The organism is Variovorax sp. GW821-FHT09B05 (assembly GCF_059418265.1).
On the sequence record NZ_JBWKPN010000017.1, the window covers coordinates 52,161 to 159,238 of the forward strand.

Below are 107,078 nucleotides of genomic sequence, written 5' to 3' on the forward strand. Positions count from 1 at the left end.
TGGCATTGCCCACCAGCGCACTGGCGGCCCAGCCGTTGCCGCGCGGGCTGGGCACCCCTTGAGCGTTCAGCGCGTAGACGATGCTGCGCAGGGTGACGCCCGCGGCGACTTGCTCGTAGATCCAGCGCACATGCTTGGCCTGCTCTTCGTCGACGACGATGCGATGCCCACCCTCGACGGGGATGCTGGTGTATCCGTAGGTCCGGCCTCCTGCGGCCATGCCGCGCTCGAACTGCCCCTGCAGGCCGCGGTGCGTCTTCTTTCGGAGGTCATCGAGATACAGCTCGTTCACCAGCCCGCGCGCGATGCGCATCACCTTGCGGCCGGCGGCCTGGGTGTCGTAGCCATCGGCGGTGCCGATAAGGCGGATACCGCGGTGCTCCAGCCGCTTGACGGTGCGCTCTTGCTCGGCCAGGTCGCGCGTGATGCGGTCGAGCCCTTCCACGATTAAGACGTCAATCCGGTCGGCCAACGCGTCGGCCAGCAGCGCCTTTCCGCCGGCACGGAGGGCCACAGGCGTCGCGCCGCTGATCCCCTCGTCAGCGTGCACCATGGCGATGGTCCAACCTTCCCGAGCAGCGCGCTCGCGACATGCGCGTAGCTGGTCCTCGATGCTGTTCTGGCTCTGGTTGTCAGTGCTGTATCGGGCGTACAGGCAGGTTCGCATGACGTTCTTGGATGGTCTGGTTGACGAGTTGTCGGGCGATGATTTCGACCAGCCGAGAACGAGCGGCGGCGCGGTCTGCTGGGTGGCGCATGGTATCCGCGCCCGGATTTCGGGCCGGCACAGCTCGTTCTTTCACCGGCCGCCCTCCTCGACCACGCGCACCGAGGAGGCGCAAAACCTCTCGACGCGTCGAATCAAGCCCATCCATCCGAGGTCTTGCCAGTGGCGATGCGTCCACGCCGGATCGTGGCCCGCCTGCATCGCGCGATCGAGTTCGTCCTCTTCGGCGATGCACAGCACTCGGACGCCGCCAGCGGAAGGAATGCCGGTGGCCTCGCTCCATTCGTCCACCTCGATCGCGACGCGGCCGCCGCACTCCGGGCAGGCGAATCGCTCGGGCATGCGGTAGTGCTTCCAGCTGGCGAGCGCGATGGGTGGAAGTCCACGCGCGCGGCGCAGCCGCTGAAAGTCGGACGCGACGTGGGCTTTCTCCACCGCAACGCGCTCATCGATGAAGGCGTCGATGCGGCGCATGGCGGCGCTGCAGCGGCGGTCAAGGCTGAATGCCGGGCGGGTCTTCATTGCGTGGCACCTCCGGGCAGGCTTAGCGCGACGGCGACGTTGCGCACCCAGATCGGCGTGCTGCCGAGCGCGAAGGTCTCGCCGCTCCACGCGAGCATGAGCGTGCGACCCATTTCCTCGGCGATCGCCGTTGCAGCTGCTGGCGGCACGGCGTTGCCGATTCGCTCGCGCCAGGCCTGATCGCTCAGGCCGTCGAGTTCGAGCTGTTCCTCGGGATCGACCAGCGACTGCAGCGCGGCCAGCTCCAGCGTCGTGAAAGGCCGGTGCCATGTACCGTCCAGAGCCGCGATGCGGCACACCATCTTCTCGGCCTGCGCAGGCATCGGCCTCGGATCGGCCACGCTCCATCTGCCGTTGTCGTGGCATGCCGACGCGCTCACTGCGCCGCTCAGGCCCTCCCACGCGATAACGCCGTAGTGGCCGCCCGTGAGGTAGGCATCGCCTGCGGCGCGGTGCATGTCCGGCCGCGGGTCCGCGACCGATAGCCATCCGCCTTGCACGCCCTTTCCCCCTGCGATGACAGCGCGCGAAGAGGCCTCCCACTCTTCGACGACGAGGTTGTTGCTGTGGCGTTCCCAGCCCGGTCGCGGGTCCGCCACGGCCTGCCCGGTGCCGTGCGCACTGGTCACTGCGTTGGATGCTCGGCCCCAGTCGACGATGCGGAACTCGTTCGAATGCTTCGCCGGCCCAGCATGGCGAGGATCGGCCACGCTGTAGGCACCTTGAAGCGGGCCCTGTTGTCCGGCGATCGCGCCGGTGCTGTCTTCCCACCGCCGAACGCCCAGCGCCTGGCCATCCTTCCATAGGTGCGACTGCACAAAGCGAACGTCATCAACCGCGACCGTCGCCGCCGGCAGCTGCCGCGCGATTGCGTAGTCGCGCAAGTAGCCGTCCTCCACGGCCAATTCGTTCAGGCTGCGCCAGTCGCCGCCGGCGCGCACGAATGCCAGCCGAACCCACGTCTTCCACTGGAGCGACGGAACCCGATGCATCGGGCCGGCGCGTAGATCGCCCGGCAGCAGCATGCGGCCCAGCACGTCGCCGACGGCGCGCAGCGACTTCTTCGCCGGTTCGTAGAGGAACGGCGCGACCTTGCCGACGTGGCGAGCCACGAGCAGGAATCGCTTCCGGCTCTGGGCCAGGCCGGCCAGCTCGCCGCAGTCGTGCGTGGTCTCGGCGACCGCATAGCCGTAGGCGCGCAGCAGATCGCCGATCTGATCGAGCAGATGGCGCCCACGCGTCGCGATCCGCGGCACGTTCTCAAAGAGCAGCAGCTCGACCGGGTCATCCTTGTAGGCTTCGAGCAGCAGCCAGATCCCGCGCAGGGTCAAGCGATTCAGCGCTTGGTACTTGTCGGTCTTGCTCTTGCCCTCGGCGAGCAGTCCGCTGAAGCCCTTGCAGGGTGCCGACAGGAAGACGATGTGCGGCCGCTCGTGATGGAAGGCCGCGTGTATGTCCGCCGGCGTGGCTTCGCGCCAGCCGGCCGGGGGCTGAGCGCCATGGAATGCGGTGTACTGGTCGCGGTCGAACATGTCCAGCACCGTGCCGGCCACGCCCGCGGCGCGCGTGAAGTCTCGGATTGCCGCAGCGTCGTTGTCGATGCCGCCGGTGCAGCGGAAGCGTGCGCGCTGCATCCCGAGCATCGGCCGCGCCGCGTTGAAGCCCTTGGCTCCGCCGCCGAGACCGCAAAACAGGTGGCCATGCAGGATTTCAATGGTGCTGTTCATTGCCGAGGCTCCTGCACGTTTGCTTCGGCACCTTCGGCCAACGTAACGACCAGACCGAGGGCGCGCGCGATGTGGTGCTCCAGCGTCGCTCCCGTGCTTCGCGACCAGCCGGGCAGCAGATGGATGCGGTCACAGGTCACGAGCTGCGCGATGTCGGCACGCATGCATGCGCTCCAGCCGGCGCTGGGATCGACGTTGATCTCGGCGGGGTTGATGACGTCGAGGCCCGCGGCGCGCAGCGCAGCGGCCTCGGTCCGGAACGCCGGGAAGTTGAGTTCGGCGTAGCCGGTCATCGGCCCAGCGACGTAGACGCGATGCACAGGCGTCAATGCACCGTCGAAGGTGATGTCTCGCTCGTGCCCGAGGTCGACGCCGATGAATGTGGGAGTGGGCTTGTTGGTCATAGTCTCAGGGGTTAGTGAAGGAAGGGCGGTCATTCGTCATCGCGCTCACCAGAGGCCGCGCGCTTGCGATCGAGGAAAGGCGCGCCAGTGGCTGGCGGCTTGAAAGGGGGCCGGGTGCTCGGGCGAGGCGCGCGGCCCGTCGAGACGTCGGAGGCGCTCGGGTGGGCGACTGCGAGACGCACGAGGCGCCCGCGGCGCGCGTCCTGCATCACGACGTCAAAGCCCTCAGTCCAACCGAAGCGCTGGGCCATGCGCGCGCACGCATCGCGCAGCTGTTGGTCGGTGGGCTCACTCGGCATGGCCATGGCGTCGGCGCTTAGTTCCAGGCCGGCATGTCGAGGTGCCGAGCATTCGGGCCGCAGCTCCCGAACGTCGAGCGCGCGACGTCGACGGCTTGCGGCCCGCCTGCCAGGCGCGTCGCCGGGCTGCCGCAAAGCAGCTGCTGCCGATCCGCGATCGAGTGCATGCACAGTTCGCACGCCCGAAATGGCGTGGCCAGCGGCGGCCTCATGGGGGTTCCGTGGCCGACGCACAGCGGCGACACGGCCATGATGGTGATGGTCGGCGCGTTCACGCGCGCGACCCCTTCGCAGCGCGAGCGATCAGCTCTTGCATGCGCGCATTGACTGCATCCATCAGACGCACGTCGCCGAAGCAGTCGCGCGCCTCGGCGAACATGCCGGCGAGCTGCAGGAGATCGGTGGTTCCGAGCAGGCGCAGCAGGAAGTCGACCTCGGACGGAGGCTTGAGCTTGAAGAAGCGGAGGCCGAACATCAGTCCAGGCCCTCTACTTTTTCGCTGCCGGCAACGCGCATCAGACACATCACCGCGACGCCGATGAACGCACCGACGAGCAGGCCGACGAAGAAGGAGAGCGCGCTCATGCCGCGCCTCCGGTGTGCTTGGCAAGGACTGCGCGCGCCAGTTCCTGTTCAATCGGCCAAAAGTCCAGGCTGCTGCGCTCGAGCAGGCGCGACAGCGCGTCTCGCAGTTCGCGATTCGATTGCTCAAGTTCCGTGATGCGGTCGAGCATCTTGCCGAACGCGCGGACTGGCACCTGGGTTACCTGCACCGGGTTGCTGGTACGCAGGGCAGCACTCGACGGGGCAGTCCAGCCGGGCGGCGGGTCCGGCCCCTCGCAAAGGCGACAGGTTGTCAAAGGCAGGTGCCCGCAGGGCGTCTTTTGCGCGGCGCTCATGACGTCTCCTGCGCGCGAGCAACGCAGCTTTGACAGACATCGCCCACGTCCTCCCAGTACTGCCGCGTGAGCAAGCAGCCGCAGCGCGCGCAGCGATAGCGAGGTGCGGCGCTCATCGCGTCGCCCATCCCAAGATGCTCGGGACTAGCAGCGCCAGCACGAGCAGAGCAACGGCCGCTTTGACGACGACATCAGCGCGCCGCAATGCTCTCGCCTTGCGATCGGCCTGTGCCTCGAATTCCTTCACGGCCTGAATGTCGTGATGGTTCAGACGGTGCGCGTTCATGCCGCCTTCCTCCGCGGAGCCTCGACGATGCGCAGGACGGCCGACGGGAACATGTCGGCCTGCGGCGCGGTCCGCGCGTCGGCGCGCCGCGGCTTGCGGCGGCCGGCGGCCTGGCTCGCGAGCAGGTTGCGCACGCGCTCGATGGTGGCAGCCACGTTGGTGGCGCAGGCCGGCAGGTAGGGCGCGGTGATGTGCACCTTATGCGCCATCGGCGGAACGTAAGGCTTGTGCTGCGCGATCGGGACGACGGCAGCGGTGCTGGTGCGTGGCATGGTGATGCGGCTCCGGTTGGTGGATGAACTGATGGGGGGATTCATTGGTCGCTGGCGCTCAGCTCGCGCATGTGCGGAGCGAAGGCCTTCATGCGCGCGAGCAGCGCGTCGAGGCTGTTGGCGGTGCTGGCCGCTGGCGCGGCGGGCGCGATCTGGACGCACCTGGGCATGCGGAACGTGGTGCGTTCGCCTTCGATGTCGTGAATCTGCTCGGCCGGTGCCGCCGTGGTGGTCTTTGGCGGCTCGGGTGCCTCGATTTCGAGGGTGTCGAAGGCCTTCGGCCAGGCTTCGCCGCCGCGCATGAGCAGCTTTTGCGGCTCGCCCGTGAGGCGGACCGTACAGTTATTGAAACGAGTCCAAGGGCGGCCCAGCGCTTCGCGCTGGCCCTTGTCCTGCGCGGCTTCGCCGGCGCAGGAAAGCCACGCCTGCCGGCGGCTCACGAGCCAGTGCCCGACTCGCGTTTCGACGCCGACGACGGCCTTGCGGTCGATGGTCTCGCCATAGCAGTTCTTGCTGCCCTCGTTCACGCGCACGGCGGTGCGCAGCATCCAGTCACGGCGCTTGCGACACATGCCGCCCTGCGCGCGCACGTAGCCCTCCCATGAGGCTTGGATCGCGCCCTGTTTGTGGCAGGCCCACCATGCTTTGATGGCCGCGCTGTCGCCGAAGTCCAGGCGCAGCTGCGCGTGGTCGATCTGGTCTTTGGTGATGCGCCGCATTTCGCGCCACACCGTCACGCTCGGCTGTCCGATCGCCTGAAACTGCCGGATGCCCCAGGTGCTGGCCCAGGCGTCCACGCGCTGCCAGCCCTTGAACTCGCGCGTGTCCATGACGTGCTCGAAGCCGTCGATGGTGTCGGTGTGCTGGCCGACACCGGCGTCGCCACCGTCCTCTGCGCCGATGTTCTTGGCCACGTACTTCGCGACGTAGCCCGCGGCGCCGCCGCGCGTCATCGCGATGAACTTGCACCGGTTGCGCACCGCGCCGGGCTCATCGCCGGCATCGCTCAGCCAGTAGCCGCTGATGATCTCTTTTGCGAGCTGCGCATACTCGGGCGTGTGGAACCACAGAAGCGCATGCCAGTGCGGGCATCCGTCGTGATGCGGCTCGGCAACGCGGAAGCCGTAGGCGGTCACGCCCTTGCGCGCCATCTTGGCGCGGGCCTTGGCCCACATGCCGCACAGCCACTGCTGCGCGTCGCGCGGCGACTCGCCCTCGTATTTGCCGTTGCGCGTTGGTTTGGACCATCGCGACTTTCCGCCGGACAGCACGGCGTGGAAGCGGCTCGGGCACGTCAGCGTGAGAAAGAGGCCGTGATGCCCGTTGGCGTCCGCGAACTCTTCGCAGCCGCGGATGCGCGTCATCAGCTCGCCGCGGCGGATGTCGCGGTTGCTGGGCGACAGGGCGGCCAGCTCAGCCAAGCTGTAGACCTGGCCGGCTTCGTTGCGCATCTTCACGCGGGCCAGCAGATCGGCGTTTCGCTTGTTCTGGTCGACGCGTCGACGGCACGCCTCATCGCTCGCGTAGCCGCCATTCTTGTGGTGAACGACGGCCAGTTTGATGGCCGCGTGCTCAACGGTGCGCGCGACCTTCCGGCGAAGGGCGCGACGCCACCACTGTTCGTTGAGCCCTCGGGCGATCAGGCCCTCGGGCGTTTTCGCGTTGGGCTTGTCGACGCCGAGGCGCTCGCAGTAGTCGAGCACCACGTCGAGCCGGTCCTGCAGGCTCATGGGCATCGAGTGCCCGTTGAGCATGTCGTCGATCGTGCTGGCGCAGCGGCGCGCTCGCGCGCAGACCTCGGAGTCGCCGACCGCCCACTGCAAGATGTCTTTGTGCTCGTGCTCGAAAGCCCGCATCGCGTCGACGCGCGCAAGGTTCCAGCTCAGCCAGTCGCCACCGATGGCGTTGACGATCGGCTTGAGCGGCATGATGAGGTCGAACGCCGGCGCCCATTGCCGCGGCAGTCCGCCGCGCAGCCGCGAATCCATCTGCCGCGCGACCTTCGCGACGTGCTGATCGTGCGGCAGGCTGGACCGCTGCCGCATCCAGAAGACCGGATCGGGCTTGGTGTGGCGGTTGACGACGACGCGCATGGTGTGGCCTACAAGGTCAGCGCGAAGACCGTGCGCAGCTCGCCCTGCAGCTCGCGGATGGCATCGCTGACGGCAGTGCGTTCAAGAGGCGGCAGCTCGCGCCATGCGCGCTTGACGGCCACGCGGATGCCGTCGACGTCGTAGCCAGCCCAGAAGAGCAGCATGGCGCGCGTTCGCTCGGAGATTCCCTCCCATTCGCGCTCTGCGGCGACGATGTTTCGGGCGCTGCATGTGCCGCGCGCGAACTCTTCGCGCAGCTCTGCGATCCGCGCGGCGTGGCGTGCATAGAACGGGTTGGGCTTGCCATCGGGGATGTAGACGATTGGCTCGGGTGGACCGCTGGGCGCTGGGTGCTCTGGTGGCTCTGCGGGCATGCCGTCAGGAAGCGCGGGCGGCGTGTGCGTCGCCTGCCAAGCCGGCATTCAGCGGTGTGCCGGTGTCCTTCGCGGGGTGCCGCCCTTGCGTCTCCGCCGTGATGAATCCGGCCTCGATCCCCTCGATGACCCACTCGCGCAGGCATGTCGTTTCGACCGCGCGGCGACCGCGCATGAACACCACCCGGTCGCGACTGAGCACCGTTCCTTCCGCGTCGACATGGACGATGCGCCAGCCCGCGCGCCGCAGTGCGTTGGCGACGGCGTTCTGCACGACGGGATTGCGGTAGCTGATGAAGCCATCGTGCGTCTTCAACACGACGGGGTGCACACCACTGCTGCTGTATTCCTTGGGGGCGCCGTAGCGGCCATAGCCCATGGCCAGAGCGGTGATGTCGATCTCTGCGCCCTCCGCCCTCGCGGCGCGCACGATGGGATCCAGATCGGCCAGCTTGTCGGCCACGCGGCGGATCTCGGCGAGTCGATATGCATGGCGCTCGTGCTCCTGCAGCAGCACGCGATCAAGCAGCGGCAGGCGCTCCGATTCCTCGCGGGTGATCTTCTTCTGCGTCGGCACCTTGATGCGGTCGGCGGCAGAACTGAGGCGGCGGGCGTTGGTAGACATGACAGCGACTCCAGGGCGAAAAAGGCGTGAGAAGGGCCGCACGCCTTGAAAAAGGCGCGTGGCGGTTGCGTGGTGGGGGCGGGCGCGCCGAAGGGCGCGGGACTAGGTCAGTCCGGCGGGGCCGCCGGCATGGCGCTGCCGGTGCCCCAGTCGCTGATGGGCGTGTGCAGGTTCGCGAGGTACGCAGCTTCGTCGTCGGCGACGTTGCCTTCGTCCGCCAGCTGCAGGGCCAGCTGGCCGCGTTTGATGTGGCGCGAGAGCGGCAGCGAAACGTCTGCCGCGGGGATGCTGGAGAGCACCAGCACGCGCTGGAATTCGAGCGTTGCGACACCCGTGAACCCGCATGCCCAGTTGCGGCAGCGGTAGGTGATCTCGCGCATGGTCTTGCTCATGGCGCGGCTGTCGACGGCGACACAGCGCGTGCCGCAGTGCGGGCACTCGATGGTGATGCGCATGTAGCGGTTGCTGGCGTCGGCCGCTTGATCGTGCTCGCATGCGCTCATTTCGACTTCCCTCCCGATGCGACCAAGCGCGGGCCGCGGCGGCGGCCGGTGATGTTCTCGACGCCCTTGCGCAAGCGCGCCTTGGCGAGCCAGACGACGGTGTCCGCGATGGTGTCCAGTCCCTTGGCACGACGCACCCGGTCGAGCATCGCGTGCTCGGCGTCGTTCAGGTCGATCTGGTGACACGTCATCTTTTTGTCTGCCATTCGGCGGTGTTGCGGCAGGCTCTGCGCCTCGATTTGGCGACTGGCTTTAGCCCGCGGCGCGGGGCAGACTCACGGAGCCGTCGGCCATCGGCTCGCGGCTCACTCCGAGCAGCTCTTCGGCCTGACGGAGCGCCAACTCGCGGACGAGCGTGGTCGGCTGCTCGCCCAGGTAGTTGGCCAGCGCGCGCAGTAGCTTTTCCTCGTAGTCGTCGAAACGCACGGTGAGACGCTTGTCGCGGAGGCGCTTGTTGTCGGGGTACATCGTTGAAATTCCTTCGGGCAAAGGAGGTGTGTGGCTGGTGATGCGGGTTAGGCGGTAGCGGCGCCGGTGCGGGCGCGCTCGGCTTCGTACTGGTCGAGGCCCTTGAGGTAGACGAGGCGCGCGAAGTTGCCGAGCGATCGGCCTTCCTGCGCGGCGTACTGCTGGGTGCGCTCTTTTTCGGCGGGTGCCAAACGCATGGCGATCGGCGCCTCGTTCACGAGGCGGCTTTCCGGAGGTAGCTGCGGGCGACCACGGCGGCGGGCGGTGTGAGCCATGCGTTTAATATCCCGAACGGTTTAATGTGTGTGTGCGGCGGATTCTGAGCACTAAAAGGCTCGGAGTCAAGGGGTTTATGTGTCATTTGATGCTCAGTGCGGCGACAGGCTGCGGCAGGAGCGCGACCGCCTCGGACAGTCTCAGCAGGGCTTAGCCGAGCTGATCGGGGTTCAGCGGGCGATGTTGAGTCGATACGAACGGGGCCTAGTGGAGCCAGGCGCAGGCGTGTTGATGAGGATGGCCGGGGCAGGCGTCGATATCAACTTTGTGCTCTTTGGTACTCGTGCGGGCGCTGCGCGGACCCTGACGCCTGAAGAGGCCGCGCTTTTGGACAACTACAGCGCTGCGGACGAGCGAGGCCGCGCCGCGGCACGCGGCGTTCTTGATGCGCTCGCGCAACCGAAAAAAGCCAACGGGTAATTTCGGCTTTCTTATCGCAACCTTGTTGCGTTGGATCATGGCCGCCATGAGAGAGGCCGGAACAGACTCGGCACTCTAGGAGGGATGGTGCGAAGATTTTTTTCTGTATTGGCTCTTGCCACCGTGGCGTGGAGCGCTTCGGCCAGCGCTTCTGCTCAAGGGCTTCGCCCTCAGATGCTCGTCAAGACTGCGCCGGGCCCTCAGTTCGCGTGCGTGACGGAGGAAGACTTTCGGCGAGCTGTCAACTACTCGGTGAGGCGGGAGAGAGAAAAGTTTGCAGCGCTTTTCCATGACTTCACATGTCGACAGTTGCCGGATGGGCAGCGGTACAGGCTTCTGTCAGTGAAGCTCACAACCGTGGAGTTCATCCACGCCACGAACAAGGATGCGACTGCTGGAATGTGGGCCGACATCTCGACATTCGAGCCAGCCGACACAGCACGCTAGCGTCTCATTCGTCGATGCCGGCGCTTTCCTGCCCCTCGACGCCCTCGGCCTGCTCGGTCTCCAGCGTGATCTGGCTCACGTAGCCGCTGCCGTCGAGCGTGTGGCGCATGCAGGTGATGATCCAAGGCGTCTTGTCGATCTGCGGCTTGTAGCCAGCGACGCGCACCGGCCGCTGCGGTGTGAGATCCGCTCGGCCATAGGCGAGCGTGATCTCGAAGGCGAAGATGCCGCGTTGGATGCGCAGCCATTCAGCACGCGCCGCGGCGATCGCGTCCTCGCGGCTCGCAAACGTCGTGCGCAATTCCTTGGCGCGCCCGCTGATGCCAGCCACGGCCGCGCTTCGGTTTCCCGTCTTGATGTTGGTGTACATGGCGCGCACGCCGCTGTACGAGTCGCGATCGGCGCGGCTCCATCGGTGTTGGTCGCCGTCGACGCGGACGATCGTGACCGGGGGCAGCTGCTTGCCGCTCGGCGTGCGCGCGGCTCGCGCCTGGCTGAAGAGCAGCTTTCCACTCTTCACGGTGCAGATGCAGTCGTAGGTCTGCGCGAGGCGGCGCAGGAATGACGCATCAGACTCGCTGAGCTGGTCGGCGTGCTTGACCTTGCGAGCTGCGACCGCCTTGTCGATCGATGCCTCGATGCCGTTGCGCTTGGCCACGCTGGTGACGATCGCGCCGACGGTGGTGTCATGCCACGACTGATCGCGTAGGCCGCGCAGCGTGTCCAGCAGGTTCGCCGCACGGGCGCGGATGGTGATGATGTCGGGCGTGCCGGTGTACTCGACGGCCTGCACGGTGTATCGCCCCTTGTCGACCAGCCCGACGGGGAAGCCCACCTCATCGGCGGAGAGCTGGCGGTAGGGCGCCGCGGCCGGCTCGGCGCGCCAGCCGATCGCGACCTCGACGGTGTCGCCGGTGTCTGGCAGCTGTACCGCGCCGTCATGGTCGCTGACGACGAGTTCGATCTCGTCGGCATCGTTGGCGCGGTCATCGGTGATGTGCAGGCTGACGAATCGCGGCCTGATGCGGTCGGACACGTTCGCGCCGTTGACCGTGATGCGCCAGATGGGGGTGAGGTGCGCCGCCGGGCGTCCGCCGCCGTTGCTGGTGGCCGTGACCGTCGGCAGGGTGCTGGCGATGGTGTCGACGTCTGACATGGTCTCAGCCGCCGCTCACGCCCAAGGACTGGCCCAGCGTGCCGGCGGCGTCCTGCAGGATGGCGCCCAGGTCGCCCATGGCGTCCGAGATCATCTGCTGCGCGGTTTCCTCGGCGTCTTGGTCGACGCGCTGCAGCGTGATCGTGAACTCGATGCGCCGCGCCTCGCCGTCGACGTAGAAAAGGGTCTTGGTCTCTTGCAGCTCGGTGATGACGAATGCGCCGTAGATGGTGCCGGTGCCCTCGACCAGCACCCAGGCTGCGCCCTGATCGGCCATGAGGCGCAGCACGGCCAGGCTGGCCGGGATGCCAGCGAACTCGGGCAGCACCACGCCATTCAGCGTGATGACGTCGTCGCCCGGCCCGAGGTACTGCGTTGCGTTGCGCGCCCCGACGAGTGGCTGCGACGCGTGCTTCCAGCTGCTGCGCCGCTGCAGCTCCTGATAGCTCAGCGTGTCGAGCGAGAAAACGAAAAGTCCGAGGCAGAGCATGGCGGCGATCAGTTGTCGTAGTCGATGAAGGCGCCCCGCACGCGGGCGCGCTTGTCGGCATCGCGCTTGTCCAGCTCGGCGCGGATGGCGCGAGCGATACCCTGCGCGTCGCTGCCCGGCGTGGCGTTGATGTGGATGGTGATGGTGTCGCCCTGCACCACGATGTTTGCGGCGGGGCGCCCGGCAGCGGAGGCCGATAGCGGTGGTCGACTGTCGAACCCGTCGAGCGCGAGCGGAAACGCACCGGCCATGCCAGGCATGCCGATGGTGGTAGCGCCAGCCAGGCCGACCGCCGCGGCGCGGAGGATGGGCAGGGAGCGATCGATGCCGATGGCCGCACCCTCGACGATGTTGCCGCCGGCCTCCATGAAGAGGCGCGAGGGGCTGCGGATGCCGAGCTTCTCTTTGAACCAGCCGAGTGTGGATTCCGCGGCGCCGCTGATCGCGTCACGCACCGCGCCGAGTGCGCCGGTGATGCCGTTCACCAGCCCCTGCATCACCTGCGCGCCGAACGTCGTGAACTTCGCCGGTAGCTCGATGCCGAACCACTGCATCACCGAGGCAAAGGCCCGATAGAACAGGCCGAGCGGGGACCAGTTGAGGATCGCTGCGCCGACGGTGGCCAGCGCCGCCGGCACGGACCCGCCGAGGTACTGCCAGAAGGTCGAGAACGCGATCTTTACGCGATCCCACAGCCCTACGAAAAAGCCGCTGATCGGCCCCCAGTATTTGTAGATCAAGAATGCTGCGGTGGCGATCGCAGTGATGGCGAAGCCGATCGGCGTCATGAGCATCGCCCGTCCCAGCCACAGGACACCCGTCGCAACAAATCCTAGACTGCGCCCGAGCAACGTGAGCAGCGGTGCCAGCGGCGCAGCCTTGATGCCGAACAGACCCAGTCCATAGCGGATGACGGCGAACGGGCCGAGCAGCGCCGCGGCGCCCAAGCTGACCGCCCCGAAGCCCGCGGCCAGCAGGCCCAGCCACAGCACGGCCTTGCCCATGTAGGAGGCGAGCATCGGGTTTTCGCGCGCGAAGTTGGTGATGCCCTGCATCGCACTGGTCACGGTTTCGATCAGGCTCAGATACGTTGGGAGGATCGCGCGGCCGGCCTCCTGCATGGCATCGTGAAAGCGCGCCATCGTCTCGACCTCGCGGCCGCTGACCGTGGTGCGTGCTCTGTTATCGAGCTGGTCGATGCCGAACGCGCCGGCGTTGAGCTTGGCGTTCTTGTGGATCTGCTCGCGCATCTGGAACATCATCCCGAACAGGCCCGAGGCCGTGCGGTTGCTGAAGATGCCGCCAATGGCGTCGAGGACTTCTTTCTCTCCCGTGATGCCCTTGGCCGCGAGGGTCGGCAGCAGAACCTTTTCCATCCATTCGAATTGGCTCTTTTGGAACAGCTCGGCGCCCTTGATCGCGCCGACGCCCAGCTGCGCGATCTGTCCTGCTTTGTCGTGCGTGACCTTCGACGGGTCGGCGATCAGCCCGAGCGAATCCATGAGTTTGGCCGCGCGCTTCGTCGTCTTGCCTTGGTAGACGTTCTGATAAGCCGACATCGTCGCCGTGCCCACGCGATTGCCACCCATCGCTTGAACGAGCGGTTCCAGCTGGTAGTACATCGCATCGTCGCGCAGCCCCCGCGCGGCCAAGCCGCCGGTCTTGATGAAGTCGAGCCACTGCGTGGAGTCGACGCGACCGCCGGTGGCCGTGATGACGCGTTGAACCATGTCCGCCTGCTTGATGAAGTCCGCTTCGCTGTTCAGGCCGTTGCGGGCCTCGATGACCTTCAGCATGTCCATAAACTTGGCTTCGTTCTCCTGCCCGTTCTCGGCGCCGAAGATGGCCGTGTTGGCGAACTTCATTTTTGCCAGCGTGGGCATCACCATCTCTGCGTGATGCACGTCGGCAAATGCCGTGGTGGCATCCAGCATCAGACCCATGTTGTCATTCATGCTGGTGCCGAACGTCTTCATACGCTTCGCATACTCGATCGCGCGCTCGGTGTCCTCGGGCTTGAGCCCGAGCGCCGCGAGGCGCGTGGTCGTGGTGTCGTACTGGCGCACCTGGTGCAGCGGCTCGGTGACGGCGCGGCGAATGCCGTAGGCGGTGCCGAGGCCCGCCGCGCCTGCCATGGCCAGGTTTCCCGCGACCGCGCGCGTCTTGCCGAAGGTCTCGCGCCTCTGCGCCTTCCTGGCCGTGACGGTGGCCAGCGCTTCGAGGCGGGCTTTCTGCTGGGCGATGGTCGCGTTGGTGGACGTGATCTCGCTGCGCAGTCGGGTCTGGTCGGCGGTGAGGTTGCGGATGCCGCTGGCGGTGGCGGCCGAACGCAGCTGCAGCAGCGAGGTGCGCTGCTTGTCATAGGCCGCGGTGGCCTTCGCAAGCTGCCCTTGCAGCGCGCGCGCCTGATCGCTGTTGGCGCCGTAGGTGCGGGTGACGCTGGCCAGGTTGGTCTGCAGCACCTTCAGGCCGGTGCTCTGCTTGGCCAGCTCGCCCTGGTATTTGCGGATGCCGTCGATCTGCGCGAGCTGCCCGTTGAGCAGCTTGAGCGCGTCGCGCGATTGCTTCAGGCCGGCGGCCGCGGCGCGGCTCTGCTTGTCGAGCGGCTTGAGCTCAGCCGCGGCCTTGGCGGCCCCGGCCAAGATCAGTTTGAGGGTTAGGGGGGACGCCATGGCGGTGATGCGATGTGGTTCAGTCGTCGTGCTTGCTGGGGGCGTAGCGCCGGCGCGCGCCCTCGCGCCGCTCCATCAGCTCGGACAGGCTCATGCTGTCCATGTCGACCGGCCGCCAGTGGAAGACGAACGACAGGTCATCCATCGCGTCCTCTACGTGGTCGACAAGACCGCGTCCCGGACGGACCTCTTCAGCAAAAAACTGATGACGACGCCCCCCGCTTCGGAGAGGTCGGCCGGGTCGAGCTGTGCGCACTCGTGCGGCGTGAGGCTCGGCGACGTGATGCGCGGCAGCAGCTTCAGGATCTCGTCGGCGTCGGCCTGATGCAGGCGCTGCAGCGACAGCCCGCGCAGCTCGCCGGCGTTCGGCTTGCGTAGCGTGATCTCGGCGATGGTGGTGGTGCCGCGCTGGATGGGCACGTCGAGCGTGATGGTGTTGGGCACGCTGGCCGCGGGTGCCAGGGCGGCGCTGGGCAGGCTGTGCGCGTGGGCGCCGATGTCCTGGCCGCTGCCGACGTTGACGGATTGGGTGTGGTCGCCTTCGGCGGCGGTGCTGGTGTGGGCGTGGACATTCATGGCAGAGCCTCAGTGAAAGGATTTGGGGGGCGATGGGCGGAGAGCTGCGGCGCGCCGCGTCAGAGCGAGACGCCGAGGCCGATGGCCAGACGGATGGCGGCGTAGACGTCGACGCCGCCGGTCTTGAACACCATGCCGGGCACGTCGATCTCGAGCAGCTCGGCGCCGTCGACGGTGACCTTGTAGTAGCTCAGCGCGACCTTGAAGTCGTGGTCGTTGTCGTCGCCGGCCTTGGCTTCGTTGGGGTTCCACTCGGTCATACGGCCGCGGGTGATGACCTCGACCGCGCTCACGACGCCGGTTGCGTCATCCTGATAGGCACCAGCCCAACGGAAGACGTTCCCGCCCACGGTCTGACTGCCGAGCATCGTGATGAGCTGGGTTTTCAGGCCGCCGGCCTTGATGCCCAGCTCCATTTTTTCATGGCCGAGATCGACCTCGACGGGGCCATGCATGCCACCGGCGCGGTATTCCTCCATCTTCTTCGTGATGGTCGGCAGCGTGACGCTCGGGATCTCCCCGACCCACGACTCGCCGTCGCCGAACAGGGCGAAATTCTTGAGTTTCTTGGGCATGCCCATGGTGTGCTCCTATGCGGTGTGCGGTGCGATCGATCAGGCGGCCTGCACGGCCGCGGCGAAGTTGGCGAGAAAGTCGTCGGTGATGGTCTGGTTGAAGCCCAGGTCTTCCAGCGGCGGCACCGGCGTGTACCGGTAGCTGATGCGCAGCCGGCCCTGGGCCAGCTCTTCCTTCGGGTTGAGATCCGGATTGAGGAAGGCTTCGAAGCCGATCAGGTAGCCGCCCGTGACCAGGTCGCGGCCCTTGGCGTTGATGTTGGCCAGCATGTCCTTGACCAGGCTCGGATGCATCGGCTTGTCCACGAACGTGAAGTGCGCCTCGGCCATCGTGTCGGCCAGCACCTGGGCCGTGCGGGTGTAGTTCTCGAAAAAGAACTTGCCGCCCTGGGCTTCGGTCGTGCGGTTGCCCCAGAAGCGATAGCCGCTGCGGTTGACGATGGTGGTGACTTCGAGCGAGTTGAGGTAGGTGGTGTCGCTGCTCACGCTCTGCAGGTCGAAGAAGACGTCGCTGGTGATGCCCTGCGGTCCGTTGACGACGATGTTGGACAGCGTCTTGTGCCAGCCGATCTGCTGGTCGATCTTGGCGCGCAGGCCGAGGGCATAGGCCGTGGCCGGCACCGCATCGGGCTCGTTCGTCTCGATGTTCCAGGCGAGGAAGTTGGGCCAGATGACCATCAGGTCGCGCTTGCCGAACTTGGCGCGGTAAGTCGTGGCTTCTTCCTTGGTGGTCGCGTAGGCCATGCCGTCGGCCTTGCGAGCGGCCACGTAGCCGAAGCCGCGCAGCTGCTCGGCGACGACGCCGATTTCGACCGCGACGGCCTCGGTGTCGAGCCCGGGCGTGCCGATGATGCGCGGCTTCACGCCCAGCTGGCCCTGCGCAGCCAGCAGCGCCTGCAGGCCCGTCTTCTGGCCGCCGGCGGTGGTCGTGCCGATGACGTTGGTGGTCGTGGCCGCGGCGTCGGCGCCGGGCTCGACTCGCACCACGATGGTCAGGGCCTGGGATTGCTGGCTGATCGCCTTGAGCGCCTGCGCCAGCGTGCCGGTGGCGCCGGCCTTGCCCACGCTGCCGCCCGGGTTGGTCAGCAGCACGGGCGTGTTGAGCGGGAACGCGTCCGCCTCGGCGGCCGGCGCGGTTGCGACGATGCCGATGATGGCCGTGGACACGACGCGGATCGTCGCGCCGCCTTCGTTGACCTCGAAGACGCGTACACCGTGGTGATATTCGGTAGACATGGGAAAGCTACTCCTGTTGGGAAGTGGTGGCGTTGATGAGGGCCGCGACGTCGGGGTTGGCGGCGATGAATGCGGCGAGCTTTTCCGCGGCCGAGGGCTCTGCGGTGATGGTGGAGGCGGGGCGCGTGACCAGCTCCCACGCGTGGCCGTTGTAGCGAGGCCATTTGTCTTCGGGCCAGTCGCCGAGCCAGTCGTAGAAGCCACCGTCGTTGCGGGTGACTTCGATCCAGCCCTCGGGCATGTCGGCCAGCACGGCGCCGGCGGGAACGTGGTAGACGCCCTCGCCTGGCTGGGCGATCGATTCGAGCGCGGGCACGACGGCGATGAGCAAGCCGGCGCCGTTGAGCTGGAAGGCGGGTACGCGGTCGGTTTCGGTGGCCATGCTCAGAGCGCCCGGATGATGGGAACGTAGGCGCGAGCGTTCGGTCGCGCGTGGTCGCCGCCCTCGGCGCCGGCGGATGCGTTGTGCTTGTGGCGGCCGGCGTCTCGGGTTCTCCCGGTGTGGCTGTGTTTGCCCGCTCGCGTCGTGCCCGAGCTGATCTTCCCGGTGCCATTCGTGAGCGTGTGGCCGAACGGGCCGAAGATGACGCCGCCGGCGTTGTAGATCGCGCCCTCGGTGTTGAGCATGTGCTCGTGCTCGCCGTTCTCGTCGATGTCGACGACATGCGAATGGTCACCAGTCTCCGCGATGTTGATGGGGTGGTCGTGGCGCTTGTTGGTGCTGCCGAGCCATACGCCCAGAGACATGGCGCCGTCGAGCCCGCGGCCGAGGTCGGCGTTTCCGTCGAAACCGCCGCGATCGTCGGGCACATTGAAGGTCGTGAATCCGTCGCCGGCGCCGTAGCGCGTCCCCAGCACAGCAAAGAGCGCCGGGAAGGCCTCGCGGCTCAGCGCCGCGCCATCGCGAATGACCCAGCCGTTTGGCAGGTTGGCCGTTGGCCAGTGCGCGGGCATGCCGATGGGCCCGGCGCGATCGGACTCGGCCTTGCTGTAGACGCCGAGGTTGGCGCGCGCGGTAGCGGCGTTCTCGATGTCGGACAGGTTCTTGCTGCGCAGCAGTGGGTCGGGTGCGTTGCCCGTCGGTTCGTTCTGCGCCGCGATCAGTTTGGTGCCGGCGGGGTAGCTGGTGGCCAGCGCCAGGCGCGTCGTGATGACGGGATCCTTGGTCCACTGGTCAGCGCGCAGCCGGACGCCGTCGATGTACACCGCCAGGCCGCGCGTGGTCGTGGCCGCGAGATCCACCACGGTCTGGCCGAGCGCGAGGGTCTGCGTTTCCTCGATCGTGTCGACGGTGACGTTGATCGCGTCGATGTCCTGCCAATTCGCATCGCCGTCGGTGTTGCTCTGCTTGGTGAGCACCTGGCCGGTAGTGCCGCCGGGAAACACGATCCCCGGCTTGACGTAGTTGATGACCCAGCTCTGGGTCGCGATGGTGACGTTGGGATCGATCTGCAGCGCGACCGTCTCGGCGTTGGCCGGCTGAAATGCGATGCGCAGCGTGATGTCGCTGGCGGTGCCCTCGGCCGGCAGCGGCTTGTAGCTGTCCGGCAGGTTGCAGACGGTGAACAGGTTGCCGTTGCTGTCGATGAGGCCCGCTTCGCGGATCGTCCAGCCGCCAACCGCGGCCGGAATGACGCCCTCAGCGATGTAGAGGATGTCGCTGTCGGGATCTTTGTAGATGCGGTTGATGGTGCCGCGCCAGCGCTCGCGGACCAGCGTCGTCATGCCGACGCTGGGCTGCACTGGGTTGCCGCCGCCATCGCCGATGACCATGGCCACCAGCGTGATCTGTGCGTTTTCCGCCATGGCCCGCGCGGTCTCGCGCAGGCCGATGGTGGTGTGGATGCTCTTGAACGCCATGCATCCACTTTGCCGGCGATTCCGCGCGTGCGCGAGCGACGGTGACGGTGAGGGCGGCGGGTACTGATGGCCGATTCTTCGGCCGGCCGCCGCAACGAACTTCGACGCGTGGCGATATGCCGGGGCTTACACGCTCTGCCCGCTAGCTACCGACCGACCTCCATCAGACCACTGCGATTCCTTGCCCTGCCATGCGAGCCTTGGACCTCCCGTAGACCGCCAGCAGCTCAGCGCTGGAGAGCGCGCGGTCGTAGAGGATGAACTCCGCGTAGTGGTAGTTGCCGGCCGCACCGGTCGCGTACCAGCCATTGCCGAGCGCCCATTTGCGGCCGCTCGCGATATGTGCGCCCACACCTGCGGCCTCGAGCGGAGCGGCGCCCCCGACCAGCGTTTTCATGGCGTGCGATGAGTCGGCTTTGAAGTCCACAGAAGTGGCGACGAAGTACCACGCATCACCGGCGACTGCCGCTGTCGTGTCGAGGGAACTGGCGAAGCCCGAGTAGGAGGCGAACACCTTGCGCGCCGCGCCGGCGCCGGAAAGGAACGTCAGGTTGTTCGCCGCGGGCGACGCGACCACGGTCCCGAACAAGGGCTTGATGCCCGTGGGCTGTGGCGAGGGCTCGCGAACGATCGTGCACAGCGTGTACTTCCCGAGCGCCGCTTCGTCGAGGTCGGACAGCAAGGCGTTGCCCGCGAGGCTCGAAAGCGAAAGGTAGCTTGACCCATAGGCCGCGACCGCTGCCTGGGGGGTCAGAACACGCTGCTTGTTCAATCCAACCAGTCCCGCGCCATCGCCCGTGTTGAAAACCCAATGATCGTAGGAGTCCAGTTCGTAGCTGACACCCAAAGCGTCGATGTCGGCGCTGTCGATGAGGGGCAGGGACGGGTCGAAGACCGAAATTGGAAGGCGCGTGAAGAGGCTCATTTCATTCCCCGAGGGTGAGCACCGGCATTTGGAAATGCGGGCATACGTTGTAGAGCGGATAGCTGGTGCTACCGATGTTGATGACTGAGGGGTCGCTGTCTCGGAGGTTGGTTGACGCGCCTTCGGTGATGGCCAGGCCAGCGCCCAGATAGTCCATGCCCGCCCGGAACCACGCCTCGCCGGTCGGTAGCGCCGACAGGGTGACCAGCAGATCATTGCCGTCGACGGTAATGCTGCTGATGGTCGGCGTGCCGGCCTCGTCGAGAACCTTGAACCCGAAGTTTGTCGTAGGCGCCATGGTCGCGGTGTCGAGCACCAGAGGGCCTACCGGCACGTCGAACCGTACCCGGATGACCTTTCCGCGCCGCGTGGCCGAGATCGGTTCGATCCACTTCGGACGTTTCCCATCGATGACCATGGTCTTGTAGGCTTTGCCGAAGTAGGCCCCCAGGCGCTTGTATCCGACGGCCGTCAGGTGAACCATGTCGGCTGCGTGCGGCAAGTGATAGGTCGGCGTCACCATCACGAATCGCGGATTCTTCCGGGCCAAATCGAGCTGCGCATTGGCCTGGGCCGGCCAGACCCGCGCGCCGTAGCTCATCTGATACGTCAGCAGATAGACCGGCGCGGCCTGGCCCGTGATGGCGCGGATGTCCGTGTCGATGTCCACCTGAAGCTGTTCCAGCGCTGCTCGATAGGCGGCATAGGGAGTGCGCGTGCCGCTCACAGCGTCGTTCTCGCCCTGTATCCACCCCACCGCATGCACAGCGTGATCGGCCGATAGGACGTGCGCGCCGCTGACATGCGCGAGCAGTGTGGGATACCACGCCGAGGCCTTGTTCAGCTGGTCGATCCGGTAGCTACCGTGACCCGCGGTCGATGCCAGGATGATGTGGTCGCCGGGGCTGAAGCCGTCGATTGCAGCGAGCATCGTGGCGTAGTTCGCCGCTCCGGAGCACACCGTTTCCCCGCGATTCGACGCACCGTCGGGCGCCGGTAGCGCGTCTTCCACCAGCGGTTTCAGCCCTGAGAAGTCGTTTCCAGCCGCGCGCGGGCCGCTCGTGAAGGTCTTGTTCTGGTAGGGCTGCGTGGTGCTGATGACCGGGATGGCGGTCGCACCCACGGACAGCGATTGCCCGTAGAACAGAAAGTGGTTGAGCGCCTTCGCAATCGGCTTCTGCGTCAAGCTGTTGAGCGGCGAGTAGGTGAGCGGCATCGCCGCGCTCGCGCCACCGTCGGACAGGCCCGGACCTTTCCACTTCTTCGCGGCGACGTCCCACCACAGCAGCGCGCGGTTGTAGGCATCGGAGACCAGCGGGATGATCGCGGTCGTTGATCCGTGGTAGTTCGCCTGGTTGAAGGAGCCAAAGATCCCCTTGACCGCGGGCGGTAGCGTCGACTTGGAGATCAGCCCAATGCCGAAAAGGCTTTTCGTCAGCGTGTCGTAGCCGAACAGCACACGGTTGTTGAGGTCCACAACGAAGGGGTGAAACCTGCCGGCGGCCTTGTTGCGCAGCATGCCGCCGTTCGCCAGAAAGCCGCGAGTCGCGATCGTTCGCTGGTCAGCCGCGACAACGGCGGCCTTCGACGCATAGGGCGCGCCCAAGGGCGTAGAGGACGCCGGGCCGTCCTTTCGATAGGCCTGTAGTGAGCCATCGGGCAGGGGCGCAACGTAGCCGCTTCCGATGGCGAGTGCGGCGTCGCCTTCGGCTTCGCCCTTGGTGCCGTAGAGCTTGGCAGTCGCGATCGCGGCATCGCGCGCCAGGCTCGCAGTGGCAGCATCTTGCGAGACCTGAATAGCGCGCTGGTCGACAAGCGCCGCGGCATCGTTGAAGTCCCCGATGCTGCGATCGACAGCGTCGGCCGCTTCGCTCTTCATTTCGGCCGCGAGCTTGCGCAGATTCGGCAGCGGCCCAGCCCCTGTTTCGATGTCGCCCGCGGGCGCGTTCAGGAACTCTTGGAGCGTGTCTACGGCCTGGCCGAAGGGAACGACTTTTCCGTCGAGTGGGGAGGTCATAGGTCGTTGGGGATGGTGAGCTTTGCCGGCATTGACGACACGATGGCGCGCAGCTGATCGACAGCGCCCGCAGCTTGGGCATATCCGTTGACGGCGCCTTCGATCAGGAGATCCAGCGCGCTGATTCCGTCGTCGTAGTTCGGGGTTCCGTCGCTGATCGTGACTTCTGCGCCACTCAGCGCGACCGATGCCCAGCGCGGGCCGCTGGTCGACCGGATGAAGATGTCGACGCCAGCGAGGTGCGAACGCGTGTTCTTGTAGCGATGCACGACCCGACGAACCTGCGCCAGCTGCGAGGCCGAAAAGCCGATCTGCTCGGCCTCGATGCGGATCCGGAAGGTGTACGGCGCGCCCAGCGGGCTCTGCTGGAACCACTCCTGCACGCGCGCGGGCAACCCCATTGCTGTAACGGCGCCTTGCACAGCGCCATACGTGGCCTTGATCCGCTTGAGCGGCAGCGTCTTTGCGATGACCTCGCGCTTGGTCTCGATCGACCACGCGTCATCCCACTCTTCGACACGCCAGGCATAGGCCAACCACGGCAAGAGCGACGGTGGGCAGGCCTGCGCGCTCCAGACGTCGCGCACCGGGACAGGCGTGGCGCTGACACGCGCATCAGCCAGCGCCGCGGCACGCTCCAATGCCGATGAGTTCGATGGGAGCAGGGTGGCGGCGTCCGTCATTCCTCGGTCTCCACGTCGACGGTGATCCCCGTGCAGTAGCCGGCCTGTCCAACGCTCATCATGATGTCGGCCACCGGCGTCGCGAGCGTGCCGCGCAGCACCCCGGGTTTCTTCAGCGCGCCGTAGATGCCGAGGATGCTGGGGTCAGCGCCGAGGCGATGCACGCTGCTCGCATACTCCTGCGCGGCATCCAGCGCCGCCTGGCGCACGATGGCCGCGTCGCTGCCGCTGTCGATGATGAGCGAGGCGTCGATCGTGTAATGGACGATGCTGGCCGACAGGACGGTGACGTTGTCGGTAAGCGGGCGCACGGTCTCTTTCGCGAGGGCCGCGCGCACCAGTTCCAGCAGCTCAGGACTCGCGGTGCCGTCGCCGATGCGGGATAGCACGTAGACCACGACGTAGCCCGGGGTCGGGCTGTAGACCGAGACGTCGAGCACCTGGCCGCTGGCCGATCGTGCGTGAAAGATGTAGCTGTCGTCGCTGCCCGCCGTGGTGTAGGCCTCCAAGCTGAGCAGGATGCGGAATCGAAAATCCGCATCGCTCTCCATGACCGCCGCGACCGGCGGCAGCGCCGTGTCATCCGCCGGCGTGATGGTGAGTCGACCGACGCCGTAGTTGGCGCCGATGTTGTCGAGGTCGTCGCGGACGGCGTGCGCGATCATCACGGCGCGCGTGGCATCGTTGACGCGCTGCCGTAGCAGCAGTTCGCGGTAGGTGCTGGTCTGGAGCAGCTTGTTCAGTGGCTCCGATTCCAGCGACAGCACCGTCTGGATGGCCGCGCGCTGTTCTTCCGGGAGCGCGTCGACCAGCTCCTGCTTGCGGGTGGCGAGCAGGGCCTCGAATTCCAGCGGCTCGATGATGTTGGGCGCAGGAATCTGCGAGAGGTCGATCATGCGCGGCCCTAGAGGGTGACGGTGGAATTGACCGCGGCGCCGCTCGCCAGGTCGCGCCGCGCGATGGCGATGACGCATCGGCCCTGCGCGTTGAAACTCGTGGTGATGCGCTGCACGCGGGTGCGCGGCTCCCATTTCATGATGGCTTGCGCCGTGGCCGCGATGAGCCGCAGCCGGTTGGCCTCGGTCGCCGGATGGTCGACCAGCTGCGGCAGATAGCTGCCATAGGTGCGGCGCATCAGCCGATCGCCGATGGACGTCGTGAGGATGTCGGCGATGGACTGCGAAATGTGGTCGCGCAGCGCGATGGATCGCCCGGTGGCGCGGGACATGCCGGTCATACGACGGGGACCCCGCTGATGTTCTCGCCTGCCTCGACGCCGCTGGTGCGGTGCGTCTTGAGGCTGATCTCGCCCGCCGTGACGTCTTCGTCGGCGTGCATGGTGCTTGTGGTCTCGATCTCGCGCGTCGAGTAAATCGGCAGGTTGAGCCGCGCCTCGCCCGTCGAGCCCGGCACGCCGCCGGTCCCGAAGCCGGCCATGCCACCCATGAAGGTCAGCAGGCCCAACACCGTCATGTTTCCGGTGGTGGTGGTCTGCGGCGCGTCCAGCGTGATCTGCTGCGAGTGCACCGTCGCGCTCTCGCTGGCGGTGACGTCCGCCGTCTTGCAGCGCACCGTGATGGAGTCGGGCACGGTGATATCGGCCGTGGCGCCCTCGGGCAGATCGACGCGCAGCGCGTGCGCGGCGTGGTCGTACTCGACGACGGCGCCATCGGGGTACTTCGTGACGGTCTTGTTGGGGTCGGAGCTGGGCGCCGGATGCGTCGCCGTGGGCAGGCCCGCCAGCACGATGCCGCCCTCGGTCCGCCCGCCGGGCGAGAACAACACCACGCACTCGCCGGCAGTCGGCGGGTTCCATGTGCCGGTGTCGCCGGCGCGCTGCTCGATGTAGGGCCGCCAGTCCGTGCGGACGCTGTCGGTCAGCTGGACTCGCACCAGCGGCGGCGTCGCTCCGTGGTCGACCTCGGCGATGGTGCCGACGCGCACGATGTTCGCAATCTGGCGCTGCAGGTCGGCGAGCAGTTGGTTGGGGTCGACAGGTCCGGGCATGCGGTCACTGTGCCGGACGCCTCGCGCGTGTGCGAGCAGCGCTTTGTGTGCGCGCGGCGGGGACTGTCGGTCCCGTGATGCCGGCCGCTGCCGGCGGGCGTCAGCTGCCGGCGTTGATGTGCTGCAGCAGGATGTCGGTGATCGCGTCGATGTCGGCCTCGGTGAACCCGAGCAGTTCCCGCTTGGGGTATTTCACCGTTGGGCTACCGGAACGGCGCCAATCGACCTTGTCGCGCAGCCCCTTCTGGTGGACCAATGCGATGAATGCGCTTGAGCCTCCGATCGAAAGCGTCGCGCGCTCGGCGGTGGCCGACTTTTTCAGACGCGAGGCCTGACGCATCTTCTCGAACATGGTCCGGCGGATCTTGCCCTTCTTGTTCCGCAGTCGCGGCTTCCGCGGCTCGTATGGGGACCCGTCGGGGTTGCGCTGTTCTGCGATGCGTCCCGCGTTGCTGCGACGCATGTACGTCGACACCTGCACCATCGCCGCACGCCGGCGCTGCACCGAGAGCCCTGCCATCAGCGGGGCGACCCAATGCGCGAGGCGCGAGAGATCGTCCGCCACGATCAGGCCCCGTCGATCGGCTCGACGCGCCACTCGGCCGCGAGGTCGAGCGCCGTTTCGACCTGGCCGGCAGTCGCGAGCAGCGGCTCGCCGATGTGCCGCGTGGTGAGGCGATTGACGCCGTCGACGGTCTCGCCCGTCACGGCGACGCCCTCGGTGAGGTCGATCTCGATGCCGATGTCGGAGGTCTTGTGGTCGATGATCTCCGACTCGAAGCGAAAGCCCTTCATGCGCCGCTCCGGGTTTTCGAACAGGTCGGGCTGGTGCTGCTTGAGCCACGCGACCAGCGGCACGATCAGCACGTCGGTGCTGTCCGCCCAGTCGGTGATGACGATATTGACCGTGTACCGGTATTCAAACGACAGCGCCGGCGTGCCGGTGTGCAGGACATTCCCGCGCTCGATGAACACCGTCAGCTTTTCCGGGTTCGTGGCCAGATCCGGGCACGCGCGCGCCAGGTGGTCGCGCAGCAGCTGCGGCTTCTTCATGGCTCAGTGCTGGGCGGCCTCTTCGCCGGCGCCGCGGCCGAGTAAGGCGCTGTCGGCGCGGATGACGTCGGCGAGAAGTTCGATTCGCTGGTCTCGGTCGACAAGGTCAGCGCGGAGCGACTCAGCCAGGAGTCGACCCGCTGCAAGATCTCCGTCGAGTCGGGCCGCATGGCTTGCAAGACGGTGGCGCTCAGCTTCGCCGGCCTCGGACATTGCACGGTATCCGGCGGCGCGGCTTTCGGCGGCGCGCTGCAGGCGCTCAGCATCAGCGATACGAGCAGCGCCGTCGGCAGCAGCAGGAGCCCGCGCAGCGTTGAATTTGTCGGTTGCTTGGGTGATGTCGTTCGCATGGCTTCTTTCCTCGGTGCGTGCTTCGTCGGTCTTGCCGGCGGCTTCGATCGCTCGGGCGGCGACGTCGCCATCCCATTTCTGCTGGACGCGCGCGGCGCCGTGGCCATCGCCGATCCAGTACGCGGGCAGGGCAGCGCCGGCGGCGACGAGCACCGCGGCGGCCAGGGCGAGAAGGGCCGCTCTCATGGCAGCGCGGGCGTGGAGAGCAGCGCGTCGAGCGCGCGGTTGCAACGCTCCGCGCGATCGGTGCGGCCGGCCATCGCCGCGCCGTTGATGGCGCGCGTGATGGTGTCGAGCTGCCAGAGGTCGGCGCGGGCGTTGAGGCCGTTGGCCTGCCAGTACCACGCGCCGGCGAGCGTAGCCACGTCGAGATCCGCGACGCGGTCGGGCTGCTGTTCCAGCGGGAGCCCGAGCTTTTCGCCGGCGCGCCGGTAGTTGCCGCGGCCGGTGAGCTGTGGCAGGCCTCGGCCGCGGTAGGTCCAGCCGTCGCCGCTCGCTTCGTTGCCGTTGCCGTTGCGGTTGGCATAGACCCGGTTGGCCAGGGCCTTCGGCAGTCGCACGAACGCGCGGGCCTGTTCGACCTGGCGCAGCGCCGAGAACATCTTCGCGATGCGCGTGGGATCGGTGTAGTAGAGGTTCTCTTCCAGGCGCGTGAAACCGCTGGTCTCGTGGCCGTACTGGCCGATGAAGGCCGCGACGCGCCGCGGCGTTTTGATCTCGAAGCGCGCGAAGGCGGCGAGCAGATGCGGAAGAATGGCGCGGGCGACCGTCGGGTTGATGCCGGCCGCGATCAGCTGGGGCAGAGCGAGGTTCATGGGTTGGGCGTCCTGTTGATGGATTCCTGTTTGATGAGTCGCGCCGCGATGCCGATGACCGCAAGCACCCGGATGCACCACTTCGCGGCGGTGGGGAGTTCGTCGAGCCAGCCCATCGCCGCGACCGCGTTGTAGATGTCGGGGAAGGCGCCGATGAACAGGCACACCAGCACGCTGGCCAGCTTCAGCGCCTGGCGCCATTCGGGGATGGGTTTGATGCTCATTTGGTCGATCCAGGTTTGCGGCCAGGGTTGATGCCGAGCGCGTATTCGGCGTTGCCCATGCGGAACTCCATCACCGTCATCTGCGACTGGATCTGGTTGAGGTCGGCCAACTTCTTGTTGACCTCGGCGAGCTGGCTGGCGATGTTGCGCAGCTCGTAGGCTTGCTCACTCGCGCCCATGGTGCGGGTTTCGAGCGTGCGGATGCGTTCCTCGTGGCGGCTCACGCCCGAGTCGACTTTGAGCGCCCAGCCGGCCACGAACGTACTGCCCGCGATGACCAAGCCGATGAGGTAGGTGATGGGCACTTTGAGATCCAGCAGCTTGGGCTTCGATGTGTTGTCGGTCATTGGTCAGTCCCAAAGCTGGACGGTCGCGACGACTGGCGCCGCGGTCGGCTGATCGGGCAGGGTGATGCGCTGCCCGAGCGCGAGGACAGGGCCGGCATCGGCGAGACCCGGATTGAGCTCATAGACGGCCTCGGTGACGCCTGCCGTGCTGCCGAGGTGCCGCAGGCAAAGCATGTCGACGGTGTCGCCCTGGCTGGCGATGACGATGCGCGGCATGGCTAGATCAGCTCCACGTTCACGCGGGTGGTGCCGAGGATGTCGCGCACCGCCCACGTCGCATCGCGGCGGTATTGCTCGGCCTGGGTTTCGCGCGTCTCTTCCTGATCGTCCTTGCGCGCGCGGCCCGTGGTGTCGTAGTCGCTGTAACGCTCGATCAAGTTGGCCTTGGCATGGCAGTAGACCGCGCGGCGGAAGCGCTGGACGTGGATCGATTCGCCGTCGATCTGCAGCGCCGGCACCGCGGCCAGCGAGGTCCGGCCTTCGTCCTGCCGGGCCTGCGCCCAGGCTGCGAGCAGGCCGACGGTGGTGGCCGTCGCCTCCTGTACTGCCGGCAGCAGGCGCTGCGGCGTGATCGCGCCGTCGAGCCGCATGGCGTCGCGCAGCGCCGCCAAGCTGATCGTCGGCCACCATGCGCCGGCCGAGACCGTGCCGAGTGGCGCCGGGTCGTTGGGCGGCGTGGTGCGCACGAGGGGCGGAGCTGCGGCGATGAGTGTCATGGTGGGCTCAACGTGGGGTGTAGGTGGGCGGTGGCCGTGGCGCTTCGTGGTGAAGGGACAAGCCATTCACGCTGCGCCACGGGCCGCCCGGCACGCGGGGGTGCTCGGTGGCGCTACTTGGCCGACTGGCGCCGGCGCGCCGTGGTCGTGGCCTTCTTCGCCGCGGGGGTGCCCTTGTGGGCGGCCGCCGGCGGCGAGGTAGCGGGTTGTTCAGTGGTGCCGGTGGCGCCAGCATCGGAGGGGGCGGCCGCGGCGCCGGCGTCGATGCGGGTATTGGCCGTCGTCGTCTTGCCGGCCTTCGCGAGCGCGCGCTCGATGCGCTCGATGTCCTTCTTGACGCCGGAATTGCTGTCCAGCTCCAGCGCGCGCTGCAGGCGCGCGGCGGCGACGCGCAGTGCCTCGGGCTCGATCTCGGCGAGGTCGGGATCTTCGGCCGTCTGGACCTTGCCGAGGGCCGCGTAGGCGATGGCCTTGTGCAGCTTGGCGCGCGCCTGGTCGGGCGCGTCGTGCTCGGCGGTGAGTGCTTCGGCCTCGATCAGCAGCGCTGCGGCTTGCGCGCGCGCCAGGCCGGGCGCGTCGCTGGCCGTGGCTGCGCCGAGCTGCCGGCCGCCGTCGTCGCCGATCTGCACGACCAGCGGCGACCATTGACCCTTCAGGTAGGCGTTGGCTAGTTCGTCGATGACGATGGCGGCCGGGCTGCGCTTGTAGTCGTCGGCCATGGGCATGCGGTGCCGGATGACGTAGCCCGCGATTTCCAGGCCGAGCGCGTAGGCGCCCGCGTCGAGGGCCCACACCATCAGCGTCGTCAGCACCTGATCCTGCGCGCCGTTGCCGCTGGCCAGCGAGGTGCCGATCCAGTCGAAGTATTCGGGCAGCAGTCGGGCCTTCATCTCCGCGCGGCGCTCGTGCGATTGAACCTGGGACAACCGGCCTTTGTCCTGCGAGAGCTTGACGCGCATGAGGCCGTACGCGTCGCCCTGCAGCTCGACGCCGTAGGGGCTGGCGGCCTGGGCCTGTTCCTGCAGGATGCGTGCGCGGTGGCGCTGAGCGGGGCTGAGTGGGCGCATGGTGGTGTAGTGGTCTGGTGGGAGAAGAGCGCGGGCCGGGTAGCCCGCGCGACGGTCTTTTGTCAGACGGATGTCCGCCTATTGGCCCGGCCTTAGGCGACCAGCTCGATGTTCTCCACGAGCGCGGCGAGGCCGTAGTCTTCGACGACGTACGCGTCGTTGCTGCTCTCGTAGTTCTCGATCTGGTCGCGCTCGGGGACGTCCTTGATGTTCCGACGGCGCGCATCGCGCTGCCAGTACAGCGACAGGTTCTTCAGCGTGGTGACCATGACCTTGCCGGCCGGGAAGAACGGAGCCGCGACGGCCTGCAGGCCGCCCACGCGCTTCTGGCTGATGACGATGTCGGCCGAGAGCATTTCGGACGGCGCCTGATCTTTGTTGACCAGCGGGAAATACTTGTCGTGCATGAGCCCGCGGCCGAGCACGGCCACGAGGTCGGGGGACTCCTGATGCCAGGGGTCCAGCAAGGTGATCGCGTCGAAGACCACGGCATCGAGGTTCGCGTAGTCGCTCGTGGCCTTGTCCGGGCCGACGATGACCTTGTTGGCCTGCTTGCCGCCCTGCGTGACCACGTTGGCCGCCGCGTGCTCGCGCATCTGCTGCAGCCATCCCTTGTTGACGTCCTGCAGCAGCGGGTTCGCGGCGAGGTCGGTGGTCGCAGCGATGCTGGTGCCGTTGAAGCCGACACAGATGCGGTCCAGGGCCTGACGCCGCAGGATTGCGTCACGCACCATGGTCTGGAATTCTGGGAAGCCGGCCCATGCATCGAGCTGCGCGTAGCGCAGGGCCGTGTCGAAGTTCGTTTGAACGCAGCGATATTGGTTGTCGTCGAGGTTCGCGACGTTGCGCGGCTTGCGCGTGCCGTTGCCGGTCGTGTCCGTGCGGCTGGCCACCGGGCCGGTGACTCCGACGCCGACCTTGGCGCCCATCTGTTCGGTGACGCCGATGACGTTGATGCGACTCAGGAACGAACTCGATTCCTGCATCTTCTGTTCCAGCGTCTGCTGCACGCGCGGCACGACGTTGAAACGCTGGGTGACGCTGGAGACGTCGTTGAGGCTCGCCAGCTGGGCGAAATAGGCGTCGATGGCGAGGCGGAGTTCTTTGCGCATGGTGTGTGCTGCCTGTGAGGTGTTGCGGAAGGGATTGCGTGGGGTGGGCGTTGACCGTCAGCAGTCGGTCTTTGCCAGGCCGTTGCCGCCGTTCGAAAGCGGGCGCTTGGTGCCGTTCGGCGTGTTGTCGAGCGCCGAATATTTGGTCTCCAGCTCTTCGACCTTGGACTTGAGTTCGCCAATGGTCTTGTCCTTGGCGGACAGCTTGGCGGTGGTGGCGCTGACGTGCGCCTCGAAGGCTTCGCCCAGCTGCTCGAAGCCTTCGGCCACGGCGGCGAAGCGCGCGTCATCGGTGGTCGACTTGACGCCGAACTTGGCCAGCGCGCCGGCGATCGCGCTGCGGAACTTGTCGACGACACCGGTGTCGGGCGCGTCTTCGATTTCGAGCGAGAAAGCCTCCGCCACGCTGAAGATGTCGTCGGGCTGTTCCTTGCGCGCGGCGAACGGGTTGGCGTTCGGGTTGCTGGCCGCGAACTGCAGCATTTCGGTGCCGAGGCTGGCGGGGTTGTCGGTGACGGCCAGGCCGATCAGATAGGCCTTGTCGGTGTCGGCGAACTTCGGCCGCACTTCGAGCGAGCTGTAGATCTTCTGGCGCTTCTTGTTGATCGCGATCAGTTCGTCGGTGGGCGAGATCTGCGCATATAGGGCGAGCTTCTTGGCGCCGCCGATCTCGACCTCTTCGGTCTTGACCGCCAGCACGTCGCCATAGGCGCCGAATTCGCTGCTCGGGCTGTAGCCGCGGATGTGCTCCATGTTCACGCGAGCGCCATAGACGGTCGGGTTGTAGGAGGCCGCGATCTGTTCCAGCATCGCGCGATCGATGACGCGCCCGTCGCTGGTCGCGCCTTCGAGGGCGACGCGGAAGAACTTGGAGACCGGCTTCTTTGCTGCGGGAGTGGACATTGGTTGGCTCGCTGCTGGTTGAGGGTGATCGCGAGGCTTTCGCGATGTGGCCAGCCAATGGTGTCCGCGCGCCCGTCCGCTCTCAAGCCGCCGCGCGTGTGGCAGTGGCGGGGACTGATGGACGTGGTTGAGAGGCTTCGCGCGCGCGGGCAACCTCGGCGGCATGCCCCTGAAATCAGCCGCGCCCGGGCGCGCCCGCCGGACCGTTTCTGCCGCTGCTAAGTCCGCGTCGCACAAGCGTGGGAGGGCGTCGAGCGCCGCCAAGGTAGCAGCGGCTGCTGCCGGTGCCGGCAGCGTTCCGAGCGAAGAGTCGAGCCAGATTGCCACGTTGACGCCGCAGGCGCAACCCCGCACCGCGGCGCGATTCCTCGCGTGGACCGGCTGGAAGGTGAAGCAGATCGCCGAGCACCTGGGCGTGCCCGCGTCGACGGTGTACGGCTGGAAGGAAGCCGACAAATGGGATGACGCGCAGCCGCTCGATCGCGTCAATGGCGCGCTTGAGGTGCGGCTGATCCAGCTGATCCTGAAGACCGAGAAGACCGGCGGCGACTACAAGGAGATCGATCTGCTGGGCCGGCAGCTGGAGCGCACGGCACGCGTCGAGAAGTACCAGCAGACCGGGCGCGAAGGGGACTTGAATCCGAACATCGCGGCGCGCAATGCAGCGCCGAAGCGCAAGCCCAAGCGCAACGAATTCAGCGAGGACCAGATCGCGCTGCTGGAAACCAAACTGCGCGAGTCGAACTTCCCTTTTCATCAGACCTGGTTCGATCAGCAGTACCAGCGCCTGCGCGCCATCCTGAAGGCGCGGCAGATCGGGGCGACCTACTACTTTTCGCGCGAGGCGCTGCTCTCGGCCGCGAAGGAGGGGCGCAACAAGCTGTTCTTGTCGGCGTCGAAGGCGCAGGCCCACCAGTTCCGCAGCTACATCGTCGACTTCGCGACGGAGGTCGACGTCGACCTGAAGGGCGAGAACATCAAGCTGTCGAACGGCGCCGAGCTGATCTTCCTGGGCACCAACGCCATGACGGCCCAGAGCTATCACGGCGACTTCTACTTCGACGAGTTTTTTTGGGTTCCGCGCTTCAGGCAGATCAACAAGCTGGCTAGCGCGATGGCCTCGCACAAGCATTGGCGCAAGACCTATTTCTCGACGCCCTCGGCGATGTCGCACGAGGCCTTCGGGTTCTGGACCGGCGACGACCGGAACAAGGGCCGCGCGAAAAAGGACCACGTCCGCATCGACACCAGCCACAAGGTGCTGCGCGGCGGCATGCTGGGCCTCGATCGCAAATGGCGCGACATCGTCACGGTGGAAGACGCCGTCGCGATGGGCTTCGATCTGTTCGATATCGCCGAGCTGCGCGAGGAGTACAGCCTCGACGAGTTCGCGAACCTGTTCATGTGCCAGTTCATCGACGACAGTTTGTCGCTGTTCACGCTGGCGCAGATGCAGGCTTGCATGGTCGACAGCTGGGAGACGTGGAGCGACGTCAAGCCGCTTTGGATTCGGCCCTACGCTCACTTCCCGGTGTGGGTCGGCTATGACCCATCAGACAAGGGCGATGCCGCTGCGCTGGTGGTGGTCGCGCCGCCGCGCGTGGCAGGCGGCAAGTTCCGCATTCTGCATCGCGAGCAGTTCAAGGGCTCGGACTTCGAGGCGCAGGCCGAGGCCATCCGTCGGATCACGCAGCAATACAACGTCGTGCATATCGGCATCGACAAGACCGGCCTGGGTGCTGGGGTGTTCCAGATCGTCGAGAAGTTCTTTCCCCAGGTGAAGGGCTACCAGTACAGCATCGAGGTGAAGCAGCGCCTGGTGCTGAAGGCGCAACAGGTCATCCACAAGGGGCGACTGGAGTTCGATGCTGGATGGACCGACATCGCCGCGGCCTTTATGGCCATCAAGCGCGTGCTCACAGCCAGCGGCCGAAACATGACCTACGACTCGGGCCGCTCCGAAGTCACGGGACACGCGGATCTTGCGTGGGCAACGATGCACGCGCTCGACAACGAATCACTCGCCGGCGACGTGGTCGGCGGCAGCTCACGCATGGAGATTTTTGGATGAGCAAGCGCAAGGGCGGCACCGGCCGCGATCTGAGCCTCAGAACGACCGCGACCGCGGCCGTCGAGGTGTTGCCGAAAGCCAGTGGCGGCGGTGTCGTCGAAGCCTTCAGCTTCGGCGACCCGGAGCCTGTCAGCCGTATCCAGCTGCTGGACTACGTCGAAAGCATGTTCAACGGTCGATGGTATGAGCCGCCGCTGCCGTGGGATGGATTGGCGAGCGCGTTCCGCGCGTCGCCGCACCATGGCTCCGCGATCTTCCTGAAGCGCAACCTGCTCAAGGCGATGTTCGTCCCCCATCCGCGGCTGTCGAGCGCGACGTTTGGGGCCATGGCGCTGGACTTCCTCGTCTTCGGCAATGCCTACGTCGAGCAGCCGCGCGCATTCACGGGGCGCCCGCTGGAGCTGCAGCACGCGCTGGCCAAGTACACGCGCCGCGGGCAGGAGCCGGGCCGGTATTTCTTCGTGCGCGGCTGGCTGCAGGAGCACGAGTTCCCGGCCGGCTCGCTGTTCCACCTCCGCGAGGACGACGTCAATCAAGAGATCTACGGTTTGCCCGAGTACATCAGCGCGCTGCAGTCGGCCTGGCTCAACGAGGCGGCCACGATGTTCCGGCGGAAGTACTACGCCAACGGGTCGCACGCCGGCTTCATCCTCTACCTGTCGGACGCCCAGGTCAGCACGGCCGACGCGGATGCGCTGCGCGAGGCGCTGAAGGGGGCCAAGGGGCCGGGCAACTTCCGCAACCTGTTCCTGCACGCCCCAGGCGGCAAGGCCGAGGGCCTGAAGCTGATTCCGGTCTCCGAGGTCGCGGCCAAGGACGACTTCGCGGCCATCAAGAACGTGAGCAAAGACGACGTGCTGGCCGCGCACCGCGTGCCGCCGGGCCTGCTGGGCATCGTGCCGACCAATGCCGGCGGGTTCGGCAACGCGCCCGATGCCCTGGCGGTGTTCGTCGACAACGAGATCGTGCCGCTGATGCAGCGCTTTCGCGAGCTGAATGCCTGGGCCGGTGAAGAGCTGGTGCAGTTCAACGTTCCGGCCAGGCCGACCAAACCGGCCTGACGCCTCATTTCCGCACCCCAAGGGCGCCCGTGGCGCCCTTTTTTTCGTCCCGATGGTCTCCGCGCCCTGTCTCGTGCCTCGCGGCGCCGCCACGGGCCCGCCAGGGCCATCGGCGGGCTACTGCGGGCCCCGGGGTGCTCGGGCGGCCGCCGGGCCGCCCCTGCCCGCTGGCGCGCGGTCTAGCCCCCACCGAGCCCACGTGCTTCGGATCGCGATTTTTACGACCCGGTCGGCGACGCGCCGGGCCGCGCCCTTGCTGGCACAGCGGCCGGTGCCCTGTTGTAGTTTTGTTACTGGTTTTTACGAACTCTTGGCGTAGTGACCACGCCAAGCCATGGCCGTCAACGGGCTACAGGAGGCAACGCCATCGCAGGCACTGGATCGATGGCAACCAGCGCGTAATAGACCTTCGCCTCCCCGGAGCGGTTGTTGTTCACCGTCGTTCGGTCAAGCTCAACGCGGGCGACTTTGCCGAAATATGAGCTGATGGAGTGAAGAGCATTGCCACTTACCTTGCCCTCTATCACTTGTCCGTCGTCGGTCAACATTTCGAACCGATTTCGAAGCAGGCTAGCGCCCACAATGCGACCCGTCAGATGCATCGTCACGGATTCGACCGCCTTGATGCCACGCAAAAGCGTAACTGTGTCGCCGGCTTGCTTGGCCGAGGTCAACCAGTAGTGCTTGATGCCTTCGCTGTCGGACCATTCGAACTTCAAGCTCGAATTTGTCGTGTTCAAGATAGTGGCGACGTGCAAGTAGTGATTGAGAACTCGCCCTCCGAGCTCACCCGTCACCTGCATTACGGCTTCTGTCGTGTGATCTGTGGCAAGCAGTCCGAAAAGCCGCTCAAACGTCGCGCTCGGCAGATGGGAAACATTCTGCGCACCAGCTTCCCGCTCAACGACCAGACTCATGCCAAACGACGAGGGGAAGGTAGAAGCGAGCCTTAGCTCCGTCGCAGCCATGATTTGCCCGCTCAGCGGCCCGCGCAGGGTTGGCCCCTCGGTGATCGCTTGCGCAATGCTGGAATACAGCTTTTGAAGTCGAATCAACAGGGTGCCTAGAGCGCCGGCGCTCGCCCCGTCCTTGTGGAAGTTCGTTCCGTCCAGAGCTATATCGACTCTTTCAGCAATCCGGTGAGACAAAAGCTCGGACCGCTCCGTCAGCAATCGTTGCTGAAGCTGAAGGAGGCTTTCGTATCCCAGTGAAAAGGCGAAGCTGTTGGGCTTTGCCTGAAGCAATGCACGTTGACTGACCAGCGCATCCTCCAGATCTCGGAGCCTGCGGCTAGTGGCCCGTAGCGTTTGCTCGGCCAAGTTGGGATCGATGCCCTCCCAGACGGCAGTCATGGCTGTACTTTCACGCTAACAATTCCCTTTGGCTGGTCAGCCCTATCAAAACAGAACTCGCCCATCCAATACTTCCTCTGAGCGCGAAGATCGTTGTAAGCCGGATGGTTTTCATCCCTCACTGTGGGGCAAAAATAGCAGTCGCACATGTGGGATGCCTGAGTGAGCTTTCCCGAAACTAGCGCTTTGAGCTGCTGCTTGGCTGCGTCTGGAAGTGAGTCGACCAGATCAGCATCTGCAAACAGCACCATGTCGATGTCGCCGGGGTCAGCCTTCGTTGTGGTGAAGCTGCCATCGAGGAATTTCACTCCATCGATGCCAATGGCCGCGAGCTCTGCGGCATGGCGCACATAGCCTTCGTGAATCTTTGGGCGCGTTGTTGACGCTGGAAATTCGTCCACAAAGCTGCCCTTGATCTCTTCGTCTGTCATCGCGTGGATGCCCGGCTCTAGATACCCATTCCCGTTGAAATTCGCCATTGCTCTGATGATGTATTTCCGAATGTTTCATCATTATCCGGAACTGCCGGATTGTCTAGCGTAGAGCTACCAACGCCGCGCTGTGGGCGTACACGGCCATACCAGCCTAGAAGAGATCGAGCTGCAGCGGTGGCCGTTCATCGTCTTCGCGAACGACGCCGAAGAAGGGCGGCAGACGGTCCGCTCGGCTGTGCTTGATCGCCTCCACGGACTGGAGTTCTCCATCCTCGAAGCGGGTGCGGAAGACCTCCTAGACGACCAGCGTTGAAACTGTATAAATATACAGTATTATTTGATCCATGGACCATGAGATCCCCTCCGACATGTGGATCCACTACTGCGCCCGGCGGCTCAAGATGCATTGGCGCACGGTCGATCCTGAACAGCTCGAAGAGCTTGCGGCCGACCTCGCTGGCGATCCGAACCTGCGAGCGCTTTCACCGATCGTCGCGGCAGCTCTATTTTTGGAGCCCGTGACTCATCCCGGACAGCGTCAGCTCGAAGGCGAATCAGGCAGTCGGCGAGGTGCTCATCACCAACTTCAGCAGTCGTCGATGATTGGCGAGGTCGAGTCGCCTTACGTTGCGGCGCCTACTTTCGCGGCGAAGTAGAGTTCGGCGCTTCGGGGCGCGGCTGCGGCGCTGGTGGTTGTAGCTTTTCGATGCGCGCTTGCATATCGTCCAGGCGCTTCGATGCATCCGAAATAGCCTGTGCAGCTACGGAAAGCGACTGCGCGGTGTTCTTCCCGTTCTCAAAGCTGGCCATCATGTTCGACAGCACCGTGGCATTGAAGGCAGCGATCCCCCCGACGATGCTCACAGCTGCTCCGATTGCAGTGACCACGATCGTGGTGCGGGTCGATTTCTGCTCCGCCGTCAGGACCGCAATGTCTTCCTTGAGGCTCTTTCTGTCGTCGCGCATTGCCCGGATCGCTTGGTCAATCCGCTCCTCGAACCTGCCCAGCCGCGCGTCTGCCCTCGACTCGACAAGTTCGAGCCGGGCCTGCAATTCTTCGCGCGTCATGTCAGTCATGGTGGTGTTCGCATTATCTTGGGTCTTTATTGCCGCCCTCAAGGCCGCATTAACAGCGGGGGAAGGCTTGCTGAACAGGTCGACGACGTTGTTGTTTTGGTCGGTCAGGCCGTTCCAGATCATTTCGGATCTCCCGAGGTGCTCGGTGTCTCGGGCGTAGCGGCAGATGAATTTAGCCGCGTCGCGGCGATAGAACTAGCTACTCTCAGGGCGCTAAACAGCACAAGATGCCCGCAGTTTGAGCACTGAAAAGAGTAGGTTTTGTTTCGCATCCAGGTGATGAACTCCAACCTCGAGGGGAAAGTGTCGGGGTCGGGCTTTTCCTGCAGGCCATCTGGAAACACCATGAGGCGCATTGGTTCAACTACCGTCGGCGACACGCCCCAGTGATCGACTGAGCAGATCGGACAGTTCATTCCCTCCGGGCGAAAGGCTGCTAGGTAGCCGAATAGCTCCTTCGGTTCGAAGTCAAAGCGTAGCTGGTCGAAGGGGACGGAGTTGAGTGATTCGACGGGGGGAGGCATCTTGGCTACCGCAAAATCCGGGGCGGGCGCCTCGGGCGGCAAAGCATAGCTTTAAATTCAGACCTACTGCCAAAGCCGGCGGCCCATCCGGACCCGGTGATGCCGAGAGGGCCCACAGCTAAGTTGAAACGCTGCACGCGCCCGAGACTACGGCCGACGTCGCGAATTCGGGATGACGACAAGTCTCTCTTGTCCAAATCCCCCTCGCGCAACCAAATTGATAAGGGTCTTTCGGAAACGAAAGACCCTTTTTCTTTTGCTGCTCCGAATTCGCAAGTGCGTTGCAACAACGCGAAGCACACGCCCAAAAGAAAAGCCCTCGCGAGAGGGCTTTGTCGTTGATGGGGTGAAGTGCCTTCGTCAGTCCGGCACGACCGCCGTGACCTCGATCTCGATCTTCGCGCGCGGCTCCACCAGCGCCGCGACCTGCACGCAGGTCATGGCCGGGAAGTTGCGGCCCATCGCATCGCGGTACACCGGGCCGAGCTCGGCGAGCCGGCGGCTGTACTCGTCGCGGTCGACCACGTACCAGGTCATGCGCACCATGTGCTCGGGACCGGCACCGGCCTCGCGCAGCACCTCGACGATGTTGCGCAGCGCCAGGCCGCACTGGTCGATGAAGTCGTCCGACTCGAACTGCTGCTGGGCATTCCAGCCGATCTGTCCGCCGACGAACACCATCGTGCCGCGCGCCGCGACGCCATTCGCATAGCCCTTGGGGGGCAACCAGCCCGGAGGCTGCAAGAGTTTGATCATGATGTGGTGGACCTGTTGTCTTCGGTTTGTCTCAGTTTGAAGCGTTGCAGCTTGCCGGTTTCGGTGCGTGGCAGCACGGACACGAACTCGATCTCGCGCGGGTACTTGAACGGCGCGATCGTGGCCTTCACGTGGTCCTGCAGCGCCTTCACGAGGCCGGCATCGCCGGTCTGCCCGGGCTTCAGCACGCAGAAGGCCTTGACGATCATGCCGCGGTCGGCATCGGGCTTGCCGATCACGCCGCATTCGGCCACGGCCGGATGCTTGAGCAGCGCGTCCTCGACCTCGGGGCCACCGACGTTGTAGCCGGCGGTAATGATCATGTCGTCGGCGCGCGCCTGGTAGAAGAAGTAGCCGTCGTCGTCCTGGACGAAGGAATCGCCCGGATAGTTCCAGCCGTTCTTCACGTAGTCGGCCTGCCGCACGTCGTCGAGATAGCGGCAGCCCACGGGCCCTTGCAGCGCCAGCTTGCCGACCGTGCCACGCGGCACCTCGTTGCCCTCCGCATCGACCACCTTGGCGATGAAGCCCGGCACGGCCTTGCCGACGGCGCCGCGGCGCACCTCGTCGCCCGCGGCCGAGATGTAGATGTGGAACACCTCGGTGCCGCCGATGCCGTCGAGCATCTCGAGGCCGGTGGCCTCCTTCCAGAGCTGGCGCGTGGCATCGGGCAGGGCCTCGCCCGCGCTCACGCTGATGCGCAGCGTGGGCGCGCCGTGCTGCTTCACGAACGGCGCCATCTGGCGGTAGAAGGTCGGCGCGGTGTAGCAGATGGTCGCGCCGACCTCGTTGATCAGCTTCACCAGGCCTTCGGGCGTGAAGGGCGCGTCGGGGAAGTAGATCGAGGCGCCCGCGTACATCGGGAACACCAGCAGCCCGCCGAGCCCGAAGGTGAAGGCCAGCGGCGGCGAGCCCACCACCACGTCGTCGGGCCGCGCCTGCAGCACGTGGCGCGGCCAGGTCTCGCACATCGCGAGCACGTCGCGGTGCGTGGTCACGGGCGCCTTCGGCTTGCCCGTGGTGCCCGAGGTGAAGGCCAGCAGCGCGATGTCGTCGGCCGCCGTGGGGCAGGCCTCGAAGATGCCGCTCTTGGCGGCCGCGCGGGCCGACAGCGAATCGGCCGCGTCGGGCCTGTTGAAGGCGATGATGTCGGCGAGCACCGGGTGCGCCTGCTGCGCGGCCACCAGCTCGTCGAGCAGCCGGCCGTCGCACAGCGCGGCCACCGGCTGCGACTTCTCGATGATGTCGCCGAGCTCCTTGGCGCGCAGCAGCGGCATGGTCGCAACGGCGATCAGTCCGGCCTTCACCACCGCGAGCCAGGCCAGCGCCATCGCCACCGAGTTGCCGCCGCGCAGCAGCACGCGGTTGCCGGGCACCAGGCCCAGGTCCTCGGTCAGCACCTGCGCGATGCGGTTGACCTGGATGGCGGCCTGCGAATAGCTGAGCGTGCCTTGCGGCGAGCGCAGCAGCGGCCGGTCGCCGAAGCCCTTGGCGGGGGCCTTGTCGAGCAGTTCCTCGACCAGGTTGAGCTGGTCGGGCAGTTGCAGTTCGGGCCGGTCGTAGCGGAAGACCGGCAGCTGCGCCGCCGGCGGCAGCCGGTCGTGCACGAAGCGGTCGACTTGGGCGGATGGAGCGGTCACGGTGTTCATCCCCGCAGTACGGATTTGCCGATGATCAGTTGCTGCACTTCCGTCGCGCCCTCGTAGATGCGCAGCGAACGGATGTCGCGGTAGAGGGCCTCGATCTTGGTGCCGACCTTGACGCCGAGGCCGCCATGCATCTGCAACGCCATGTCGATGACCCGGCTGGCGTTCTCGGTCGCGGCCATCTTGGCCATCGCGGCCGCGGCCGACACGTCGCCCACCGGCGCGCCGCCGCGCTGCTCGGCCTCGTCGCGCATCCAGGCCGCGCGGTAGGTCAGCAGCGCCGCGCCGTCGATCAGCGCCGCCATCTCGCCGAGCTTGGCCTGCGTGAGCTGGAAGTCGGCCAGCGTCTGGCCGAACATGCGGCGGTTCTTCGCATGCGAGATCGCCTCGGCCAGCGCGCGCCGGCCCATGCCGAGCGCGGCACCGGCCACCGAGGCGCGGAAGATGTCGAGCGTGCGCATCGCGAGCTTGAAGCCGCCGTTCAGTTCGCCGAGCTGGGCGCCGCGCGGCACCACGCAGTCGTCGAAGCGCAGGGTGGCCAGCGGATGCGGCGCCATCACGTCGATGTGCTCGGAGGTGTCGAGGCCGGGCGTGGTCGCATCGACGATGAACACGGTGATGCCGCGCGTGCCGCCCGCTGGATCGGTCTTGGCGAACACGCAGTAGAAGTCGGCGATGCCGCCGTTGCTGATCCAGGTCTTGCTGCCGTTGAGGCGCCAGCCGTCGGCCGTGGGTTCGGCGCGCATGGCCATGGCGGCCACGTCGGAGCCGGCGTCGGGCTCGCTCAGCGCGAAGGCCGCGATCTTCTCGCCCTTGCCGACCGCGCCGAGGTAGCGCGACTGCTGCTCGGGCGTGCCCGCGAGCGTGATCGCGCCGCTGCCCAGGCCCTGCATCGCGAACGCGAAGTCGGCCAGCGGCGAGTGGTAGCCGAGGGTTTCGCGCAGCAGCACCAGCGCGCGCGAATCGAGGCGCTCGAGCGCGCCGCCGGCGCTGCCGGGCACCGCGTAGCGCAGCCAGCCGCCGTCGCCGAGGCGGCGCACCCATTCGCGGCAGGCCGCGCGGTCGTCGCGCTCGTCGACCTCCTGCGCGGCGCACCAGGGCAGCAGGTCGCTCGCGAGGGCGCGGTGCGCCTCGTCGAAGAAAGGCAGCGCCAGGTGCGCGGTGGAAGGAGGAGCCGGGATCTTCGCCATGGCCTCAGTCCCCGCCGAACACCGGCTTGCGCTTGGCCGCGAAGGCCTCGTAGGCGCGGCGGAAGTCCTCGGTCTGCATGCAGATCGCCTGCGCCTGCGCCTCGGCTTCGATCGCCTGGTCGATGGTCATCGACCATTCCTGCGCCAGCATGGTCTTGGTCATGCCGTGCGCGAAGCTCGGGCCCTCGGCCAGCTCGCGCGCCATCTTGGTCGCGGCTTCGAGCAGCGCGTCGCTCTCGTGCAGCGCGTTGAAGAAGCCCCAGGCATGGCCTTCCTGCGCCGTCATCGCGCGGCCCGTGAACAGCAGCTCGGAAGCGCGGCCCTGGCCGATCACGCGCGGCAGCAGCGCGCAGGCGCCCATGTCCGCGCCGGCCAGGCCGACGCGCGTGAACAGGAAGGCGGTGCGCGTGGCGGGCGAGCCGTAGCGCAGGTCGCAGGCCAGCGCGATCATCGCGCCGGCGCCGGCGCACACGCCGTCGATGGCGCCGACGATGGGCTGCGGGCAGGCGCGGATCGCCTTCACCAGGTCGCCCGTCATGCGCGTGAACTCGAGCAGCTCGGGCATGCGCATGCCGGTCAGCGGGCCGATGATCTCGTGCACGTCGCCGCCCGAGCAGAAGTTGCCGCCCGCGCCCGTGACCACGATCACCTTCACGTCGCTCGCGTAGTTGAGCGCGCGGAACAGGTCGCGCAGCTCGGCGTACGAGTCGAAGGTCAGCGGGTTCTTGCGCTCGGGACGGTTCAGCGTGATGGTGCCCACGCCGTTGTCGTAGTGCCAGGCGAAGTGCTTCGCGGCATAGGCCGCCTTCGCTTCGAATTGCGCGTGCATGGGATTGCCCGCACCGATGTAATGCTTCATTCGGCCTCCGCCAGTGTCTGGCTCTGTGAGTGTTGCTTGACCTTGCCGAGCAGCTTGTGGAGCTGCGCGATCTCCTTGCCCGTGAGGCCCGCGAAGGCCCCGACGATCCAGTCCTCGTGCTGCTGCGCCATCTCGTGGAACAGCTTGCGGCCGCGCGGCGTGAGCCGCACGCGCCAGGCGCGGCGATCGCCCTCGACGTCGACGCGCTCGACCAGGCCCTCGGTCACGAGCTGGTCGGTGATGCCGGTGACGTTGCCGCCGGTCACCATCATCCGGCGCGACAGCTCGTTCATCTTGAGCCCCTCGGGCGAGCGCTCGAGTTGCGACATCAGGTCGAAGCGCGGCAGCGTGGTGGTGAACTGCGCGCGCAGCCCGTTGCGCACTTCCTTCTCGATCAGCTGCGTGCAGGTCAGAAGGCGCAGCCACAGCCGCAGCGCTTCGGGGTGCTCGGCGTGGGCGCGGGCTTCGAGGTCCATGGAGTGCCGCCGGCGATCAGTGCGTTTCTTCGCTCTGCGCCGCGGCCATCGCCGCAGTGGCGGCCGCCGCCATCTGCTGCTGCTTGGCGATCTCGCGGTACATCTGGTCGCGCCCGCTCAGGTACTGCTTTGGCCACTCGACGGCGCGGCTCTGCAGCTTGGCGGCCTCGTGCAGCGTCCAGGCCGGGTCGGCCAGGTGCGGCCGCGCGATCGCGCAGAGGTCGGCGCGGCCGGCCGCGATGATGCTGTTGGCCTGGTCGGCCTCGGTGATCGCGCCCACGGCGATGGTCGAGATGCCGACCTCGTTGCGGATGCGGTCGGCGAACGGCGTCTGGTACATGCGGCCGTAGACCGGCTTGGCGGCGCGCGTGGTCTGGCCCGAGGAGACGTCGATGAAGTCGGCGCCCGCGTCCTTGAAGAAGCGCGCGATCGCCACCGCGTCGGCATCGGTGTTGCCGCCCGGTGCCCAGTCGTGGGCCGAGATCCGCACGCTCATCGGCTTGTCCGCCGGCCAGGCGGCGCGCATCGCGCGGAACACCTCGAGCGGATAGCGGCAGCGGTTCTCGAGGCTGCCGCCGTACTCGTCCTCGCGCAGATTGGTCAGCGGGCTGATGAAGGCCGACAGCAGGTAGCCGTGCGCGCAGTGCAGCTCGAGCCAGTCGAAGCCGGCCTCGGCCGTGCGGCGCGTCGATGCCACGAACTGATCGCGCAGCGTGTCCATCTCGGCGCGCGTGATCGCGGCCGGCTGCTGGTTCTGTTCGCCGTAGGGCAGCGCGCTGGCGGCCAGCAGCGGCCAGTTGCCGCTGGGCAGCGGCTCGTCGGTGCCTTCCCAGCCCACCTGCGTCGAGCCCTTGGGGCCGCTGTGGCCGAGCTGCATCGCGATCTTCGCGCTCGACTGCGCGTGCACGAAGTCGACGATGCGCTTGAACGCGGCCTGCTGCTCGTCGTTGTAGAGGCCGGTGCAGCCGGGCGTGATGCGGCCTTCGGGCGTGGGGCTGGTCATCTCGACGAACACCATCGCCGCGCCGCCGAGCGCGCGCGCACCGAGGTGCACCAGCAGGAAGTCCTGCGGCACGCCGTCGACCGCGCTGTAGGTCGCCATCGGCGACACCAGGATGCGGTTCTTGAGTTCGAGCCCGCGCACCTTGAGCGGCATCAGCATCGGCGCGACGGCCTTGCCGCCGGCCAGCCACTGCTCGTAGCCGCCGAGCCACTTGGTGTCGCGCAGCCGCAGGTTCTCGTGGCTGATGCGTTGCGAGCGCGTGAGCAGCGAATAGGCGAACTGCTCGATCTCCATGCCGGTGTAGCGCGGCACGTTCTCGAACCATTCGGTGGAGTTGCGCGCGGCGTTCTGGATCTTGAGCACCTCGACGCTGCGGCGCGCCTCGTACTGCTCGAGCACCTGGTCGGTGCTGCCGCCGGCGGCGAATTCGTTGGCCAGGTCGATCGCGTCTTCGAGCGCGAGCTTGGTGCCCGAGCCGATCGAGAAGTGCGCCGTGTGCGCGGCGTCGCCCATCAGCACCACGGGCACCGAGCGGCCGCCGACGTCGACGCGGTGCGTCCAGTGCTCGCACACCACGCGCGGGAAGCGGATCCAGTTGGCCGAGCCGCGCAGGTGGGTGGCGTTGCTGATCAGCGAGTGCCCGTCGAGGTACTTCGCGAACAGCTTCTCGCAGAAGGCGATCGCCTCGGGCTGCTCCATTCTGTCGAGGCCATGGGCCTGCCACACGGCCTCGGGCGTCTCGACGATGAAGGTCGAGGTGTCCTTGTCGAACTGGTAGGCGTGGGCCTGGAACCAGCCGTGCTCGGTCTGTTCGAAGGCGAAGGTGAAGGCGTCGAAGGTCTGGTGCGTGCCGAGCCAGACGAAGCGGCACTGGCGCAGGTCGATGTCGGGCTGGAACACGTCGGCATAGCGCTGGCGGATGCGGCTGTTGAGGCCGTCGCTCGCGATCACCAGGTCGGCCTCGTACTTCGCGGCCAGCGCCTGGTCGTCGGTCACGTCGGTCTCGAACACCAGCTCTACGCCGAGCGCGAGGCAGCGCTCCTGCAGGATGTTGAGCAGCCGCTTGCGGCCGATGCCGCAGAAGCCGTGGCCGCCCGAGCGCACCTGGCGGCCCTTGAAGAAGACCTGGATGTCGTCCCAGTGGTGGAAGTCGTCGCCGATCAGCGCGGCGGATTCGGCGTCGGCCGCGCGCAGGTTGGCGAGCGTCTGGTCGCTGAGCACCACGCCCCAGCCGAAGGTGTCGAAGGGCCGGTTGCGCTCGACCACCGTGATCTTGAGGGCCGGGTTGCGCGCCTTCATCAGCAGCGCGAAGTACAGGCCGGCGGGCCCGCCGCCGATGCACAGGATGCGTTGGAGGTCCATGGACGGGGCGTGGGCGATGCTGTTCATGGTTGAATAGTTTAGACATAAACAATCTGGTGTCAAACGGATTTACCCGAAGCACATCGGGCCCGCCGGTGCCGGTGCCGGCCGGCGTCCCCGCGATGCGATCCGGGCCGCCCGATGCAACCGCATGCAAGAAGCTCGAAAAATCAATACCATGCGGCCCATGCAAAGCTTGATACCCAAGATCGAGTCGCAGCTGGCTTCGCTTCCCGTGCCCGTGGCACTGCAATTGCCCGATGGGCGACGGGTGGCGGCAGCCGGTTCGCGTGTCACGCTGGCTTTCTCGGAATGGTCCGCCCTGGCCAAGCTCGCAGGCCGACAGGTAGGCGCGATCGGCGAGGCCTACGTCGAGGGCAAGGTGCAGATCGAGGGCGCGATGCGCGACCTGATCGACGCCACCGTCGGGCTGCTGCCCGGCAACCCGGCCGAGACCGACACCGGATGGTGGAGCCGCCTGCAGCACCTGGCCAAGTCGCGCGGCTCGCACTCGCTGCGCAAGGACGCCGCCCAGATCGAGTTCCACTACGACGTCTCCGACGACTTCTACGCGCTGTGGCTCGACCCGCGCCGGGTGTACTCGTGCGCCTACTACGCGACGCCCGACCTCACGCTGGCACAGGCGCAGGAAGCCAAGCTCGACCACATCTGCCGCAAGCTGATGCTCAAGCCCGGCGAGCGCTACCTCGACGTCGGCTCGGGCTGGGGCGGCCTGCTGCTGTGGGCGGCCGAGCACTACGGCGTCGACGCCACCGGTATCACGCTGTCGCGCAACCAGCATGCGCACGTGCAGCGCCTGATCGAGGAGAAGGGCCTCACGGGCCGCGTGCGCGTCGAGCTGCGCGACTACCGCGAGTTGTCGGCCGAGCGGCCGTTCGACAAGATCTCCTCGGTGGGCATGTTCGAGCATGTGGGCGCGGCCAACATGCCGACCTACTTTTCCAAGATCCATTCATTGCTGGCACCCGGCGGCCTGCTGATGAACCACGGCATCACCTCGGGCCAGCTCAACTACCGCCAGCTCGGCAACGGCATGGGCGACTTCATCGAGAAGTACATCTTCCCGGGCGGCGAGCTGCTGCACGTCACGCACGTGCTGCGCGAGACCGCGGCCGCCGGCCTGGAGATCGTCGACGTCGAGAGCCTGCGGCCGCACTATGCGCGCACGCTGTGGGCCTGGTCCGACGCGCTCGAGGCGCAGCTCGAGACCGCGCGCGCCGTGCTGCGCAACGGCGGCAGCGAGCGCCAGCACGCCAACGCCGAGCGCATCCTGCGCGCCTACCGGCTCTACCTCGCGGGCTCGGCCATGAGCTTCGAGCAGGGCTGGATCGGCCTGTACCAGATGGTCTCGACCAAGCCCGACGGCAAGGTCGATCACGGCACTTTGCGCGGTGCGCAATCGGTGTACCCTTTCACGCGTGATCATCTCTACAAGTGAAAGGGACACCCCCATGCTCTATCGTTTCCAGTCCAGGGCCTCGTCGGATTTCGTGATGCTCGAGACGCACGCGCGCCAGTTGTTCGACATCGTCGGCAAGTCGCCTTCGGCGCAAGGAATCATCACGGTCGAGCAGATTCCCGGGGCGATCTCGGCCATCGAGGCCGCGCTCGCACGCGAGAAAAGCAACACCCACAACCATGATGAATTCGCGGTCGAGGACCACAACCACGACGCCGAAAAACAGCATGTGGCGCTGCACCAGCGCGCCACGCCGCTGCTGCACATGCTCAAGGAATCGCTGGCCGAAAACAAGGACGTGACCTGGACCACCTGAGTCCGGGTCGGACAACCGGCCGCGCGGCGGCCGGTGTCCGGCGCCAGTCCGCGACGGACGGGCGCTGAATCTTCACTCGGGCAGGACCCTCTCAGTCCACCTTCGCGCCCGACTCCTTCACCACCTTCGCCCACTTCACGTGCTCGCTCGCGATGAGCTTCGTGAAGTCGGCCGGCGTGTTGCCGCTCGGGATCGCGCCCTGCGCCAGCATCTTCTCCTTGATCGCGGCCGTGCCGAGCGACTTGGCGACTTCCTGCTGGATGCGGTTGACGATCTCGGGCGAGGTGCCCGCCGGCGCCAGCAGACCGAACCACGAGCTGGCCTCGAAGCCCTTGAGCGTCGGGCCGCCGGCCTCTTCCACCGTCGGCACGTCGGGCAGCGCGGGCGAGCGCTGCGCGCTGGTCACGGCCAGCGCCGTGAGCTTGCCGGCCTTGATCTGCGCCATCGACGAGGGCAGGTTGTCAAACATCACGTCGGCGTTGCCGGCCACCATGTCGAGCAGGGCCGGGCCCGAGCCCTTGTAGGGGATGTGGGCCATGAAGGTGCCCGTCATGCTCTTGAACAGCTCGCCCGCGAGATGGATCGAGGTGCCGCTGCCGCTCGAGGCCATGTTGAACTTGCCGGGGTTGGCCTTGCTGTACTTGATGAAGTCCTGCACGTTGTGGATGCCGAGCGTCTTCGCCTTCTCGGCGTTCATCTCCATCACGTTCGGCACCGCGGCCACCATCGTGATCGGCGCGAAGTCCTTGATCGGATCGAAGGGCAGCTTCGGATAGAGCGCGCGGTTGATGCCGTGCGTGCCCACCGTGCCCATCAGCAGCGTGTAGCCGTCGTTCGGCGCGCGCGCCACGATCTCCGCGCCCAGGTTGCCGCCCGCGCCCGCGCGGTTGTCGACGATGAACTGCTGGCCGAAGGCCTTCGAGAGCTCGGGCGCGATCGCGCGCGCGAGGATGTCGGTGGTGCCGCCCGCTGCGAAGGGCACGACGATGCGCACCGGCTTGGTGGGCCAGGCGCCTTGCGCCCACGAGGGTGCGGCGAGCAGTGTCGCGGCGGCGGCGACCGAGGCGGCGAGCAGCGCGCGCCGGGACGGAAAGTGAAGGTGAGAAGAAGTCATGCGCGCCTTTGTACAGGCGCGTGCCGCGGCCGTCGCGGGTGAAAACCCCGGGCGCGGTTCATTGGAGCACCCTCGTGCTTCGCACTGCGGTGCGAGCTTGCCTGGGGCGGCCCGGCGCGGCGCTTAGCCCACCTGCATGCGCTGCGCGAACTGCTCCTCGCGGAAGCGCTCGAGCACGAAGTCGACGAAGGCCCGCGTCTTCGGTGGCAGCAGCTTCTTGCTCGGGTAGTAGAGCCAGACCGCGCCCGCGTCGTGGTGCCACTCGGGCAGCAGCCGCAGCAGGCTGCCGTCGCGCAGTCCCTGCTCCACGAAGGGCATCGGCAGCATCGCCACGCCCAGCCCCATCAGCGCGGCCTGCGCGATGGCCTCGGGGTCGTTGAAGATCGCGCGCGGGCGCGGCAGCTCGACCGTGACCTCCGCCTCCTTCGCCGCGCCGCGCGCATGCCGCAAGGTCCAGCTGCGCAGCCGGCCCGTGGGCGAGGAGCGGCGCACCAGCGCGTCGAGCGCCGCCAGCTCCGACGGATGGCGCGGCATCCGCCGCTGCGCCATGTAGGCCGGCGCTGCCACCGCCACCACGTGGATGCGCGCCAGCTCGCGCGCCACCAGCCCGGCCGACAGCTCGAAGCCGCCGCCGATGGCCGCGTCGAAGCCCTCGCCGACGAGGTCGGCCTGCAGGTTGTCGAAATGCCAGTCCGGCACGATCGCCGGGTAGCGCGCGAGGAAGTCGCCCATCATCGGCAGCACGTGCGTGCGGCCGAAGGCCTGGCCCATGCTGACCTTGAGCGTGCCCGAGGGCTGGCCGTCGTCCTTGTCGATGCCGGCCACCGCTTCCTGCAGGGTCGCGAGCGCGCCGCCGATCTGCGCCAGGAAGCGCTCGCCGCCCTCGGTCAGCGTGAGCCGGCGCGTGCTGCGCTGGAACAGCCGCACGCCGAGCCGCGCCTCCAGCCGCGCCACGTTCTTGCTGACCGCGGCCGGCGTGAGCCCGAGGTGGCGCGCGGCGGCCGAGAAGCTGCCGCCCTCGGCGCTCTGCACGAAGGAAGCGAGATGGTTGAGCGGTTCCATCGCGCTATTTTCAACCAATGGTTGAATTTGATGGGACCGATTGATGGCTACCGCAAACGCAATCGAAGGCAGAGACTGGAGGCCTTCCAACACCACTCACAAGGAAAAAGCCATGACCTCCACCACCACCTCCCCGACCCCCGTCCTCGCCGGCAAGGTCGCCTTCGTCACCGGTGGCTCGCGCGGCATCGGCGCGGCCATCGTGCGTCGCCTGGCGCGCGACGGCGCCGCCGTGGCCTTCAGCTACAGCAGCTCGCAGGCCGTCGCCGAGGAACTCGCGCGCAGCCTCGAGGCCGAGGGCGGCCGCGCGCTCGCGCTGAAGATCGACAGCGCCGATGCCGAGGCGCTCAAGGCCGGCATCGACCAGGCGGCGCGCCACTTCGGCGGCCGCATCGACATCCTGGTCAACAGCGCCGGCGTGCTGCACCTGGGCCCGGTCGACCAGCTCACGCTGGCCGATTTCGACCGCACCATCGCCGTCAACGTGCGCGCCGTGTTCGTCGCCATCCAGGCCGCGCTGGCGCACATGGGCAGCGGCGGGCGCATCGTCAACATCGGCAGCACCAACGCCGAGCGCATGCCCTTCGCGGGCGGCAGCATCTACGCCATGAGCAAGTCGGCGCTCACGGGCCTGGTGCAGGGCCTGGCGCGCGACCTCGGCCCGCGCGGCATCACGGTCAACAACGTGCAGCCCGGCCCGGTCGACACCGACATGAACCCGGCCAACGGCCCGATGGCCGCGACCATGCACAGCTTCATGGCGCTCGACCGCCACGGCCACGCCGACGAGATCGCGGGCATGGTGGCCTACCTCGCGAGCCCCGAGGCCGCGTTCGTGACCGGCGCCGGGCTCAACATCGACGGCGGCTTCGCGGCCTGAGCGCGCGGTTCAGCGGCCGGGCACCGCCCGCGCCGCCAGCGCCGCGGCCACATGCTCGGCCAGCGCGCGCGCCGACGGCTTCGCGGCCCGCCCGGCCGGAAACACCGCATGCAGCTCCACCGGCGCCATGCGCCAGTCCGCGAGCACCCGCACCAGCGCGCCGCTCGCCAGCTCGGCGCCGCAGCCCAGTTCGCTGGTGTGCGTGATGCCCAGCCCCGCCACGGCCGCGGCGATCGAGCCCTCGTTCATCGTGCTGCTCAGCAGCGCGCCCGCGATGCGCACCGACACCTGGCGGCCGCCGCGCTCGAAGGACCATGACGCACCGCCGCTCGGGCCGGCCACCACCGCGTGCGCCGCGAGGTCGGCCGGCAGCGCCGGCGTGCCGGCACGGCGCAGGTAGCCGGGCGCGGCCACCAGCAGGGTCTCGAACAGGCCCAGGCTGCGCGCGGTGGCGCTGGAATCGGGCAGCGCGCCGAAGCGGAACGCGAGGTCCGCGCCCTCGCTCACCAGGTCCTGCAGCTGGTCGTGCATCAGCAGCTTGATGCGCAGCGCCGGATGCCGCGCCGTGAACGGCGGCAGCGCGGGGATCGCCTCGCGCACCGCGAAGCTCGAGGACAGCGCCACGCGCAGCACGCCGCGCAACTCGCCGGTGCCGCGCGCCGCATGGTCGGCCTCCTCGAGCGCGGCCAGGATCGGCTCGATGCGCGCGAGGTAGTCGGCGCCGGCCTCGGTCAGCGTCACGGCGCGCGTGGTGCGCGTCAGCAGCGCCGCGCCGACCTCCTTCTCGAGCGTCGCGATCACGCGCGAGGCCGAGGGCTGCGAGAGCCCGAACTCGCGCCCCGCGCGCGAGAAGCTGCCCGCGTGCGCGACGCGCGTGAACAGCCGCAGGGCGAGCAGCCGGTCGCTCATCGCTCCTGATTGATTTGCATGGCGAATGGATCTTAGTCGTGCGCGCCGGCTACCGGCCGATCGGCGAATCAAAGACAGTGACGGCACGGCACCGCCTGTGCCCCAACCCCCGCAAACCACCCTGGAGAAATCGCCATGTCACTGCCCGAGAAACTCGCCGCCTTCCGCGCCAACTTCGAAGCCGGCGGCCCGCCGTGGAACGCGCCCGCCTTCATCCACGAACCCATGCACCGCGCCACCGACGAGCTGATCGCCTCGGGCGCCGCCGACCGCGCGCTGCGCGCCGGCGATCGCGCCCCGGCCTTCACGCTGCACGACGCCGACGGCCGCGCCTGGTCGTCGCAGGAGCTGCTGGCCCGCGGCCCGCTGGTGCTGACCTTCTACCGCGGCGTCTGGTGCCCGTACTGCAACCTGGACCTGCAGGCGCTGCAGGAAGCGCTGCCGGGCCTGCAGGCGCTCGGCGCGCAACTGGTGGCGGTGTCGCCGCAGACGCCCTCGAACAGCCGCAAGTCGGCGCGCGACAACAAGCTCGCCTTTCCGATCCTGTCGGACACCGGCAATGCCGTGGCCGCCGCCTTCGGCCTGCGCTTCGAGCTTCCGGGCTACCTGCAGGACCTCTACCGCGACGTGTTCAGGAACGACCTCGCGGTGGTCAACGGCGAGCCGAGCTGGACCCTGCCGATGCCCGCGCGCTACGTGATCGCGCGCGACGGCACCATCGTCTATGCCGAGGTCAACCCCGACTACACGCAGCGGCCCGATCCCTCGGAGTTGCTGCCGGTGCTCGAGCGGCTGCGCGCGACCGCCGGCGCATGAGCCTCGGCATCGCCGCCCACCGAGGCGATCAGCCGGTCGAGCGTGGTGCCCAGCCGCGCGAGCTCGTCGGCGCTCACGCCCGCGAACAGCGCGGCCTCGCGCTCGCGGCCCAGTTCGCTCACCGTTGCGTGCAGCGCCTTGCCCGTGGCCGTGAGGTGCAGCCGGCTCCTGCGCTGGTCGGTCGGATCCTCGCGGCACTGCACGCGCCGGTGACGCTTGAGGCCGGCCAGCGCGCGGCTCACCGCCATCTTGTCGAGGCCCGTCTGGTCGGCCACCTGCGAGGCCGTGAGCCCGGGCTGCGCGCCCAGCACCGCCATCGTGCGCCACTCGTTGAGCGTGAGCTGGTGCTCGCGGCCCACGCGTTCGTGGAAGGGCCGCGCCGTGAGGTTGACCACGCGCACCAGCTTGAAGAACAGCGGGTCCATCGGTGCGCGGGGCGCGTGTCAGCCGGCCAGCTTCTTCGCCGCCGCGACGATGGCGTCCACGCCCACGCGCGACTGCGCCTCGAGCACCGGCGCATAGCCGACCGGGATGCGCGGCGCACCGAGCCGCGCGATGCGGCAGCCCGTGGCCTCGGCCGCGCTGGCCGCGATCTCGGCGCCGAAGCCCGCGGCCTGCACCGCCTCGTGCGCCACCAGCAGCCGGCCGGTGCGCGCGCACGATTCGAACACCGTCTCGCGGTCCCAGGGCCAGAGCGTGCGCAGGTCGATCAGGTCGACCGCGATGCCCTCGACAGCGAGCCGCTCGCAGGCCTCGGCGCAGACCTGCGCCTGCCGGCTCCAGCTCACCAGCGTGAGCGCGTCGCCCCGGCGCAGGCGCGCCGCCTTGCCCAGCGGCACCGCCAGCGTCTCGTCGACCGGGCCGCGCGCGCCCCACAGCGTCTTGTGCTCGATGTAGACCACCGGGTCGCCGCACTGCAGCGCCGCGCGCAGCAGCGAATGGTTGTCCTGCGGCGTCGACGGGCTCACCACCACCACGCCCGGCAGGTGCGCGAACCAGGCCTCGAGCGACTGCGAATGCTGCGCCGCCGAGGCGTCCCAGATGCCGCCCGGCATGCGCGCCACCAGCGGCACGCGGCCCTGGCCGCCGAACATGAAGCGGTTCTTGGCGGCCTGGTTCACCAGCTCGTCCATGCCGCACAGCGCGAAGTCGACCACGCGCATCTCGACCACCGGCCGCAGGCCCGCGAGCGCCATGCCCACGCCCGCGCCCATGATCGCGGCCTCGCTGATCGGCGTGTCGATCACGCGCCGCTCGCCGAAGCGCTGCTGCAGCCCCTTGTACTGGCCGAAGATGCCGCCGCGGCCCACGTCCTCGCCGAGCACGACCACGCGCGCATCGGCTTCCATCTCGCGCGCGATGGCGCGCACGGCGGCTTCGGCATAGCTGAGTTCTTCCACGGTGTTCGCTGCGTTCAGTGCCATTGCCCGGCTCCCGTGGTCTGCACGTCGGTGAAGGCGGCGCCGGCCTCGGGCCAGGGTGCCGCGTCAGCGGTGGCCAGGGCGGCCTCGACCTCGGCCGTGGCCGCGTTCTCGATCGCATCGAGCGCCGCCGCCTCGAGCCCGGCTTCCAGCAGCCGGCCGCGCGCGCGGGCCAGCGGATCGGTCTCGAGCGCCGCCGCCAGCTCGGCCGGATCGCGGTAGGCCGCGAGGTCGACCGACACGTGGCCCTTCACGCGGTAGGTCAGCGCATGCAGCAGCCGTGGCCCGCCGCCGCCGCGCACCTCGGCCACCAGCCGCGCCGCGGCCGCGTGCACCGCGAACACGTCGTTGCCGTCGACCTGCGTGGCCGCGATGCCCAGCGCTTCGGCGCGCGCCGAGGCACCTTCGCCCGCGGTCATCGGACCGCTCGCGGTGGTCGCGCTCCAGCGGTTGTCCTCGCAGACGAACAGCACCGGCAGCTCGTACACGCGGGCCCAGTTCAGCGCCTCGAGGAAGGGGCCGCGGTTGATCGCGCCGTCGCCGAAGAAGCAGACCGTGAGGGCGTCGCCCTGGCCCAGCACCTTCTGCGCATGCGCCGCGCCCACCGCGATCGGCAGCCCGGCCGCCACCACGCCGTTGGCGCCCAGCATGCCGACCGAGAAATCGGCGATGTGCATCGAGCCGCCCTTGCCGCCGTTGAAGCCCGTGGCCTTGCCGAACAGCTCGCACATCATGCGCGCGAGGTCGGCGCCCTTGGCCAGCGTGTGGCCGTGGCCGCGGTGCGTGGACGTGAGGTAGTCGCTCGTGCGCAGGTGCGCGCAGACGCCGGCCGGCACCGCCTCCTGCCCGGTCGACAGGTGCAGCGGCCCGCGCACCTTGGCCGCGCCGCCGGCCTGCTGCCCATAGGCGCTCACGCCGCCCTGGCTGGCCGTTTCGGCCGCGTTCTCGAACGCGCGGATGCGCACCATGGTGCGGTACAGCGCCTCGGCGGCGCCGCTGGGGATGTCCAGGTCCATCTTGTCTCCGACGCCTGTGGAATGGGCGTTTGCCGGAAAATCGTATCAAGCGTGACGGACTGGGGGCAGGGGGCTTTCCCCGGGGAGGCGGTGCTGCGCGTTCAGGCCGCCTTGCGCCGCGATCCACTCGCAGCCTGCGCCGCGGCCGCATCGGCCGTGGCCTTCATCCCCTCGAGGATCGCCTCGCACTTGTGCTTCAGGTGCGTCTTGAGGATGCCCGACAGCGAGGCCGCGTCGCGCCGCGCCAGTGCGTTCAGCATGCCCTCGTGTTCCGCCATCGCGCGCGACCAGATCTCGGGCGTCATCGGGGAGTTGAAGCGGATGCGCCGGATGCGCGCGTTGATCAGCGCGTACTGGTCGAGCAGCACCGGGTTGCGCGTGGCCTGCACGATGGTCTCGTGGATGCCGCGGTTCAGCGCGTAGTAGCTCGCCATGTCGCGCGCCGCGAAGGCACTGCGCATGCGCTCGTGCAGCGCGGTGATCTCCGCGAGCTGCGCGTCGGTGACGCGCGCGGCCGCCTGCTCGCCGGCCAGCGCCTCGAGCGCGCCGGCCACCGCGAACAGCCCCTCCACCTCCTCGAGCGACAGCTCGCGCACGCGCGCGCCGCGGTTGGGCAGCAGCTCGACGTGGCCTTCGGCGGCCAGCACCTTGAGCGCCTCGCGCAGCGGCGTGCGCGAGATGCCGAAGCGCTCGCACAGCAGGGCTTCGGGCACCTTGCTGCCCGGCGGGAACTCGCCCTGCACGAACACTTCGCGCAGGTTTCCGAGCAGATCGTTGTGAACGAATTCTTTGGCCATGGGCAATTATGAATTCATTTTTCGATGAATTCGCCGATCGGAGCCCTCGAAAGAGAGAATTTTCGGTCATTTGAATTCAAAGTGTTGACCGAGCCGGCCGGCCTCCGCTACATTGAACGCATTCATTTGCAGCACTTGAACCCCCGAAACTCTCCCAATCCAGCTTCAAAAGGCAATTTATGAATGCATTCCAGCAAGGCATCGTCGAAATCGCAGGTTCGACCCACGACACCGACCGCTACACCAACGCCCTCGGTCCGCGCGGCGTGATCGGCGTGATGACGCCGGGACCGAACGTGAACGTCGAGAACGAGATGATGGACATGCGTCCGCGCGGCGTGATCAACGCCATCGACCGCTACTACGTGCCGAACCAGAAGATCGCGCAGGACGAGGACTGGTCGGTGATCATGCGCAACGTCACGGCCAACCTCGACGACTCGGTGCGCCGCCTCAAGGAAGCGCTGATCGACCACCTCGTGCTCGGCATGTCCTCGCAGAGCTACATGGGCGGCGAGAAGGGCAGCTTCGCGCTGCTCAAGCACCTCGAGAAGCTCTCGGGCGTGCCGGTGACCATGGGCGCGCAGTCGGCCGAGCAGGCCTTCAAGCTCTGCGGCGCGAAGCGCATCGCGCTGCTCACGCCCTACTACCCGGTGATCGAGACCAACGCCATCAGCTACTTCACGTCGCGCGGCTTCGAGGTCGTGCACGTCGAGGGCCTCAAGTGCAAGAGCATCATCCACGTCGCCTCGCAGACCTACGAGCAGCTCGCCGAGGCCACCCTGCGCTGCGAGGCCGCCAAGCCCGACGCGATCCTGCAGCTGGGCACCAACCTGGCCTATGCGCGCGTGGCCAACGATGCCGAGAAGTGGCTCAGGAAGCCGGTCTTCGCCTCGGGCCCGGTGATCTATTGGTCGGCGCTGCGCAGGATGGGCATCAAGGATCAGTTCCCGGGCTTCGGCAGCCTGACGGAATTCCACTGAATCCGGCGCGCGCGCACAGACGCACAGAACGAAGGAGACAAGCATGACGACGAGACAACGCATGCGCGCGGCCGGCGCCGCGCTCGCTGCCTGGGCGCTGCTGGGGCTGCTGCCCGCGGCGGCCGAGGAGCACTGGCCGGCCAAGCCGGTCACGCTGCTGGTGGGCTTCGCGCCCGGCGGCGGCACCGACCTGATCGCGCGCCAGGTCGCGCCGCGCCTGTCCGAGCTGCTGAAGCAGCCGGTGATCGTCGAGAACCGCGCCGGCGCCAGCGGCACCATCGCGACCGCCGCCGCGGCGCGCGCGCGGCCCGACGGCTACACGCTGCTGCTGGGCCACGTGAGCTCGAACGCGATGGTGCCGGCGATCATGCCGAAGCTGCCCTACGCGGCGGCGCGCGACTTCACCGCCATCACGCTGATCGGCAGCGTGCCGCAGGTGGTGACCGTGCCCGCGAGCCTGCCCCCGAAGACGCTGCAGGAATTCATCGCCTTCGCGAAGACCAAGCCGGGCGGCGTCAACTACGCCTCCTCGGGCGCGGGCACGCAGCAGCACTTCGCGGCCGAGCTGTTCCAGCAGGCCACGCGGACCACCATGACGCACGTGCCCTACAAGGGCAGCGGCGCGGCGCTGGCCGACCTGATCGCGGGCCAGGTCGACGTGAACTTCGACACCGTGCCCACCGTGCTGCAGCAGGTGAAGGCCGGCAAGCTGCGCGCGCTCGCGGTCACCTCGCGCCAGCGCGCGGCCAGCCTGCCCGAGGTGCCGACGGTGATCGAGGCCGGCGTGCCCGACTACGAGATCGGCGCCTGGTACATGCTGATGGGCCCGGCCGGCCTGCCCAAGCCGGTGGTCGACGCGCTGGCCGATGCGATGAACCGCACGCTGCAGTCGCCCGAGGTGCGCGACAAGCTCGCGGCGCTGGGCACCGACGTCGCGGGCGGCACGCCGGCCCAGGCGCAGGACTACCTGAAGGCCGAGATCGCGCGCTGGAGCAAGCTGGCCGCGGACAAACGCATCGTGGCGGAGTGACGGCCATGCCCGGGAACTTCGCTCTCCTGCGCCGCGGCCTGGCCGCGCTCCTGCTGCCGTGCGCGCTCGCCCTGTCACTCGCCGGCTGCGCGGCACCCGCCGCCGCGCCACCGGCCACGCAACCCATCGTGTGGCGCATGGGTACCTCTTGGCCCACCAGCCTGCCGCTGCTGCACGAAGCCGCGCTCGACTTCGCCGACACCGTGAACGCCGCCTCGGGCGGGCGCCTGCGCATCGAGACCATCGACCCCGCGCGCCATGGCAAGCCCGCGGGCCTGCTGCAGGCGCTGCGTGGCGGCGAGTTCGACCTCGTGCACACGACCGCGCAGTACTACGCCGCCGAGGTGCCCGCGATCGACTTCTTCACCGCCGTGCCCTTCGGCCTCTTGCCGGTCGAGCAGGAGGGCTGGCTCAACGAGGGCGGTGGCCAGGCGCTGTTCGAGGCGGTGCTGGCGCCGCTGGATGTGCTGCCGCTGACGGCGGGCCACACCGGCATCCAGATGGGCGGCTGGTTCGCGAAGCCGTTGCGCACGCCCGAGGACCTGCGCGGCGTGCGCGTGCGCATCGCGGGCTTTCCGGGCCGCGTGCTGGCGCGCGTGGGCGCGGTGCCGGTGAACCTGCCGCTGGGGCAGATCGTGCCGGCCTTCGCCGAGGGCCGCATCGACGCGGCCGACGTGGTCGGCCCCGCGATCGACGCGACGCTGCCGCTCGCGCGCTATGCGCCGCACTACGTCGCGCCCTGGCACGAGCCCGACGTGGCGATGCACCTGTTCATCGGCCGCGCGAAGTTCCTCGCGCTGCCGGCCGACCTGCAGCAGATCGTGCGGCAGTCGGCGCAGGCGGCCGCGCTGCGCTCGATCGCGCGCGCCAACGACCGCAACGCGGTGGCGATGCGCGAACTCGAGGCGCGCGGCACGCGCATCGAGCCGTTGCCGCCGGCCGTCGTCGAGGCCCTGCGCGAGGCCACGCGCGTGGAGCTCGATGCCAGCGCGCGCGCCGATGCCGATGCGCGCCGCGTGATCCAGAGCCTGCTGGCGTACAAGGCGCGCGTCGCGCCCTATAGCCTGCAGGCCGACCAGGCCGTGTTCAAGGTGCGTTGAGCCCGCTCGCTCAGGGCATCTGGATCGTCGCCAGGTGCGCGCGCACGCCGCGCCTGAAGGTGTAGAGCGCCAGCTGCGGATGCAGCAGGTCGCCCTTGGCGTCGAAGGAGATCCTGCCCGTGAGCCCGGCATAGTCGCGCGTGCGCGCCAGGAAGGGCAGGTAGGCCTCGGGCTTCGCGGAATCGGCGCGGCGCATCGCGTCCGCGAGCACCTTCACCGCATCGTAGGAATAGAGCGAGACCAGTTCCGGGTCCATGTCGAAGCGCTGGCGGTAGGCCTTCCTGAAGTCGCGCAGCCGGCCTTCGCGGTCGTCCTCGATCTCGCCCGAGGCCGCGCAGAACACCTGGTCGTCGCGCGCCGCGCCGCCGGCCAGGCGCAGCAGTTCGTTGTCGCAGATGCCGTCGCCGCCGAGCACGCTGGCGCCGAGGCCGAGCTGCTTCATCTGGCGCAGCATCGGGCCGGCCATCGCGTACATGCCGCCGACGAAGATCGCGTCGGGCTGCTGCGCCTTGATCGCCGTGAGGATGGCCGAGAAGTCGCTGCTCTTGTCGCTCGCATGTTCGCGGCCGACGATCGTGCCGCCAGCGCGCACGGCGGCCTTGGCGAACTCCTCGGCGATGCCGTGGCCGTAGGAACTGCGGTCGTCGACGATCGCGAAGCGCTTCATGCGCAGCCGCTGTACCGCATGGGTGGCGATGGCGTCGCCGATGCTGGCGTCGCCGGCGACGATGCGGAAGGTGGTCTTGAAGCCCTGATCGGTGTACTTGGGCGCCGTGACCGAAGGCGAGACCTGCGGAATGCCGGCCTCGCTGTAGAGCCGCGAGGCGGGAATGGCCGAGCCCGAGGTCTGGTGGCCGACCACGCCGTTGACCCTGGCATCGACCAGCTTCTGCGCGGCGGTCGTGCCCTGCTTCGGGTCGCCCGCGTCGTCCTCGGCCATCAGCTCGAAGCGCGCGCGCTGCCCGCCGATGCGCAACTGCTGGCGATTGAGTTCGTCCACCGCCAGTTGCCCGCCCTTCTGGTTGGCCTTGCCCGAGACGGCCAGCGCGCCGCTCATGGGCGCGACCAGGCCGATGCGGATGGCCTGCTCCTGCGCGAGCGCGCCGAAGGCGAGACCGGCCAGCGCGCTCGCCAGCACGCGCCTCGCGATGCGTGATGAAGATGGCTTCATGGGGTCTCCCGCGCTTCGAACCAATGGGCCGCGAAATCGCGCACCACCTGCACCAGCTTCTGTTCGCCCTTGCTGGCCAGCCGCACGAGCGCGACCGGGATCGACACCTCGAGCTGCGACTCGACCGTGATGCGCCGCAATCGGCCCGCGGCGATCTGCTCGCCGGCGGCCGCGAGCGCGCCGAAGAAGATCGCGTCGGAGCGCGCCGTCGCGGCGATCAGGGGCTCGAGCTCCTCCGACTCCACGGTGGTCGAGTGGCGCACGTCGTCGCTCAGGCCGTAGTGCTCCTTCGTCAGCGTGGCCACCTCGTCCGACACGTCGGTGCTGAGGATCGGGTACTGCAGCAGGTCCTGCATCGTGACCGCCGCGCGCGCGGCCAGCGGATGGCCGACGCGGCAGATGGCGCCGCCCGCGAGGCCGCCCAGGCGCTCGACCACGAGCTCGTCGGACAGCACCAGCGAGCGCGCGTCGATCAGGATCGCGTCGATCGAGCGGTCGCGCAGTGCGCTCATGAGGAAGCGCGCCGTGCCGCGGCGCACCAGCAGCTTCACGCGTGGATGCGCCTCGAGCACGTGGTTGATGAAGTCCGCGCTCATGCAGGCGCCGGGGCCGGCACCGAAGCCCACGCGCAGCGTGCCTTCGAGCACGGCCTCGTCCTTCACGCCGATCGAGAGGTTGTCGACGTCGACCAGCAGCCGGCGCGCGCGCTCGACCACCAGCGAGCCCGCGGCGGTGGTCGTGCAGCGCCGTCCGAGGCGCTCGATCAGCGGCGCGCCGAGTTCCATCTCGAGCGACTGGATGCTCTTGCTCAGTGCCGATTGCGTGAGATGCAGGTTGGCGGCCGCGCGGCTGAAGGAGCCGGTCATCGCCAATTCGATCAGGTGCGCCAGCTTTCTTGTCTCCATGAGGATCCGGAATAGGTAACTCGAAAATCTTTCGTTAGACGCTGGCTGGACCGGGCACTACAGTCCGCCCCCGGGAGTGCGCACCCCCCAAAAAGCCTGGCGAGCATGCCAGAGATTCACAACTTGAGGAGACTCACAGTGCCCTTCACGCACGCCACGTCGCGCCGCGCATTTCATTCCCTGATCCTGTTCACCACCATCGGTATTTCCGCTTGCGGCGGTGGTGGATCGGGCACTGCCTTCGCACCCATCGTTCCCCCCGCGTCGCCTCCGGCCGAGAGCACCACGCTCAACGCCGGGGCCGTCGCATCGCCCGACCAGTTCGGCGCGGCCGCCGCCAAGCAGATCCTCGACGCGGGCGGCAATGCCGTCGATGCCGGTGTCGCCACGGCCTTCGCGCTCGCCGTGACCCTTCCCGAGGCGGGCAACCTCGGCGGCGGCGGCTTCATGACGACCTGGATGAACGGCAAGCCCTACTTCCTCGACTTCCGCGAGAAGGCACCGGGCGCGGCCACGCCCACCATGTACCTCGACAAGAACGGCGACGTGATCCCGGGCCTGAGCCTCGACGGCTCGTTGGCCGCGGGCGTGCCGGGCTCGGTCGCGGGCATGTGGACCGCGCACCAGCGCTTCGGCAAGCTCAGCTGGGCCCAGGTGCTGGCACCGGCCATTGCCTATGCGCGCAACGGCTTCGTCGCCTACTCGACGGCCGAGCTGACCACCGTCAACAGCCGCTCGAACTTCAACAAGTACTTCGGCGGCAAGATGATCAAGGGCCAGCTGTTCAAGCAGTCCGAGCTGGCCGACACGCTGCAGCGCATCAGCGACAACGGCGGCAGCGAGTTCTACACCGGCAAGACGGCCGACCTGCTGGTGGCCGAGATGGGACGCACCGGCGGCCTGATCAGCAAGAACGACCTGAAGAACTACCAGGCGGTGTGGCGCGACCCCGTGGCCATCGACTGGAACGGCCACACGGTCTACACCGCGCCGCCGCCGAGCTCGGGCGGTTTCGGCATCGGGCAGCTGCTCAAGATGAAGAAGGACCTCGAGCCGCAGTTCGCCAAGGCGCCGCTCAACTCGGCGCAGTACGTGCACCTCACGGCGGAGATGGAGAAGCGCGTGTTCGCGGACCGCGCGCAGTACCTCGGCGACTCGGACTTCTACCAGGTGCCGATGCTGAAGCTGCTGGCCGACGACTACCTCAAGGGCCGCGCGGCCGAGGTCAACCCCGCCACGCCGACGCCGCTGGCCAAGGTGAAGCCCGGCCTCGGCACCGACCCCGTGCCGCCGGTGAGCACCGGCGAGAAGCCGCAGACCACGCACTTCTCGGTGGTCGACAAGTGGGGCAATGCACTGGCCATCACCTACACGCTCAACGGCGGTTTCGGCAGCGGCATCGTGGTCGAGGGCGCGGGCTTCCTGCTCAACAACGAGATGGACGACTTCTCCGCCAAGCCCGGCGTGCCGAACCAGTTCGGCGTGGTCGGCGGCGACGTCAACTCGATCCAGCCCAACAAGCGCCCGCTGTCGTCGATGAGCCCGACCATCGCGGTGAAGGACGGCAAGCTCGCGCTGGTGCTCGGCACGCCCGGCGGCTCGCGCATCTTCACGGCCGTCTACCAGGTGCTGGTCAACGTGCTCGACTACAAGCTGCCGCTCGACCAGGCGCAGGCGCAACCGCGCTTCCACCACCAGCTGCTGCCCGACAACGTCATCTACTACGAGGCCGAGCGCTTCCCCGCGGCCACGGCCGACAACCTGCGCGCACGCGGCTGGACCATGCAGGACGGACTGGCCGGCGGCCAGAACATCCAGGCGATCCAGGTCGTGGGCAATGCGCCGGTGCCGGTGTCCGATCCGCGCAACCCCGATGGCCTCGCGCTCGTGGTCGCGCCGAAGCCCTGATGCGCTGACGTGAAAAAAGGCGGTGGAGGCGTTGCCGCCTCCACCGCCTTGCGCATGACAAATGCCGGTGGCGTCAGACCACCGTGCCGCTGACCTCGCCGAGCCCGATGCGCACCGCGCCCGCGCGCTCGCACCAGCCGCGCATCACCAGCGTGTCGCCGTTCTCGAGGAAGGTGCGCTTCTCGCCGTTGGGCAGCGTCACCGCCTGCTTGCCGCCGAGCGTGAGCTCCATCAGCGAGCCGGCCTGGTCGGCCTTCGGGCCCGAGAGCGTGCCCGAGCCCAGCAGGTCGCCGGGCTGCAGGTTGCAGCCGTTCACCGTGTGGTGCGTCACCAGCTGCGCCGCGGTCCAGTAGGCGGCCTCGGTGGTGTTGCCGAGCGTGAGGCGCACCGGCGCCTCGCCGGCTTCGCGCATCTTCGCGGTCTGCAGCAGCACCTCGAGCGTGATGTCGAGCGCGCCGGCTGCGCGGTTCGACGGCGCGTCGAGATAGGGCAGCGGCTGCGGATCGCCCTCGGGCCGCTCGAACTTCGCGCGGAAGGGCGCGAGCGCTTCCATGGTCACGATCCACGGCGACAGCGTGCTCGCGAAGTTCTTCGCGAGGAAGGGGCCGAGCGGCTGGTATTCCCAGGCCTGCAGGTCGCGCGCCGACCAGTCGTTGAGCAGCGTCACGCCGAACAGGTGCTCCTCGGCCTCGCCGATGGCGATCGGCTCGCCGAGCGCATTGCCGCGGCCGATGAGGAAGCCGAGCTCGAGTTCGTAGTCCAGGCGCTTCGACGGGCCGAAGCTGGGCTCGGCGGCATCGGGCGCCTTGGTCTGGCCCTGCGGGCGCTTGAAGACCTGGCCGCTCACGCCGATCGACGAGGCGCGGCCGTGGTAGCCGATCGGCACCCACTTGTAGTTGGGCATCAGCGGCTGGTCGGGACGGAACAGCTTGCCGATGGTGGTCGCGTGGTGGATGCCGGTGTAGAAGTCGGTGTAGTCGCCGATGCGGCAGGGCACGGTCATCTCGGCCCGAGCCTGCGCGACGAGCGCCTTCGACCAGGCGGCCTGCTTGTCGCTGCCTTCGGCGAGGCCGGCCGAGAGCGCGGCGCGCAGCGCCTGGCGCTCCTGGGTGCCCGCGGCCATCAGCGCGTTCATGTCGTCGCTGTCGACCAGGCCCGCGGCGCGCAGGTCGAGCACCTGGTCGCCGATGGCGACGCCGATGCGGAAGGCCTCGGTGCTGCCGGCGGCGCGAAAGCGGCCGAAGGGCAGGTTCTGGATCGGGAAGTCGCTGCCGGCTTCATTGGCCGAGGCGACCCAGCTGCGCAGCTTCGGGTCGTGGGTGGCGTTCAGTGCGGTGGTCATGGATGTGTCTTTCGTTGCGGTGTTCGGTTCACTCGGCCGTCATGCCGGCCTTCTTCGCCACCTCGCCGAGCCGCTGGTACTCGGTCTGCGTGAGCGTGGCCAGTTCCTGCGCGCTCGAGCCGCGCGGCGAGAAGCCGGCCTGCGCCAGCTTGGCCTTCACGTCGGGCTGCGCGAGCGCCTCCACGAAGGCCTCGTTGAGCGCCTTCACGATCGGCGCCGGCAGGTTGGCGGGGCCGTAGACGCCGAACCAGGGCTCGAGCGCATAGCCCTTGAGGCCGGCCTCGGCGATGGTCGGCACCTCGGGCAGCGAGGGCGAGCGCGTGGGCCCGGCCACGGCCAGCGCGCGCAGCTTGCCGGCCTGGATGTGCGGCAGCGAGGCCGGCAGGTTGTCGAACATCAGGCCGATGTTGTTGCCCAGCATGTCGGTGATGGCCGGGCCGCTGCCCTTGTAGGCCACGTGCGTCAGCTCGGTGCCGGTCATCTGCGCGAACATCACGCCGGCCAGGTTCATCGAGGTGCCCGCGCCCGCGGTGGCGTAGGGCATGCCGGGGTTCTTCTTCGCGGCCGCGATCAGGTCGGCCACCGACTTGATCGGCGAGGCCGCCGGCACTTCGAGCACGATGGTCGAGGTGCCCAGCAGGCTGATGGCCGTGAAGTCCTTGCGCGGATCGAAGGCCATCGACTTGTAGATGTGCGGGTTCAGCGCATTGGTCGAGATGGCGCCGAAGCCGATGGTGTAGCCGTCGGGCGCGGCCTTGGCCACGGCGTCCATGCCGATGTTGCCGCCCGCGCCGCCGCGGTTGTCGATCAGCACCGGCTGGCCCAGCTTCTCCGACACCTTCTGGCCCACGGTGCGCGCCACCAGGTCGGTGGTGCCGCCCGGGGTGTAGGGCACGATGAAGCGGATCGGCTTGGCGGGGAAGTCCGCGGCCTGCGAGAACAAAGGCGCGGCGAGCAGCGCGAGGACCGCAGCGCGGCGCGTCAGGGCGAAGACGGGCTTCATGGCTTGAACTGGTCCTTGAGGCCGGCCCAGCAGTCGGCGTAGTCGGTGTCGAGCGCCTGGCTCTGCAGCGCGAAGCGGGTCGGGATGAAACGGTAGCGGCTCTCGAACATGAAGGCCAGCGTGTTGTCGAGCTTGTGCGGCTTGAGGTCGGCGTGGGTGGCCTTGTCGAAGGCTTCCTCGTCGGGGCCGTGCGGCACCATGCTGTTGTGCAGGCTCGCGCCGCCGGGCTTGAAGCCGCCGGGCTTGGCGTCGTACTCGCCGAGCACCAGGCCCATGAACTCGCTCATCAGGTTGCGGTGGAACCACGGCGGACGGAAGGTGTTCTCCATCACCATCCAGCGCGGCGGGAAGATCACGAAGTCGCAGTTGGCGGTGCCGGGCGTGTCGCTGGGCGAAGTCAGCACGGTGAAGATCGAGGGATCGGGATGGTCGAAGCTGATCGAGCCGATCACCATGAAGTGCGCGGTGTCGTACTTCACGGGCGACAGGTTGCCGTGCCAGGCGACCACGTTGAAGGGCGTCTGCTTCATCGGCGCGTGCCAGAAGCGGCCGCCGAACTTCTTGACGATCTCGTAGCCGCCTTCCTCGGCCTCGAAGGCCGCCACCGGCGCCTGGAAGTCGCGCGCGTTGGCCAGGCCGTTCGAGCCGATCGGGCCGAGTTCGGGCAGGCGGAAGTGCGCGCCGTAGTTCTCGCAGACGTAGCCGCGCGAGAGTCCGTCGGGCAGCGCCACCTTGAAGGCCATGCCGCGCGGCAGCAGCGCGATCTCGCCGGGCTTCACCTCGAGCACGCCGAGTTCGGTGGTGATGACCAGCCGGCCCTGTTGCGGCACCACCAGCATTTCGCCGTCGGCGTTGACGAAGGCGCGCTTGTCCATCGAGCGGCCCGCCAGGTACATCAGCGAGCCGATGCCGACCTGCGACTCGGCATCGCCGTTGGCCGCGATGGTGTGCATGCCGTCGACGAAGTCGTGCCCGGCCGCGCCGTCCAGCGGCTGCGGATGCCAGCGCAGCGGCTCGGGCGGCAGCGCGATCTCGCGGTCGGCGCCGGTGGTCCAGTGCGCCTGCGCATAGGGCTGGTAGCGGCCCGACACCACCGAGGGCTGGCGGCGATAGAGCCAGGTGCGGCGGTTCTCGTGGCGCGGCGCGGTGAAGGCGGTGCCCGAGAGCAGCTCGGTGTAGAGGTCGAAGGGCCCGCGCTGCGGGTTGTTGCGGCCCTGCGGCAGCGCGCCGGGCACGGCCTCGGACGCGTATTCGTTGCCGAAGCCGCTCTGGTAGCGGCGCTCGGTGGCGGGAGTTGCGGCGGTCATGGTGTCCTCACTGGGTGGTGTTCATTTCGCGGCCGCGAGCGCTTCGCGCAGCACGGGCAGCGAGCCGATGTGGTTGGCCAGCAGCAGCACGAGGCGCGCGTTGTACGCGTGGCTCTCCTCGGTGCTCAGGCCCTGGTGCGCCTCGATCAGCGCTTCGTAGAAATCGTCGGGCGCCTCGAGGTGCGCGTCGGTGATCAGCGTGGGAGTGGATGCGGTCATGGGCAGTGTCTCGCTGCGTGTGGTCTCAGGCCTTGCCGAGCGCGCGGTCGAAGGCCGCGCGGATCTGCGCGGACGATGGCGCGCGCCAGCGCGCGCTCACATGCTGGTCGGGGCGCAGCAGGTAGACGGTGCCGGGCCGCGCATCGTAGCGCCGCACGGCCAGTTCGCTCGCCGCGCCCGCGGGCACGCGCACCGTGCGCAGCGGCAGCGCCGCGGCCTCGATGGCGCGCAGGCTCTGCGTCACGGCCGCGTCGTCGGCATCGCCGAACACCAGCGCCGTGAAGCCGTGCGTGCGGCCGAGCTCGCGCAGCAGCCAGCCGCTGCCGCCCTCGGCGAGCGCCACCGGCGCGTCGGCCGCGGCCGCGCCCGGCACCATCGCGCCCGCGAAGCCGTCGCCATCCGCGTCAGGCGTGTTGAGCGGCGAGCCGCGCAGCACCGAGGGCACCGACAGCCGGCCGCTGTTGACCAGCGTGCGCGCGAAGGCGTGCTGTCGCGTCAGCGCCAGCACCGCGTCGCGGAACAGCCGGCTGACCTCGCTCTTGGGCGTGATGAAGTCGGTGGCGCGCGTGGAGTTGCGGATGTTCTCGTCGGCCGCGTATTCGCGTTCGCCGGCATAGCTGTCGAGCAGCGCATCGGGCGCCTCGCCGCGCACCACGGCGGCCAGCTTCCAGGCCAGGTTGTCGGCGTCCTGCACGCCCGAGTTGGCGCCGCGCGCGCCGAACGGCGACACGCCGTGCGCCGAGTCGCCCGCGAACAGCACGCGGCCGTGGCGGAAGCTGTCCATGCGCTGGCAGGCGAAGGTGTAGACGCTGGCCCAGCCGATCTCGAACTGCACGCCCGCGTGGCCGATGCTGTCGAGCAGCGCGCGCACGCGCGGCACGATGCGCTCGGGCTTGCGCTCCTCCACCGGGTCGGCCTCCCAGCCGAGCTGGAAGTCGATGCGCCACATGCCGTCGGCCTGCTTGTGCAGCAGCACGCTCTGGCCCGGATGGAAGGGCGGGTCGAACCAGAAGCGGCGCTCGGTCGGCAGCTGCGCGTCCATCGTGATGTCGGCGATCAGGAAGCGGTCGCGGAACACGCGGCCCTTCGATTCCTGGCCCAGCAGCTGGCGCAGGTTCGAGCGCGAGCCGTCGCAGGCGCTCACGTAGTCGGCGGCCAGGCGGTACTCGCCCTCGGGCGTCTCCACGGTCAGCGTCGCGCCCTCGGCGTCCTGCGCGATGCCGGTGACCTTGTTGTTCCAGCGGATGTCGATCAGCGGCAGCTGCGCCGCGCGCTCGGCCAGGTAGCCCTCGACGTAGTACTGCTGCAGGTTGATGAAGGCCGGGCGCTCGTGGCCGGGCTCGGGCAGCAGGTCGAAGCGGTAGACCTGCTCGTCGTGGAAATAGACCTTGCCGATGTTCCACGACACGCCCTTGTCGACCATGCGGTCGCCGCAGCCCAGCCGGTCGAAGACCTCGAGCGTGCGCTTGGCGAAGCAGATCGCGCGCGATCCGGTCGACAGGGTGTTGTCGTTGTCGAGCAGCACCACCGGCACCTGGCGCAGCGCGAGGTCGATGGCCAGCGCCAGGCCCACGGGGCCGGCGCCGACCACCACCACCGGGTGGCGCGCGGGCGGGGCCGCGTCCTGGTCGGGGTGGCGGCGGTAGTCGAAGCGCAGGCTCTGGTAGTCGACCTGCGCGGCTTCGGTGGCGAGTGCGTTCACGTCCGTTGTCTCCGTCTCTGTGCCGTCTTCGTCTCTCTTGTCTTGCTCCTTCCCCCTCTGGGGGAAGGCGGGGATGGGGGCCGGCTGCGCATCGTGCGGTCGCCGCGTGCCCCCACCCCGACCCTCCCCCAGAGGGGGAGGGAGGAATTCATCTCAGCCTTCGAGCGCCTTCCACATTTCCACGTCGCGCTCGGCGGTCCACACGCGCGGGTCGACATGGCCCGAGGCCTCGTCGTAGGCGCGGCTCACGTCGAAGGGCATGCAGTGGTCGAAGATCACCCACTGGCTGTACTTGGGCTTGAGCTTCTCGTAGGTGTCCTTGTAGACCGCGTTCAGATCGCGCCCGGCCTTCACGCCTTCCTGCACGCTGGCGTAGACGTCGGCGATGAAGTCGCGCGTGCCCGTCAGGCCTTCGGCCACGGCCTCGGGCGTGGTCAGCGCGGCGCCGCGGCCCGGCACCAGCGCGGCGGGCTTGAGGGCGGCGACGTTGTCCAGCGTCTGCGGCCAGTCCTTGAAGTAGGCGTCGCCCGCGTACGGCGTGGCGCCGAATTCGACCAGGTCGCCCGAGAGCAGCGCGCGTTCCTGCGGCAGCCAGACCACGGTGTCGCCCTTGGTGTGGCCGCGGCCGAGCTGCAGCAGCTGCACCTCGAGCTTGCCGAGCCACAGGGTCATCTTGCCGGTGAAGGTCATGGTGGGCCAGGTCAGGCCCGGCGGCACGGTCTCGACGTTCTGGAACAGGCGCGGGAAGCGGCCGATCTCGCTGGCCTTGTCCTGCTCGCCGCGCTCGACGATCAGGTCGCGCGTGTCCTGGCTGGCCAGGATGTGCTCGGCACCGTAGCCGGCCGCGCCCAGCACGCGCACCGCGTGGTAGTGCGTGAGCACCACGTGCTTGATCGGCTTGTCGGTCACTTCGCGGATGCGGCGCACCACGTCGGCCGCCATCGCGGGCGTGGCCTGGGTGTCGGCCACCAGCACGCAGTCGTCGCCGATCACGATGCCGGTGTTCGGGTCGCCCTCCGCGGTGTAGGCCCAGGCGTGTTCCGAGATCTGGCTGAAAGTGACCTTCTTCTCTTCCATGTCGGCCTGGCTGGCGAATTTCTTGGCTTGGCTCATCGTGTGTCTCCGGTGGAGTGTTAGGGGGGTGGGGTGGGGGTGGTTGAAATTCGTTTAGGGCGAACGAATTTGCAGTTAACGAATTTGCGCGAGTGTAAGCCGCGAATCGCTTCATGTCTAATCCCCACTCCATGAACGAAGCACAACCTGACGCCGACCGCGCCCAGCGCGGCATCCAGAGCATCGAGGTCGGCGGCCAGCTGCTGCGCGCGCTGGTGCACCACGGCCGGCCGATGGCGCTCAAGGACCTGGCGCGCGAGGCCGACATGACGCCCGCCAAGGCCCATCCCTACATGGTGAGTTTCGGCCGGCTGGGGCTGATCGAGCAGGACCGCGCGAGCGGCCACTATCTGCTCGGCCCGCTGGCGCTGCAACTGGGCCTGATCAGCCTGCAGCAGGCCGACCCGGTGCACATCGCCACCCCGGCCATCGCCCAGCTCGCGCAGCAGACCGGCCACACCATCGCGCTGGCGGTCTGGGGCGCGCGCGGCGCGACCATCGTGCGCACGGCCGAATCGCCCTCGCCGGTGCACGTCAACATGCGCCACGGCACGGTGTTCTCGCTGACCAACACGGCCTCGGGCCGGGTGTTCGCGGCCTACCTCGATGCCGAGCGCGTGCGCGAACTGCTCGAGGCCGAGCGCCTGCGCCAGAAGCAGCGCAAGGCCGAGCCCGCGCCGCCGGCGGGCATGCCGCCGGTGCAGCCGCTGCCTTCGTGGGCCGATTTCGAGCGCCAGCTGCAGGAGGTGCGCGCGCACGGCATCAGCCGTTCCGACGGCGAGGTGATCGAGGGCGTGAGCGCCATGGCCGCGCCGGTGTTCGACCACACGGGCGCGATCGTGCTCGCGATCACGGCCATCGGCCCGGCCGGCATCTTCGACACGACCTGGGACGGCGCCATCGGCACCGCGCTCAAGGGCTGCGCGGACGCGGTGTCGCAGCGGCTGGGGGCGAGCCGTCGATGAACACGTCGCACGCCATGGCCGCGGGCCTCCAGGCCCTCTCGCTGTCCGTCTCCCTCGCCTTCGCCGGCGGCGCCGCCGCGGCCGACGAGGGCCCCTGGCCCACCGCCGGCTGGACCGTCGCCACGCCTGCCTCGCAGGGCATGGACCCGGCCGAGCTCGCGCGGCTGGTCGAGCTCGGCGCCACCCACCAGCTCGACAGCCTGCTGGTGGTGCGCCACGGCCGCATCGTGGTGGAGGCCTACTACGCGCCGTTCCGCCCCGGCCTGCGCCACGCGGTCAACTCGGTCACCAAGGCCGTGGTCGGCACGCTCGCGGGCATCGCGATCGAGGACGGCCGGCTGCGCCTCGACGACCCGGTGTTCGACGGCGCCACCGATCCCCAGCGCGGCGCGGTCACGGTCGCGCACCTGCTCGACATGACATCGGGCATCGACTGGACCGAGCCGCTCAACGACCGCGGCAAGCCGGTTTCGCTGATCGAGATGGAGCGTTCGCGCGACTGGGCCGCCTACGTGCGCGGCCGCCCGATGGCACAGGCGCCCGGCGCCGGCTTCAACTACAACAGCGGCAACTCGCAGCTGCTGTCGGCCCTGCTCGCGCGGCGCACCGGCGGCGACCTGCAGGCCTATGCCACCGAGCGCCTGTTCAAGCCGCTGGGCATCGCCGACCTGCGCTGGCGCCAGGACCCGCAGGGCCTGCCCGTCGGCGGCTTCGGCCTGGCGCTGCAGCCGCGCGACATGGCGAAGATCGGCCAGCTCTACCTGCGCGGCGGCCGCTGGGAAGACCGCCAGCTCGTGCCGGCCGCCTGGGTCGCGAAGAACCTCGCGGCCACGGTCGAGATGAAGGACCTCGGCACGCCGGGCTTCTTCTATGCCAACGGCTGGTGGACCCTGCCCGCGCGCCGCGTCTACATGGCCATGGGCCACAACGGCCAGGGCATCGTGGTGCTGCCCGAGGCCGACGCGGTGGCGGTGTTCACGAGCACGCGCGCGGCGCCGGTGCCTCTGCTGATCGAGCGCATCCTGCGGTCGGTCAAGGCCGGCGGCGCCGTCGCCGACGATGCCGCGGCCCAGGCTGCGCTCGAGGCCGCGGTGGCGAAGGCCACGGCCGAGAAGCCCTCCGAGGTCGGCCCGGTGCCCGACGCGGCGCAGCGCCTCGCGGGCCGCACCTGGCGCTTCGGCACCAATCCGATCGGGCTGCGCAGCCTGCGGCTCGAGCTCGATCCCGCGAACCCGCGCTACGAGGTCGTGACCGCCGCGCGCCGCCCCGGCGGCGCCGACGAGCGCTTCACCGCGCCGATCGGCCTCGATGGCCTGTTCCGCACCAGCCCCGCGGGCGGCCCGATGCCGGTGGTCGCCACCCGGGGCCGCTGGAGCGATGCGCGCAGCTTCGACGTGGAGGCACGCATCCTCGGCGAACCGCTGCGCACCCGCTACCTGCTGCGGCTGCGCGAAGATGGCGCCGAGGGCATCGACCTCGTCTTTTCCAACTCCTATGGCTTCCAGGCCGAGATGCGCGGGGAGACCGCGCCATGACAATGAATTCTTCCTTCGCCAGGCTGTGGCTCTGGATCTTCGGCATCGGCTACGCCGTGTTCGTCGGGCTGCTGCTGCAGACCCTCTTCACGCCCGCGCCCTATGGCGACCTCGCGCGCATCGGGCGCATCTCCGACCATGACTTCGGCTGGCGCATCGACCCGCCGCGCGTCGACCCGGCGCTGCTGCGCGGCGCGCCGGTCGCACAGGCCGACATCCTGGTCATCGGCGACAGCTTCTCGGCCACGCACCGCTGGCAGTCGCAGCTCGCCAAGGCCGGCTACAGCGTCGCCACCACCTACTGGCAGGACATCGACGAGACGCTGTGCGACGACTTCGACCACTGGCTCGAAGCCGGCGGCTTTCGCGGCAAGCTGGTGATCATCGAGAGCGTGGAGCGGATCGTTGATTTTCGCCTCGAGCGCTCGCGGGACTGCCGGCAGATGAAGAAGCCGCTGGTCGCCAAGCCCGAGGTGCCGTCGCCGCCGCTCGACCACGTGCCGGGCTTCGCGCTCAACTGGGAGGGCCAGATCTACGCCGGCTTCCTCACGCAGCGCTGCACGCGCGCGGCCATCGCCGGCAAGAAGCGCAGCGGCTGCGACCAGCAGACGCATGCGCGCGCCGTGGCCGACGGCTGCGCGCTGTTCAGCAACCGGCGCTGCGAGATGGCGCTGTTCCTGGCCCAGGACGAGGCCAGCCGCGAACTCACGGCCGCGCATGCGGCGCAGCTGCAGGCCTTCGGCCAGGCCCGGGGCACGGTGCCGATCCTCTGGATGATGGTGCCCGACAAGACCACCACCTACCTCAAGCCCGCGCATTCGCGGGACTTCGTGAAGGCCTTCGGCGACGCCGGGCTCGGCCCCGACCTGTTCGCGTTCGCGCAGCAGCAGAAGACCGCGATGCGCGACTTCTACATGCCCAACGACACCCACATCTCGATGCAGGGGCAACTGGTGCTGGGCGACCGCATGGTGCAAGCAGTGAAGGAGAAGATGGCCGCGCCGGCAGCGCCGCCCGGGGGCTGAGTCCGCGAGGCCGTTCAGCCCTTGCGGCCGCCGAACAGCACCAGCACCCCGCCCACCACGATCGCCGCGACGCCGGCCCAGGCCGGGAAGTTCACGGTCTGCTTCTCTTTCACCGACAGCTCGATCGGCCCGAGCTTGGCCTGGTGCGTCTCGCGCGTGAAGCTGAAGCCGCCGAGGCCCAGCCCGGCGATGCCGGCGACGATCAGGATGATGCCGACGATGCGGGTGGCGTTCATGGTGCGTGTCCTCCGTCCGTGGGCCGATGCGGGGTGCCGCGGCTGGCGGCAGCTTACTACCGCGGCTGCTGCTGTTGCTGCTGGTCCACCCACTGCACGATCTCGGCGATCGCCGCATCGCTGGCCGCGGCCAGCGCCTTCACGCCGCCCGGTGCATCGGCGCTCGGCGCGGGCCGGCGCACGGTGATCAGCTTCTGGCCCATCACGCGGTCGCCGCCGGTGCCGCTGCGCACGAGCGTGACGCGCAGCCGCACCAGGCCCACGCTCGCGCCGGGCGAATCGAAGTAGTGGCTGAACTCGTCGAGCGACAGGCGCAGCGTGTCGGGCACGCGGCCCTCGGCGCGCGCGATGGTCGCGCTCTCCTCGGGGCCGAGCACGGTGCGGCGCTCGGCCAGCGTGTCGCGCAGCCGCTGGCGCAGCAGCTGCGCGGGCGACAGGCTCCAGCGCGACTGGCCATAAGGCTTGAGTTCGTTGGCGTCGGCATAGCCGAGCCGGTAGAGGATCTGCGTGCCGTCGAGCCGCGGATTGGCCTCGATCTCGGGCAGCGCGATCATGGCCTGCGCCGCCGGCGCGCTGCTCGCCTGCTGCGCCGCCATCGGCCCGGGACCGAAGTCGTAGAGCGTGGCGCGCTGGGGCTTGTCGGGCAGCGCGCCGCAGCCGGCCAGCAGCAGCGCGAGGCCAAGGCCGAGAGCGAGAAGGGGATGCGTGGCGTTCTTCATGGTCGTTGTCCTGCCATCGTGGATGCAGTGGCCGCTCAGGGCCTGGCGCCGTTGCCCGAGGCGGGCGGCGGCGAAAAGCCCGGCTCGCCTGGTCCGGCCGCCGCGCCGCCGTTGCCGAACAGCAGCGATTGCGGGTTGTCGTTGATGCTGTCGGCCGCGCGGCCCAGCCGGCGCACCGCGTGCGAGGTGTCGTCGGCCACGCGGTTCACGCGCGGTAGCGTGGCGGCGTTGAAGGAATCGACCGCCTGCGCCAGCGCCTTGGTGCCGTCGCCCAGGCGCTGCACCGGACCGTCGGGCGCATTGAGCCGCGTCACGGTGCCGTTGAAGTTGTTCGCCACGCGCGAGACGTCGCCCGCGGCCTTCTTCACCGAGTCGAGCGTGTCGGGCAGCCGTTGCAGCACGGGGGCGACGCCGGTCTTCACGGTGCCGTCGAGGCGCAGCATCAGCTGGTTGGCGCTCGAGGTCGCGGCCGCGATGTTCTCCAGCGCATCGGCCACGCGCTTCTGGTTGTCGTCGTTGAGCAGGCGGTTGGCGCGCTTGGTCACCTCCTCGACCTGGTTGATGATCGCCTCGCCGCGGTCCTGCAGCTGGGCCAGCATCGAGGGCTTGAGCGGGATGCGCGGCGGGTCGCCGTTGTCGGGCTTGAGCGCCACGTTCGATTCACCCTTGTCGTCCAGCGCGATGAAGGCCAGGCCGGTCACGCCCTGGTAGCTCAGCGTGGCGAAGCTCGAGGTGGTCAGCGGCACGCGCTCGTCGACCGTGATGCGCACGCGCACGTTGCCCTTCACCTTGGGGTCGAAGTCGATCAGCGTCACCTTGCCGACCGCGATGCCGCGGTAGCGCACCATCGCCTGCGGCTGCAGGCCGCTGACCGCGTCGCGCGTGGAGAGCTCGTAGATGTTGCGCACGGTGTTGTCGCGCGTGAACCAGACCACCAGCCCCACGAGCACGGCGAGCAGGCCGAGCACGAAGGCACCGGCGGCGAGGGCATGGGCCTTGTTTTCCATGGACTACCTTTCGGCGCCGCCGGCCTCGGGCCGCGGCGCATGTCGTTCGGGGGCGGGTCGGTCGTGCAGCGCCTCCAGGGCGCGTTGGCCGCGCCCACCGAGAAAGTACTCGTGGATGAAGGGATGCGGGTAGGCGATCACCTCGCGCGCGGTGCCGCTGGCGATGACCTTCTGGTCGGCCAGCACCGCGATGCGGGTGCTCAGGTCGAACAGCGTGTCGAGGTCGTGCGTGACCATCACCACCGTGAGGCCGAGCTCGCGGTGCAACCCGCGCAGCAGGTCGCAGAAGCTGTCGGAGGCCTCGGGGTCGAGGCCGGCCGTGGGTTCGTCGAGCAGCAGCAGCGGCGGGTCCATGATCAGCGCGCGCGCCAGCGCCACGCGCTTGATCATGCCGCCCGACAGGTCGGCCGGGCTGCGGTTCGCATGGCGCGGCTCCAGGCCCACCATCTGCAGCTTGACCAGCGCCGCGTTGCGGATCAGTTCGTCGGGCAGCAGCTTGAGCTCGCGCAGCGGAAAGGCGATGTTCTCGAGCACGCTGAAGGCCGAGAACAGCGCGCCGTGCTGGAACAGCATGCCGACGTTGGCCGCGCCCGCCGCGCTGAGTTCGCCGGGCGCCTGGCCCAGCACCTCGACCGTGCCCTTCGAGGGCTTCTCGAGCCCGAGGATCTGGCGCAGCAGCACCGTCTTGCCGGTGCCAGAGCCGCCGACCAGCGACAGCACCTCGCCGCGCGCGATGCGCAGGTCGAGGTCGCGGTGCACCACCTGCTCGCCGTCGGTGTTCTTGAACACGGTCCACAGGCGACGGATGTCGACCACGGTCTCGGGCGCGGCGGAGGAGGGCGTGGCCTGCGTGTTCATCCGCGGAACCCGATGCCCTTGAACAGCACGGCGAACAGCGCGTCGACCAGGATCACCGCGGTGATCGAGGTCACGACCGACGAGGTGGTGCCGCGCCCCAGGCTCTCGGTGTTGGGCTTGACCTTCATGCCGAAGTAGCAGCCGATCAGCGCGATCAGGATGCCGAACACCGCCGACTTGGCGGTGGCCAGCCAGAGGTTGGCGATCGGCACCGCGCGCGGCAGCGCCGAGAGGAAATAGGCCGGCGAGATGTCGAGCGCCGCGTCGGCCGCGAGCATGCCGCCCAAGAGCGCCGCCATCGAGGTCCACAGGCTGATCAGCGGCATCGCGATGGCGAGTGCCAGCACGCGCGGCATCACCAGCCGGAAGCCGTGCGGGATGCCCATCACGCGCATCGCGTCGAGCTCCTCGGTCACGCGCATCACGCCGATCTGCGCCGTGATCGCCGAGCCCGAGCGGCCCGCGATCAGCACCGCCGCGAGCACCGGCCCGAGCTCGCGCACCAGCGACAGGCCGAGGATGTTGACCACGAAGGTCTCGGCGCCGTACTGGCGCAGCTGCTGCGAGATCAGATAGGCCAGCACCACGCCGATCAGCAGCCCGACCAGCGCCGTGATGTGCAGCGCCGTCGCGCCGAACTGGTAGAGATGGCCCGAGAAGTCGCGCCAGGGCCCGCGGTGCGGCGCCGCCAGCAGCCTGCCGACGTCGATCGTGAGCTGGCCGATCAGGCCGACGAAGTCGCGCGTCACGCCCATCGCGCGCGGGCCGTTGTGCGAGAAGTCGCGCAGCCGCTCGACCAGCGTCTTCGGCGGTTCCTCGGGCGTGCCGACGGTGTACTGCGCCACCTGGTCGAGCACCGCCTTGTGCTGCGGCGCCAGCTCGAGCGTGGCGGGCCAGTCGTGGCGCCAGCGCTCCCACAGCAGCTGCGCGCCGATGTGGTCGAGCTGCGCGATCGGGCGCAGGTCCCAGGCCGCGTCGTCCTGCTTCGGCAGCGCGTCCAGGCTCTTCGCGAGCGCCTGCCAGTCGGAGGCCGAGGACATCGCCAGCGTGGTCCAGCGGCCGCTCGCCACGATCCAGCGCTTGCCGTCCTGTTCGCGCGACTCGATGCGGGGTCTCGCGGCGACGTCGGCTGCAGCGGGGCTGTCGGCAGGCGGCGTGGTGGAGGGCATGGTCCGGGGGAGCGGGTGGGAAGAGGAGGAGGAAGGGCGAGCGGAACGAACCAAAGGTTTCAAAATGCAGCGCGCATCGTAACCGTAGGCCCTGGGGCGTCATGTGCGACCGAACCCTCGATTACGTAGGGAAGCACGCCGTTTTTCCTGAGGCCTTTCTTAACTTTTCGTGAAACCGTTCGGGGCGCGCAGCAGGTTCATTCACGCCTTCTCAACTCCAGGCGCGCGTCAGCGCATCCCAGGCGCTCGCGATCACCGGCTCGTTGCGCCGCGCCGCCAGCGACACGAAGCGCAGCGCGCAGTCGAGCTGCACCCGGTCGGCCAGCACCAGCCCGTGGGCCTGGCTCTCGCGGATCGCGATCGAGTCGCGCAGCAGGCTCAGGCCCACGCCCGACTTCAGCAGGTCGAGCATCGAGGCCTCCTGGTCGACCAGCGCCACGCGGCGCGGCGCCAGGCCCAGCGGTCCGAACACGCGCTCGAGCAGCCGGTGGTGCGCCGATTCGGGCGGCGTCGCGAGCCAGGGCAGCGCCGCCAGCGCCTTCCAGTCGCGCCCCGTCACCTGCGGCCCCCAGCCGGCCGGCGCCACCACGCGGTAGGTGAAGCGCGTGAGGGTGCGCGCGGCCAGCGCGGCATCGCCGCCGGCCGCATCGCCCTCGGCATCGAGATGGAAGCCCACGTCGAGCTCGCCGCGCAGCACCTGCGCCAGCACCGTGCCGCTCATGCCGTGGCGCAGCTCGGTCTCGATCTGCGGCGCCGACTCGACCAGCTCGCGCAGGAACATGCCCAGGCGCGTGAACTCGGGGTCGAGGATGGTGCCGATGCGCAACGCGCCGCGCACCGTCGACTGCAGGTTGCGCGCCGCCTGCTGCAGGTCGCCCACCGCGGCCAGCACGCGCTCGGCCTGCGGCAGCAGCGCCGCGCCGTCGGCCGTGAGCGCCAATCCGTGCGGCGTGCGCGTGAACAGCTGCAGGCCGGTGTCCTCGGCCAGCCGCTTGAGCTGCAGGCTCACGGCCGGCTGCGTGAGGTGCAGCCTGGCGGCGGCGCGCGAGACGCTGCCTTCGCGCGCGGCCAGCACGAAGGCGCGCAGGATCTGGAGGTCCATTTGGGCAGCGGCAGTCATATAAGGCAGGTTTATACGCTCGGCGAACCGAATTCATTGGCTTTCCCCTCGTAGATTGGGCCCAATGGCGCCCATGGAGCAGTCGCCGCATCCATCAGTTCGTGAAATATCTTTCTCCGTCATCGGGGCGGGTCGATGCCGCTTTCGCTGAAACCTTTCTTTCGTAGAGTCGCCGTGATCCCCTGGAGGGGCGGACGGAGCGCAGGCCTTGCGCATCCGCGGGCACAAGACTTCACGAAGAACGGAGGAACCATGGCTGCGACTTCTCGCGAGGCATCCCGTCGAACCCCTTGGCCGATGGCCGTGCTGGCCGCGTTGCTGGCGGCCTGCGCGGCGCCGCCGCTGCATGCGGCCAGCGTGCTGTCGGTGAGCCCGCAGGGCGAGGCGCGCGACGTGCGGCAGGTGGCCGTGCGCTTCGACGCCGACATGGTGCCGCTGGGCCAGGACGACGGTGCCGAACCCGCGAGCGTGCAGTGCACGCCGCAGACGCCGGCGGGCAGCGCCCGCTGGATCGGGCCGCGCGCCTGGGCCTTCGAGTTCGCGCAGGACGTGCGCGGCGGCACGCGTTGCCGCGTGGTGTTCAAGCCGGGGTTGAAGACGCTGGCTGGCGAGGCGGTGACGCCGCCGCCGGTGGCCGAATTTGTTGCCGGGCCGCACGGTTTCTTCGGCAGCTATCCGGGCGAGGGTTCCGAGGTGGCCGCCGACCAGGTCTTCCTGATGCGCCACTACGACCCGCAGCCGACCGAGGATGCGCCGGCGCTGGCCGCGCGCTTCGCCTGCGAGTGGCGCGAAGGCGGGCAGGTGCGGCGCCAACCAGTGGTGGCGGTGACGGGGGCGGCACTCGACGCGGCGCTCGAGCGCGCGCGCGTTGCGCTCGAGCTGCGCAATTTCGCGCTCGGCCTGCGCTGCGCGCAGCCCGTCCCGGAGGGTGTCGAACTGTGGCTGGTCCAGCAAGGAACGCCGCGGGCCTTCAACTACCGCGTGCTTCCGCCCTTCACGGCGCGCGTCGGCTGCACCTTCCTCGAGTACCCCAAGGGCCGCGAGGCCTGCGATCCGCGCCTGTCGCTGAACATCGTGTTCTCGGCGCCGCTGTCGCTGGAGGCCGCGCGGCAGGTCCGGCTCGTGGACGCGGCGGGCCGGGACATGCCGCTGACCCCGGCGTCCACCTGGCGCCATCCGCAGGCGACGACGCAGCTGACGGCGACGCCCTCCGCGGCGGGCTTCGGCGAGGACAGCCGCTACAGCCTGCGGATGCCGGCCGAACTGCGCGACACGCTGGGCCGGCCGCTCGCCAACGCCAGCGAGTTCCCGCGAAGCATCGCCTTCGTGCGGCTGCCGCCCTATCTGGGCGCCGTCCATGCGCAGTCGGTCATGCCGTGGCAGCCGGGTGGCGGCGGCGCGGTCGCGGCCTTCGCGGTGCGTCGCGCTGAAAAGTCCTTGCCGGTGCGCCAATGGCGCTTCGGCGGCGAGATGGGCGAAGGCATCGAGGCCTATGCGATCGAGCTGCTGCAGGCCCGCGGGTCGAACGCCTGGCCCACCACGCCGCTGGACGACAAGGTCGGCGCGCCGCGCACCTCGACCATCCCCACGCAGGGCGACGCGATGGAGTTCGTCGGCGTGCCGCTGTCCGCGCCCGGCCTGCACGTGGTGCGCGCCGACAGCGCCGCCTTCGCCGGCTACCTGGGCAACCGCACGCCCTTGCCGGGCGAGCGGCCGGACCCCGGGCCGTTCCAGCGCTACACGGTGGTGCAGGCCACCAACCTCAATCCCGATGCGCGCTTCAGCGACATCGGCGCCTCGTCGGTCTGGGTGACCGCGCTCGACACCGCGCTGCCGGTGCCGGCCGCGGAGGTGGCGATCTATTCCTGCAAGCGCGAACTGCTGTGGCGCGGCAGGACCGACGCGCAGGGCCTGGCGCAGCCCGGCGAGGCGCTGCGGGGTCGGCTCACCTGCAGCGACGCCGGCTATGCCAACGGCGCCTGGATGGTGGTGCGCGCCGGCAACGACATGGCCGTGATGCAGGTACCGGCGAACGGCTACGGTTATCAGGGGGCGGGCGGTGCCGCGCGCAACCTGCGCGCCCACACGGTGCTCGACCGCACGCTCTTCAAGGCCGGCGAGACCGTCGGCATGCAGCACGTGGCGCGGCTGCTGGAGAGCCGTGGCTTCGCGTTGCCGCCGCCCGGCGCCGTGGAGATCGAGATCCGCCACGGCGCGGGCGAGAAGGTCTTCACTGCCAGCGCGATGCTCGGTGCCGACGGCAGCGCCACCAGCGCATGGACGATTCCGCGCGATGCCAGGCTCGGCGACTACACCGTGACCTTGTCGCAGGCCGGCAGCTGGCTCGGCAGCGCGCAGTTCCAGGTCGAGGAATTCCGCACGCCGGTGTTCGACGCGGCGCTGCAGGCGAAGGCCTTCTGGGAGCGCGACACGCAGGTGGCGCAGCTCGATGCGCGGCTGGCCTATTTCGCGGGCGGTGCCGCGGTGGGACTGCCCGTCGAGGTCAAGCAGAGTTGGCTCGCGCAGGTGCGCGCGCCGCGCGAAGGCTATTCCTTCTACGCCGCGGAGACCGCGCAGGGCCGCGCGATGCCGCCGGCCATCCCGGCCGAACAGGCGCGGCTCGATCGCGACGGCAAGGCGCGGATCCGTCTCGCCGCGCCGCCGCTCGAGCGCCCGATGCTGCTGCAGACGGAGTTGAAGTTCCAGGACCCGAACGGAGAGACGCAGACCGTCGGCAGCGCCGCCATGCTGTGGCCCGATCGCATGAAGCTCGGCCTGCGCGTGCGCGCGAAGGAGCGCGACCGGCCGCAGGCGATCGAAGGCATCGCGCTCGACGACAGGGACCGGCCGGTGGCGGACGAACCCGTCACGGTGCGCGCCAGGCCCGTGCGGCGGGACTGGAACGGCGGCCAGTACAGCATCGTCGATCTGGGCCCCGAGACGCAGGTGTGCAGCGCGCGCACCGACGCGCAGGGCCAATGGGCCTGCGAATGGCAACTGCCCGACGATGCGCAGGGCGCACAGGTTGCCGAACACTGGCTGTTCGAGGCCAGTGCCGCCTCGCTCAGGCACAGCCGGTCGATCGTGCGCGCCGCGATGCTCGAGAACCGCGGGTCGCTCGGCTGGCGCGAGGCGCTGGCGCGCAACGCGCTGCAGGTCGACAACGGCCCGGACTTCGGCCCCGGCGACACGGCCATCGTCGTCGCGCGCCCCGAGCGCCTGCCGGCCCATCTGCTGCTGACCGTCGAGCGCGAGGGCGTGATGAGCGCGAGCGTGCATGCGCTCTCGGCGCCGCAGCAGCGCATCGCGTTGCCGCTCGCCGCGCAGCACGCGCCCAATGTGGCCCTGTCCGCGCGCTACGTGTATCCGCTGCAGGGCGCGGGCAAGAACGAGCCGCTGTCGAGCGCGCAGCGCGCCGACCTGCGGGTGCGGCCCGATGCATGGACGCTCTCGGTGGGCGTGCGGCCCGCGGCCACGGATGCGCGGCCGCGCGCACAGGTGCCGGTGGAGGTCGCGGTGCGCGATGCCGCCGGCCGGGCCGTGGCCGATGCACGCGTCACGCTGGTGGCGGTCGACCAGGCACTGCTCGCGCTCAAGCCCAACGGGACCTGGGCGCTCGCGAAGGCGATGTTCGCCCAGCGCGGCAATTCGGTGCGCGGCGGCGCGCTCGATGCCGGGCTGCTGCGCGGCGTGGACCTCGGATGGCAGCCCACGCATCGGCCGTACGACGAGGCCGCACGCAGCATGCCCGGCGTGGTGCCGGCTCCCGCGGCGATGATGGCGGCGGGCAGGGCGGCGGGGCTCGACGGCAGCGACGCGCCCCCGACACGCTCCGATTTCTCCTCGCTCGTCCTCTGGCGCACCGACCTGCGCACCGACGCCCAGGGCATCGCCCGCGCCACCGTGCCGCTCAACGACGCGCTGACCCAGTTCCGCATCGTCGCCATCGCGAGCGCGGGCGAAGCGCAGTTCGGCGAGGGCGAGGCCACGCTCACCAGCACCCAGCCGCTGCAGATCTTCAGCGGCCTGCCCGAGTTGCTGCGTGTGGACGATGCGATCGTGCAGAAGCTCAGCCTGCGCAACACCGGCAAGGCAGCGCTCGCCGTGGCGCTCAGGGCCGAGGCCGCGGTCGAGCCCGGCGAAGAATGGTCCGGCGCGCGCGAGGTGGTGCCCGCCGAGGCACTGGCCGCGCGCGGCCTGAAGATCGAGCGCCGGCTGCAGCTCGCGCCCGGCCAGACGCAGGAGGTGCTGTGGCCCGTGGCCGTGCCGGGCGGCGCGGGCGCGCTGCGCTGGCGCATCGGTGCGCAGGGCCGGGGGGCCGGCGTCGACGAGCGCGACGCGCTGGAGATCGTGCAGCGCGTGGTGCCCGCGCTGAGCGCCACGGTGCGCCAGTCGATGCTGCTGCCGGTGAGCGACGCGGGTGCCGTGCCCGTGGCGCAACCGCGCGATGCGGTGCCGCTGGTCGGCGGCGTGCGCGTCGCGCTGCAGTCCAGCCTGGTCGATGCCGCGCTCGCCGAATCGATGCGCTGGATGGCGCAGTACCCGTACATGTGCCTCGAGCAGCAGAGCTCGCGCTTCGTCTCGCTCGACGACCGCGCGAGCTGGGACCGGCTGATGGCGCAGTTGCCGAAGTACATCGACGACAAGGGCCTGGCGCGCTACTTCCCCGAGCCCACGCTGCCGGGCAGCGAGATGCTCACGGTGCAGCTGCTCGACATCGCGCAGGCCAAGGGTTGGCCGGTGCCCGAGGCGCAGCGCCGCCGCATGCTCGATGCGCTCGAGTCGCTGCTCGAAGGCCGTCTCGAGGCACAGGACTGGGCGCCGCGCAACTACCTCGAATCGCAGCAGCTCGCCGCGCAGGCCACGCTGGTCGAGCAGGGCCGCCGGAACATCGTGCTGCGGCCCCAGTCCGTCGCTGCGCTCTCGGCGCAGTCGCTGGTCGACTGGTCGCGCACGCTGCTGGCCATGCCCGCGGACGCCGCGCGCGATGCCGCGCTGGCCGAGGCCGGCGCGCAGCTGCGCGGCCGCTTCGACGTGCAGGGCACGCGCATGCGCTGGCGCGACGAGCCGGCGCTGCACTGGTGGTGGTTCATGTGGAGCGGCGACAGCACGGCCGCGCGCATGGCGCTGCTGGCGCAGCAATGGGCGCGCACCGATGCGGCCTGGAAGGCCGATGCGCCGCTGATCGTGCAGGGCCTGGTCGGCCGCCAGAGCGCGGGCCGCTGGAGCACCACCACCGGCAATGCCTGGAGCACCGTGGCGCTGCGCAACTTCCAGCAGCAATTCGAGGCCGGACCGGTCGACGGCGTCACGCGCGCGGCGCTGGGCCGCGCGACGCGCGAGGCCGCCTGGACCGATGCGAAGGCGCCCGACATGCTGCTGCCCTGGCCCGCACAGGGCGCGCAAGGCACGCTGCAATTGCGCCACGAAGGCGGCGGCAAGCCCTGGGCCGTCGTCAGCGCGCTGGCCGCGACGCGCAATGCGCAGCCGCTCGCGCATGGCCTGTCGGTGCGCCGCAGCGTCACGCCGGTGGAGCAGAAGCGCAAGGGCCGGTGGTCGGTGGGCGACGTCTACCGCGTGCGGCTCGATCTCGAATCCACGGCCGCGCAGACCTGGGTGGTGGTGCGCGACGCCGTGCCCTCGGGTGCCAGCCAGCTCGGCCGCGGCCTGGGCCGCGAGAGCAGCCTGGCGCAGCAGGGCGAGACGCAGGGCGGCTGGACCTGGCCCAGCCATGTCGAGCGCGCCACCGACAGCTGGCGCGCCTATTTCCGCTACGTGCCGCGCGGCCACTGGCGCGTGGAGTACACCGTGCGCCTGAACAACGCGGGCGAATTCAGGCTGCCGCCCGTGCGCGCCGAGGCGATGTACGCGCCCGAGGTCTTCGGCGAGGGCGTGCCCGAAACCATGACCGTCCAACCTTGAGAGAACACGCTGGAAGAAAGAAAGCAAAGATGAGAGACAACGACACCACCTTCGACTACATCGTCATCGGCGCCGGCACCGCCGGCGCGCTGCTCGCGAACCGGCTCAGCGCCGACAAGGACAAGCGCGTGCTGCTGGTCGAGGCCGGCCGCAAGGACGACTACCACTGGATCCACATCCCGGTCGGCTACCTCTACTGCATCGGCAATCCGCGCACCGACTGGCTCTACAGCACCGAGCCCGACGCCGGCCTCAACGGGCGCGTGCTGCGCTATCCGCGCGGCAAGACGCTGGGCGGCTGCTCGAGCATCAACGGCATGATCTACATGCGCGGCCAGTCGCGCGACTACGAGCAGTGGGCATCGCTCACCGGCGACGAGGACTGGCGCTGGCAGAACGTGCTGCCGGCCTTCAAGAAGCACGAGGACTTCTACCTCGGCGCCGACGAGATGCACGGCGCGGGCGGCGAATGGCGGGTCGAGAAGCAGCGGCTGCGCTGGGACATCCTCGACGCCTTCGCGGCCGCCGCGGTCGAGGCCGGCGTGCCGCACACCACCGACTTCAACCGCGGCAGCAACGAGGGCGTGGGCTACTTCCAGGTCAACCAGAAGAACGGCTGGCGCTGGAACACGGCCAAGGCCTTCCTGCGGCCCACCTGCTACGGCCGGCCCAACTTCGAGCTCTGGACCGGCGCGCAGGTCTCGAAGCTGGTGATCGAGCGGCAGGCCGACGGCACGCAGCGCTGCACCGGCGCCCGGATCTGGAACGGCCACGAGATGGTGACGGCGCACGCCACGCGCGAGGTGATCCTGAGCGCGGGCAGCATCGGCTCGCCGCAGATCCTGCAGCTCTCGGGCATCGGCCCGGCCGAGTTGCTGCGCCAGCACGGCATCGAGGTGGCGGTCGACGCGCCCGGCGTCGGCGCCAACCTGCAGGACCACCTGCAGATCCGCGCGGTCTACAAGATCGACGGCGCGCCCACGCTCAACGTGCTGGCCTCGTCGATGGTCGGCAAGGCGCGCATCGGCCTCGAGTACCTGCTCAGCCGCAGCGGCCCGATGAGCATGGCGCCCTCGCAGCTCGGCGCCTTCACGCGCAGCTCGCCCGACCGCGAGTGGCCCAACATCCAGTACCACGTGCAGCCGCTGTCGCTCGATGCCTTCGGCGAGCCGCTGCACGCGTTCCCGGCCTTCACCGCGAGCGTGTGCAACCTCAACCCGACCAGCCGCGGCACGGTGCGCATCCGCTCGAAGCGCTTCGAGGACGCGCCGGCGATCGCGCCCAACTACCTGAGCACCGACGCCGACCGCAAGGTGGCGGCCGACTCGCTGCGCGTGACGCGCCGCATCGCCGAGCAGCCCGCGCTCGCCAGGTACAAGCCGCAGGAATGGAAGCCCGGCGTGCAGTACCAGAGCGACGAGGACCTCGCGCGCCTGGCCGGCGACATCGCGACCACCATCTTCCATCCGGTGGGCACCACCAAGATGGGCGCCGACAACGATCCGATGGCGGTGCTCGATGCGCGGCTGCGCGTGCGCGGCGTGCAGGGGCTGCGCGTGGTCGATGCGGGGGCGATGCCGACCATCACGAGCGGCAACACCAACAGTCCGACCTTGATGATGGCGGAGAAGGCGGCGGGCTGGATTCGCGCCGAGGCGCGCTGAAAGAGCCTCAGCGCCGCGGCGCCGGACCGCGCCGTTTCGCCTGCGGGGCCTGGGCCGCCAGGCGCACCTTCGCCCCCTCGAGCATCAGGTCCACCCCGATCTCGAACAACGCATCGGGCCCCGCCGCGCGGTAGCTCGCGAAAGCCTCCGCCAGCAGCGGCCGCGAGGCCGCGGCGGCATCGAGCGTCTGCTGCTGCATCGCCGCGTCGGCCGGTGTCGCCTGCTGCTCGAGCACGCAGCCCACGGTGTAGCGGCCCAGCGCGATCAGCAGGGTCATCGCCTGCGCGGGCGGCACGCCCAGACGCACCACGGCCGCGAGCTGGGCCTCCACCATGTCGAGGTCGCCCGGATCGGGCTCGGAGCCCGCGTGCAGGCGCGCGCCGTCGCGCCGCGCCAGCAGCGCGCGCCGGAAGCTGCGCGCGTTCTCGCGCAGGAAGCTCTCCCACGATTCGTCGGGCAGCGGCAGCTTGCGGTGATGGCTGCGGCGCAGGATCTCGCCGTTCATCGCGTCGAGCAGCGCGCGCTTGTTCTTGAAGTGCCAGTAGAGGGCGGGCTGCTGTACGCCGAGCCGCTCGGCCAGGAGCCGGGTGCTGAGCTTGTCCATGCCGACCTCGTCGAGCAGCGCGAGCGCCGCCTGGAGGATCACGTCGCGGTCCAGTTTCATTCAGTTGTCGTGCTTGCCGGTGTCGATCCGGGAGGGTACTTCACGGCCCGGAATTTATCGCTGATAATTCCTTATCAACGATAAATTAACCATGTCCTCCATTTCCCTCCCATTCGCCGGAAACCGCCACGCGCAGGCGGTGATCCTCGCGATCGTCACGCTCGATGCCATCGGCATCAGCCTGGTCATGCCGATCGTGCCGAGCCTGCTGCGCGAGGTCGGCCACAGCGGCGAGCTCGGCTGGCACTTCGGCGCCTTCCTCTCGCTCTACGCGCTGATGCAGTTCCTCTGCGCGCCCGTGCTCGGCGCGCTCAGCGACCGTTTCGGCCGCCGGCCGGTGCTGCTGATCTCGGTGCTGGGCGCGGCGATCGACGCGCTGTTCATGGCCTTCGCGCCCTCGCTGTGGCTGCTGTTCGTGGGCCGCGCGATCGCCGGCATGACGGGCGCGAGCATGGCCGTGGCCTCGGCCGCCATCGCCGACCTCACGCCCGAGCACCAGCGCGCGCGCTGGTTCGGCCGCATGGGCGCCTGCTTCGGCCTGGGCTTCATCGCCGGGCCGGCGCTTGGCGGCGTGCTCGGCGACCACGGCGTGCGTCTGCCCTTCATCGCGGCGGCCGTGCTCAACGGCCTGACCTTCCTGGTCGGCCTGCTGGTGCTGCGCGAATCGCGGCCGCCGGCGCTCGCCTCGCAGCCCTTCGACCGCGGCGTGCTGCATCCGCTCGCGCCGCTGCGCTGGGCCGCGAGCTTTCCGGCGCTGCTGCCGGTGCTCGGCGTGTTCCTCGTGCTGGTGCTGGTGGGCGAGGTCGCGGGCACGACCTGGGTGCTCTACGGCGAGGACCGCTACGCCTGGAACGCCAGCATGGTCGGCATCTCGCTCGCGGTCTTCGGCCTGCTGCAGGCGCTGGTGCAGGGCTTCGTCGCCGGGCCGCTGGTCGAGCGCTGGGGCGAGCGCACGGCGATCGCGGTCGGCACCATCGCCGACGGCACAGGCTATGCGCTGATCGCCTTCGCCTCGCACGGCTGGATGGTGCTGGCGCTGCTGCCCTTCCTGTGCCTGGGCGGCATCTGCGCGCCCGCGCTGCAGTCCACGCTGTCGGCGCGCGTGGGCGAGGCGCAGCAGGGGCGGCTGCAGGGCGTGCTCGCGAGCATCGCCAGCCTGGCCTCGGTGTTCGGCCCGCTGCTGATCAGCCCGCTGTACTTCGCGTTCCGCGCGCGCTTCCCGGGCATCGTGTGGCTGGCCGGCGCGGTGCTCTACCTGCTGTGCCTGCCGGTGCTGCTGCGCCGCACGCGCTGAGCACCCTCGCCAGCGCGGTCACTTCTCGATCGACTTGTTCCAGCGCGCGTTCCAGGCCGGCCGGTTGGCGTTGATGCTCTCCCAGTCGATGGTGACCGCGGTCTTCATCCACTGGTTGATCTCGGCCACCTGCGTCGCGCCCTCGCCCACGGCCGGCGCCTTGGGGTTGGTCGGGATCTGCGCGCCGTACTGCAGCACGTTGGCCTGCGCCAGCGGGCTCAGCAGGAATTCGGCGAGCTTCTGCGACAGCTCGGGCTCGCTGTTGTTGGCGATCACGCACTGGCCCACCATCAGCACCACCGCGCCTTCCTTGGGCGGCGCGTATTCCACCGGAATGCCCTTGACCTTGAGCGCGGCCACGGCCGTCGGCGTGAGCGGGAAGATCGCGGCCTCGCCGGTCTGCACCATCTCCGAGAGCTTGGCCGAGCTCGGGATGTACTCGAGCACGTTCGGGCCGATGGTGGTCGGCCAGGCCTTGAAGCCGGGCTCCACGTTCTTGTCGTTGCCGCCCTGGATGCGGTTGAACATCAGGAAGCCGTGCAGCCCGAAGGACGAGGACGACATCGACTGGAACACCACCTTGCCCTTGAACTTCGGATCGGCCAGGTCCATCCACGAGGTGGGCGCGGCCCAGCCCTTCTCCTTGAACATCTTCGCGTTGTAGGCCAGGCCGGTCATGCCCAGGCTCACGCCGCTGGCCATGTCGTCCTTGAAGCGCGCGGCCGGGTAGATCTCGGCCAGCGAGGGATTGGGCTTCTGCTTCTGGCACAGGCCCATGCCGATGGCGCGCACCATGATGCCGTCGTCGAGGAACATCACGTGCATCTGCGGCCGGTCCTTGTTGGCCTGCGCCTTGGCGAGGATGTCGGAGGAGGTGCCGGGCACCACCACCACCTTCGCGCCGTAGAGCTTCTCGAAGGCCGGGAAGACGTACTGCGTGTACGCCTTCTCCATCGTGCCGCCGTTCATGCCGATGTAGAGCGTCTTCGTCTGCGCGTGGGCCGCGCCGCCGAAGCCCGCGAGGGCGGCCGCCGCGGTGGCGGCGAAGGTGAGGAAAAAGGAAGTGCGGTCGCGTCGTGCCATGGTGGGACTCTCCGTTCAGTGTCGAGGGTGGATCTGCGGTTGCGGTGGGTTGCTCTTGTCGGGTTCAGTGCGAGGCCGATGCGGCGGCTTCGACGGGTCGCTCGGCCTTCGCGTCGGTAAAGAAGCGCTCGATCGCGAAGGCCTCGATCGGCGTGGTGCTGCGGCCGTCGCGCGCCAGCTCGGCCAGCACCTCGCCCGCGGCCGGGCCGATCTGGAAGCCCGCGCCCGCGAAGCCGAAGCCGTGGAACAGGCCGGGCGTGGTGCGGCTCGGCCCCAGCACCGGCTGGCGGTCGGGCAGGTAGCCCTCGGTGCCGCTCCAGGTGCGGATGAAGTGCGCATGCGCGAGCCGCGGCAGCAGCTCGATCGCCTGTGCCGACAGCGTGGCGATGGCATCGCGCTCGGAACGCGCGCGCTCGGTATCGAGGCCGATGCCGGCGCCGCCGCCGAGCACCAGGTTGCCGCGCGCGACCTGGCGGCAGTAGATGCCGCCGCCCTCGACGCCGAGGCTCCAGTCCATGAAGAAGGGCAGGGGCTCGGTCACCGCCATCGCGGGATGGCCCGACTGCAGCGGCACGGCCTCGCCGAAGTGGGTGGCGATGGGGCCCGACCAGGCGCCCGCGCAGTTCAGCAGCACCGGCGAGCGCACCTCGAGCGAGCCCTCGGCATGCGTGGCGCGCAGCCGGAACAGCGTGCCGTCGTGCGCGACCTCGTCGACGCGGTGGCGCTCGAACACCTGTGCGCCCGCCTGGCGCGCCGCGAGCGCGAAGGCCGGCGACACCAGCCGCGGATTGGCCTGCCCGTCCTCGATGCACAGCGAGCCGCCGAGCGCGCGCGCGCCGAGCCAGGGGCAGTGCTCGCGCAGCCGCGTGCCCGTCACCAGCTCGAGCCCGAGGTCGAAGCCGGCGTCGCGCACGCTCGCGCGGTAGCGCTCGAGCGCGGCCATGTCGTCCTCGCAGCGGCCGATCTTGAAATGGCCCGAGCGCTGGTACTCGCCCTCGGTGCCGATCAGCTCGCCGAGACGGCCCCAGATGCGGTGCGCGCGCTGCGCCAGCGGCAGCTGGCTCAAGGGCCGGCCCTGGCGCCGCACGCCGCCGTAGTTGACGCCGCTGGAGCGCGAGCCGCAGAGGTCGCGCTCGAGCAGCACCACGTCCAGGCCCATGCGCCGCAGCGCGAGCGCGGCCGACGAACCGACGATGCCGCCGCCGACGATCGCCACGTCGCAGCGCAGGGTGCGGGTGGTGCTCATGCGTTCGCTCCCTCGGCAGGAGCCTGCGTGACGAGCCGGATCGGTATCGGCTTGACCGGCGCCTGCCCGCGCAGCCGGCCGACCTGTGCGAGCGGCTGGCCCGTCGCGTGCGCGAGGATCTCGGCCGCGGCCACGCCGCACATGCGGCCCTGGCAGCGGCCCATGCCCACGCGCGACAGCGCCTTGAGGCGATTGAGTTCGTCGGCGCCGTTGACCGCGACGGTCTGGCGCAGCGTGCCGGCCGTGATGTTCTCGCAGCGGCAGACGACGAGCTCGTCGGGTGCATGGGCGGCCCAGTCCCGCGGCAGCGGAAACGCGCGTTCGAGTCCGCGGCGAAAGCCCGCAAGCGCATCGAGCTTGCGCTCGAGCAGCGCGGCACGTGCGCCATCGACGGCCACGCCCTGGTCCGCGAGCAGCGCGAGCGCCGCGCGTTCGCCGGCCCACTCGGCCGCATCGGCGCCCATGATGCCGGCGCCATCGCCCGCGAGGTACACGCCCGCCACGCTCGAGCGGCCCGCCGCGTCGCGCACGGGCAAGTGGGCGCGATGCATCGGCGCGAATTCGAAGCGGCAGCCCAGCAGGTCGGCCAGTTGGGTCTCGGAACGCAGCGCGTAGCCGAAGCCGACGGCATCGCAGTCGATGCGGCGTTCCTCGCGTCCGTCGTGCCAGGCGACGCCGGTGACGCGGCTCGCGCCGTCGTCGCCAATCACGCGCAGCGGCCGCACGCCGCCATGCAGCGGCACGCCATGCGCGCGCAGCCAGGCGACGAAGTAGACGCCCTTCGCGAACACCGCGGGCTGCCGCAGCATCGCGGGCGTGGCCGCGACCTGGTCCGCGAGTCGCGCGGTGTCGAGCACGGCCGCGACCTGCGCACCGGCCTTCGCATACTGGTAGGCCACCAGATAGAGCAGCGGCCCCGTGCCCATGAACACCACGCGCTGCCCGATGGCGCAGCCCTGGAACTTGAGCGCCACCTGCGCGCCGCCGAGCGTGTAGACGCCGGGCAGGGTCCAGCCCGGCAGCGGCAGCACGCGGTCGGTGGCGCCGGTGGCCACGATCAGCGGGCCATGCGGCACGCGCGCGGTGCTGCGCGTCGGGCCGTGCAGCACGTCGAGCACGCCGCCCTGCGCGTTCCATACCAGGCTGTCGGGCCGGTAGTCGATGCGATCGCGCAGGCCGTCGAAGGCCGCGTGCACCGCGTTCGCGCGCGCGGCCTCGAAGCCGTAGAGCGTGGCCGCCGCGCGTTCGACGAAGTTGGTGGGCGGGCGGCGGTAGATCTGTCCGCCGGCGTGCGCGGCCTCGTCGATCACGATCGGGCGCAGGCCATGCGCGACCAGCGCCTGTGCCGCGCGCACGCCGGCCGGTCCGGCGCCGACGATCACGGGAGGAAGTGCCGCCGTCGTCATGCCTCGCCCCGCCCGGTGACCAGTGCCATGCCCGGCGCGATGAAGGTGGAGCAGGCGCGCAGCCGCTCGCCCTCGGCGGTCGCGATCCAGCAGTCCTGGCAGGCGCCCATCATGCAGAAGCCCGCGCGCGGCGCGTCGCTGAACTCGTTGCGGCGCAGCTGGGCAGCCTGCGTGAGCACGGCGGTCAGCACCGTGTCGCCGGCCAGCGCCGACGCGGGCGCGCCGTCGAGCGTGAAGGGCACGGTGGCGCGGCCGGTCTCGGCCACGCGGTGCAGCAATGCATGGGTCGCCATCTACTTGCGTCCCACCAGCACGCGGTCCAGGCCGTAGAGCCGGTCGAGCACCACCATCGCGACGGCGGTCACCGCCACCATCAGTGCCGACACCGCGGCCATCAATGGGTCGATCGACTCGGTGGCGTACATGTACATGCGCACCGGCAGCGTCACCGTGCTCGGCGAGGTGACGAAGATCGACATCGTCACCTCGTCGAAGCTGTTGATGAAGGCCAGCATCCAGCCGCCCGTGACGCCCGGCAGGATCATCGGCAGCGTGATGCGGCGGAACACCGTGGCCTGGTTCGCGCCCAGCGAGAGCGCGGCCTGCTCGGCGCTGCGGTCGAAGCCCACCAGCGCCGCCACCACCAGCCGCAGCGTGTAGGGCGTGACGATCAGCGCATGCGCCATCACCAGCCAGCCGAAGCTGCCGGTGCCGCCCACCAGCGCGAACAGCCGCAGCAGCGCGACGCCGAGCACCAGGTGCGGAATGATCAGCGGCGACAGGAACAGGCCGTTGAGGAAGTCGCGGCCCGGGAAGTCGTAGCGCGTGATCGCCATGCCCGCAGGTACCGCGAGCAGCGTCGCGATGGTGGACGCGCTCAGCGCGAGCCACAGGCTGTTCCAGAACGACTGCATGAAGTCGGGGTGCGCGAACACCGCCTCGAACCAGCGCAGCGAGAAGTGCGTGGTCGGGATGGTCAGCGTGTTCTCGGGCGTGAACGCGACGATGCAGACCACCAGCAGCGGGGCCAGCATGAAGGTGATGACGAGCGCGTTGAACGCGAGGGCGATGGGGCCGTTCCTGCTCATGCGATCACCCCAGCGCTTTCTTGTAGCGGCCTTCGACCAGGCGGTTGTAGCTCAGCATCACCACGAGGTTGGCCACCAGCAGCGTGAGCGCCACCGCCGCGCCCAGCGGCCAGTTGAGCTCGCTCAGGTACTCGTCGTAGACCACGGTCGCGACCATCTTGAGCCGGCGCCCGCCGAGCAGGCCGGGAATCGCGAACGAGCTTGCCGCGAGGCCGAACACGATCAGGCTGCCCGAGAGGATGCCGGGCATCACCTGCGGCAGCACGATGCGGCGCAGCGTGGTGAAGGGCGTGGCATTGAGCGAGAGCGCCGCGTTCTCCACGCCGGGATCGAGCTTCTGCAGCGAGGTCCAGACCGGGATCACCATGAACGGCAGCATCACGTGCACCAGCGCGATCACCACGGCCGCGCTGGTGTAGAGGATCTTCACCGGGCCGATGCCCACCAGCTGCAGCAGCGCGTTGACCGCGCCCTCGGGGCCCAGCAGCATGCTCCAGCCGAAGGCGCGCACCACCACCGACACCAAAAGCGGCGCCAGCACCACCAGCAGCAGCACCGAGCGCCAGGGGTTGCGCATGCGGCTCAGCACATAGGCCTCGGGCGCGCCGATCAGCACGCAGATCAGCGTGACCAGCGCCGAGATCCAGAAGGTGCGCCAGAAGATGCCGTGGTAGTAGTCGTCGCCGAACACCTGCGCGTAGTGCGCGAGCGTGAACTCGCCGGCGCGCGGGCCGCTGGCCGGGTCGTAGACGTTGAAGGACAGCACGGCCGTGAGCAGCAGCGGCACCACGAGCAGCGCGATGAACAGCACCAGCGCGGGGCCCGAGAGCCACCAGGGCGTGGCCTTGCGGGAGATGCCGCTCATGCCGCCACCGCCTCGTCGTCGCGCAGCAGCCGCGTGCAGTGCGCGGGCCAGTCGATGCCGGCCGCGTCGCCTTCGTCCAGCGCGGCGCGGCCGTCGTTGGGGCTCAGCACCATCAGCTCGCCGGCCGGCGTGGCGAGCCGGTAGAGCCACTGGCTGCCGAGGAAGAAGCGCTCCTGTACCGTGCCGTCGAGCCGGCCGCTGCCCGCGGGCACCAGCTGCAGCTTCTCGGGGCGCACGCTCATCAGCACGGCGGCGCCGCTGTCGTAGCCGCCTTCGCCAACTTCGACCGCGAGCGGCCCGACCGCCACGTTGCAGCTGCCGGTGCCGCAAGCCGTGACACGGCCCGGCAGCAGGTTGGCCTTGCCCACGAAGGTCGAGATGAAGCGCGTGCTCGGATGCTCGTAGACGCGGTGCGGATGGTCGATCTGCGTCGCGCGGCCGCCTTCCATCACCACCACGCGGTCGCTGATCGACATCGCCTCGCTCTGGTCGTGCGTGACCATCACCGTGGTGGTGCCGACCTTGCGCTGGATCTGGCGCAGCTCGAACTGCATCTCCTCGCGCAGCTTGGCGTCGAGGTTCGACAACGGCTCGTCGAGCAGCAGCACCGGCGGCTCGATCACCAGCGCGCGCGCCAGCGCCACGCGCTGCCGCTGGCCGCCCGAGAGCTCGCGCGGGTAGCGCGCGGCGTGGGCCTCGAGGTGCACCAGCGCCAGCGCCTGCTGCACGCGTTCGCGGCGCTCGGCCTTGGGCATCTTGCGCATCTCGAGGCCGAAGCTCACGTTGTCGGCCACCGTCATGTGCGGAAACAGCGCATAGCTCTGGAACACGATGCCCAGGCCGCGCGTGTTGGCCTTGGCATGCGTGATGTCCTGGCCCGCGAGCTCGATGCGGCCGCTGGTCACGGCCTCGAAGCCCGCGATCATCTGCAGCGTGGTGGTCTTGCCGCAGCCCGAGGGGCCGAGCAGCGAGACGAACTCGCCCTTCTCGACCGTGAGGTTCATGGCCGTCACCGCGCGGGTGCTGCCATAGGACTTGGACACGTCGCTGAGCCGCAGGAATGACATGGAACGCCTTTCGTCGGAGATCGGAATCCACGGCCGGCGCGCCTGCGCCGGGGCCATGAATGCGTGAGTGCTTTCGATTCACTCTATTGCAACGATCGCGCCAGACCGCCACGGGTATTCCATTAATCAGAATATTTCTTTAATTTATTCCGTTCAATGGAATATGATGGCTCGAGCAAGATCGACGTATTCCAAGGAAACGGGACATGGAAACCACAACCGCGGCCAGCGGCGGCGTGCCGCGCATCTTTTCGGTGATCCGGGCGCTCGGCGTGGTGCAGGCCGAGGGCGGCCGCGTCACCCAGATCGCGCGCGCCGTCGGCCTCACGCAGGCCACCACGCACCGCCTGCTGCAGTCGCTGATGGCCGAGGGCGTGGTCGAGCAGGACGAGCGCAGCAAGCTGTACCGGCTGAGCATCGAGTTCTTCGCGCTCGCGGCCAACGCCGGCAATCCCGGCGACCTGCGCACCCTGTGCCGGCCCGCGCTGCTGCGCCTGTGCGCGAGCCTGGGCGACAGCATCTTCCTGCTGGTGCGCAGCGGCTTCGACGCCGTGTGCCTCGACCGCAGCGAGGGCCCGTTCCCGATCCGCTCGTTCACCGGCGACATCGGCGGGCGCATCGCGCTCGGCGTGGGGCAGGGCGCGCTCGCGATCCTGGCCTTCCTGCCCGAGGGCGAGCGCGAGGAGGTGATCCGCTTCAACCTCTCGCGCGTGCGCGAGTACGGCGTGTACGACGAGGTCTACCTGCGCACCGAGATCGAGCGCGTGCGCCAGAGCGGCTTCGCGGGCCGCAACACCGGCCTGCTCGAGGGCATGGCCGGCGTGGCCGTGCCCATCCTCGACCGCGAGGGCCGCGCCGTGGCCGCGCTGAGCGTGGGCACCATCGCCGACCGCCTCAACGCCGACCGGCTGCCGACCGTGGTCGACCTGCTGCAGCGCGAAGCGGTGGCGATCGGGCCGAGGATCAATCCCTTCGATGCCTCGCTGCGCCGGCCGGCGCAGAGCCTGGCGGGGTCGCCGGCGGGGCAGAAGATCACTGCTTGAGCTTGCGGTCCTCGTTCTTCGCTTCCTGCATTGCCTCGGGCTCCAGTTCCTCGGCGTAGCGGTTGAGCCGGATGAAGAGGCCCCAGCCGGCCATCATCAGCCCGACCGCGCCCAGCATGGCGGCAGCGTGCAGCATCAGTTCCGGCGCCTCGCGCGCCTTGAAGGTCGCGACCAGCCCTTCGACCGCGACAGCCACCACGATCACCACCATGAAGCGCGACAGGAAGCGCCGCACCCGGGTCGGCGCGCCGATGTGGGCGTCGCGCACCACCTCCTCTTCGACCACGGTCTGGGAGATCTGCAGCGCCACGACGGCGGCCGCGAGCAGGCCCACCGCCTCGATGATCGCCTCGGCCGCCGGCAGGTCGAGGTCGTGCACGACCGCGCCCCAGCCGGCGCGCGCCGCGATCACGATCAGAACCAGCGACGCGATGGCGAAGGCGAGCGCCATCAGCGCGTGGACCGCGGCATAGAGGGTGTGGATCAGCTTCATGGCAGGGGCGGCGAAGTGAGGGTGCCGCATCGTCGGCGCCGCGCGCAAAGCGGTGCGTAGGCGCGCGAGCCGTTTCGAGGAACGCGCGCGGCGGGTGATGCCTGCGGGGAGTCAGACGACCGAGTTCCTTCGCCAAACGCATCAAGTCCTTCCATATTTTCACTAGCCAACCCCGCCCACTTCGCAGATATTGGCGCGGTTCCCCCGACCCCGGTCGCCTTCCTTCTTCTTTCTTCCCGACTCCCCCGCGGAGCGCGCCCATGTCCGAAGTCCACACCTCCGTTTCCCTGCCCTCCGAAGTCGAACAACTGCTCCAGCGCCTGGGCGTGCCGCGCGAGTCCCACGTCGGCGGCACGCTGACGGTGCGCTCGCCGCTCACGGGCGAGGTGATCGCGCAGGTCGCGCAGACCACGCCGGCCGCGGCCACCGAGACCATCGCGCGCGCGCATGCGGCCTTCAAGGCCTGGCGCGCGGTGCCGGCGCCGCGGCGCGGCGAGCTGGTGCGGCTGCTCGGCGAGGAACTGCGCGCGGCCAAGCGCGACCTCGGCCGGCTGGTCACGCTCGAGGCCGGCAAGGTGCCGTCCGAGGGCGCGGGCGAGGTGCAGGAAATGATCGACATCTGCGACTTCGCGGTCGGCCTCTCGCGCCAGCTCTACGGCCTCACACTGGCCACCGAGCGCGCCGAGCACCGGATGATGGAAACCTGGCATCCGCTGGGCGTGTGCGGCGTGATCTCGGCCTTCAACTTCCCGGTCGCGGTGTGGTCGTGGAACGCGGCGCTGGCGCTGGTGTGCGGCGACCCGGTGGTGTGGAAGCCGTCCGAGAAGACGCCGCTGACCGCGCTCGCGGTGCATGCGATCGCGGCGCGCGCCATCGAGCGCTTCGGCGCCGACGCGCCCGAGGGCCTGCTCGGCCTGCTGCTGGGCCAGCGCGACATCGGCGAGCTGCTGGTCGACGACCACCGCGTGGCGGTGCTGTCGGCCACCGGTTCCACCGCGATGGGCCGCCAGGTCGGTCCCAAGCTCGCGGCCCGCTTCGCGCGCGCCATCCTCGAACTCGGCGGCAACAACGCGGCCATCGTCACGCCCTCGGCCGACCTCGACCTCACGCTGCGCGCGATCGCCTTCGCGGCCATGGGTACGGCGGGCCAGCGCTGCACCACGCTGCGCCGCCTGTTCGTGCACGAGAGCGTGTACGACAAGCTGGTGCCGCGCCTGATCAAGGTGTATGGCGGCGTGAAGGTCGGCGATCCGCGCGAGGCCGGCACGCTGGTCGGTCCGCTGATCGACCGCGCGGCCTTCGAGGGCATGCAGAAGGCGCTCGACGAGAGCCGCGATGCCGGCGCGATCGTGCATGGCGGCGGCCGCGTCGACGGTATCGGCGGTGCCGAGGCCTACTACGCGCGCCCGGCGCTGGTCGAGCTCAAGGCGCATGCCGGCGCGGTGCTGCGCGAGACCTTCGCGCCGATCCTCTACGTGGTGCGCTATGCCTCGCTCGACGAGGCGATCGAGCAGCACAACGCAGTGGGCGCGGGCCTGTCGTCGTCGATCTTCACGCTCGACATGCGCGAGGCCGAGCGCTTCCTCTCGTGCGCCGGTTCCGACTGCGGCATCGCCAACGTCAACATCGGCCCGAGCGGCGCCGAGATCGGCGGCGCCTTCGGTGGCGAGAAGGAAACCGGTGGCGGCCGCGAGGCCGGCTCCGACAGCTGGAAGGCCTACATGCGCCGTGCGACCAACACCATCAACTATTCGACGGCACTGCCCCTGGCGCAAGGCGTGACCTTCGACATCGGCGACTGATTTCCCGCGACGCAGGCATCGGCCGCGGCGGCGCATGAGCGTCGCCGCGGGCGGATGCCTGCGCGAGCGCCAGACCCATCACCACAACGACGAGGAGACGACGACATGAACTTCATTCCATCCCTGCACCCGCTCAAGGCCGCAGCCGCCACGCTGCTGCTGGCCCTGGCCGCCACGGCCGGTGCACAGCAACCGGCGCCCGCGGGCACGCTCGAGAAGATCGCCGCCAGCGGCAAGGCGGTGCTCGGCGTGCGCGAGGCCTCGCCGCCCATGGCCTACATGCTGGGCGCGGGCGAGAAGTACGTGGGCTACCACGTGGAGCTGTGCGAGCGCGTGCTCAAGGACATCGTGCCGGCCGCGAAGCTCGAGTACATGGCGGTCACCGCGCAGAACACCATTCCGCTGGTGCAGAACGGCACGCTCGACATCGGCTGCGGCCCCACCACCAACAATCTCGCGCGCCAGCAGCAGGTGGCCTTCGCGCTCACCACCTACGTGAGCGAGGTGCGCATGGCCACGCGGGTCGACTCGGGCATCACCACGCTCGACCAGCTCGCTGGCCGCACCGTGTCGGCCTCGACCGGCACGACGGCGGTGCAGCTGCTGCGCAAGCGCGAGCGCAGCAACAACGTGAGCATCAACACCATGCTCGGCAAGGACCACCTCGAGAGCTTCCTGCTGATGGAGTCGGGCCGCGCCGATGCCTTCGTGCTCGACGACAACCTGCTGGCCGGGATCATCGCGAACTCGAAGAACCCGACGGCCTACCGCATCGTCGGCGAGCCGCTGGGCTCGGAGCCGATCGCGCTGCTGTTCCGCAAGGACGACCCGGCCTTCAAGGCAGCGGTCGACGGCGCGCTGCGCCGCCTCATGAAGAGCGGCGAGCTCGAGCGCATCTACACCAAATGGTTCGTGGCGCCGATCCCGCCGAAGAACACCAGCCTGAACCTGCCGATGAGCGCGGTGCTCAAGCAGCTGGTGCTCGAGCCCAACGACAAGCCGCTGGAGAGCTACGCCAAGTGAGTCCCGCTACCGCCGCTTCTTCCTCCTCGGACTTCGTGCCGGCGCAGCGCGTGCGCGCGCTCGGCGTGTCGGAGATCCTGCGCATCACCGACCATGCCAATGCGCTCAAGCGCGCGGGCCGCCCGGTGATCGTGCTGGGCGCGGGCGAGCCCGACTTCGACACGCCCGACAACGTGCGCGAGGCCGCGGTGCGCGCCATCGGGCGCGGCGACACGCGCTACACGGTGCTCGACGGCAGCCCGGCGATGAAGGCGGCGGTGCAGCTCAAGTTCAGGCGCGACAACGCGCTGGACTTCGGCCTCGACGAGATCAGCGTGAGCGCGGGCGCCAAGCAGGTGATCTTCAACGCGCTGATGGCCAGCCTGGATCCGGGCGACGAGGTGATCCTGCCCGCGCCCTACTGGACCTCGTACGCCGACATCGTGCGCATCTGCGGCGGCGTGCCGGTCGGCGTGCCCTGCGGCGACGCGCAGGGCTTCCGGCTCGAGGCCGCGCAGCTCGAGGCAGCAATCACGCCGCGCACGCGCTGGCTGTTCCTGAACTCGCCCTCGAACCCGAGCGGCGCGGCCTACGGCGCCGATCAATTGAAGCCACTGTGCGAGGTGCTGCTGCGGCATCCGCGCGTGTGGGTGCTGGCCGACGACATCTACGAGCACATCCTCTACGACGGCCTGGCCTTCGCCACGCCGGCGGCGGTGGAGCCGCGGCTGCGCGAGCGCACGCTGACGATCAACGGCGTGTCGAAGGCCTATGCGATGACCGGCTGGCGCGTGGGCTACGGCGCCGGGCCGCGCGCGCTGATCGCGGCGATGGCCGTGGTGCAGAGCCAGACCACCTCGTGCCCCTCGTCGGTGAGCCAGGCCGCGGCGATCGAGGCGCTGACCGGGCCACAGCAGATCGTGGCCGAGCGGCGCGACGACTTCCAGCGCCGGCGCGACTTCGTGGTGGCCGCGCTCAACCGCATCGACGGCCTGCATTGCCCGCGCCCCGAGGGCGCGTTCTATACCTTCGCGTGCTGCGAGGGCCTGCTGGGCCGGCGCACGCGCCGCGGCGCGCTGCTGGCCAGCGACGCGGACTTCTGCCGCTACCTGCTCGAGGATTTCGAGGTGGCGGTGGTGCCGGGCAGCGTGTTCGGGCTGGCGCCTTATTTCCGCATCTCGTACGCGACCTCGATGGCGCAGCTCGAGGAGGCCTGCGCGCGCATCGCGGCGGCCTGCGCGGCGCTCGAATGAATCCGTCCTTCTTTCTTCTTCTCCCTCGCATCGGAGCCCTCTCGTGACCCCCACCTCCCGCACCGGCGGCCAGCTCCTGGTCGACCAGCTCGTCCTGCACGGCGTCGAGCAGCTGTTCTGCGTTCCCGGCGAAAGCTTCCTCGCGGTGCTCGATGCGCTGCACGACGCGGCCATCGCCGTCACCGTCTGCCGCCAGGAAGGCGGCGCCACCATGATGGCCGAGGCCCAGGGCAAGCTCACCGGCCGGCCCGGCGTCTGCTTCGTCACGCGCGGCCCGGGCGCGACCAATGCCTCGGCCGGCGTGCACATCGCGCACCAGGATTCGACGCCGCTGCTGCTGTTCGTGGGCCAGGTGGCGCGCGAGGCGCTGGGGCGCGAGGCCTTCCAGGAGCTCGACTACGGCGCGGTGTTCGGCACCATGGCCAAGTGGGTGGTGCAGATCGACGACCCCGCGCGCGTGCCCGAGCTGGTGTCGCGCGCCTTCCACGTGGCGACCTCGGGCCGGCCCGGCCCGGTGGTGATCGCGCTGCCCGAGGACATGCTGACCGAGGCCGCCGCGGTGGCCGATGCGCTGCCCTACGCCGTGACCGAAACCCATCCGGGCGCGGCGCAGCTCGCCGAGCTGCAGCAGCGCCTCGCGCAGGCCGAGCGGCCGGTGGTGGTGCTCGGCGGCAGCCGCTGGTCGGCCGAGGCCACGCGGCAGTTCGCGCAGTTCGCCGAGGCCTTCTCGCTGCCCGTGTACTGCTCGTTCCGGCGCCAGATGCTGCTGTCGGCCGAGCATCCCTGCTACGCGGGCGACCTGGGGCTGGGCGCCAATCCGCGCATGCTGCAGCGCATCCGCGAGGCCGACCTGGTGCTGCTGGTCGGTGGCCGGCTGTCGGAGGTGCCGTCGCAGGGCTACGAGCTACTGGCCATTCCGCAGCCCGCGCAGGCGCTGGTGCACGTGCACGCCGATGCCGACGAGCTCGGCAAGCTCTACCGGCCCGCGCTGGGCATCCATGCCACGCCGCGTGCCTTCGCCGAGGCGGTGGCCGGGCTCAAGCCGGCGCAGGCGCCGGCCTGGAAGTCGCGCACGGCCGAGGCGCGCGAGGAGTTCCTGCGCTGGAGCGATCCGGCGCCGATCCGCGTGCCGGGTCCGCTGCAGATGGGCGAGGTGATGCAGCACCTGCGCGAGGTGCTGCCGCACGACACCATCTTCTGCAACGGCGCGGGCAACTTCGCGACCTGGGTGCACCGCTTCTGGCCGTTCCGCGCCTTCGCGAGCCAGCTCGCGCCCACCAGCGGCTCGATGGGCTACGGCCTGCCGGCCGGGGTCGGCGCGAAGCGGCTGTGGCCGCAGCGCGAGGTGGTGGTGTTCGCGGGCGACGGCGACTTCCTGATGCACGGCCAGGAGTTCGCGACCGCGGTGCAGTACGGGCTGCCGATCCTCGTGGTGCTGCTCGACAACGCCATGTACGGCACCATCCGCATGCACCAGGAGCGCCACTACCCGGGCCGCATCAGCGCCACGCAGCTCAAGAACCCCGACTTCCGCGGCTATGCCGAGGTGTTCGGCGGCCACGGCGAGCGCGTGACCAGCACCGCCGAGTTCGGCCCGGCGCTCGCGCGTGCGCGGGCCAGCGGCAAGCCCGCGATCCTGCACTGCGTGCTCGATCCGGAGGCGATCACGCCGTCGACCACTTTGCAGGCGATCCGCGATACCGCGCTCGCGAAGAGCGCCTAGCGCAGGCCGCCGATGTACTTCGGCGGCGGCTGCCGCCCGCTGCCGTCGGGCAGCCGCGCCGCGGCCTCGAGCCGCGCGGCGCGTGCCAGCGGCTCCATCGCCTGCTCGAGCCGCAGCGCGATGGCCGCGAGCTCGTCGTCGTGGGTCTCGGCCGCGTGCGCGCGCGCGAAGCGCACCATCTCGGTGGCGTACTCGGCATTGACGGCCATCCACTCGGTGTCGGTCACGCGGCCGTGCTTGCGGCGCAGCGCCACGTGCAGGCGTGCCGCGAGCGCGATGCGCTCGCTCTCGGACAGGACGTGGCCATCCATCTCGGTTCAGCCTCCGATGTGTTCGCGGTGCTGGGCCAGGTCGAGCCCCTGCACCTCGCTGTCGGGATCGACGCGCAGCCCCACCAGCGCGCGCACCAGGAACAGCACGATCGCGGTGCCGGCCGCGCTGTAGACCGCCACGCCGCCGACCGCGATCGCCTGCGTCAGCACGTTGCCGCTGGCGCCCGAGATGGCCTTGTCGGCGAACACGCCCGTGAGCAGCGCGCCCACGATGCCGCCGATGCCGTGCACGCCGAACACGTCGAGCGAATCGTCCGCGCCCAGCAGGCGCTTGAGGCCGGTGGCGCCCCAGTAGCAGGCCAGGCCGGCGATGGCGCCGATGGCCAGCGCCGAGGGCGGCGTGACGAAGCCCGCGGCCGGCGTGATCGCCACCAGCCCCGCGACCAGGCCCGAGCACAGGCCCAGCAGCGAGGGGCTGCGGCGCACCGTCCACTCGGCGATCATCCAGCTCGCGGCGCCCGCGGCGGCCGCCACGTGCGTGACCAGCATCGCGAGGCCCGCGCGCCCGTCGGCCGCCACCGCCGAGCCCGCATTGAAGCCGAACCAGCCCACCCACAGCAGGCTGGCGCCGGCCATGGTGAAGGCCAGGTTGTAGGGCTCGAAGGGCTCGCGGCCATAGCCGCGGCGCGGGCCCAGCGCATAGGCGCAGACCAGCCCCGCCACGCCCGCGTTGACGTGCACCACCGAGCCGCCCGCGAAGTCGAGCGCGCCCATCTGCGCGAGCCAGCCGCCGGGCTCCCAGACCCAGTGCGCGATCGGCGCATAGACCAGCACGCTCCACAGCAGCGCGAACCACAGCACGGCCGAGAAGCGCATGCGCTCGACGAAGGCGCCGAGCACCAGCGCGGTGGTGATGATCGCGAAGCTCAGCTGGAACATCGCGTAGACCGTCTCGGGCACGTTGGGCGCCACGTGGCTCACGGCCAGCGTGCCGGCGTCCTTCAGGTAGTCGAAGCCCGCGAACCAGAAGCGCCCGGTGCCGCCGAGCCAGGGCCAGCCGGGCGTGAAGGCCAGCGAGTAGCCGAGCGCGAACCAGGTCAGCGACACCACCGCGGCGATGGCGACCACGCAGGCCATGGTGGCGAGCACGTTCTTGCGCCGCACCATGCCGGCATAGAAGAGGGCGATGCCCGGCAGCGTCATCAGCAGCACCAGCACCGTGGAGGTCATCATCCACGCGGTGTCCGCGGCGCTGATGGAGGCTTGCGGTACCAGGGCCATGGCGGCGGTCTCTTCTTGGAGTGGTGGTCCGGACTCTGTGCACAAGTCGTGCCACCATCGTTAACCGCATGAAACACTTTGGTTTGCTACGCCGTGCGCGAAAGTAAGGCAAAGCGGGTAATTCCCAATGCACTGCGGCGGTGCACCCCCTAAAGTCCAGCCACTCGCGAACGGGCCCTGCTCGTGCTGCCGAGGGCCGAGGAGACAAATTCCCGATCGACAAGAACAATCATCCAAAAGGCTACATTCGAGAGCCTGGTTCACAGATTGAAAAGCGCCGCTGGTCGGCGCTTTTTTTTTGCCTGTCGCTGTCGCATCGGTGCCCCGAATTCTTGTGGTGAAAAGTGGCGGAGCGGCTCGCGGCATCTCTGTTTGTAGCTACTCTTTTGATAGCGATTCCGGTGCGACAATCGCGGCCATGGAAATGTGGCTGATGACCGCGGCCTCGCTGCTCGCGGGGTTCGTGGATGCGATCGTGGGTGGGGGTGGACTGATCCTGGTGCCGGCGCTGTTCGCCGCTTTCCCCGGCGCGCCGCCGGCCACGTTGCTGGGCACCAACAAGAGTGCGTCGATCTGGGGCACGGCCGCTTCGGCGGCGCAGTTCAGCCAGCGCGTGCAGATGCGCTGGGGCGCGCTGTGGCCGGCCGCGCTGGCCGGTTTCTGCGGCGCGCTGGCCGGCGCCTGGGGCGTCACCCAGTTCCCGGGCGACTTCCTGCGCCGTGCGCTGCCGGCGATCCTGCTGGCGGTGCTGCTCTATACGCTGGCGCGCAAGGACATGGGGCGCCACCACGCGCCGCGCTTCACCGGCCGCGCCGAGACGCTCGCGGCCTGCAGCATCGGCCTGGGGATCGGCGTCTACGACGGCTTCTTCGGTCCCGGCACGGGCAGCTTCCTGGTGTTCCTGTTCGTGCGCTGGATGGGCTACGACTTCCTCAACGCCTCGGCCTCGGCCAAGGTCATCAACGTGCTCACCAACGGCGCGGCGCTGCTGCTGCTCGCGCTCAAGGGCCACGTCTGGTGGCACTACGGGCTGGCGATGGCGGTCGCCAACGTGGCCGGCAGCCTGATCGGCACGCGCGTGGCGCTCAAACATGGCGCGGGCTTCGTGCGGATCGTGTTCATGGTCGTGGTCAGCGTGCTGATCCTCAAGACCGCGTACGACGCTTTCCTCAAATGAAAAAGGCCCCGGGGCGAACCGGGGCCTTTGCTTTCGCCGGATGCGCGGTGGCGCTCAATCCTCGACGAAGGCTTCCTCGCGCTTCGACTTCACGGCCGGCAGCAGCACGATGCCCAGCAGCAGCGCCGCGGCCACCAGCAGGCCGGCCGACAGCGGCCGCGTGACGAACACGCTCCAGGCACCGCGCGACAGCAGCAGCGCGCGGCGCAGGTTCTCTTCCATCATCGGCCCGAGGATGAAGCCCAGCAGCAGCGGGGCCGGCTCGGTGCGCAGCTTGAGGAACAGGTAGCCGACGAAGCCGAAGATCGCGACCATCCAGACGTCGAAGGTGTTGTTGTTGGTCGAGTACACGCCGATGGCGCAGAACAGCACGATCGCCGGGAACAGGAACTTGTAGGGCACCGTCAGCAGCTTGATCCACATGCCGATCAGCGGCAGGTTCAGGATGATCAGCATCGCGTTGCCGATCCACATCGAGGCGATCAGGCCCCAGAACAGCTCGGGGTTGCTGGTCATCACCTGCGGGCCCGGCTGGATGTTGTGGATCGTCATCGCGCCCACCATCAGCGCCATCACGGCGTTGGGCGGAATGCCCAGCGTCAGCAGCGGGATGAAGGAGGTCTGCGCGCCGGCGTTGTTGGCCGACTCGGGCGAGGCCACGCCGCGGATGTTGCCCTTGCCGAAGGGCACTTCGCCCGGGCGCATCTTGATCTTCTTCTCGAGCGCATAGGCCGCGAAGGCCGCCAGCAGCGCGCCGCCGCCCGGCAGGATGCCCAGGGCCGAGCCGAGGGCCGTGCCGCGCAGCACCGCGGGCGTCATGCGCTTGAAGTCGTCCTTGGTGGGCCACAGGCCCTTGACCTTGTGCGTGAAGACCTCGCGCTCGTCGTCGGGCTGCGAGAGGTTGCCGATGATTTCGCCGTAGCCGAACACGCCCATGGCGATCACCACGAAGCCGATGCCGTCGGTCAGTTCGGGGATGTCGAAGCTGAAGCGCGCCACGCCCGAGTTCACGTCGGTGCCGACGATGCCCAGAAGCAGGCCCAGCACGATCATCGCCACCGCCTTGAGCAGCGAGCCCGAGGCCAGCACCACGGCGCCGATCAGGCCCAGCACCATCAGCGAGAAGTACTCGGCCGGGCCGAACTTGAAGGCCAGCTCGGTCAGCGGCGGCGCGAAGGCGGCCAGGATCAGCGTGCCCACGCAGCCCGCGAAGAACGAGCCCAGGCCCGCGGCCGCGAGCGCCGGGCCCGCGCGGCCCTGCCTTGCCATCTGGTAGCCGTCGATGCAGGTCACGACCGAGGACGACTCCCCGGGCAGGTTGACCAGGATGGCGGTGGTGGAGCCGCCGTACTGGGCGCCGTAGTAGATGCCGGCCAGCATGATCAGGGCCGAGACGGGCGGCAGCGCGTAGGTCGCGGGCAGCAGCATCGCGATGGTGGCGACCGGGCCGATGCCCGGCAGCACGCCGATCAGCGTGCCCAGGATGCAGCCGACCAGGCAGTACAGCAGGTTGGTGAAGGTGAAGGCGACGCCGAAGCCGGTCGCGAGGTTGTGGAACAGTTCCATGGCGGTGTGCTCCTCAACCGGCGATGAAGGTGGGCCAGACCTGGATCTGGAGCTTGAGCGCCCAGATGAAGGCCACGTAGCTGCCCGCCGCGAGGATGGTGGCGAGCACCAGCACGTCGCGCAGGTTGAAGTGTTCGCCCGCCATGCTCGAGATGATGGTGAGCGCGTAGATCGCGATGATCATTCCCATGGCCGGCAGGCCGATGCTCGGCAGGCCGCCCAGCAGCACGCCGAACGCGAGGTTGGCGCCCAGCACGTAGGCCAGCGGCTTCCAGGCCCATTTGCCGATCGGGTCGCCGTCGGTGGTCTCGACCACCATGGCCTGGAACATGATCCCCAGCCCGAGCAGTGCGAGCAGGATGCCCAGCATGAGCGGGAAGTAACCGGGACCCATGCGGGCCCCGTCGCCGATGTTGTATGCGGTGGCGCCGATGGCGAAGGCGCCGCCCACGGCCGTGAACATGACTCCTGAAAAGAAGTCGGCCTGGCTCTTGATTTTCATGTCTCTCGACCCTCTGTTTTGGAGGGATGAGGGTCGTTTCCGGCGGCTGACCGCTGGCTGACCTGACCGGTAGGGACTAATGCGTAGCGCTTACTACGGGTAAGCCCGCGCGGCCACGATGCCCGGGTGGCGCAGAAACGAAAAAAGCTCCCGAAGGAGCTTTTTCAGTGAAAGGCAGCAGGGCCGCCATTCGATGGGGTGCGAGGGCTTAGTAGCCGCCGCGGCCGTAGCCGTCGTCGCTGCCACCGCCGCCGCCGTAGCCGCCACCGCTGCGGCCACCGCCGCCGCCGCCGTAGCCGCCGCCACCGCCGCTGCGACCACCGCCGCCGCCGCCGTAACCGCCGCCGCCGCCACCACCGCCGTAACCGCCGCCACCACCACCGTAGCCGCCGCCACCGCTACGGGGCGGGCGGGCTTCCATCGGACGGGCTTCGTTCACGGTCAGGGCGCGGCCCTGGACCGGCTGGCCGTTCAGGCCGGCGATCGCGGCTTGCGCCTCGGCGTCGGTACCCATTTCCACGAAGCCGAAGCCCTTGGAGCGGCCGGTGTCACGTTCCATCATGACCTTGGCGCTGACGATGGCACCGTAGGCGCCGAAAGCTTGCTCCAGGTCGTTGTCACGGATCGAGTAGGCGAGATTGCCCACGTAAAGTTTCTTGCCCATGAAAGGGACTCCTCAACTCAAAAAAACCAAATAACAGAAAAAGCGATGGAGTCCCAGAATCACAACAAACAAAGGCGCTGTGCGCGAAACTGACCGATCACCGGATAACGTGCACGGGAGCCGATGGCTCACTGACACGTAGCGGCGATTATCCCGGTTTGGCCGGGAAATCAAGCTTTTAATTGCACATTCATCGGGAAACCTCTGATCCCGACGGGCGGTTTCGCAACGGTTTGAGCAGGCCGGAGAGCCCGTTGTGGTCTATTTCATGCATCAAGGCGAGCAACCGGCCGATCTCTCCCGGGGGAAAACCCTCGCGCGCGAACCAGGTCAGGTAGTTGCCCGGCAGGTCGGCGATCAGCGTTCCCTTGTATTTGCCGAAGGGCATCGCCAGCGTGACCAGGCGCTCGAGGTCCTCGGGCTTCATCAGCGGCCTCCCGCGCGCTTGACCGTGTGGCCCAGCTTCGTGAGCGTGGCGATCACCTGTTCGCGGTGGTCGCCCTGGATCTCGATCGTGCCGTCCTTCACCGTGCCGCCGGTGCCGCAGGCCGCCTTGAGCTGCTTGCCGAGCGAAAGCAGGGCCGCCGCGTCGAGCGCCACGCCCTTCACCACGGTCACGCCCTTGCCTTTTCTGCCCGCGGTCTCGTGCGACACACGCACAATGCCATCGGCGGCGCGCAGCCGCGCCTGCTCGGCGAGGTCCTTGCAGCGGCATTGCGCCAGCGGTTCGCCGCAATCGGGGCACATGCGGCCGCCGGCCTCGGTTGAATACACCAGCCGGGTGGCCGCCGGGTTGTCCTTGTGGGTTGCCATGTTCTTGCGTTCTCTTCGTTCC

At 69.0% G+C, this 107,078-nt stretch carries 116 protein-coding genes and 1 pseudogene (1 of these 117 only partly in view); 26 read left to right on the top strand and 91 right to left on the bottom strand.

Annotation, left to right across the window (positions count from 1 at the left end; translation table 11 throughout):
* From AC07RM_RS33145 to AC07RM_RS33230, 18 genes are all read right to left on the bottom strand, one after another.
* A protein-coding gene (locus AC07RM_RS33145; RefSeq protein WP_495337255.1) for a recombinase family protein crosses the window boundary here: on the bottom strand, nucleotides 1-667 show its 5' portion. The gene continues 932 nt to the left of window position 1, outside the view; only the first 667 of its 1,599 coding nucleotides appear in the window; it begins with the start codon at nucleotides 665-667; its stop codon lies off the left edge, out of view.
* A 132-nt stretch (nucleotides 668-799) separates the two neighbouring features.
* The gene (locus AC07RM_RS33150; RefSeq protein ID WP_495337164.1) at nucleotides 800-1,249 is read right to left on the bottom strand and encodes a hypothetical protein; all 450 of its coding nucleotides are present in this window, start codon (nucleotides 1,247-1,249) and stop codon (nucleotides 800-802) included.
* Nucleotides 1,246-2,976 (bottom strand): DNA cytosine methyltransferase, encoded by a 1,731-nt coding sequence (locus AC07RM_RS33155; protein ID WP_495337166.1) that lies wholly within the window; start codon nucleotides 2,974-2,976, stop codon nucleotides 1,246-1,248. The genes AC07RM_RS33150 and AC07RM_RS33155 overlap by 4 nt, the downstream gene beginning before the upstream one ends.
* On the bottom strand, nucleotides 2,973-3,380 hold the full coding sequence (locus tag AC07RM_RS33160; protein ID WP_495337167.1) for a DUF4406 domain-containing protein: 408 nt from the start codon (nucleotides 3,378-3,380) through the stop codon (nucleotides 2,973-2,975). Before AC07RM_RS33160 ends, AC07RM_RS33155 begins: the two co-directional genes overlap by 4 nt.
* Before the next feature lie 29 nt (nucleotides 3,381-3,409).
* Entirely contained in the window at nucleotides 3,410-3,685 is a 276-nt protein-coding gene (locus AC07RM_RS33165; RefSeq protein ID WP_495337168.1) for a hypothetical protein, read from the bottom strand.
* 11 nt (nucleotides 3,686-3,696) lie between these two features.
* Nucleotides 3,697-3,954: a hypothetical protein gene (locus tag AC07RM_RS33170; protein WP_495337169.1), complete on the bottom strand. Its 258-nt coding sequence runs from the start codon at nucleotides 3,952-3,954 to the stop codon at nucleotides 3,697-3,699.
* A complete protein-coding gene (locus AC07RM_RS33175) occupies nucleotides 3,951-4,154 on the bottom strand; it encodes a hypothetical protein (RefSeq protein ID WP_495337170.1) in 204 nt (67 codons plus the stop codon). The genes AC07RM_RS33170 and AC07RM_RS33175 overlap by 4 nt, the downstream gene beginning before the upstream one ends.
* Complete coding sequence (locus tag AC07RM_RS33180; protein ID WP_495337171.1) at nucleotides 4,154-4,264, bottom strand: DUF3789 domain-containing protein; 111 nt, start codon at nucleotides 4,262-4,264, stop codon at nucleotides 4,154-4,156. Before AC07RM_RS33180 ends, AC07RM_RS33175 begins: the two co-directional genes overlap by 1 nt.
* Complete coding sequence (locus AC07RM_RS33185) at nucleotides 4,261-4,578, bottom strand: hypothetical protein (protein ID WP_495337172.1); 318 nt, start codon at nucleotides 4,576-4,578, stop codon at nucleotides 4,261-4,263. Before AC07RM_RS33185 ends, AC07RM_RS33180 begins: the two co-directional genes overlap by 4 nt.
* 112 nt (nucleotides 4,579-4,690) lie before the next feature.
* Nucleotides 4,691-4,864 (bottom strand): hypothetical protein, encoded by a 174-nt coding sequence (locus AC07RM_RS33190; RefSeq protein ID WP_495337173.1) that lies wholly within the window; start codon nucleotides 4,862-4,864, stop codon nucleotides 4,691-4,693.
* A complete protein-coding gene (locus AC07RM_RS33195; protein WP_495337174.1) occupies nucleotides 4,861-5,136 on the bottom strand; it encodes a hypothetical protein in 276 nt (91 codons plus the stop codon). Before AC07RM_RS33195 ends, AC07RM_RS33190 begins: the two co-directional genes overlap by 4 nt.
* A gap of 41 nt (nucleotides 5,137-5,177) precedes the next feature.
* Nucleotides 5,178-7,229 carry a replication endonuclease gene (locus AC07RM_RS33200; RefSeq protein WP_495337175.1) on the bottom strand — a complete coding sequence of 684 codons (2,052 nt, stop codon included), beginning with the start codon at nucleotides 7,227-7,229 and terminating at the stop codon, nucleotides 5,178-5,180.
* Nucleotides 7,230-7,237: 8 nt separating this feature from the next.
* Nucleotides 7,238-7,603 carry a hypothetical protein gene (locus AC07RM_RS33205; RefSeq protein WP_495337176.1) on the bottom strand — a complete coding sequence of 122 codons (366 nt, stop codon included), beginning with the start codon at nucleotides 7,601-7,603 and terminating at the stop codon, nucleotides 7,238-7,240.
* 4 nt (nucleotides 7,604-7,607) lie between these two features.
* A complete protein-coding gene (locus AC07RM_RS33210; protein ID WP_495337177.1) occupies nucleotides 7,608-8,228 on the bottom strand; it encodes a hypothetical protein in 621 nt (206 codons plus the stop codon).
* Between the two features lie 107 nt (nucleotides 8,229-8,335).
* On the bottom strand, nucleotides 8,336-8,731 hold the full coding sequence (locus tag AC07RM_RS33215; RefSeq protein WP_495337178.1) for an Ogr/Delta-like zinc finger protein: 396 nt from the start codon (nucleotides 8,729-8,731) through the stop codon (nucleotides 8,336-8,338).
* Nucleotides 8,728-8,937, bottom strand: a complete 210-nt coding sequence (locus tag AC07RM_RS33220) for a hypothetical protein (protein ID WP_261212982.1) — start codon at nucleotides 8,935-8,937, stop codon at nucleotides 8,728-8,730. The genes AC07RM_RS33215 and AC07RM_RS33220 overlap by 4 nt, the downstream gene beginning before the upstream one ends.
* A gap of 46 nt (nucleotides 8,938-8,983) precedes the next feature.
* Nucleotides 8,984-9,199: a hypothetical protein gene (locus AC07RM_RS33225; RefSeq protein ID WP_261212985.1), complete on the bottom strand. Its 216-nt coding sequence runs from the start codon at nucleotides 9,197-9,199 to the stop codon at nucleotides 8,984-8,986.
* A 47-nt stretch (nucleotides 9,200-9,246) separates the two neighbouring features.
* Entirely contained in the window at nucleotides 9,247-9,474 is a 228-nt protein-coding gene (locus AC07RM_RS33230) for a hypothetical protein (RefSeq protein WP_495337179.1), read from the bottom strand.
* A 79-nt stretch (nucleotides 9,475-9,553) separates the two neighbouring features.
* Here AC07RM_RS33230 and AC07RM_RS33235 point away from each other — a divergent pair.
* Nucleotides 9,554-9,658, top strand: a pseudogene (locus AC07RM_RS33235) (hypothetical protein); the annotation flags it as partial.
* A 21-nt stretch (nucleotides 9,659-9,679) separates the two neighbouring features.
* Here the strand turns inward: AC07RM_RS33235 and AC07RM_RS33240 are convergent.
* Nucleotides 9,680-9,943: a hypothetical protein gene (locus tag AC07RM_RS33240; RefSeq protein WP_495337257.1), complete on the bottom strand. Its 264-nt coding sequence runs from the start codon at nucleotides 9,941-9,943 to the stop codon at nucleotides 9,680-9,682.
* Nucleotides 9,944-9,979: 36 nt separating this feature from the next.
* On the opposite strand from AC07RM_RS33240, the gene AC07RM_RS33245 reads away from it, so the two are divergent.
* On the top strand, nucleotides 9,980-10,342 hold the full coding sequence (locus AC07RM_RS33245) for a hypothetical protein (RefSeq protein ID WP_495337180.1): 363 nt from the start codon (nucleotides 9,980-9,982) through the stop codon (nucleotides 10,340-10,342).
* 4 nt (nucleotides 10,343-10,346) lie between these two features.
* On the opposite strand, the gene AC07RM_RS33250 is transcribed toward AC07RM_RS33245, so the two are convergent.
* From AC07RM_RS33250 to AC07RM_RS33375, 26 genes are all read right to left on the bottom strand, one after another.
* On the bottom strand, nucleotides 10,347-11,498 hold the full coding sequence (locus tag AC07RM_RS33250) for a contractile injection system protein, VgrG/Pvc8 family (RefSeq protein WP_495337181.1): 1,152 nt from the start codon (nucleotides 11,496-11,498) through the stop codon (nucleotides 10,347-10,349).
* 4 nt (nucleotides 11,499-11,502) lie between these two features.
* Nucleotides 11,503-11,988: a phage tail protein gene (locus AC07RM_RS33255; RefSeq protein ID WP_495337182.1), complete on the bottom strand. Its 486-nt coding sequence runs from the start codon at nucleotides 11,986-11,988 to the stop codon at nucleotides 11,503-11,505.
* Nucleotides 11,989-11,996: 8 nt separating this feature from the next.
* A complete protein-coding gene (locus AC07RM_RS33260) occupies nucleotides 11,997-14,660 on the bottom strand; it encodes a phage tail tape measure protein (RefSeq protein ID WP_495337183.1) in 2,664 nt (887 codons plus the stop codon).
* Nucleotides 14,661-14,679: 19 nt separating this feature from the next.
* On the bottom strand, nucleotides 14,680-14,805 hold the full coding sequence (locus tag AC07RM_RS33265; protein WP_261213003.1) for a GpE family phage tail protein: 126 nt from the start codon (nucleotides 14,803-14,805) through the stop codon (nucleotides 14,680-14,682).
* Between the two features lie 8 nt (nucleotides 14,806-14,813).
* Nucleotides 14,814-15,236 (bottom strand): phage tail assembly protein, encoded by a 423-nt coding sequence (locus AC07RM_RS33270; protein ID WP_495337184.1) that lies wholly within the window; start codon nucleotides 15,234-15,236, stop codon nucleotides 14,814-14,816.
* Between the two features lie 59 nt (nucleotides 15,237-15,295).
* Complete coding sequence (locus tag AC07RM_RS33275; protein WP_495337185.1) at nucleotides 15,296-15,817, bottom strand: phage major tail tube protein; 522 nt, start codon at nucleotides 15,815-15,817, stop codon at nucleotides 15,296-15,298.
* 33 nt (nucleotides 15,818-15,850) lie between these two features.
* The gene (locus AC07RM_RS33280) at nucleotides 15,851-17,047 is read right to left on the bottom strand and encodes a phage tail sheath subtilisin-like domain-containing protein (protein ID WP_495337186.1); all 1,197 of its coding nucleotides are present in this window, start codon (nucleotides 17,045-17,047) and stop codon (nucleotides 15,851-15,853) included.
* Between the two features lie 7 nt (nucleotides 17,048-17,054).
* Nucleotides 17,055-17,429, bottom strand: coding sequence for a phage tail protein (locus tag AC07RM_RS33285; protein ID WP_495337187.1), 375 nt, complete (start codon nucleotides 17,427-17,429; stop codon nucleotides 17,055-17,057).
* A gap of 2 nt (nucleotides 17,430-17,431) precedes the next feature.
* On the bottom strand, nucleotides 17,432-18,907 hold the full coding sequence (locus AC07RM_RS33290; RefSeq protein ID WP_495337188.1) for a phage tail-collar fiber domain-containing protein: 1,476 nt from the start codon (nucleotides 18,905-18,907) through the stop codon (nucleotides 17,432-17,434).
* 163 nt (nucleotides 18,908-19,070) lie between these two features.
* Nucleotides 19,071-19,832 carry a hypothetical protein gene (locus AC07RM_RS33295; protein WP_495337189.1) on the bottom strand — a complete coding sequence of 254 codons (762 nt, stop codon included), beginning with the start codon at nucleotides 19,830-19,832 and terminating at the stop codon, nucleotides 19,071-19,073.
* Between the two features lies 1 nt (nucleotide 19,833).
* Nucleotides 19,834-21,849 carry a sialate O-acetylesterase gene (locus AC07RM_RS33300; RefSeq protein WP_495337190.1) on the bottom strand — a complete coding sequence of 672 codons (2,016 nt, stop codon included), beginning with the start codon at nucleotides 21,847-21,849 and terminating at the stop codon, nucleotides 19,834-19,836.
* Nucleotides 21,846-22,532: a phage tail protein I gene (locus AC07RM_RS33305; protein WP_495337191.1), complete on the bottom strand. Its 687-nt coding sequence runs from the start codon at nucleotides 22,530-22,532 to the stop codon at nucleotides 21,846-21,848. The genes AC07RM_RS33300 and AC07RM_RS33305 overlap by 4 nt, the downstream gene beginning before the upstream one ends.
* A complete protein-coding gene (locus tag AC07RM_RS33310) occupies nucleotides 22,529-23,428 on the bottom strand; it encodes a baseplate assembly protein (RefSeq protein ID WP_495337192.1) in 900 nt (299 codons plus the stop codon). Before AC07RM_RS33310 ends, AC07RM_RS33305 begins: the two co-directional genes overlap by 4 nt.
* An 8-nt stretch (nucleotides 23,429-23,436) precedes the next feature.
* Nucleotides 23,437-23,760: a GPW/gp25 family protein gene (locus tag AC07RM_RS33315; RefSeq protein WP_495337193.1), complete on the bottom strand. Its 324-nt coding sequence runs from the start codon at nucleotides 23,758-23,760 to the stop codon at nucleotides 23,437-23,439.
* 5 nt (nucleotides 23,761-23,765) lie between these two features.
* Nucleotides 23,766-24,539: a phage baseplate assembly protein V gene (locus tag AC07RM_RS33320; RefSeq protein ID WP_495337194.1), complete on the bottom strand. Its 774-nt coding sequence runs from the start codon at nucleotides 24,537-24,539 to the stop codon at nucleotides 23,766-23,768.
* A 100-nt stretch (nucleotides 24,540-24,639) separates the two neighbouring features.
* Nucleotides 24,640-25,104, bottom strand: a complete 465-nt coding sequence (locus tag AC07RM_RS33325) for a phage virion morphogenesis protein (protein WP_495337195.1) — start codon at nucleotides 25,102-25,104, stop codon at nucleotides 24,640-24,642.
* Between the two features lie 2 nt (nucleotides 25,105-25,106).
* Nucleotides 25,107-25,592 (bottom strand): phage tail protein, encoded by a 486-nt coding sequence (locus tag AC07RM_RS33330; RefSeq protein WP_495337196.1) that lies wholly within the window; start codon nucleotides 25,590-25,592, stop codon nucleotides 25,107-25,109.
* Between the two features lie 3 nt (nucleotides 25,593-25,595).
* On the bottom strand, nucleotides 25,596-26,129 hold the full coding sequence (locus AC07RM_RS33335) for a hypothetical protein (protein ID WP_495337197.1): 534 nt from the start codon (nucleotides 26,127-26,129) through the stop codon (nucleotides 25,596-25,598).
* A complete protein-coding gene (locus tag AC07RM_RS33340; RefSeq protein WP_495337198.1) occupies nucleotides 26,126-26,758 on the bottom strand; it encodes a glycoside hydrolase family 19 protein in 633 nt (210 codons plus the stop codon). Before AC07RM_RS33340 ends, AC07RM_RS33335 begins: the two co-directional genes overlap by 4 nt.
* Nucleotides 26,755-26,982, bottom strand: coding sequence for a DUF7940 domain-containing protein (locus tag AC07RM_RS33345; RefSeq protein WP_495337199.1), 228 nt, complete (start codon nucleotides 26,980-26,982; stop codon nucleotides 26,755-26,757). The genes AC07RM_RS33340 and AC07RM_RS33345 overlap by 4 nt, the downstream gene beginning before the upstream one ends.
* Nucleotides 26,979-27,329: a hypothetical protein gene (locus AC07RM_RS33350; protein ID WP_495337200.1), complete on the bottom strand. Its 351-nt coding sequence runs from the start codon at nucleotides 27,327-27,329 to the stop codon at nucleotides 26,979-26,981. The genes AC07RM_RS33345 and AC07RM_RS33350 overlap by 4 nt, the downstream gene beginning before the upstream one ends.
* A gap of 3 nt (nucleotides 27,330-27,332) precedes the next feature.
* Nucleotides 27,333-27,545 (bottom strand): tail protein X, encoded by a 213-nt coding sequence (locus tag AC07RM_RS33355; RefSeq protein WP_495337201.1) that lies wholly within the window; start codon nucleotides 27,543-27,545, stop codon nucleotides 27,333-27,335.
* Nucleotides 27,546-27,547: 2 nt separating this feature from the next.
* Nucleotides 27,548-28,045, bottom strand: coding sequence for a head completion/stabilization protein (locus AC07RM_RS33360; RefSeq protein WP_495337202.1), 498 nt, complete (start codon nucleotides 28,043-28,045; stop codon nucleotides 27,548-27,550).
* A gap of 113 nt (nucleotides 28,046-28,158) precedes the next feature.
* Nucleotides 28,159-29,112 (bottom strand): phage terminase small subunit, encoded by a 954-nt coding sequence (gpM, locus tag AC07RM_RS33365; RefSeq protein WP_495337203.1) that lies wholly within the window; start codon nucleotides 29,110-29,112, stop codon nucleotides 28,159-28,161.
* Nucleotides 29,113-29,204: 92 nt separating this feature from the next.
* On the bottom strand, nucleotides 29,205-30,224 hold the full coding sequence (locus AC07RM_RS33370; protein WP_495337204.1) for a phage major capsid protein, P2 family: 1,020 nt from the start codon (nucleotides 30,222-30,224) through the stop codon (nucleotides 29,205-29,207).
* Nucleotides 30,225-30,281: 57 nt separating this feature from the next.
* Entirely contained in the window at nucleotides 30,282-31,454 is a 1,173-nt protein-coding gene (locus tag AC07RM_RS33375; protein ID WP_495337205.1) for a GPO family capsid scaffolding protein, read from the bottom strand.
* Here AC07RM_RS33375 and AC07RM_RS33380 point away from each other — a divergent pair.
* On the top strand, nucleotides 31,447-33,198 hold the full coding sequence (locus tag AC07RM_RS33380; protein ID WP_495337256.1) for a terminase large subunit domain-containing protein: 1,752 nt from the start codon (nucleotides 31,447-31,449) through the stop codon (nucleotides 33,196-33,198). The genes AC07RM_RS33375 and AC07RM_RS33380 overlap by 8 nt on opposite strands.
* Nucleotides 33,195-34,259: a phage portal protein gene (locus AC07RM_RS33385; RefSeq protein WP_495337206.1), complete on the top strand. Its 1,065-nt coding sequence runs from the start codon at nucleotides 33,195-33,197 to the stop codon at nucleotides 34,257-34,259. Before AC07RM_RS33380 ends, AC07RM_RS33385 begins: the two co-directional genes overlap by 4 nt.
* A 341-nt stretch (nucleotides 34,260-34,600) precedes the next feature.
* Here the strand turns inward: AC07RM_RS33385 and AC07RM_RS33390 are convergent, their stop codons facing one another.
* Nucleotides 34,601-35,611 (bottom strand): hypothetical protein, encoded by a 1,011-nt coding sequence (locus AC07RM_RS33390; RefSeq protein WP_495337207.1) that lies wholly within the window; start codon nucleotides 35,609-35,611, stop codon nucleotides 34,601-34,603.
* Complete coding sequence (locus AC07RM_RS33395; protein WP_495337208.1) at nucleotides 35,608-36,090, bottom strand: DUF6932 family protein; 483 nt, start codon at nucleotides 36,088-36,090, stop codon at nucleotides 35,608-35,610. Before AC07RM_RS33395 ends, AC07RM_RS33390 begins: the two co-directional genes overlap by 4 nt.
* An 82-nt stretch (nucleotides 36,091-36,172) precedes the next feature.
* Between AC07RM_RS33395 and AC07RM_RS33400 the strand changes: the two genes are divergently transcribed.
* Nucleotides 36,173-36,358 (top strand): hypothetical protein, encoded by a 186-nt coding sequence (locus AC07RM_RS33400; RefSeq protein WP_495337209.1) that lies wholly within the window; start codon nucleotides 36,173-36,175, stop codon nucleotides 36,356-36,358.
* Nucleotides 36,359-36,413: 55 nt separating this feature from the next.
* Nucleotides 36,414-36,701, top strand: a complete 288-nt coding sequence (locus AC07RM_RS33405; protein ID WP_495337210.1) for a hypothetical protein — start codon at nucleotides 36,414-36,416, stop codon at nucleotides 36,699-36,701.
* Here the strand turns inward: AC07RM_RS33405 and AC07RM_RS33410 are convergent.
* From AC07RM_RS33410 to AC07RM_RS33440, 7 genes are all read right to left on the bottom strand, one after another.
* Entirely contained in the window at nucleotides 36,682-37,245 is a 564-nt protein-coding gene (locus tag AC07RM_RS33410) for a hypothetical protein (protein WP_495337211.1), read from the bottom strand. The two genes, AC07RM_RS33405 and AC07RM_RS33410, sit on opposite strands and share 20 nt — an antisense overlap.
* Before the next feature lie 761 nt (nucleotides 37,246-38,006).
* On the bottom strand, nucleotides 38,007-38,405 hold the full coding sequence (locus tag AC07RM_RS33415) for a RidA family protein (protein WP_093351655.1): 399 nt from the start codon (nucleotides 38,403-38,405) through the stop codon (nucleotides 38,007-38,009).
* Nucleotides 38,399-40,051 (bottom strand): AMP-binding protein, encoded by a 1,653-nt coding sequence (locus tag AC07RM_RS33420; protein ID WP_495337212.1) that lies wholly within the window; start codon nucleotides 40,049-40,051, stop codon nucleotides 38,399-38,401. Before AC07RM_RS33420 ends, AC07RM_RS33415 begins: the two co-directional genes overlap by 7 nt.
* A complete protein-coding gene (locus AC07RM_RS33425) occupies nucleotides 40,048-41,238 on the bottom strand; it encodes an acyl-CoA dehydrogenase family protein (RefSeq protein WP_495337213.1) in 1,191 nt (396 codons plus the stop codon). The genes AC07RM_RS33420 and AC07RM_RS33425 overlap by 4 nt, the downstream gene beginning before the upstream one ends.
* 4 nt (nucleotides 41,239-41,242) lie before the next feature.
* On the bottom strand, nucleotides 41,243-42,097 hold the full coding sequence (locus AC07RM_RS33430; RefSeq protein WP_057593158.1) for an enoyl-CoA hydratase family protein: 855 nt from the start codon (nucleotides 42,095-42,097) through the stop codon (nucleotides 41,243-41,245).
* Nucleotides 42,094-42,573 carry a MarR family winged helix-turn-helix transcriptional regulator gene (locus AC07RM_RS33435; protein WP_093351117.1) on the bottom strand — a complete coding sequence of 160 codons (480 nt, stop codon included), beginning with the start codon at nucleotides 42,571-42,573 and terminating at the stop codon, nucleotides 42,094-42,096. The genes AC07RM_RS33430 and AC07RM_RS33435 overlap by 4 nt, the downstream gene beginning before the upstream one ends.
* Before the next feature lie 16 nt (nucleotides 42,574-42,589).
* Nucleotides 42,590-44,938 carry a bifunctional salicylyl-CoA 5-hydroxylase/oxidoreductase gene (locus AC07RM_RS33440; protein WP_495337214.1) on the bottom strand — a complete coding sequence of 783 codons (2,349 nt, stop codon included), beginning with the start codon at nucleotides 44,936-44,938 and terminating at the stop codon, nucleotides 42,590-42,592.
* 187 nt (nucleotides 44,939-45,125) lie between these two features.
* On the opposite strand from AC07RM_RS33440, the gene AC07RM_RS33445 reads away from it, so the two are divergent.
* Together AC07RM_RS33445 and AC07RM_RS33450 are read left to right on the top strand one after the other, a co-directional pair.
* Nucleotides 45,126-46,397 (top strand): class I SAM-dependent methyltransferase, encoded by a 1,272-nt coding sequence (locus AC07RM_RS33445; RefSeq protein WP_398498318.1) that lies wholly within the window; start codon nucleotides 45,126-45,128, stop codon nucleotides 46,395-46,397.
* A 13-nt stretch (nucleotides 46,398-46,410) separates the two neighbouring features.
* Nucleotides 46,411-46,734 (top strand): DUF1840 domain-containing protein, encoded by a 324-nt coding sequence (locus AC07RM_RS33450; RefSeq protein ID WP_208507712.1) that lies wholly within the window; start codon nucleotides 46,411-46,413, stop codon nucleotides 46,732-46,734.
* A 91-nt stretch (nucleotides 46,735-46,825) separates the two neighbouring features.
* Here AC07RM_RS33450 and AC07RM_RS33455 read toward each other — a convergent pair whose 3' ends face one another.
* The gene (locus AC07RM_RS33455; protein ID WP_093351109.1) at nucleotides 46,826-47,848 is read right to left on the bottom strand and encodes a Bug family tripartite tricarboxylate transporter substrate binding protein; all 1,023 of its coding nucleotides are present in this window, start codon (nucleotides 47,846-47,848) and stop codon (nucleotides 46,826-46,828) included.
* Nucleotides 47,849-47,971: 123 nt separating this feature from the next.
* Complete coding sequence (locus tag AC07RM_RS33460; RefSeq protein ID WP_495337215.1) at nucleotides 47,972-48,910, bottom strand: LysR family transcriptional regulator; 939 nt, start codon at nucleotides 48,908-48,910, stop codon at nucleotides 47,972-47,974.
* 112 nt (nucleotides 48,911-49,022) lie between these two features.
* Here AC07RM_RS33460 and AC07RM_RS33465 point away from each other — a divergent pair, with 112 nt between their 5' ends.
* Nucleotides 49,023-49,790, top strand: a complete 768-nt coding sequence (locus AC07RM_RS33465; RefSeq protein ID WP_398498315.1) for an SDR family oxidoreductase — start codon at nucleotides 49,023-49,025, stop codon at nucleotides 49,788-49,790.
* Nucleotides 49,791-49,799: 9 nt separating this feature from the next.
* On the opposite strand, the gene AC07RM_RS33470 is transcribed toward AC07RM_RS33465, so the two are convergent.
* Entirely contained in the window at nucleotides 49,800-50,699 is a 900-nt protein-coding gene (locus tag AC07RM_RS33470) for a LysR family transcriptional regulator (RefSeq protein WP_495337216.1), read from the bottom strand.
* A 135-nt stretch (nucleotides 50,700-50,834) separates the two neighbouring features.
* Between AC07RM_RS33470 and AC07RM_RS33475 the strand changes: the two genes are divergently transcribed.
* Nucleotides 50,835-51,515, top strand: a complete 681-nt coding sequence (locus AC07RM_RS33475) for a peroxiredoxin-like family protein (protein ID WP_495337217.1) — start codon at nucleotides 50,835-50,837, stop codon at nucleotides 51,513-51,515.
* Here AC07RM_RS33475 and AC07RM_RS33480 read toward each other — a convergent pair.
* The 4 genes from AC07RM_RS33480 to AC07RM_RS33495 form a co-directional block, all read right to left on the bottom strand.
* On the bottom strand, nucleotides 51,443-51,940 hold the full coding sequence (locus AC07RM_RS33480) for a MarR family winged helix-turn-helix transcriptional regulator (protein ID WP_495337218.1): 498 nt from the start codon (nucleotides 51,938-51,940) through the stop codon (nucleotides 51,443-51,445). The two genes, AC07RM_RS33475 and AC07RM_RS33480, sit on opposite strands and share 73 nt — an antisense overlap.
* 18 nt (nucleotides 51,941-51,958) lie before the next feature.
* Nucleotides 51,959-52,939, bottom strand: coding sequence for an alpha-ketoacid dehydrogenase subunit beta (locus AC07RM_RS33485; protein ID WP_495337219.1), 981 nt, complete (start codon nucleotides 52,937-52,939; stop codon nucleotides 51,959-51,961).
* Nucleotides 52,930-53,952: a thiamine pyrophosphate-dependent dehydrogenase E1 component subunit alpha gene (locus AC07RM_RS33490; protein WP_203203257.1), complete on the bottom strand. Its 1,023-nt coding sequence runs from the start codon at nucleotides 53,950-53,952 to the stop codon at nucleotides 52,930-52,932. Before AC07RM_RS33490 ends, AC07RM_RS33485 begins: the two co-directional genes overlap by 10 nt.
* 101 nt (nucleotides 53,953-54,053) lie before the next feature.
* On the bottom strand, nucleotides 54,054-54,749 hold the full coding sequence (locus AC07RM_RS33495; protein WP_398498309.1) for a GntR family transcriptional regulator: 696 nt from the start codon (nucleotides 54,747-54,749) through the stop codon (nucleotides 54,054-54,056).
* Between the two features lie 179 nt (nucleotides 54,750-54,928).
* On the opposite strand from AC07RM_RS33495, the gene AC07RM_RS33500 reads away from it, so the two are divergent.
* From AC07RM_RS33500 to AC07RM_RS33510, 3 genes are read left to right on the top strand one after another with little or no spacing between them, the layout of a single operon-like run.
* The gene (locus tag AC07RM_RS33500; RefSeq protein ID WP_495337220.1) at nucleotides 54,929-55,732 is read left to right on the top strand and encodes a maleate cis-trans isomerase family protein; all 804 of its coding nucleotides are present in this window, start codon (nucleotides 54,929-54,931) and stop codon (nucleotides 55,730-55,732) included.
* A gap of 43 nt (nucleotides 55,733-55,775) precedes the next feature.
* On the top strand, nucleotides 55,776-56,762 hold the full coding sequence (locus AC07RM_RS33505) for a tripartite tricarboxylate transporter substrate binding protein (RefSeq protein ID WP_495337221.1): 987 nt from the start codon (nucleotides 55,776-55,778) through the stop codon (nucleotides 56,760-56,762).
* A 5-nt stretch (nucleotides 56,763-56,767) separates the two neighbouring features.
* A complete protein-coding gene (locus AC07RM_RS33510) occupies nucleotides 56,768-57,862 on the top strand; it encodes a TRAP transporter substrate-binding protein (RefSeq protein ID WP_495337222.1) in 1,095 nt (364 codons plus the stop codon).
* A gap of 10 nt (nucleotides 57,863-57,872) precedes the next feature.
* Here the strand turns inward: AC07RM_RS33510 and AC07RM_RS33515 are convergent, their stop codons facing one another.
* A complete protein-coding gene (locus AC07RM_RS33515) occupies nucleotides 57,873-59,033 on the bottom strand; it encodes a branched-chain amino acid ABC transporter substrate-binding protein (RefSeq protein ID WP_495337223.1) in 1,161 nt (386 codons plus the stop codon).
* On the bottom strand, nucleotides 59,030-59,938 hold the full coding sequence (locus tag AC07RM_RS33520; RefSeq protein ID WP_296780413.1) for a LysR family transcriptional regulator: 909 nt from the start codon (nucleotides 59,936-59,938) through the stop codon (nucleotides 59,030-59,032). The genes AC07RM_RS33515 and AC07RM_RS33520 overlap by 4 nt, the downstream gene beginning before the upstream one ends.
* Before the next feature lie 105 nt (nucleotides 59,939-60,043).
* Between AC07RM_RS33520 and ggt the strand changes: the two genes are divergently transcribed.
* Nucleotides 60,044-61,846 (top strand): gamma-glutamyltransferase, encoded by a 1,803-nt coding sequence (gene ggt, locus AC07RM_RS33525; protein ID WP_495337224.1) that lies wholly within the window; start codon nucleotides 60,044-60,046, stop codon nucleotides 61,844-61,846.
* A 73-nt stretch (nucleotides 61,847-61,919) separates the two neighbouring features.
* Here the strand turns inward: ggt and fahA are convergent, their stop codons facing one another.
* From fahA to AC07RM_RS33555, 6 genes are all read right to left on the bottom strand, one after another.
* Complete coding sequence (fahA, locus tag AC07RM_RS33530; protein ID WP_495337225.1) at nucleotides 61,920-63,188, bottom strand: fumarylacetoacetase; 1,269 nt, start codon at nucleotides 63,186-63,188, stop codon at nucleotides 61,920-61,922.
* A 28-nt stretch (nucleotides 63,189-63,216) separates the two neighbouring features.
* A complete protein-coding gene (locus tag AC07RM_RS33535) occupies nucleotides 63,217-64,191 on the bottom strand; it encodes a Bug family tripartite tricarboxylate transporter substrate binding protein (protein WP_495337226.1) in 975 nt (324 codons plus the stop codon).
* Nucleotides 64,188-65,498, bottom strand: coding sequence for a homogentisate 1,2-dioxygenase (gene hmgA, locus AC07RM_RS33540; protein ID WP_495337228.1), 1,311 nt, complete (start codon nucleotides 65,496-65,498; stop codon nucleotides 64,188-64,190). Before hmgA ends, AC07RM_RS33535 begins: the two co-directional genes overlap by 4 nt.
* 21 nt (nucleotides 65,499-65,519) lie before the next feature.
* Nucleotides 65,520-65,717 carry a DUF2783 domain-containing protein gene (locus AC07RM_RS33545; protein ID WP_057593179.1) on the bottom strand — a complete coding sequence of 66 codons (198 nt, stop codon included), beginning with the start codon at nucleotides 65,715-65,717 and terminating at the stop codon, nucleotides 65,520-65,522.
* Between the two features lie 25 nt (nucleotides 65,718-65,742).
* Nucleotides 65,743-67,419 (bottom strand): FAD-dependent oxidoreductase, encoded by a 1,677-nt coding sequence (locus AC07RM_RS33550; RefSeq protein ID WP_495337229.1) that lies wholly within the window; start codon nucleotides 67,417-67,419, stop codon nucleotides 65,743-65,745.
* Nucleotides 67,420-67,572: 153 nt separating this feature from the next.
* A complete protein-coding gene (locus AC07RM_RS33555; RefSeq protein ID WP_495337230.1) occupies nucleotides 67,573-68,532 on the bottom strand; it encodes an MBL fold metallo-hydrolase in 960 nt (319 codons plus the stop codon).
* Nucleotides 68,533-68,663: 131 nt separating this feature from the next.
* Here AC07RM_RS33555 and AC07RM_RS33560 point away from each other — a divergent pair, with 131 nt between their 5' ends.
* The 3 genes from AC07RM_RS33560 to AC07RM_RS33570 are packed head-to-tail and all read left to right on the top strand — an operon-like array spanning nucleotide 68,664 to nucleotide 72,057.
* On the top strand, nucleotides 68,664-69,497 hold the full coding sequence (locus AC07RM_RS33560; protein ID WP_057593182.1) for an IclR family transcriptional regulator: 834 nt from the start codon (nucleotides 68,664-68,666) through the stop codon (nucleotides 69,495-69,497).
* The gene (locus tag AC07RM_RS33565; RefSeq protein ID WP_495337231.1) at nucleotides 69,494-71,032 is read left to right on the top strand and encodes a serine hydrolase domain-containing protein; all 1,539 of its coding nucleotides are present in this window, start codon (nucleotides 69,494-69,496) and stop codon (nucleotides 71,030-71,032) included. Before AC07RM_RS33560 ends, AC07RM_RS33565 begins: the two co-directional genes overlap by 4 nt.
* Entirely contained in the window at nucleotides 71,029-72,057 is a 1,029-nt protein-coding gene (locus tag AC07RM_RS33570; RefSeq protein WP_495337232.1) for an alginate O-acetyltransferase AlgX-related protein, read from the top strand. Before AC07RM_RS33565 ends, AC07RM_RS33570 begins: the two co-directional genes overlap by 4 nt.
* A gap of 14 nt (nucleotides 72,058-72,071) precedes the next feature.
* Here AC07RM_RS33570 and AC07RM_RS33575 read toward each other — a convergent pair whose 3' ends face one another.
* The 6 genes from AC07RM_RS33575 to AC07RM_RS33600 all read right to left on the bottom strand — a co-directional run bounded on the left by AC07RM_RS33575 (nucleotide 72,072) and on the right by AC07RM_RS33600 (nucleotide 77,166).
* Complete coding sequence (locus AC07RM_RS33575) at nucleotides 72,072-72,293, bottom strand: hypothetical protein (protein ID WP_057593185.1); 222 nt, start codon at nucleotides 72,291-72,293, stop codon at nucleotides 72,072-72,074.
* A 56-nt stretch (nucleotides 72,294-72,349) separates the two neighbouring features.
* On the bottom strand, nucleotides 72,350-73,012 hold the full coding sequence (locus tag AC07RM_RS33580) for an ABC-type transport auxiliary lipoprotein family protein (protein WP_296780432.1): 663 nt from the start codon (nucleotides 73,010-73,012) through the stop codon (nucleotides 72,350-72,352).
* A 35-nt stretch (nucleotides 73,013-73,047) separates the two neighbouring features.
* Entirely contained in the window at nucleotides 73,048-74,019 is a 972-nt protein-coding gene (locus tag AC07RM_RS33585) for an MlaD family protein (RefSeq protein ID WP_208507469.1), read from the bottom strand.
* Between the two features lie 3 nt (nucleotides 74,020-74,022).
* Nucleotides 74,023-74,877 carry an ABC transporter ATP-binding protein gene (locus tag AC07RM_RS33590; protein ID WP_296780437.1) on the bottom strand — a complete coding sequence of 285 codons (855 nt, stop codon included), beginning with the start codon at nucleotides 74,875-74,877 and terminating at the stop codon, nucleotides 74,023-74,025.
* Complete coding sequence (locus tag AC07RM_RS33595) at nucleotides 74,874-76,046, bottom strand: MlaE family ABC transporter permease (protein ID WP_296780440.1); 1,173 nt, start codon at nucleotides 76,044-76,046, stop codon at nucleotides 74,874-74,876. The genes AC07RM_RS33590 and AC07RM_RS33595 overlap by 4 nt, the downstream gene beginning before the upstream one ends.
* A 211-nt stretch (nucleotides 76,047-76,257) precedes the next feature.
* Nucleotides 76,258-77,166 (bottom strand): LysR family transcriptional regulator, encoded by a 909-nt coding sequence (locus AC07RM_RS33600; RefSeq protein ID WP_495337233.1) that lies wholly within the window; start codon nucleotides 77,164-77,166, stop codon nucleotides 76,258-76,260.
* A gap of 252 nt (nucleotides 77,167-77,418) precedes the next feature.
* On the opposite strand from AC07RM_RS33600, the gene AC07RM_RS33605 reads away from it, so the two are divergent.
* Both AC07RM_RS33605 and AC07RM_RS33610 read left to right on the top strand, forming a co-directional pair.
* A complete protein-coding gene (locus AC07RM_RS33605; RefSeq protein WP_495337234.1) occupies nucleotides 77,419-83,088 on the top strand; it encodes an alpha-2-macroglobulin family protein in 5,670 nt (1,889 codons plus the stop codon).
* A gap of 29 nt (nucleotides 83,089-83,117) precedes the next feature.
* A complete protein-coding gene (locus AC07RM_RS33610) occupies nucleotides 83,118-84,752 on the top strand; it encodes a GMC family oxidoreductase (RefSeq protein ID WP_495337235.1) in 1,635 nt (544 codons plus the stop codon).
* 7 nt (nucleotides 84,753-84,759) lie between these two features.
* On the opposite strand, the gene tetR is transcribed toward AC07RM_RS33610, so the two are convergent.
* Entirely contained in the window at nucleotides 84,760-85,416 is a 657-nt protein-coding gene (gene tetR / locus AC07RM_RS33615) for a tetracycline resistance transcriptional repressor TetR (RefSeq protein ID WP_495323005.1), read from the bottom strand.
* 91 nt (nucleotides 85,417-85,507) lie between these two features.
* Here tetR and tet point away from each other — a divergent pair, with 91 nt between their 5' ends.
* Complete coding sequence (gene tet, locus AC07RM_RS33620; RefSeq protein WP_431510698.1) at nucleotides 85,508-86,710, top strand: Tet(A)/Tet(B)/Tet(C) family tetracycline efflux MFS transporter; 1,203 nt, start codon at nucleotides 85,508-85,510, stop codon at nucleotides 86,708-86,710.
* Nucleotides 86,711-86,728: 18 nt separating this feature from the next.
* On the opposite strand, the gene AC07RM_RS33625 is transcribed toward tet, so the two are convergent.
* The 7 genes from AC07RM_RS33625 to AC07RM_RS33655 form a co-directional block, all read right to left on the bottom strand.
* The gene (locus tag AC07RM_RS33625; protein WP_490878683.1) at nucleotides 86,729-87,793 is read right to left on the bottom strand and encodes an ABC transporter substrate-binding protein; all 1,065 of its coding nucleotides are present in this window, start codon (nucleotides 87,791-87,793) and stop codon (nucleotides 86,729-86,731) included.
* Between the two features lie 64 nt (nucleotides 87,794-87,857).
* The gene (locus AC07RM_RS33630; RefSeq protein WP_495337236.1) at nucleotides 87,858-89,039 is read right to left on the bottom strand and encodes an NAD(P)/FAD-dependent oxidoreductase; all 1,182 of its coding nucleotides are present in this window, start codon (nucleotides 89,037-89,039) and stop codon (nucleotides 87,858-87,860) included.
* Nucleotides 89,036-90,445 (bottom strand): FAD/NAD(P)-dependent oxidoreductase, encoded by a 1,410-nt coding sequence (locus tag AC07RM_RS33635; RefSeq protein WP_495337237.1) that lies wholly within the window; start codon nucleotides 90,443-90,445, stop codon nucleotides 89,036-89,038. Before AC07RM_RS33635 ends, AC07RM_RS33630 begins: the two co-directional genes overlap by 4 nt.
* Complete coding sequence (locus AC07RM_RS33640; RefSeq protein WP_431510695.1) at nucleotides 90,442-90,738, bottom strand: (2Fe-2S)-binding protein; 297 nt, start codon at nucleotides 90,736-90,738, stop codon at nucleotides 90,442-90,444. Before AC07RM_RS33640 ends, AC07RM_RS33635 begins: the two co-directional genes overlap by 4 nt.
* Nucleotides 90,739-91,533 (bottom strand): ABC transporter permease, encoded by a 795-nt coding sequence (locus AC07RM_RS33645; protein ID WP_495337238.1) that lies wholly within the window; start codon nucleotides 91,531-91,533, stop codon nucleotides 90,739-90,741.
* 4 nt (nucleotides 91,534-91,537) lie between these two features.
* Complete coding sequence (locus tag AC07RM_RS33650) at nucleotides 91,538-92,398, bottom strand: ABC transporter permease (RefSeq protein WP_395349739.1); 861 nt, start codon at nucleotides 92,396-92,398, stop codon at nucleotides 91,538-91,540.
* A complete protein-coding gene (locus AC07RM_RS33655) occupies nucleotides 92,395-93,465 on the bottom strand; it encodes an ABC transporter ATP-binding protein (protein ID WP_296780463.1) in 1,071 nt (356 codons plus the stop codon). The genes AC07RM_RS33650 and AC07RM_RS33655 overlap by 4 nt, the downstream gene beginning before the upstream one ends.
* A gap of 206 nt (nucleotides 93,466-93,671) precedes the next feature.
* Between AC07RM_RS33655 and AC07RM_RS33660 the strand changes: the two genes are divergently transcribed.
* The gene (locus tag AC07RM_RS33660; RefSeq protein WP_057597266.1) at nucleotides 93,672-94,508 is read left to right on the top strand and encodes an IclR family transcriptional regulator; all 837 of its coding nucleotides are present in this window, start codon (nucleotides 93,672-93,674) and stop codon (nucleotides 94,506-94,508) included.
* Here the strand turns inward: AC07RM_RS33660 and AC07RM_RS33665 are convergent.
* On the bottom strand, nucleotides 94,498-95,001 hold the full coding sequence (locus AC07RM_RS33665; protein ID WP_057597265.1) for a hypothetical protein: 504 nt from the start codon (nucleotides 94,999-95,001) through the stop codon (nucleotides 94,498-94,500). The two genes, AC07RM_RS33660 and AC07RM_RS33665, sit on opposite strands and share 11 nt — an antisense overlap.
* 260 nt (nucleotides 95,002-95,261) lie before the next feature.
* Here AC07RM_RS33665 and amaB point away from each other — a divergent pair, with 260 nt between their 5' ends.
* The 4 genes from amaB to AC07RM_RS33685 all read left to right on the top strand — a co-directional run bounded on the left by amaB (nucleotide 95,262) and on the right by AC07RM_RS33685 (nucleotide 100,781).
* Nucleotides 95,262-96,803, top strand: coding sequence for an L-piperidine-6-carboxylate dehydrogenase (amaB, locus tag AC07RM_RS33670; RefSeq protein WP_495337239.1), 1,542 nt, complete (start codon nucleotides 95,262-95,264; stop codon nucleotides 96,801-96,803).
* A gap of 105 nt (nucleotides 96,804-96,908) precedes the next feature.
* Nucleotides 96,909-97,826: an amino acid ABC transporter substrate-binding protein gene (locus AC07RM_RS33675; protein WP_398496698.1), complete on the top strand. Its 918-nt coding sequence runs from the start codon at nucleotides 96,909-96,911 to the stop codon at nucleotides 97,824-97,826.
* On the top strand, nucleotides 97,823-99,058 hold the full coding sequence (locus AC07RM_RS33680) for a pyridoxal phosphate-dependent aminotransferase (RefSeq protein ID WP_495337240.1): 1,236 nt from the start codon (nucleotides 97,823-97,825) through the stop codon (nucleotides 99,056-99,058). Before AC07RM_RS33675 ends, AC07RM_RS33680 begins: the two co-directional genes overlap by 4 nt.
* A gap of 43 nt (nucleotides 99,059-99,101) precedes the next feature.
* Nucleotides 99,102-100,781: a thiamine pyrophosphate-binding protein gene (locus AC07RM_RS33685; RefSeq protein WP_495337241.1), complete on the top strand. Its 1,680-nt coding sequence runs from the start codon at nucleotides 99,102-99,104 to the stop codon at nucleotides 100,779-100,781.
* Here AC07RM_RS33685 and AC07RM_RS33690 read toward each other — a convergent pair.
* Nucleotides 100,778-101,092 carry a hypothetical protein gene (locus AC07RM_RS33690; protein WP_057597260.1) on the bottom strand — a complete coding sequence of 105 codons (315 nt, stop codon included), beginning with the start codon at nucleotides 101,090-101,092 and terminating at the stop codon, nucleotides 100,778-100,780. The genes AC07RM_RS33685 and AC07RM_RS33690 overlap by 4 nt on opposite strands.
* A gap of 6 nt (nucleotides 101,093-101,098) precedes the next feature.
* Nucleotides 101,099-102,334, bottom strand: coding sequence for an ammonium transporter (locus AC07RM_RS33695; protein WP_495337242.1), 1,236 nt, complete (start codon nucleotides 102,332-102,334; stop codon nucleotides 101,099-101,101).
* Between the two features lie 418 nt (nucleotides 102,335-102,752).
* Here AC07RM_RS33695 and AC07RM_RS33700 point away from each other — a divergent pair, with 418 nt between their 5' ends.
* Nucleotides 102,753-103,511 carry a sulfite exporter TauE/SafE family protein gene (locus AC07RM_RS33700; RefSeq protein ID WP_495337243.1) on the top strand — a complete coding sequence of 253 codons (759 nt, stop codon included), beginning with the start codon at nucleotides 102,753-102,755 and terminating at the stop codon, nucleotides 103,509-103,511.
* A gap of 54 nt (nucleotides 103,512-103,565) precedes the next feature.
* Here AC07RM_RS33700 and AC07RM_RS33705 read toward each other — a convergent pair whose 3' ends face one another.
* The 5 genes from AC07RM_RS33705 to AC07RM_RS33725 form a co-directional block, all read right to left on the bottom strand.
* Nucleotides 103,566-105,077, bottom strand: a complete 1,512-nt coding sequence (locus tag AC07RM_RS33705; protein WP_093351011.1) for a tripartite tricarboxylate transporter permease — start codon at nucleotides 105,075-105,077, stop codon at nucleotides 103,566-103,568.
* Nucleotides 105,078-105,090: 13 nt separating this feature from the next.
* Nucleotides 105,091-105,579 carry a tripartite tricarboxylate transporter TctB family protein gene (locus AC07RM_RS33710; protein WP_093351008.1) on the bottom strand — a complete coding sequence of 163 codons (489 nt, stop codon included), beginning with the start codon at nucleotides 105,577-105,579 and terminating at the stop codon, nucleotides 105,091-105,093.
* Nucleotides 105,580-105,787: 208 nt separating this feature from the next.
* Entirely contained in the window at nucleotides 105,788-106,243 is a 456-nt protein-coding gene (gene rbp, locus AC07RM_RS33715; protein ID WP_093351005.1) for an RNA-binding regulator, read from the bottom strand.
* A 190-nt stretch (nucleotides 106,244-106,433) separates the two neighbouring features.
* Nucleotides 106,434-106,670: a DUF3820 family protein gene (locus AC07RM_RS33720; RefSeq protein ID WP_057597643.1), complete on the bottom strand. Its 237-nt coding sequence runs from the start codon at nucleotides 106,668-106,670 to the stop codon at nucleotides 106,434-106,436.
* Nucleotides 106,670-107,056 (bottom strand): translation initiation factor Sui1, encoded by a 387-nt coding sequence (locus AC07RM_RS33725; protein WP_057597644.1) that lies wholly within the window; start codon nucleotides 107,054-107,056, stop codon nucleotides 106,670-106,672. Before AC07RM_RS33725 ends, AC07RM_RS33720 begins: the two co-directional genes overlap by 1 nt.
* Nucleotides 107,057-107,078 lie beyond the last annotated feature (22 nt).

Excerpts from the sequence above, each read along its gene's own strand:
- AC07RM_RS33150 (WP_495337164.1), bottom strand. The coding sequence starts at position 1,249 with ATGAAGACCCGCCCGGCATTCAGCCTTGACCGCCGCTGCAGCGCCGCC.
- AC07RM_RS33155 (WP_495337166.1), bottom strand. The coding sequence starts at position 2,976 with ATGAACAGCACCATTGAAATCCTGCATGGCCACCTGTTTTGCGGTCTC.
- AC07RM_RS33160 (WP_495337167.1), bottom strand. The coding sequence starts at position 3,380 with ATGACCAACAAGCCCACTCCCACATTCATCGGCGTCGACCTCGGGCAC.
- AC07RM_RS33165 (WP_495337168.1), bottom strand. The coding sequence starts at position 3,685 with ATGGCCATGCCGAGTGAGCCCACCGACCAACAGCTGCGCGATGCGTGC.
- AC07RM_RS33175 (WP_495337170.1), bottom strand. The coding sequence starts at position 4,154 with ATGTTCGGCCTCCGCTTCTTCAAGCTCAAGCCTCCGTCCGAGGTCGAC.
- AC07RM_RS33180 (WP_495337171.1), bottom strand. The coding sequence starts at position 4,264 with ATGAGCGCGCTCTCCTTCTTCGTCGGCCTGCTCGTCGGTGCGTTCATC.
- AC07RM_RS33185 (WP_495337172.1), bottom strand. The coding sequence starts at position 4,578 with ATGAGCGCCGCGCAAAAGACGCCCTGCGGGCACCTGCCTTTGACAACC.
- AC07RM_RS33190 (WP_495337173.1), bottom strand. The coding sequence starts at position 4,864 with ATGAACGCGCACCGTCTGAACCATCACGACATTCAGGCCGTGAAGGAA.
- AC07RM_RS33195 (WP_495337174.1), bottom strand. The coding sequence starts at position 5,136 with ATGCCACGCACCAGCACCGCTGCCGTCGTCCCGATCGCGCAGCACAAG.
- AC07RM_RS33200 (WP_495337175.1), bottom strand. The coding sequence starts at position 7,229 with ATGCGCGTCGTCGTCAACCGCCACACCAAGCCCGATCCGGTCTTCTGG.
- AC07RM_RS33205 (WP_495337176.1), bottom strand. The coding sequence starts at position 7,603 with ATGCCCGCAGAGCCACCAGAGCACCCAGCGCCCAGCGGTCCACCCGAG.
- AC07RM_RS33210 (WP_495337177.1), bottom strand. The coding sequence starts at position 8,228 with ATGTCTACCAACGCCCGCCGCCTCAGTTCTGCCGCCGACCGCATCAAG.
- AC07RM_RS33215 (WP_495337178.1), bottom strand. The coding sequence starts at position 8,731 with ATGAGCGCATGCGAGCACGATCAAGCGGCCGACGCCAGCAACCGCTAC.
- AC07RM_RS33220 (WP_261212982.1), bottom strand. The coding sequence starts at position 8,937 with ATGGCAGACAAAAAGATGACGTGTCACCAGATCGACCTGAACGACGCC.
- AC07RM_RS33225 (WP_261212985.1), bottom strand. The coding sequence starts at position 9,199 with ATGTACCCCGACAACAAGCGCCTCCGCGACAAGCGTCTCACCGTGCGT.
- AC07RM_RS33230 (WP_495337179.1), bottom strand. The coding sequence starts at position 9,474 with ATGGCTCACACCGCCCGCCGCCGTGGTCGCCCGCAGCTACCTCCGGAA.
- AC07RM_RS33240 (WP_495337257.1), bottom strand. The coding sequence starts at position 9,943 with ATGGCGGCCATGATCCAACGCAACAAGGTTGCGATAAGAAAGCCGAAA.
- AC07RM_RS33245 (WP_495337180.1), top strand. The coding sequence starts at position 9,980 with ATGGTGCGAAGATTTTTTTCTGTATTGGCTCTTGCCACCGTGGCGTGG.
- AC07RM_RS33250 (WP_495337181.1), bottom strand. The coding sequence starts at position 11,498 with ATGTCAGACGTCGACACCATCGCCAGCACCCTGCCGACGGTCACGGCC.
- AC07RM_RS33255 (WP_495337182.1), bottom strand. The coding sequence starts at position 11,988 with ATGCTCTGCCTCGGACTTTTCGTTTTCTCGCTCGACACGCTGAGCTAT.
- AC07RM_RS33260 (WP_495337183.1), bottom strand. The coding sequence starts at position 14,660 with ATGGCGTCCCCCCTAACCCTCAAACTGATCTTGGCCGGGGCCGCCAAG.
- AC07RM_RS33265 (WP_261213003.1), bottom strand. The coding sequence starts at position 14,805 with ATGGATGACCTGTCGTTCGTCTTCCACTGGCGGCCGGTCGACATGGAC.
- AC07RM_RS33270 (WP_495337184.1), bottom strand. The coding sequence starts at position 15,236 with ATGAATGTCCACGCCCACACCAGCACCGCCGCCGAAGGCGACCACACC.
- AC07RM_RS33275 (WP_495337185.1), bottom strand. The coding sequence starts at position 15,817 with ATGGGCATGCCCAAGAAACTCAAGAATTTCGCCCTGTTCGGCGACGGC.
- AC07RM_RS33280 (WP_495337186.1), bottom strand. The coding sequence starts at position 17,047 with ATGTCTACCGAATATCACCACGGTGTACGCGTCTTCGAGGTCAACGAA.
- AC07RM_RS33285 (WP_495337187.1), bottom strand. The coding sequence starts at position 17,429 with ATGGCCACCGAAACCGACCGCGTACCCGCCTTCCAGCTCAACGGCGCC.
- AC07RM_RS33290 (WP_495337188.1), bottom strand. The coding sequence starts at position 18,907 with ATGGCGTTCAAGAGCATCCACACCACCATCGGCCTGCGCGAGACCGCG.
- AC07RM_RS33295 (WP_495337189.1), bottom strand. The coding sequence starts at position 19,832 with ATGAGCCTCTTCACGCGCCTTCCAATTTCGGTCTTCGACCCGTCCCTG.
- AC07RM_RS33300 (WP_495337190.1), bottom strand. The coding sequence starts at position 21,849 with ATGACCTCCCCACTCGACGGAAAAGTCGTTCCCTTCGGCCAGGCCGTA.
- AC07RM_RS33305 (WP_495337191.1), bottom strand. The coding sequence starts at position 22,532 with ATGACGGACGCCGCCACCCTGCTCCCATCGAACTCATCGGCATTGGAG.
- AC07RM_RS33310 (WP_495337192.1), bottom strand. The coding sequence starts at position 23,428 with ATGATCGACCTCTCGCAGATTCCTGCGCCCAACATCATCGAGCCGCTG.
- AC07RM_RS33315 (WP_495337193.1), bottom strand. The coding sequence starts at position 23,760 with ATGTCCCGCGCCACCGGGCGATCCATCGCGCTGCGCGACCACATTTCG.
- AC07RM_RS33320 (WP_495337194.1), bottom strand. The coding sequence starts at position 24,539 with ATGCCCGGACCTGTCGACCCCAACCAACTGCTCGCCGACCTGCAGCGC.
- AC07RM_RS33330 (WP_495337196.1), bottom strand. The coding sequence starts at position 25,592 with ATGAAGAAGCCGCAGCTGCTGCGCGACCACCTGGCGCGCGCGTGCCCG.
- AC07RM_RS33335 (WP_495337197.1), bottom strand. The coding sequence starts at position 26,129 with ATGAGAGCGGCCCTTCTCGCCCTGGCCGCCGCGGTGCTCGTCGCCGCC.
- AC07RM_RS33340 (WP_495337198.1), bottom strand. The coding sequence starts at position 26,758 with ATGAACCTCGCTCTGCCCCAGCTGATCGCGGCCGGCATCAACCCGACG.
- AC07RM_RS33345 (WP_495337199.1), bottom strand. The coding sequence starts at position 26,982 with ATGAGCATCAAACCCATCCCCGAATGGCGCCAGGCGCTGAAGCTGGCC.
- AC07RM_RS33350 (WP_495337200.1), bottom strand. The coding sequence starts at position 27,329 with ATGACCGACAACACATCGAAGCCCAAGCTGCTGGATCTCAAAGTGCCC.
- AC07RM_RS33355 (WP_495337201.1), bottom strand. The coding sequence starts at position 27,545 with ATGCCGCGCATCGTCATCGCCAGCCAGGGCGACACCGTCGACATGCTT.
- AC07RM_RS33360 (WP_495337202.1), bottom strand. The coding sequence starts at position 28,045 with ATGACACTCATCGCCGCAGCTCCGCCCCTCGTGCGCACCACGCCGCCC.
- gpM (WP_495337203.1), bottom strand. The coding sequence starts at position 29,112 with ATGCGCCCACTCAGCCCCGCTCAGCGCCACCGCGCACGCATCCTGCAG.
- AC07RM_RS33370 (WP_495337204.1), bottom strand. The coding sequence starts at position 30,224 with ATGCGCAAAGAACTCCGCCTCGCCATCGACGCCTATTTCGCCCAGCTG.
- AC07RM_RS33385 (WP_495337206.1), top strand. The coding sequence starts at position 33,195 with ATGAGCAAGCGCAAGGGCGGCACCGGCCGCGATCTGAGCCTCAGAACG.
- AC07RM_RS33390 (WP_495337207.1), bottom strand. The coding sequence starts at position 35,611 with ATGACTGCCGTCTGGGAGGGCATCGATCCCAACTTGGCCGAGCAAACG.
- AC07RM_RS33395 (WP_495337208.1), bottom strand. The coding sequence starts at position 36,090 with ATGGCGAATTTCAACGGGAATGGGTATCTAGAGCCGGGCATCCACGCG.
- AC07RM_RS33405 (WP_495337210.1), top strand. The coding sequence starts at position 36,414 with ATGTGGATCCACTACTGCGCCCGGCGGCTCAAGATGCATTGGCGCACG.
- AC07RM_RS33410 (WP_495337211.1), bottom strand. The coding sequence starts at position 37,245 with ATGATCTGGAACGGCCTGACCGACCAAAACAACAACGTCGTCGACCTG.
- AC07RM_RS33420 (WP_495337212.1), bottom strand. The coding sequence starts at position 40,051 with ATGAACACCGTGACCGCTCCATCCGCCCAAGTCGACCGCTTCGTGCAC.
- AC07RM_RS33425 (WP_495337213.1), bottom strand. The coding sequence starts at position 41,238 with ATGGCGAAGATCCCGGCTCCTCCTTCCACCGCGCACCTGGCGCTGCCT.
- AC07RM_RS33430 (WP_057593158.1), bottom strand. The coding sequence starts at position 42,097 with ATGAAGCATTACATCGGTGCGGGCAATCCCATGCACGCGCAATTCGAA.
- AC07RM_RS33435 (WP_093351117.1), bottom strand. The coding sequence starts at position 42,573 with ATGGACCTCGAAGCCCGCGCCCACGCCGAGCACCCCGAAGCGCTGCGG.
- AC07RM_RS33440 (WP_495337214.1), bottom strand. The coding sequence starts at position 44,938 with ATGGACCTCCAACGCATCCTGTGCATCGGCGGCGGGCCCGCCGGCCTG.
- AC07RM_RS33445 (WP_398498318.1), top strand. The coding sequence starts at position 45,126 with ATGCAAAGCTTGATACCCAAGATCGAGTCGCAGCTGGCTTCGCTTCCC.
- AC07RM_RS33450 (WP_208507712.1), top strand. The coding sequence starts at position 46,411 with ATGCTCTATCGTTTCCAGTCCAGGGCCTCGTCGGATTTCGTGATGCTC.
- AC07RM_RS33455 (WP_093351109.1), bottom strand. The coding sequence starts at position 47,848 with ATGACTTCTTCTCACCTTCACTTTCCGTCCCGGCGCGCGCTGCTCGCC.
- AC07RM_RS33460 (WP_495337215.1), bottom strand. The coding sequence starts at position 48,910 with ATGGAACCGCTCAACCATCTCGCTTCCTTCGTGCAGAGCGCCGAGGGC.
- AC07RM_RS33465 (WP_398498315.1), top strand. The coding sequence starts at position 49,023 with ATGACCTCCACCACCACCTCCCCGACCCCCGTCCTCGCCGGCAAGGTC.
- AC07RM_RS33470 (WP_495337216.1), bottom strand. The coding sequence starts at position 50,699 with ATGAGCGACCGGCTGCTCGCCCTGCGGCTGTTCACGCGCGTCGCGCAC.
- AC07RM_RS33475 (WP_495337217.1), top strand. The coding sequence starts at position 50,835 with ATGTCACTGCCCGAGAAACTCGCCGCCTTCCGCGCCAACTTCGAAGCC.
- AC07RM_RS33480 (WP_495337218.1), bottom strand. The coding sequence starts at position 51,940 with ATGGACCCGCTGTTCTTCAAGCTGGTGCGCGTGGTCAACCTCACGGCG.
- AC07RM_RS33485 (WP_495337219.1), bottom strand. The coding sequence starts at position 52,939 with ATGGCACTGAACGCAGCGAACACCGTGGAAGAACTCAGCTATGCCGAA.
- AC07RM_RS33490 (WP_203203257.1), bottom strand. The coding sequence starts at position 53,952 with ATGGACCTGGACATCCCCAGCGGCGCCGCCGAGGCGCTGTACCGCACC.
- AC07RM_RS33495 (WP_398498309.1), bottom strand. The coding sequence starts at position 54,749 with ATGGCCAAAGAATTCGTTCACAACGATCTGCTCGGAAACCTGCGCGAA.
- AC07RM_RS33500 (WP_495337220.1), top strand. The coding sequence starts at position 54,929 with ATGAATGCATTCCAGCAAGGCATCGTCGAAATCGCAGGTTCGACCCAC.
- AC07RM_RS33505 (WP_495337221.1), top strand. The coding sequence starts at position 55,776 with ATGACGACGAGACAACGCATGCGCGCGGCCGGCGCCGCGCTCGCTGCC.
- AC07RM_RS33510 (WP_495337222.1), top strand. The coding sequence starts at position 56,768 with ATGCCCGGGAACTTCGCTCTCCTGCGCCGCGGCCTGGCCGCGCTCCTG.
- AC07RM_RS33515 (WP_495337223.1), bottom strand. The coding sequence starts at position 59,033 with ATGAAGCCATCTTCATCACGCATCGCGAGGCGCGTGCTGGCGAGCGCG.
- AC07RM_RS33520 (WP_296780413.1), bottom strand. The coding sequence starts at position 59,938 with ATGGAGACAAGAAAGCTGGCGCACCTGATCGAATTGGCGATGACCGGC.
- ggt (WP_495337224.1), top strand. The coding sequence starts at position 60,044 with ATGCCAGAGATTCACAACTTGAGGAGACTCACAGTGCCCTTCACGCAC.
- fahA (WP_495337225.1), bottom strand. The coding sequence starts at position 63,188 with ATGACCACCGCACTGAACGCCACCCACGACCCGAAGCTGCGCAGCTGG.
- AC07RM_RS33535 (WP_495337226.1), bottom strand. The coding sequence starts at position 64,191 with ATGAAGCCCGTCTTCGCCCTGACGCGCCGCGCTGCGGTCCTCGCGCTG.
- hmgA (WP_495337228.1), bottom strand. The coding sequence starts at position 65,498 with ATGACCGCCGCAACTCCCGCCACCGAGCGCCGCTACCAGAGCGGCTTC.
- AC07RM_RS33545 (WP_057593179.1), bottom strand. The coding sequence starts at position 65,717 with ATGACCGCATCCACTCCCACGCTGATCACCGACGCGCACCTCGAGGCG.
- AC07RM_RS33555 (WP_495337230.1), bottom strand. The coding sequence starts at position 68,532 with ATGAGCCAAGCCAAGAAATTCGCCAGCCAGGCCGACATGGAAGAGAAG.
- AC07RM_RS33560 (WP_057593182.1), top strand. The coding sequence starts at position 68,664 with ATGAACGAAGCACAACCTGACGCCGACCGCGCCCAGCGCGGCATCCAG.
- AC07RM_RS33565 (WP_495337231.1), top strand. The coding sequence starts at position 69,494 with ATGAACACGTCGCACGCCATGGCCGCGGGCCTCCAGGCCCTCTCGCTG.
- AC07RM_RS33570 (WP_495337232.1), top strand. The coding sequence starts at position 71,029 with ATGACAATGAATTCTTCCTTCGCCAGGCTGTGGCTCTGGATCTTCGGC.
- AC07RM_RS33575 (WP_057593185.1), bottom strand. The coding sequence starts at position 72,293 with ATGAACGCCACCCGCATCGTCGGCATCATCCTGATCGTCGCCGGCATC.
- AC07RM_RS33580 (WP_296780432.1), bottom strand. The coding sequence starts at position 73,012 with ATGAAGAACGCCACGCATCCCCTTCTCGCTCTCGGCCTTGGCCTCGCG.
- AC07RM_RS33585 (WP_208507469.1), bottom strand. The coding sequence starts at position 74,019 with ATGGAAAACAAGGCCCATGCCCTCGCCGCCGGTGCCTTCGTGCTCGGC.
- AC07RM_RS33590 (WP_296780437.1), bottom strand. The coding sequence starts at position 74,877 with ATGAACACGCAGGCCACGCCCTCCTCCGCCGCGCCCGAGACCGTGGTC.
- AC07RM_RS33595 (WP_296780440.1), bottom strand. The coding sequence starts at position 76,046 with ATGCCCTCCACCACGCCGCCTGCCGACAGCCCCGCTGCAGCCGACGTC.
- AC07RM_RS33600 (WP_495337233.1), bottom strand. The coding sequence starts at position 77,166 with ATGACTGCCGCTGCCCAAATGGACCTCCAGATCCTGCGCGCCTTCGTG.
- AC07RM_RS33605 (WP_495337234.1), top strand. The coding sequence starts at position 77,419 with ATGGCTGCGACTTCTCGCGAGGCATCCCGTCGAACCCCTTGGCCGATG.
- AC07RM_RS33610 (WP_495337235.1), top strand. The coding sequence starts at position 83,118 with ATGAGAGACAACGACACCACCTTCGACTACATCGTCATCGGCGCCGGC.
- tetR (WP_495323005.1), bottom strand. The coding sequence starts at position 85,416 with ATGAAACTGGACCGCGACGTGATCCTCCAGGCGGCGCTCGCGCTGCTC.
- tet (WP_431510698.1), top strand. The coding sequence starts at position 85,508 with ATGTCCTCCATTTCCCTCCCATTCGCCGGAAACCGCCACGCGCAGGCG.
- AC07RM_RS33625 (WP_490878683.1), bottom strand. The coding sequence starts at position 87,793 with ATGGCACGACGCGACCGCACTTCCTTTTTCCTCACCTTCGCCGCCACC.
- AC07RM_RS33630 (WP_495337236.1), bottom strand. The coding sequence starts at position 89,039 with ATGAGCACCACCCGCACCCTGCGCTGCGACGTGGCGATCGTCGGCGGC.
- AC07RM_RS33635 (WP_495337237.1), bottom strand. The coding sequence starts at position 90,445 with ATGACGACGGCGGCACTTCCTCCCGTGATCGTCGGCGCCGGACCGGCC.
- AC07RM_RS33640 (WP_431510695.1), bottom strand. The coding sequence starts at position 90,738 with ATGGCGACCCATGCATTGCTGCACCGCGTGGCCGAGACCGGCCGCGCC.
- AC07RM_RS33645 (WP_495337238.1), bottom strand. The coding sequence starts at position 91,533 with ATGAGCAGGAACGGCCCCATCGCCCTCGCGTTCAACGCGCTCGTCATC.
- AC07RM_RS33650 (WP_395349739.1), bottom strand. The coding sequence starts at position 92,398 with ATGAGCGGCATCTCCCGCAAGGCCACGCCCTGGTGGCTCTCGGGCCCC.
- AC07RM_RS33655 (WP_296780463.1), bottom strand. The coding sequence starts at position 93,465 with ATGTCATTCCTGCGGCTCAGCGACGTGTCCAAGTCCTATGGCAGCACC.
- AC07RM_RS33660 (WP_057597266.1), top strand. The coding sequence starts at position 93,672 with ATGGAAACCACAACCGCGGCCAGCGGCGGCGTGCCGCGCATCTTTTCG.
- AC07RM_RS33665 (WP_057597265.1), bottom strand. The coding sequence starts at position 95,001 with ATGAAGCTGATCCACACCCTCTATGCCGCGGTCCACGCGCTGATGGCG.
- amaB (WP_495337239.1), top strand. The coding sequence starts at position 95,262 with ATGTCCGAAGTCCACACCTCCGTTTCCCTGCCCTCCGAAGTCGAACAA.
- AC07RM_RS33675 (WP_398496698.1), top strand. The coding sequence starts at position 96,909 with ATGAACTTCATTCCATCCCTGCACCCGCTCAAGGCCGCAGCCGCCACG.
- AC07RM_RS33690 (WP_057597260.1), bottom strand. The coding sequence starts at position 101,092 with ATGGATGGCCACGTCCTGTCCGAGAGCGAGCGCATCGCGCTCGCGGCA.
- AC07RM_RS33695 (WP_495337242.1), bottom strand. The coding sequence starts at position 102,334 with ATGGCCCTGGTACCGCAAGCCTCCATCAGCGCCGCGGACACCGCGTGG.
- AC07RM_RS33700 (WP_495337243.1), top strand. The coding sequence starts at position 102,753 with ATGGAAATGTGGCTGATGACCGCGGCCTCGCTGCTCGCGGGGTTCGTG.
- AC07RM_RS33705 (WP_093351011.1), bottom strand. The coding sequence starts at position 105,077 with ATGGAACTGTTCCACAACCTCGCGACCGGCTTCGGCGTCGCCTTCACC.
- AC07RM_RS33710 (WP_093351008.1), bottom strand. The coding sequence starts at position 105,579 with ATGAAAATCAAGAGCCAGGCCGACTTCTTTTCAGGAGTCATGTTCACG.
- rbp (WP_093351005.1), bottom strand. The coding sequence starts at position 106,243 with ATGGGCAAGAAACTTTACGTGGGCAATCTCGCCTACTCGATCCGTGAC.
- AC07RM_RS33720 (WP_057597643.1), bottom strand. The coding sequence starts at position 106,670 with ATGAAGCCCGAGGACCTCGAGCGCCTGGTCACGCTGGCGATGCCCTTC.
- AC07RM_RS33725 (WP_057597644.1), bottom strand. The coding sequence starts at position 107,056 with ATGGCAACCCACAAGGACAACCCGGCGGCCACCCGGCTGGTGTATTCA.